General features: G+C 72.0%; 87 protein-coding genes, 4 pseudogenes and 1 riboswitch (1 of these 92 running past the window's edge). Of the genes and pseudogenes, 56 read left to right on the plus strand and 35 right to left on the minus strand.

Annotated elements, in window-relative coordinates:
* From AB0O21_RS20060 to sucD, 5 genes are all read left to right on the plus strand, one after another.
* A protein-coding gene (locus AB0O21_RS20060; RefSeq protein ID WP_365172477.1) for an AAA family ATPase crosses the window boundary here: on the plus strand, positions 1-691 show its 3' portion. The gene continues 416 nt to the left of window position 1, outside the view; the window shows 691 of its 1,107 coding nt (coding positions 417-1,107); its start codon lies beyond the left edge, outside the window; the stop codon is at positions 689-691.
* Positions 688-2,964 (plus strand): DUF5682 family protein, encoded by a 2,277-nt coding sequence (locus tag AB0O21_RS20065; protein WP_365172478.1) that lies wholly within the window; start codon positions 688-690, stop codon positions 2,962-2,964. The genes AB0O21_RS20060 and AB0O21_RS20065 overlap by 4 nt, the downstream gene beginning before the upstream one ends.
* Positions 2,965-3,096: 132 nt before the next feature.
* Positions 3,097-4,263, plus strand: a complete 1,167-nt coding sequence (locus AB0O21_RS20070) for a VWA domain-containing protein (protein WP_365172479.1) — start codon at positions 3,097-3,099, stop codon at positions 4,261-4,263.
* A 278-nt stretch (positions 4,264-4,541) separates the two neighbouring features.
* Positions 4,542-5,720 (plus strand): ADP-forming succinate--CoA ligase subunit beta, encoded by a 1,179-nt coding sequence (sucC, locus tag AB0O21_RS20075; RefSeq protein WP_365172480.1) that lies wholly within the window; start codon positions 4,542-4,544, stop codon positions 5,718-5,720.
* A 21-nt stretch (positions 5,721-5,741) separates the two neighbouring features.
* On the plus strand, positions 5,742-6,632 hold the full coding sequence (sucD, locus tag AB0O21_RS20080) for a succinate--CoA ligase subunit alpha (RefSeq protein WP_030710487.1): 891 nt from the start codon (positions 5,742-5,744) through the stop codon (positions 6,630-6,632).
* A 76-nt stretch (positions 6,633-6,708) separates the two neighbouring features.
* Here the strand turns inward: sucD and AB0O21_RS20085 are convergent, their stop codons facing one another.
* A complete protein-coding gene (locus AB0O21_RS20085; protein WP_365172481.1) occupies positions 6,709-8,331 on the minus strand; it encodes a helix-turn-helix domain-containing protein in 1,623 nt (540 codons plus the stop codon).
* Between the two features lie 119 nt (positions 8,332-8,450).
* Here AB0O21_RS20085 and AB0O21_RS20090 point away from each other — a divergent pair, with 119 nt between their 5' ends.
* Positions 8,451-9,992, plus strand: a complete 1,542-nt coding sequence (locus AB0O21_RS20090; protein ID WP_365172482.1) for a DUF6350 family protein — start codon at positions 8,451-8,453, stop codon at positions 9,990-9,992.
* Between the two features lie 164 nt (positions 9,993-10,156).
* Here AB0O21_RS20090 and AB0O21_RS20095 read toward each other — a convergent pair whose 3' ends face one another.
* A complete protein-coding gene (locus AB0O21_RS20095; protein ID WP_365172483.1) occupies positions 10,157-10,798 on the minus strand; it encodes a hypothetical protein in 642 nt (213 codons plus the stop codon).
* A gap of 223 nt (positions 10,799-11,021) precedes the next feature.
* Between AB0O21_RS20095 and purN the strand changes: the two genes are divergently transcribed.
* Both purN and purH read left to right on the plus strand, forming a co-directional pair.
* Positions 11,022-11,645: a phosphoribosylglycinamide formyltransferase gene (purN, locus tag AB0O21_RS20100; RefSeq protein WP_365172484.1), complete on the plus strand. Its 624-nt coding sequence runs from the start codon at positions 11,022-11,024 to the stop codon at positions 11,643-11,645.
* On the plus strand, positions 11,642-13,237 hold the full coding sequence (gene purH, locus AB0O21_RS20105) for a bifunctional phosphoribosylaminoimidazolecarboxamide formyltransferase/IMP cyclohydrolase (RefSeq protein ID WP_365172485.1): 1,596 nt from the start codon (positions 11,642-11,644) through the stop codon (positions 13,235-13,237). Before purN ends, purH begins: the two co-directional genes overlap by 4 nt.
* Before the next feature lie 81 nt (positions 13,238-13,318).
* On the opposite strand, the gene AB0O21_RS20110 is transcribed toward purH, so the two are convergent.
* Entirely contained in the window at positions 13,319-13,921 is a 603-nt protein-coding gene (locus AB0O21_RS20110) for a hypothetical protein (protein ID WP_365172486.1), read from the minus strand.
* Positions 13,922-14,177: 256 nt separating this feature from the next.
* On the opposite strand from AB0O21_RS20110, the gene AB0O21_RS20115 reads away from it, so the two are divergent.
* The 4 genes and pseudogenes from AB0O21_RS20115 to AB0O21_RS20130 all read left to right on the plus strand — a co-directional run.
* Positions 14,178-15,038: a bifunctional methylenetetrahydrofolate dehydrogenase/methenyltetrahydrofolate cyclohydrolase gene (locus AB0O21_RS20115; RefSeq protein WP_365172487.1), complete on the plus strand. Its 861-nt coding sequence runs from the start codon at positions 14,178-14,180 to the stop codon at positions 15,036-15,038.
* Positions 15,028-15,459 (plus strand): DUF3017 domain-containing protein, encoded by a 432-nt coding sequence (locus AB0O21_RS20120; protein WP_365172488.1) that lies wholly within the window; start codon positions 15,028-15,030, stop codon positions 15,457-15,459. Before AB0O21_RS20115 ends, AB0O21_RS20120 begins: the two co-directional genes overlap by 11 nt.
* Before the next feature lie 235 nt (positions 15,460-15,694).
* Positions 15,695-16,684, plus strand: coding sequence for a malate dehydrogenase (locus AB0O21_RS20125; protein WP_365172489.1), 990 nt, complete (start codon positions 15,695-15,697; stop codon positions 16,682-16,684).
* 121 nt (positions 16,685-16,805) lie between these two features.
* Positions 16,806-17,114: pseudogene (locus AB0O21_RS20130) on the plus strand (hypothetical protein); the annotation flags it as partial.
* A 128-nt stretch (positions 17,115-17,242) separates the two neighbouring features.
* On the opposite strand, the gene AB0O21_RS20135 reads toward AB0O21_RS20130, so the two are convergent.
* Positions 17,243-17,734: a carboxymuconolactone decarboxylase family protein gene (locus tag AB0O21_RS20135; RefSeq protein WP_365172490.1), complete on the minus strand. Its 492-nt coding sequence runs from the start codon at positions 17,732-17,734 to the stop codon at positions 17,243-17,245.
* Between the two features lie 47 nt (positions 17,735-17,781).
* On the opposite strand from AB0O21_RS20135, the gene AB0O21_RS20140 reads away from it, so the two are divergent.
* The gene (locus AB0O21_RS20140) at positions 17,782-19,185 is read left to right on the plus strand and encodes a PLP-dependent aminotransferase family protein (protein ID WP_365172491.1); all 1,404 of its coding nucleotides are present in this window, start codon (positions 17,782-17,784) and stop codon (positions 19,183-19,185) included.
* Between the two features lie 244 nt (positions 19,186-19,429).
* Here the strand turns inward: AB0O21_RS20140 and AB0O21_RS20145 are convergent, their stop codons facing one another.
* On the minus strand, positions 19,430-20,263 hold the full coding sequence (locus AB0O21_RS20145) for a hypothetical protein (RefSeq protein WP_365172556.1): 834 nt from the start codon (positions 20,261-20,263) through the stop codon (positions 19,430-19,432).
* A gap of 229 nt (positions 20,264-20,492) precedes the next feature.
* On the opposite strand from AB0O21_RS20145, the pseudogene AB0O21_RS20150 reads away from it, so the two are divergent.
* From AB0O21_RS20150 to AB0O21_RS20160, 3 genes and pseudogenes are all read left to right on the plus strand, one after another.
* A pseudogene (locus tag AB0O21_RS20150) lies at positions 20,493-21,491 on the plus strand (transposase); the annotation flags it as partial.
* A gap of 44 nt (positions 21,492-21,535) precedes the next feature.
* Positions 21,536-21,838, plus strand: coding sequence for a hypothetical protein (locus AB0O21_RS20155; protein WP_365172492.1), 303 nt, complete (start codon positions 21,536-21,538; stop codon positions 21,836-21,838).
* A 24-nt stretch (positions 21,839-21,862) separates the two neighbouring features.
* Positions 21,863-23,053 carry a glutathionylspermidine synthase family protein gene (locus tag AB0O21_RS20160; RefSeq protein ID WP_365172493.1) on the plus strand — a complete coding sequence of 397 codons (1,191 nt, stop codon included), beginning with the start codon at positions 21,863-21,865 and terminating at the stop codon, positions 23,051-23,053.
* 6 nt (positions 23,054-23,059) lie between these two features.
* Here AB0O21_RS20160 and rocD read toward each other — a convergent pair whose 3' ends face one another.
* Positions 23,060-24,265, minus strand: coding sequence for an ornithine--oxo-acid transaminase (rocD, locus tag AB0O21_RS20165; RefSeq protein ID WP_365172494.1), 1,206 nt, complete (start codon positions 24,263-24,265; stop codon positions 23,060-23,062).
* A 109-nt stretch (positions 24,266-24,374) separates the two neighbouring features.
* Positions 24,375-24,465, plus strand: a riboswitch (ZMP/ZTP riboswitch).
* A gap of 35 nt (positions 24,466-24,500) precedes the next feature.
* Between rocD and glyA the strand changes: the two genes are divergently transcribed.
* The 5 genes from glyA to AB0O21_RS20190 all read left to right on the plus strand — a co-directional run bounded on the left by glyA (position 24,501) and on the right by AB0O21_RS20190 (position 29,236).
* On the plus strand, positions 24,501-25,772 hold the full coding sequence (gene glyA / locus AB0O21_RS20170; protein ID WP_365172495.1) for a serine hydroxymethyltransferase: 1,272 nt from the start codon (positions 24,501-24,503) through the stop codon (positions 25,770-25,772).
* A gap of 319 nt (positions 25,773-26,091) precedes the next feature.
* Complete coding sequence (trpS, locus tag AB0O21_RS20175) at positions 26,092-27,105, plus strand: tryptophan--tRNA ligase (RefSeq protein ID WP_365172496.1); 1,014 nt, start codon at positions 26,092-26,094, stop codon at positions 27,103-27,105.
* 82 nt (positions 27,106-27,187) lie between these two features.
* A complete protein-coding gene (locus AB0O21_RS20180) occupies positions 27,188-27,784 on the plus strand; it encodes a 2'-5' RNA ligase family protein (RefSeq protein WP_365172497.1) in 597 nt (198 codons plus the stop codon).
* 157 nt (positions 27,785-27,941) lie between these two features.
* On the plus strand, positions 27,942-28,925 hold the full coding sequence (locus AB0O21_RS20185) for a YihY/virulence factor BrkB family protein (protein WP_365172498.1): 984 nt from the start codon (positions 27,942-27,944) through the stop codon (positions 28,923-28,925).
* 11 nt (positions 28,926-28,936) lie between these two features.
* A complete protein-coding gene (locus AB0O21_RS20190) occupies positions 28,937-29,236 on the plus strand; it encodes a hypothetical protein (RefSeq protein ID WP_365172499.1) in 300 nt (99 codons plus the stop codon).
* Positions 29,237-29,336: 100 nt separating this feature from the next.
* Here the strand turns inward: AB0O21_RS20190 and AB0O21_RS20195 are convergent, their stop codons facing one another.
* Positions 29,337-30,575, minus strand: coding sequence for a D-alanyl-D-alanine carboxypeptidase (locus AB0O21_RS20195; RefSeq protein WP_365172500.1), 1,239 nt, complete (start codon positions 30,573-30,575; stop codon positions 29,337-29,339).
* 121 nt (positions 30,576-30,696) lie between these two features.
* On the opposite strand from AB0O21_RS20195, the gene AB0O21_RS20200 reads away from it, so the two are divergent.
* The 3 genes from AB0O21_RS20200 (at position 30,697) to AB0O21_RS20210 (ending at position 34,048) form a co-directional block, all read left to right on the plus strand.
* Positions 30,697-30,969, plus strand: coding sequence for a hypothetical protein (locus tag AB0O21_RS20200; protein ID WP_365172501.1), 273 nt, complete (start codon positions 30,697-30,699; stop codon positions 30,967-30,969).
* Positions 30,966-32,351, plus strand: coding sequence for a metallophosphoesterase (locus tag AB0O21_RS20205; RefSeq protein ID WP_365172502.1), 1,386 nt, complete (start codon positions 30,966-30,968; stop codon positions 32,349-32,351). The genes AB0O21_RS20200 and AB0O21_RS20205 overlap by 4 nt, the downstream gene beginning before the upstream one ends.
* Before the next feature lie 140 nt (positions 32,352-32,491).
* Positions 32,492-34,048 (plus strand): ABC transporter substrate-binding protein, encoded by a 1,557-nt coding sequence (locus tag AB0O21_RS20210; protein WP_365172503.1) that lies wholly within the window; start codon positions 32,492-32,494, stop codon positions 34,046-34,048.
* Here AB0O21_RS20210 and AB0O21_RS20215 read toward each other — a convergent pair.
* The 6 genes from AB0O21_RS20215 to AB0O21_RS20240 form a co-directional block, all read right to left on the minus strand.
* Positions 34,045-34,779: a TetR family transcriptional regulator gene (locus AB0O21_RS20215; protein ID WP_365172504.1), complete on the minus strand. Its 735-nt coding sequence runs from the start codon at positions 34,777-34,779 to the stop codon at positions 34,045-34,047. The two genes, AB0O21_RS20210 and AB0O21_RS20215, sit on opposite strands and share 4 nt — an antisense overlap.
* An 11-nt stretch (positions 34,780-34,790) precedes the next feature.
* On the minus strand, positions 34,791-35,228 hold the full coding sequence (locus AB0O21_RS20220; RefSeq protein WP_365172505.1) for a DCC1-like thiol-disulfide oxidoreductase family protein: 438 nt from the start codon (positions 35,226-35,228) through the stop codon (positions 34,791-34,793).
* Positions 35,229-35,231: 3 nt separating this feature from the next.
* Positions 35,232-35,636, minus strand: a complete 405-nt coding sequence (locus AB0O21_RS20225; RefSeq protein WP_365172506.1) for a hypothetical protein — start codon at positions 35,634-35,636, stop codon at positions 35,232-35,234.
* A gap of 91 nt (positions 35,637-35,727) precedes the next feature.
* Complete coding sequence (locus tag AB0O21_RS20230; RefSeq protein WP_365172507.1) at positions 35,728-36,483, minus strand: alpha/beta fold hydrolase; 756 nt, start codon at positions 36,481-36,483, stop codon at positions 35,728-35,730.
* A 42-nt stretch (positions 36,484-36,525) separates the two neighbouring features.
* Positions 36,526-37,662, minus strand: a complete 1,137-nt coding sequence (locus AB0O21_RS20235; protein ID WP_365172508.1) for a serine hydrolase domain-containing protein — start codon at positions 37,660-37,662, stop codon at positions 36,526-36,528.
* A gap of 95 nt (positions 37,663-37,757) precedes the next feature.
* Entirely contained in the window at positions 37,758-38,372 is a 615-nt protein-coding gene (locus AB0O21_RS20240; protein ID WP_365172509.1) for a helix-turn-helix domain-containing protein, read from the minus strand.
* 39 nt (positions 38,373-38,411) lie between these two features.
* Here AB0O21_RS20240 and AB0O21_RS20245 point away from each other — a divergent pair, with 39 nt between their 5' ends.
* Positions 38,412-38,744 (plus strand): rhodanese-like domain-containing protein, encoded by a 333-nt coding sequence (locus AB0O21_RS20245; RefSeq protein WP_365172510.1) that lies wholly within the window; start codon positions 38,412-38,414, stop codon positions 38,742-38,744.
* Between the two features lie 154 nt (positions 38,745-38,898).
* Here AB0O21_RS20245 and AB0O21_RS20250 read toward each other — a convergent pair whose 3' ends face one another.
* The 5 genes from AB0O21_RS20250 to AB0O21_RS20270 all read right to left on the minus strand — a co-directional run bounded on the left by AB0O21_RS20250 (position 38,899) and on the right by AB0O21_RS20270 (position 43,028).
* A complete protein-coding gene (locus AB0O21_RS20250) occupies positions 38,899-39,666 on the minus strand; it encodes a succinate dehydrogenase iron-sulfur subunit (protein ID WP_365172511.1) in 768 nt (255 codons plus the stop codon).
* Complete coding sequence (gene sdhA, locus AB0O21_RS20255; RefSeq protein WP_365172512.1) at positions 39,666-41,420, minus strand: succinate dehydrogenase flavoprotein subunit; 1,755 nt, start codon at positions 41,418-41,420, stop codon at positions 39,666-39,668. The genes AB0O21_RS20250 and sdhA overlap by 1 nt, the downstream gene beginning before the upstream one ends.
* 23 nt (positions 41,421-41,443) lie before the next feature.
* On the minus strand, positions 41,444-41,923 hold the full coding sequence (locus tag AB0O21_RS20260; RefSeq protein ID WP_365172513.1) for a succinate dehydrogenase hydrophobic membrane anchor subunit: 480 nt from the start codon (positions 41,921-41,923) through the stop codon (positions 41,444-41,446).
* Positions 41,924-41,928: 5 nt separating this feature from the next.
* A complete protein-coding gene (gene sdhC, locus AB0O21_RS20265; RefSeq protein ID WP_365172514.1) occupies positions 41,929-42,309 on the minus strand; it encodes a succinate dehydrogenase, cytochrome b556 subunit in 381 nt (126 codons plus the stop codon).
* A 152-nt stretch (positions 42,310-42,461) separates the two neighbouring features.
* Positions 42,462-43,028 carry a 2-oxo-4-hydroxy-4-carboxy-5-ureidoimidazoline decarboxylase gene (locus AB0O21_RS20270; RefSeq protein ID WP_365172557.1) on the minus strand — a complete coding sequence of 189 codons (567 nt, stop codon included), beginning with the start codon at positions 43,026-43,028 and terminating at the stop codon, positions 42,462-42,464.
* A gap of 389 nt (positions 43,029-43,417) precedes the next feature.
* On the opposite strand from AB0O21_RS20270, the gene AB0O21_RS20275 reads away from it, so the two are divergent.
* Positions 43,418-44,158, plus strand: a complete 741-nt coding sequence (locus AB0O21_RS20275) for an RNA polymerase sigma factor (protein WP_365172558.1) — start codon at positions 43,418-43,420, stop codon at positions 44,156-44,158.
* Positions 44,158-45,180 carry a hypothetical protein gene (locus AB0O21_RS20280; RefSeq protein WP_365172515.1) on the plus strand — a complete coding sequence of 341 codons (1,023 nt, stop codon included), beginning with the start codon at positions 44,158-44,160 and terminating at the stop codon, positions 45,178-45,180. Before AB0O21_RS20275 ends, AB0O21_RS20280 begins: the two co-directional genes overlap by 1 nt.
* Before the next feature lie 242 nt (positions 45,181-45,422).
* Here the strand turns inward: AB0O21_RS20280 and AB0O21_RS20285 are convergent, their stop codons facing one another.
* A complete protein-coding gene (locus AB0O21_RS20285; protein ID WP_365172516.1) occupies positions 45,423-46,301 on the minus strand; it encodes a L,D-transpeptidase family protein in 879 nt (292 codons plus the stop codon).
* A 366-nt stretch (positions 46,302-46,667) separates the two neighbouring features.
* On the opposite strand from AB0O21_RS20285, the gene AB0O21_RS20290 reads away from it, so the two are divergent.
* Positions 46,668-48,251 (plus strand): methylmalonyl-CoA mutase family protein, encoded by a 1,584-nt coding sequence (locus AB0O21_RS20290; protein ID WP_365172517.1) that lies wholly within the window; start codon positions 46,668-46,670, stop codon positions 48,249-48,251.
* Positions 48,252-48,296: 45 nt separating this feature from the next.
* Positions 48,297-48,947: a leucine efflux protein LeuE gene (gene leuE, locus AB0O21_RS20295; protein WP_365172518.1), complete on the plus strand. Its 651-nt coding sequence runs from the start codon at positions 48,297-48,299 to the stop codon at positions 48,945-48,947.
* An 11-nt stretch (positions 48,948-48,958) separates the two neighbouring features.
* Here leuE and AB0O21_RS20300 read toward each other — a convergent pair whose 3' ends face one another.
* Together AB0O21_RS20300 and AB0O21_RS20305 are read right to left on the minus strand one after the other, a co-directional pair.
* On the minus strand, positions 48,959-50,305 hold the full coding sequence (locus tag AB0O21_RS20300; RefSeq protein ID WP_365172519.1) for a polysialyltransferase family glycosyltransferase: 1,347 nt from the start codon (positions 50,303-50,305) through the stop codon (positions 48,959-48,961).
* On the minus strand, positions 50,305-51,285 hold the full coding sequence (locus tag AB0O21_RS20305) for a glycosyltransferase family 2 protein (RefSeq protein WP_365172520.1): 981 nt from the start codon (positions 51,283-51,285) through the stop codon (positions 50,305-50,307). Before AB0O21_RS20305 ends, AB0O21_RS20300 begins: the two co-directional genes overlap by 1 nt.
* Positions 51,286-51,461: 176 nt before the next feature.
* Here AB0O21_RS20305 and AB0O21_RS20310 point away from each other — a divergent pair, with 176 nt between their 5' ends.
* From AB0O21_RS20310 to AB0O21_RS20370, 13 genes and pseudogenes are all read left to right on the plus strand, one after another.
* Complete coding sequence (locus tag AB0O21_RS20310) at positions 51,462-53,246, plus strand: DUF6716 putative glycosyltransferase (RefSeq protein WP_365172521.1); 1,785 nt, start codon at positions 51,462-51,464, stop codon at positions 53,244-53,246.
* A pseudogene (locus AB0O21_RS20315) lies at positions 53,243-53,629 on the plus strand (NTP transferase domain-containing protein); the annotation flags it as partial. The gene AB0O21_RS20310 and the pseudogene AB0O21_RS20315, both read left to right, overlap by 4 nt.
* Before the next feature lie 339 nt (positions 53,630-53,968).
* Complete coding sequence (locus tag AB0O21_RS20320) at positions 53,969-54,883, plus strand: N-acetylneuraminate synthase family protein (protein WP_365172559.1); 915 nt, start codon at positions 53,969-53,971, stop codon at positions 54,881-54,883.
* Between the two features lie 51 nt (positions 54,884-54,934).
* On the plus strand, positions 54,935-56,155 hold the full coding sequence (locus AB0O21_RS20325; RefSeq protein ID WP_365172522.1) for a hypothetical protein: 1,221 nt from the start codon (positions 54,935-54,937) through the stop codon (positions 56,153-56,155).
* A 137-nt stretch (positions 56,156-56,292) separates the two neighbouring features.
* On the plus strand, positions 56,293-57,537 hold the full coding sequence (locus AB0O21_RS20330) for an amidohydrolase (RefSeq protein WP_365172560.1): 1,245 nt from the start codon (positions 56,293-56,295) through the stop codon (positions 57,535-57,537).
* Positions 57,538-57,766: 229 nt separating this feature from the next.
* On the plus strand, positions 57,767-58,810 hold the full coding sequence (locus AB0O21_RS20335; RefSeq protein WP_365172523.1) for a BMP family ABC transporter substrate-binding protein: 1,044 nt from the start codon (positions 57,767-57,769) through the stop codon (positions 58,808-58,810).
* Positions 58,811-58,919: 109 nt separating this feature from the next.
* Positions 58,920-60,704, plus strand: a complete 1,785-nt coding sequence (locus tag AB0O21_RS20340) for an ABC transporter ATP-binding protein (protein WP_365172524.1) — start codon at positions 58,920-58,922, stop codon at positions 60,702-60,704.
* Positions 60,701-61,816 (plus strand): ABC transporter permease, encoded by a 1,116-nt coding sequence (locus AB0O21_RS20345; RefSeq protein ID WP_365172525.1) that lies wholly within the window; start codon positions 60,701-60,703, stop codon positions 61,814-61,816. Before AB0O21_RS20340 ends, AB0O21_RS20345 begins: the two co-directional genes overlap by 4 nt.
* On the plus strand, positions 61,813-63,078 hold the full coding sequence (locus AB0O21_RS20350; protein WP_365172526.1) for an ABC transporter permease: 1,266 nt from the start codon (positions 61,813-61,815) through the stop codon (positions 63,076-63,078). Before AB0O21_RS20345 ends, AB0O21_RS20350 begins: the two co-directional genes overlap by 4 nt.
* Positions 63,079-63,083: 5 nt before the next feature.
* On the plus strand, positions 63,084-63,473 hold the full coding sequence (locus AB0O21_RS20355; RefSeq protein ID WP_365172561.1) for a cytidine deaminase: 390 nt from the start codon (positions 63,084-63,086) through the stop codon (positions 63,471-63,473).
* Positions 63,474-63,561: 88 nt separating this feature from the next.
* Positions 63,562-64,839, plus strand: a complete 1,278-nt coding sequence (locus AB0O21_RS20360; RefSeq protein ID WP_365172527.1) for a thymidine phosphorylase — start codon at positions 63,562-63,564, stop codon at positions 64,837-64,839.
* Positions 64,840-64,933: 94 nt separating this feature from the next.
* The gene (locus AB0O21_RS20365; RefSeq protein ID WP_365172528.1) at positions 64,934-65,524 is read left to right on the plus strand and encodes a Uma2 family endonuclease; all 591 of its coding nucleotides are present in this window, start codon (positions 64,934-64,936) and stop codon (positions 65,522-65,524) included.
* A 50-nt stretch (positions 65,525-65,574) separates the two neighbouring features.
* A complete protein-coding gene (locus AB0O21_RS20370) occupies positions 65,575-65,916 on the plus strand; it encodes an STAS domain-containing protein (protein ID WP_365172529.1) in 342 nt (113 codons plus the stop codon).
* On the opposite strand, the gene AB0O21_RS20375 is transcribed toward AB0O21_RS20370, so the two are convergent.
* The 3 genes from AB0O21_RS20375 to AB0O21_RS20385 form a co-directional block, all read right to left on the minus strand.
* The gene (locus AB0O21_RS20375) at positions 65,812-66,813 is read right to left on the minus strand and encodes a sigma-70 family RNA polymerase sigma factor (protein WP_365172530.1); all 1,002 of its coding nucleotides are present in this window, start codon (positions 66,811-66,813) and stop codon (positions 65,812-65,814) included. The genes AB0O21_RS20370 and AB0O21_RS20375 overlap by 105 nt on opposite strands.
* A 74-nt stretch (positions 66,814-66,887) precedes the next feature.
* Entirely contained in the window at positions 66,888-67,253 is a 366-nt protein-coding gene (locus tag AB0O21_RS20380) for a hypothetical protein (protein ID WP_365172531.1), read from the minus strand.
* Between the two features lie 35 nt (positions 67,254-67,288).
* The gene (locus tag AB0O21_RS20385; protein WP_365172532.1) at positions 67,289-68,587 is read right to left on the minus strand and encodes an MFS transporter; all 1,299 of its coding nucleotides are present in this window, start codon (positions 68,585-68,587) and stop codon (positions 67,289-67,291) included.
* Positions 68,588-68,685: 98 nt separating this feature from the next.
* Between AB0O21_RS20385 and AB0O21_RS20390 the strand changes: the two genes are divergently transcribed.
* A complete protein-coding gene (locus AB0O21_RS20390) occupies positions 68,686-69,627 on the plus strand; it encodes a LysR family transcriptional regulator (RefSeq protein ID WP_365172533.1) in 942 nt (313 codons plus the stop codon).
* An 85-nt stretch (positions 69,628-69,712) separates the two neighbouring features.
* On the plus strand, positions 69,713-70,753 hold the full coding sequence (locus tag AB0O21_RS20395) for a hypothetical protein (protein WP_365172534.1): 1,041 nt from the start codon (positions 69,713-69,715) through the stop codon (positions 70,751-70,753).
* 7 nt (positions 70,754-70,760) lie between these two features.
* Here the strand turns inward: AB0O21_RS20395 and AB0O21_RS20400 are convergent, their stop codons facing one another.
* The gene (locus AB0O21_RS20400) at positions 70,761-71,822 is read right to left on the minus strand and encodes a helix-turn-helix transcriptional regulator (RefSeq protein ID WP_365172535.1); all 1,062 of its coding nucleotides are present in this window, start codon (positions 71,820-71,822) and stop codon (positions 70,761-70,763) included.
* 279 nt (positions 71,823-72,101) lie between these two features.
* Between AB0O21_RS20400 and AB0O21_RS20405 the strand changes: the two genes are divergently transcribed.
* Positions 72,102-72,542: a hypothetical protein gene (locus AB0O21_RS20405; RefSeq protein WP_365172536.1), complete on the plus strand. Its 441-nt coding sequence runs from the start codon at positions 72,102-72,104 to the stop codon at positions 72,540-72,542.
* Here AB0O21_RS20405 and AB0O21_RS20410 read toward each other — a convergent pair.
* A complete protein-coding gene (locus tag AB0O21_RS20410; protein ID WP_365172537.1) occupies positions 72,518-72,889 on the minus strand; it encodes a cupin domain-containing protein in 372 nt (123 codons plus the stop codon). The genes AB0O21_RS20405 and AB0O21_RS20410 overlap by 25 nt on opposite strands.
* 72 nt (positions 72,890-72,961) lie before the next feature.
* On the minus strand, positions 72,962-73,684 hold the full coding sequence (locus AB0O21_RS20415; RefSeq protein WP_365172538.1) for an alpha/beta hydrolase: 723 nt from the start codon (positions 73,682-73,684) through the stop codon (positions 72,962-72,964).
* Positions 73,685-73,798: 114 nt separating this feature from the next.
* On the opposite strand from AB0O21_RS20415, the gene AB0O21_RS20420 reads away from it, so the two are divergent.
* The 3 genes from AB0O21_RS20420 (at position 73,799) to AB0O21_RS20430 (ending at position 76,234) form a co-directional block, all read left to right on the plus strand.
* Complete coding sequence (locus AB0O21_RS20420) at positions 73,799-74,947, plus strand: adenosine deaminase (RefSeq protein ID WP_365172539.1); 1,149 nt, start codon at positions 73,799-73,801, stop codon at positions 74,945-74,947.
* 139 nt (positions 74,948-75,086) lie between these two features.
* Complete coding sequence (locus AB0O21_RS20425; RefSeq protein ID WP_365172540.1) at positions 75,087-75,350, plus strand: hypothetical protein; 264 nt, start codon at positions 75,087-75,089, stop codon at positions 75,348-75,350.
* Positions 75,351-75,481: 131 nt separating this feature from the next.
* A complete protein-coding gene (locus tag AB0O21_RS20430; protein WP_365172541.1) occupies positions 75,482-76,234 on the plus strand; it encodes a hypothetical protein in 753 nt (250 codons plus the stop codon).
* A 21-nt stretch (positions 76,235-76,255) separates the two neighbouring features.
* Here AB0O21_RS20430 and AB0O21_RS20435 read toward each other — a convergent pair whose 3' ends face one another.
* Both AB0O21_RS20435 and AB0O21_RS20440 read right to left on the minus strand, forming a co-directional pair.
* Entirely contained in the window at positions 76,256-76,456 is a 201-nt protein-coding gene (locus AB0O21_RS20435; protein ID WP_365172542.1) for a PspC domain-containing protein, read from the minus strand.
* Between the two features lie 53 nt (positions 76,457-76,509).
* On the minus strand, positions 76,510-77,088 hold the full coding sequence (locus AB0O21_RS20440; protein ID WP_365172543.1) for a VanZ family protein: 579 nt from the start codon (positions 77,086-77,088) through the stop codon (positions 76,510-76,512).
* Between the two features lie 171 nt (positions 77,089-77,259).
* Here AB0O21_RS20440 and AB0O21_RS20445 point away from each other — a divergent pair.
* Positions 77,260-78,345: pseudogene (locus AB0O21_RS20445) on the plus strand (calcium-binding protein); the annotation flags it as partial.
* Between the two features lie 54 nt (positions 78,346-78,399).
* On the opposite strand, the gene AB0O21_RS20450 reads toward AB0O21_RS20445, so the two are convergent.
* The 3 genes from AB0O21_RS20450 to AB0O21_RS20460 form a co-directional block, all read right to left on the minus strand.
* Positions 78,400-79,041, minus strand: a complete 642-nt coding sequence (locus AB0O21_RS20450) for a PH domain-containing protein (RefSeq protein WP_365172544.1) — start codon at positions 79,039-79,041, stop codon at positions 78,400-78,402.
* A gap of 25 nt (positions 79,042-79,066) precedes the next feature.
* Positions 79,067-79,723, minus strand: coding sequence for a class F sortase (locus tag AB0O21_RS20455; protein WP_365172545.1), 657 nt, complete (start codon positions 79,721-79,723; stop codon positions 79,067-79,069).
* Positions 79,724-79,803: 80 nt separating this feature from the next.
* Positions 79,804-80,778 carry a hypothetical protein gene (locus AB0O21_RS20460; RefSeq protein ID WP_365172546.1) on the minus strand — a complete coding sequence of 325 codons (975 nt, stop codon included), beginning with the start codon at positions 80,776-80,778 and terminating at the stop codon, positions 79,804-79,806.
* 242 nt (positions 80,779-81,020) lie between these two features.
* Here AB0O21_RS20460 and deoC point away from each other — a divergent pair, with 242 nt between their 5' ends.
* From deoC to AB0O21_RS20475, 3 genes are read left to right on the plus strand one after another with little or no spacing between them, the layout of a single operon-like run.
* A complete protein-coding gene (deoC, locus tag AB0O21_RS20465) occupies positions 81,021-81,983 on the plus strand; it encodes a deoxyribose-phosphate aldolase (RefSeq protein WP_365172562.1) in 963 nt (320 codons plus the stop codon).
* Between the two features lie 5 nt (positions 81,984-81,988).
* Entirely contained in the window at positions 81,989-83,425 is a 1,437-nt protein-coding gene (locus AB0O21_RS20470; protein ID WP_365172547.1) for an aldehyde dehydrogenase family protein, read from the plus strand.
* A complete protein-coding gene (locus tag AB0O21_RS20475; RefSeq protein WP_365172548.1) occupies positions 83,418-84,317 on the plus strand; it encodes an aldehyde dehydrogenase family protein in 900 nt (299 codons plus the stop codon). The genes AB0O21_RS20470 and AB0O21_RS20475 overlap by 8 nt, the downstream gene beginning before the upstream one ends.
* 62 nt (positions 84,318-84,379) lie before the next feature.
* On the opposite strand, the gene AB0O21_RS20480 is transcribed toward AB0O21_RS20475, so the two are convergent.
* Complete coding sequence (locus tag AB0O21_RS20480) at positions 84,380-84,730, minus strand: hypothetical protein (RefSeq protein WP_365172549.1); 351 nt, start codon at positions 84,728-84,730, stop codon at positions 84,380-84,382.
* A 68-nt stretch (positions 84,731-84,798) separates the two neighbouring features.
* On the opposite strand from AB0O21_RS20480, the gene AB0O21_RS20485 reads away from it, so the two are divergent.
* Entirely contained in the window at positions 84,799-85,503 is a 705-nt protein-coding gene (locus AB0O21_RS20485) for a uridine kinase (RefSeq protein WP_365172563.1), read from the plus strand.
* An 11-nt stretch (positions 85,504-85,514) separates the two neighbouring features.
* Here the strand turns inward: AB0O21_RS20485 and AB0O21_RS20490 are convergent, their stop codons facing one another.
* Both AB0O21_RS20490 and AB0O21_RS20495 read right to left on the minus strand, forming a co-directional pair.
* A complete protein-coding gene (locus AB0O21_RS20490) occupies positions 85,515-86,324 on the minus strand; it encodes a hypothetical protein (RefSeq protein WP_365172550.1) in 810 nt (269 codons plus the stop codon).
* A 277-nt stretch (positions 86,325-86,601) separates the two neighbouring features.
* Positions 86,602-87,297, minus strand: a complete 696-nt coding sequence (locus AB0O21_RS20495) for a SigE family RNA polymerase sigma factor (protein ID WP_365172551.1) — start codon at positions 87,295-87,297, stop codon at positions 86,602-86,604.
* A 211-nt stretch (positions 87,298-87,508) separates the two neighbouring features.
* Between AB0O21_RS20495 and afsQ1 the strand changes: the two genes are divergently transcribed.
* Genes afsQ1 through AB0O21_RS20510 form a run of 3 tightly spaced genes read left to right on the plus strand, consistent with a single transcriptional unit; the run spans position 87,509 to position 90,313 of the window.
* Positions 87,509-88,186, plus strand: coding sequence for a two-component system response regulator AfsQ1 (gene afsQ1 / locus AB0O21_RS20500; protein ID WP_365172552.1), 678 nt, complete (start codon positions 87,509-87,511; stop codon positions 88,184-88,186).
* Entirely contained in the window at positions 88,183-89,670 is a 1,488-nt protein-coding gene (locus AB0O21_RS20505) for an ATP-binding protein (protein ID WP_365172553.1), read from the plus strand. The genes afsQ1 and AB0O21_RS20505 overlap by 4 nt, the downstream gene beginning before the upstream one ends.
* The gene (locus AB0O21_RS20510) at positions 89,663-90,313 is read left to right on the plus strand and encodes a hypothetical protein (protein WP_365172564.1); all 651 of its coding nucleotides are present in this window, start codon (positions 89,663-89,665) and stop codon (positions 90,311-90,313) included. The genes AB0O21_RS20505 and AB0O21_RS20510 overlap by 8 nt, the downstream gene beginning before the upstream one ends.
* The last annotated feature ends 219 nt before the right edge of the window (positions 90,314-90,532 follow it).

Consider the following 90,532-nt stretch of genomic DNA (forward strand, 5'->3'; position numbering starts at 1 on the left):
CCCCAGCCGCGAAGCCCTCGTCCCCAGCCCCGTCATGCGGGCCATGGCCGACGGCATGACCGCCCGCGTCGAGGAGCTCACCCGCATCCCCGCCGACGTACAGGACACCCTCATCACCGTCCTGTCCGAGAAGACCCTCCCGATACCGGAGCTCGGCGAAGAGGTGCAGGCCGTGCGCGGGTTCAACCTCATCGCCACCGCCAACGACCGCGACCGCGGGGTCAACGAGCTCTCCAGCGCCCTGCGCCGCCGCTTCAACACCGTGGTCCTGCCGCTGCCCGCCACGGCCGACGCCGAGGTCGACATCGTCGCCCGCCGCGTCGACCAGATGGGCCGCGCCCTCGACCTGCCCGCCGCGCCCGAGGGCCTGGAGGAGATCCGCCGCGTCGTCACCGTCTTCCGCGAGCTGCGCGACGGGGTCACCGACGACGGCCGCACCAAGGTGAAGTCCCCCAGCGGCACCCTGTCCACCGCCGAGGCCATCTCCGTCGTCACCGGCGGCCTGGCCCTCGCCGCCCACTTCGGGGACGGCGTGCTGCGCCCCTCCGACGTGGCCGCGGGGATCCTCGGCGCCGTCGTCCGCGACCCGGCCGCCGACAAGGTCGTCTGGCAGGAGTACCTGGAGGCGGTCGTCCGCGAGCGCGAGGGCTGGAAGGACTTCTACCGCGCCTGCCGGGAGGTGACGGTATGAGTCCGAACCCCCGGAGCCCCGGCCCCCTGCTGCTGGGCGTGCGGCACCACGGGCCCGGGTCCGCCCGGGCGGTGCGGGCCGCCCTGGAGGCGGCCCGGCCGGCGGCCGTCCTGATCGAGGGCCCGCCCGAGGGGGACGCGCTCCTCGCCCTCGCCGCCGAACCGGGCATGCGGCCGCCCGTGGCACTGCTCGCGCACGCCGCGGACGACCCCGGCCGGGCCGCGTTCTGGCCGCTGGCCGAGTTCTCCCCGGAATGGGTCGCCATCCGCTGGGCGCAGCAGGCCGGCGTCCCGGTGCAGTTCATGGACCTGCCGGCCGCGCACTCCCTCGCCCGCGCGCATGCGGAAGAGGAGGAACAGCAGCCGGACTCCGTGCGGGTGGACCCCCTCGCCGTGCTGGCCGAGACCGCCGGGTACGACGACCCCGAGCGGTGGTGGGAGGACGTGGTCGAGCACCGGGGCGCGGAGGAGGCCGACGCACTGGGCGCGTTCGAGGCGCTCGGCGAGGCCATGGGCGCCCTGCGTGAGGCGTACGGCGACGGCGGGCACGCCCGGGACCTCGTGCGCGAGGCGTACATGCGCCAGCGGATGCGGGCCGCCCGGCGGGAGTTCGGCGACGGGTACGCCGTGGTGTGCGGGGCCTGGCACGTCCCGGCCCTGCGGGCGAAGACCACCGTGGCCGCGGACAAGGCCCTGCTCGCCGGCCTGCCGAAGGTGAAGGTGGAGACCACCTGGGTGCCCTGGACCCACCGCAGGCTCGCCCGGGCCGGCGGGTACGGCGCGGGCATCAGCTCGCCCGGCTGGTACGCCCACCTGTTCTCGGCCCGTGACAGGCCCGTCGAGCGGTGGCTGACGAAGGTCGCGGGCCTGCTGCGCGAGGAGGACCGGCAGGTCTCCTCGGCGCACGTCATCGAGGCGGTCCGGCTGGCCGAGACGCTGGCCGCGATGCGGGGGAGGCCGCTGCCCGGGCTGACGGAGACGCTGGAGGCCGTCCGGGCGGTCATGTGCGACGGCTCGGACGTACCGCTCGCGCTCATAGAGGACCGCCTGGTGGTCGGGGACGTGCTCGGCGAGGTCCCCGACGGCGCTCCCGTCGTACCGCTCCAGCGCGACCTGACCCGGCAGCAGCGTTCGCTGCGGCTCAAGGCCGAGGCGTACGACCGCGAACTGGAACTGGACCTCCGCAAGGACACCGACACCGCGAAATCCCTGCTGCTGCACCGGCTGCGGCTGCTCGGGATCGAGTGGGGCAGGCCGGCCGCCTCCCGGGGCAGCACCGGGACCTTCCGGGAGACCTGGCGGCTCTGCTGGGAGCCGGAGCTGTCGGTGCGGGTCGCCGAGGCCGGCATATGGGGGACCACCGTGCTCGCCGCGGCCACCGCGAAGGCCGAGGCCGAAGCGGCCGCTGCCGAGGAGCTGGGGGAGGTCACGGCGCTGGCCGAGCAGTGCCTGCTCGCCGGGCTGTCCGAGGCGCTGCCCGCCGTGCTGCGGGCCCTCGCCGACCGGGCCGCGCTGGACACCGATGTGGCGCGGCTCGCCAAGGCCCTGCCGGCCCTGGCCCGTTCGCTGCGGTACGGGGACGTCCGGGGCACCGACGCCGCGGCCCTCGCCACCGTGGCGACCGGCCTGGCCGAGCGGATATGCGTGGCCCTCCCGGCGGCCTGCGCGGCCGGGCTGGACGCCGACGCGGCGGCGGAGCTGCGGGGCCACGTGGACGGGGTGCACGGCGCGGTCGGGCTGCTGGCGGACGCCGGGGAGGGGCTGCGCGAGCGCTGGTCCGCGGTGCTGCGGACGCTGGCCGGCCGGGACACCGTGCCCGGCCTGATCCGCGGCCGGGCGGCCCGGCTGCTGCTCGACGACGGGCGGCTGCCGGCCGAGGAGACGGCCCGGCTTATGGGGCTCGCGCTGTCTCCGGCGGCCGAGCCGGCCGATGCGGCGGGCTGGATCGAGGGCTTCGCGGGCGGGAGCTCGGGCGGCGGCACGCTGCTCGTGCACGACGAGCGGCTGCTGGGCCTGATCGACGGCTGGCTGGTGGGGGTCCCGGAGCGCGAGTTCACCGACGTACTGCCGCTGCTGCGGCGCACGTTCGGGGCGTACGAGCCGGGGGTGAAGCGGACGCTGGGCGAGCTGGTCCGCCGGGGCCCTGGCGGGCGGCCGGGCACGGGGGTGGTCGCGGGCGCGGGCCCCGAGGGCTTCGCCCTCGACCTGGATCCGGAGCGGGCGGATGCGGTGGTGCCGTTGGTTCGGCTGCTGCTTGCCGGTGCGGCGGCCTGAGGGGAGCCGGGCCCCGCTCCTCAAACTCCCCCGGCTACCGCTGGGAGGTGCCCCCTGGAGGGGCTGATTTTGCCCGCCTGAGTGCGCGGGTGCGGCTCACCGGCAGACACGACGAGTACAGGGGGAAGACGGATGAACGGTACGGACATGGGTGCCGCCGGGGGCGAGCGGCTTCGGCGGTGGCGGATGGTGCTCGGTGGGGGAGAGGCCGACGGGACCGGGTGTGCGCTGAGCGGGCGGGACGCGGCCATGGATGCCGCGCTCGGGGCGCTGTACGGGGGAGGCGGGAGCGGAGGGGGCCGGAAGGGGGCCGGCGAGCGGTCGGCCGGGCTCGGGGGGTCCGCGCCGAACGTGGCCCGCTGGCTCGGGGACATCCGTACGTACTTCCCCAGCTCGGTGGTCCAGGTCATGCAGCGCGACGCGATCGAGCGGCTCGGCCTGTCCGCCCTGCTGCTGGAGCCGGAGATGCTGGAGGCCGTGGAGCCCGACGTCCACCTGGTCGGCACCCTGCTCTCCCTGAACAAGGCGATGCCGGAGACGACGAAGGAGACCGCGCGGGCCGTGGTCCGCAAGGTGGTCGAGGAGTTGGAGAAGAAGCTCGCGACGCGCACGCGGGTCACGCTCACCGGCGCCCTCGACCGGTCCGCCCGGATCAGCAGGCCCCGCCATCACGACATCGACTGGGACCGCACGATCCGGGCCAACCTCAAGAACTACCTGCCGGAGTACCGCACCGTCGTCCCCGAGCGGCTGATCGGCTACGGCCGGGCGTCGCAGTCGGTGAAGAAGGAGGTGATCCTCTGCATCGACCAGTCGGGTTCGATGGCGGCCTCCGTCGTCTACGCCTCCGTCTTCGGGGCGGTGCTGGCCTCGATGCGGTCGATCGCGACGCGGCTGGTCGTCTTCGACACCGCCGTCGTGGACCTGACCGACCAGCTCGATGATCCGGTCGATGTTCTGTTCGGGACGCAGCTGGGTGGCGGGACCGACATCAATCGGGCCCTCGCCTACTGCCAGTCGAAGATCACCCGTCCCGCCGATACCGTCGTGGTTCTCATCAGCGATCTCTACGAGGGCGGCATACGCAACGAAATGCTGAAGCGGGTCGCCGCGATGAAGGGGGCGGGCGTCGAATTCGTCACCCTGCTCGCACTGTCCGACGAGGGGGCCCCGGCCTACGACCGCGAGCACGCCGCGGCCCTTGCGGCGCTTGGGGCCCCGGCCTTCGCCTGCACCCCCGATCTGTTCCCGTCCGTGATGGCCGCGGCACTGGAGAAGCGGCCCCTCCCCGTGCCATGACGAGTCCGGATCCCGCCACCCTGTGAATCGGTAGATCGCACGAACTTCCAGTTCAACCGTGAGGCGATCTGTGACAGGTATCACCGCTCAGGTGTGATCTGCGATTTAGGGACCTACGTCCCACGGGGATAACCTGCGGGACGGACATGCCGCGTCCACGGTCACCGTGTGCGCCTTCCTTGTGACAGCGCCGTCACGTTGCCCTCCGCGGCACGCCCACGCAGATAGCAGACAACCGCGAATCACTGCGAATCTTTGAAGACAAGGGACGGACGCGCGTGGACCTGTTCGAGTACCAGGCGAGGGACCTCTTCGCCAAGCACGGTGTACCGGTGCTGGCCGGTGAAGTCATCGACACGCCTGAGGCGGCTCGCGAGGCCACCGAGCGGCTGGGCGGCAAGTCGGTCGTCAAGGCGCAGGTGAAGGTCGGCGGCCGCGGCAAGGCCGGCGGCGTGAAGCTTGCCGCCACCCCGGACGAGGCCGTCGCCCGTGCGACGGACATCCTCGGCATGGACATCAAGGGCCACACGGTCCACAAGGTGATGATCGCCGAGACCGCGCCGGAGATCCTGGAGGAGTACTACGTCTCCTACCTCCTCGACCGCACCAACCGCACCTTCCTGGCCATGGCCTCGGTCGCCGGCGGCATGGACATCGAGCAGGTCGCCGAGGAGACCCCGGAGAAGCTCGCGAAGGTCCCGGTGAACGCCAACGAGGGCGTGACCATCGAGAAGGCCCGCGAGATCGTCGCCCAGGCGCAGTTCCCGGCCGAGGTCGCCGAGAAGGTCGCCGAGGTCCTGGTGACCCTGTGGAAGACCTTCATCGCCGAGGACGCGCTCCTCGTCGAGGTCAACCCGCTCGCGAAGGTCGCCAACGGCGACGTCATCGCCCTCGACGGCAAGGTCTCGCTCGACGAGAACGCCGAGTTCCGCCAGCCGGGCCACGAGGAGTTCGTGGACCACGCGGCCGCGAACCCGCTCGAGGCCGCCGCCAAGGCGAAGAACCTCAACTACGTCAAGCTCGACGGTGAGGTCGGCATCATCGGCAACGGCGCGGGTCTCGTCATGAGCACCCTCGACGTCGTCGCCTACGCCGGCGAGAACCATGGCGGCGTCAAGCCCGCCAACTTCCTGGACATCGGCGGTGGCGCCTCCGCCGCCGTCATGGCCAACGGTCTCGAGATCATCCTCGGCGACCCGGACGTCAAGTCCGTCTTCGTCAACGTCTTCGGTGGCATCACCGCGTGCGACGAGGTCGCCAACGGCATCGTCCAGGCGCTGGCCCTGCTGGAGGAGAAGGGCGAGGCGGTCACCAAGCCGCTCGTCGTCCGTCTCGACGGCAACAACGCCGAGCTGGGTCGCAAGATCCTCTCGGACGCCAACCACCCGCTGGTGCAGCGCGTGGACACCATGGACGGCGCGGCCGACAAGGCCGCCGAGCTCGCGGCTGCGAAGTAAGGGCAGAGGTCACAGACTCACATGGCTATCTTCCTCAACAAGGACAGCAAGGTCATCGTCCAGGGCATGACCGGTGCCACGGGCATGAAGCACACCAAGCTGATGCTGGCTGACGGCACCAACATCGTCGGCGGCGTGAACCCGCGCAAGGCCGGCACCACCGTCGACTTCGACGGCACCGAGGTCCCGGTCTTCGGGTCGGTCGCCGAGGCGATGGAGAAGACGGGCGCCAACGTCTCCGTCCTCTTCGTCCCGCCGGCCTTCGCCAAGGCCGCCGTCGTCGAGGCCATCGACGCCGAGATCCCCCTGGCCGTCGTCATCACCGAGGGCATCGCGGTGCACGACTCCGCCGCCTTCTGGGCGTACGCGACCGCCAAGGGCAACAAGACCCGCATCATCGGCCCGAACTGCCCGGGTCTGATCACCCCCGGCCAGTCCAACGCCGGCATCATCCCGGGCGACATCACCAAGCCCGGCAAGATCGGTCTCGTGTCCAAGTCCGGCACGCTGACCTACCAGATGATGTACGAGCTGCGCGACATCGGCTTCACCTCCGCCGTCGGCATCGGTGGCGACCCGGTCATCGGCACCACGCACATCGACGCCCTGGAGGCCTTCGAGGCCGACCCGGAGACCGAGCTCATCGTCATGATCGGCGAGATCGGCGGCGACGCCGAGGAGCGTGCGGCGGACTTCATCGCGAAGAACGTCACCAAGCCGGTCGTCGGCTACGTCGCGGGCTTCACCGCCCCCGAGGGCAAGACCATGGGCCACGCCGGCGCCATCGTCTCCGGTTCTTCTGGCACCGCACAGGCCAAGAAGGAAGCCCTGGAGGCCGCGGGCGTGAAGGTCGGCAAGACGCCGACCGAGACCGCGAAGCTGGCGCGCGAGATCCTGAACGCCGCTCAGTAAGCAGTCCGCGTACGGACGTACGGGCGTGGCCCGCACCCCTCGGGAGGTGCGGGCCACGCCCGTTTTCGTACGCTCCTCATTCGCCCATCGGGACGATCCTGGCGGGACCGGCCGCGGGGTCGGAGCGCAGCTTGTCGTGGAGCGCCCTGCTCTCATCGGTGAGCCGCTGGGGCCCGCTGTGCGGGGGCACTCCGGAAACGTTCGCCCCGGGGGCGTTCGGCGGCTTGTACTCGGTCGGTGCGGTCGCGGCCGTGTACGCGGTGGCCACGGCGATCACCGCGGTCATGCCGAGCGCGGCCCGCGTCCACAGCCGGGTGCGCCGCTCGCCGGAGTTCCGTACGACGGCCGCCGGGCGGGGGTCGAGCGCCACGGCCGGCTCCAGCGCCATGAACTTGTCGCGCAGCAGCGCGGACTGCTTCTCGGGGGCCACGTCGGCCAGCTCGGGGATCCGTTCCGCGAGCGTGGCGTGCGCGTGCAGCAGCCGGTTGCCGGCCGTGGGGGTGCTGGCCTCCGTCTCGGCGGCGGTGTCCGGGAGGTCGAGCCCCACGCCGTCGTACAGCAGCACGGTGCGGCGGTGGTTGACGGGCAGCGCGAGCATCGCGTCGAGGAGGACCCGGTCGGCCGGCTCGGCGGGCGGCTTGTCGGGGTGCCGGTGGGCGCGGCGGAGCTGGTGCCAGGGGGAGAGCGCGTACTCGTACGCGGCCGCGCGCACCCAGCCCACCGGGTCGGGGTCGGTCGCCACCTCGGGCCAGTGCGCCCAGGCCTGCTGGAAGGCCCGCTCCACGGCCTCCTGCGCGAGGGCGCGGCGGCCGGTGAGCAGGTAGGTCTGCCGGGTGAGGGCGGGGGCGGCGTGGGCGTGGAGGGCGTCGAAGTCCTCGGCCGGTTGCCGTGCCGGCTGCTCTGCCGGGTGCTCTGCCGGGTGCTCTGCCGGGTCCTCCGCGGGCTGCTGATCGGGCCTGTCCGCCTCCGGCACCGCTGCCGGGGCCGACCCCGCGGTCGGGAGTGGGGCGGCGGCCACCTGCGGCGCCTCCGCGGCCGCGGGCGCGACGCTCCCTGTGGCCCCGGGGGCTTCGGCCGGGGCCGACCGCCGGTCGGTCTCGGCGGCGTCTGCCCGTGGCGCCGCGGCGGGGGTCGGCTCGGGGGTCCCGGCGGACCCGGACGCGTCTGCACCTGCCGGTGCCGGACGCGCGTCGGGCGCGGCGGCTCCGAGTGACGGTGCCTCAGCCGGGGCCGCCCCGGCGGGCGGCTCGGCCGGGGCCTTGGGGCGGGTCCCGTTGCCGACGGCGGCGCCGGCGCCGACGAAGGCCCGTACGGCCTCGATCGCGCGCAACACGGACGCGGGGGCGTCGGGTGAGTCGGCGTCAGCGTCGGCCGGCCGGAGCATGGCCGCCTCCGGCGCGGCGGGGGTGTCCGCGTGTGCACCGGGCAACCCCGCAGGGGTGTTCGCGGCCGCGGCTGACGGGGACTCGGCCGGGGCCTGGAGGCGGGTCAGGAAGCGGGCGTACACCTCGCGTTTGCGGCCGCGCGGTGCGGTGCGGCCGGTTTCCCAGGAGCGGACCGTGGTCGGGGTGACGCCGACGGCCGCCGCGACCTCATCGTGCGTCAGATCCGCCGCTTCGCGCAGTCTGCGGCGCTCCTTCGGGGTGGGGAGGCTTCGCTCCGCGTCCGATGCGGAGGTCGTCTCGACGCTTTGTGTCATGCCACACTCCCCGCGACCCGACTGCCCTGGGCGAAAAAGTACATAAACGTATATTGGGCGACACCACGGGCATTCGCCTGTTACCCGCTCATAGCGCGTGTCGTTGGCACCATGGCGGAGTGACCCAAGTGACCGAACGCGGGACCCCGTTGCCGGAGGCCCCGCGAGCCGGCCGGCGGCGCCGATCGCCGGCCGCCGCCGCATGCGTGATGGGCGGTGCCGTGGCGGCCGGGCTCGGGCTCGGCTTCCTCGCCGTGCTCGTCATCGTCCTGTGGATCAGCTCGCCCTACCCCGACAGCGGCCCCGGCGGCGCCCTGCACCTCGCCGCCGGGCTGTGGCTGCTCGCGCACGGTACGGAGCTGGTGCGGTACGAGACCCTGTCCGGCGTGCCCGCGCCCGTCGGGGTGACTCCGCTGCTGCTCGTCGCGCTGCCCGTGCTGCTGATGCGGCGGGCCGCGCGGCTGGGGAGCGGTGCCGAGGAGGGCGGTGAGGAGGTGCTGCCCGGCAGCGCCGTCTTCTCGGCCGTGCTCTGCGGATATCTCGCGGTCGGGGCCCTGGCCACGGTGTACGCCGCCGGGGGGCCCATGCCCGCCGACCCGCTCAGTGCGGCCTGGCACGTGCCGATGGTCGCCGTGCTCGCCGCCGCCGGCGGGGTGTGGGCGGCCCGGGGGCGGCCGCTCGGGCCGCTGCCGTCCTGGCTGCCCGGGGGCGTACGGAAGGCGGTCGCGCGCCCCCGTTACGCGCTGGCGCTCCGGGCCGGGGCGGGCGGGGCGCTCGTGCTCCTGGGCGGCGGGGCGCTGCTCGTCGGGGTCTCGCTCGCGTGGCACGGGGCGGAGGTGCAGGGGTCGTTCCTGGGGCTGACCGGGGTGTGGTCGGGGCGGTTCGCGGTGCTGCTGCTGGCGGTCGCGCTGATCCCGAACGCCATGGTCTGGGGGGCGGCCTACGCCCTCGGGCCCGGTTTCGCGCTCGGCGCCGGTGTGAGCGCGACCCCGCTCGGCTCCTCCGGGTCGCCCTCGCTGCCGCGCTTCCCGCTGCTGGCCGCGCTCCCGCCCGAAGGGCCCGGCACCCCGCTGACCTGGGCGGCCGCCGGGGTGCCGGTGGTGGCCGGGCTGGCGGTGGGGTGGTTCGCGGTACGCCGGGCGCGCGAGGTCTCGTACGGGGAGACCGCGCTCACCGCCGGGCTGGGCGCGCTGGTGTGCGGGCTGGTCATGGCCGGGCTGGCGGCGGCCTCCGCGGGGCCGCTGGGGTCGCGGCAGCTCGCGGAGTTCGGGCCGGTGTGGTGGGAGGTGGGGGCGGCGGCCTTCGCGTGGACCCTGCCGGGGGTTGTGGTGGCGGTGGCGGTGCATGCGTGGCGGAACCGGTTCGCCGCGCCGGGGTCGGCTGACGCCTGGCACGACAGCGGGGTGCGGGAGCTTCGCTGGGAGGCCTTGCGTGCGGCTGCCGGTGGCCTGATCCCGGACATCTCCCCGCCGCCGGCCCCGGCCCCGCCGCCGGCCCCGGCCGCCGTAGCCCCGCCGCCGGCCGCCGTAGCCCCGGCCCGGGTGCTGACCGTCGTGCCCGCGGTCGGGCCGGAGCTCGCCGTGCCGCCGGCTGAGCCGCCGCCGCTGGTGCCGCCCGTGGTCGGGGCCCGGGTGCTGGCCCGCCGCAAGCCGTCGGCCTAGCCCTGGCCCTCGTCTGCGGCGCCGCCGCCGGGGGCTCCGCGCCCGGACCCCGCGCCTCAAACGCCGGCGAGGCTGGATGTCCCAGCCCGTCCGGCGTTTGAGGGGTGGGGAGGCCCCGCGCAGCGGCCCGCACGCAACCGGCCGCAGGGGTCAGCGCCGTATGGCTACTGGCGGACCTTCAGGATGTCGCCCACGAAGTTCTTCGGGAGCAGGGTGTTGCACTGGAGCTCCGCCGACTGGGTCAGGGCGTCGTCGCGGCAGACGTAGAAGTCCTTGTAGGCGAGCTGCAAGCCGTACGAGGTCATGGCCAGCAGGATCGCCAGCGTCGCCGTGACCAGGCCGCTCACCGCCGCCGTGCGCTGGGGGCGGGCCGCCGGGCCGAGGGCCGCCAGGCCGCCCTGGCGCTGGGCCTCGGGCTGCGGCTGGTCCGCGGTGGCCGCGGGGGCCGGGCGGCCGCGCAGGGCGGTGATGCCCCAGTAGAGGGCCAGCGCGCCCAGCAGGAGGCCGACCGACGGGATGCCGAAGATCCCGAAGAAGAAGCCCCACATGCCCGCGAGGAGGGCGTAGCGCGCGCGCCGCTGGATCGGGTCCGTCGGGTCCCAGCGGGCCGGGCCGCCCGGGCCGCCCTGGCCGTCCGTGTTCCTCGGGTCCTCCCCGGACCCCGGCCCCTGCCCCGGTCCGCCGTTCGCGCCCGCGCGCGGCTGCCACGGCTGGTCGGGCCGGCCCTCCGGCGGAGCGGCGAACGGGTTGTCGTCGGCGGAGGGGGCGGAGGGGGTGGAGGAGTCGGGCTGGCGGCGGTCCGGCATCGGGTGCGTTTCTTCCCCTGTGTCATGGACGTCAGGGCGACGTCGAGGCGTGTACGCCAGACGCTACCGCCCGGCTGTCCCCCCGTCCCTCGGGGGCCGTCCGGTGTGCCGGTATCGTTGCAGGCGGTCGGTGGCTTCGTATGGTTCCCCGTATATCGGTACCCCGAAGTTTCGTATGACCACACAAAGACGAACACCGCAAATCCGCGAGAAAGGGCCTCCCATGGCCGCCTCCCGCCTGGTCGTGCTGGTCTCCGGTTCCGGCACCAACCTCCAGGCCCTGCTCGACGCCATCGACGCCCACCCCGGCGGATCCGAGGGCTTCGGTGCCGAAGTCGTCGCCGTGGGGGCCGACCGAGAGAACATCGCGGGCCTGGAGCGGGCCGAGAAGGCCGGGATCCCCACCTTCGTGTGCCCGGTCAAGGCCTACGGGAGCCGCGAGGAGTGGGACACCGCGCTCACCGCGGCGACCGACGCGTACACCCCGGACCTCGTCGTCTCCGCCGGGTTCATGAAGATCGTGGGCAAGGCGTTCCTCGACCGCTTCGGCGGCCGGTTCGTCAACACCCACCCCGCCCTCCTCCCCGCCTTCCCCGGTGCGCACGGCGTACGGGACGCGCTCGCCTACGGCGCGAAGGTCACCGGCTGCACGGTCCACTTCGTGGACAGCGGCGTGGACACCGGTCCGATCATCGCCCAAGGTGTGGTCGAGGTGCGGGACGAGGACGACGAAGCCGCTCTCCATGAGCGCATCAAGGAAGTCGAGCGCCAGCTGCTCGTCGACGTCGTGGGGCGCCTGGCCCGGCACGGCTACCGCATTGAGGGACGAAAGGTAACAATCCAGTGACCGCCGCAGACACCGCAGCGAGCAACGACCCGACCACGACCCAGCGGCCGATCCGGCGTGCGCTCGTCAGCGTCTACGACAAGACGGGGCTGGAAGAGCTGGCCCGCGGCCTGCACGAGGCGGGCGTCGCGCTCGTCTCCACGGGTTCCACCGCCTCGAAGATCGCCGCCGCCGGGGTGCCCGTCACCAAGGTCGAGGAGCTCACCGGCTTCCCCGAGTGCCTGGACGGCCGCGTCAAGACCCTGCACCCGCGCGTGCACGCCGGCATCCTCGCCGACCTGCGCCTGGAGGACCACCGCAACCAGCTCGCCGAGCTGGGCGTGGAGCCGTTCGACCTGGTGATCGTCAACCTCTACCCCTTCCTGGCCACCGTCCAGTCTGGTGCGAGCGACGACGAGTGCGTCGAGCAGATCGACATCGGCGGGCCCTCGATGGTCCGCGCCGCCGCCAAGAACCACCCGTCGGTCGCGGTCGTCACCAGCCCGGCCCGCTACGCCGACGTGATCGCGGCCGCCCAGGGCGGCGGCTTCGACCTCACCGCCCGCAAGCGGCTCGCGGCCGAGGCCTTCCAGCACACCGCCGCCTACGACGTGGCCGTGGCCTCCTGGTTCACGAACGCGTACGCGCCGGAAGAGGGCGCGGTCCTGCCCGAGTTCCTCGCGGGCGCCTGGGAGCGCAAGTCGACCCTCCGCTACGGCGAGAACCCGCACCAGGCGGCCGCCCTCTACACGGACGGTCAGCCGGGCGGGATCGCCAACGCCGAGCAGCTGCACGGCAAGGAGATGTCCTTCAACAACTACGTGGACACAGAGGCGGCCCGCCGGGCCGCCTACGACCACGAAGAGCCCTGCGTCGCGATCATCAAGCACGCCAACCCGTGCGGGATCGCCGTGGACGCGACGGACGTCGCCGCGGCCCACCGCAAGGCGCACGCCTGCGACCCGGTGTCGGCGTACGGCGGCGTCATCGCCGTCAACCGCCCGGTGACCGTCGAGCTCGCCGAGCAGGTCGCGGAGATCTTCACCGAGGTCATCGCCGCCCCCGCCTACGAGGACGGCGCGGTCGAGATCCTCGCCAAGAAGAAGAACATCCGCGTCCTGAAGGTGGACGGCACCCCGCACCAGCCGGGCGACCTGAAGCCGGTCTCCGGCGGCGTGCTGGTCCAGCAGTCGGACGTCTTCCAGGCGGACGGCGACGACCCGGCCAACTGGACCCTCGCCACCGGCGACGCCCTCTCCGCCGACGAGCTCGCCGAGCTCGCCTTCGCGTGGAAGGCCTGCCGGGCCGTCAAGTCCAACGCGATCCTCCTCGCCAAGGACGGCGCCTCGGTCGGCGTCGGCATGGGCCAGGTCAACCGCGTCGACTCGGCGAAGCTGGCCGTCGAGCGGGCGGGCGCCGAGCGCGCGCAGGGCTCGTACGCCGCCTCCGACGCCTTCTTCCCCTTCCCGGACGGGCTGGAGATCCTGACGGACGCGGGCATCAAGGCCGTCGTCCAGCCGGGCGGTTCGGTCCGTGACGAGCTCGTCGTCGAGGCCGCGAAGAAGGCCGGCGTGACGATGTACTTCACCGGGACCCGGCACTTCTTCCACTGAGGCAGGACCCGTGAGACGGCGAAGGCCGCGACCCGCACTGCGGGTCGCGGCCTTCGCCGTATGCCGGTGGAGCTACGCGGCTCAGTAGCGCGGGCGGTTGAACCAGGTGGTCGCGCTGGAGGTAACCATCGAGGCGAGGATGATGCCGCCGATGGCGAGGCCGATGATGCCGCCGAGGGCACCGCTGGAGGTGCCGTTGGTGAAGTTGCCCAACGCGCTCAGGATGAACAGCGCCGAGTACACGATCGTCGTGATCCGGATGCCACTGCCGCCCTTGGAGAACTTCGCGCCCAGGAAGATCGCCAACGCGGCGAAGGCGAACAGGATGATGACGATGACGAAGCCCAGCCCCGCCAGGACGCTGCCCGCGTCGCCCGCGCCGGCCGAGCTGGCGACGTCGCCGGCCGCGGCGAGCATGATGCCGAAGATGAGACCGATGGCGATCTGCAGGCCCGCCACGACGAACAGCAGGACGCGCGAGGTCTTCATCAGGCCGGGCATCTCCATCGGCATGCCCGCGTAGCCGCCGGGGCCGGCCGGGTAGCCCATGGGCGCCTGCTGCTGCGGGTAGGCGTAGCCGCCCTGCGGCGGGACGCCCTGCGGGGCCTGCTGGGGGTAGCCGTAGCCGGGCTGGCCGCCCTGCGGCTGCTGTCCGTACGGGTTGTTCGGGTCGCCGAAGCTCATTTTGGGGTGTTCCTCCGTGGAAGTGCGGGGACGCACGGCAAACGCACGGAGGAAATCTGCATCTTGCGGTCCGCCCCCCGGCACTGCCCGCGGCACTCTGTCATTGCATCGTCGTGGGACACGCAAGTACTTGTCCAGTTGGTTGCGATGACCGTCGTCACTTGTTGTGCAAGTGCAATGAACGGCGTGCACCGGCGAACGCCCCGCCCGGCGCCTTGACTGGAACCGGGGCCACTCCATCCGGGAGGATGGGTGCATGACCGCCCAGATTCTCGATGGCAAGGCCACCGCGGCCGCGATCAAGTCCGAACTGACCGCCCGCGTGGCGGCCCTGAAGGCCCGGGGCATCACCCCCGGCCTCGGCACCCTGCTCGTCGGCGACGATCCGGGCAGCCGCTGGTACGTCAACGGCAAGCACAAGGACTGCGCCGAGGTCGGCATCGCCTCCATCCAGCGCGAACTGCCCGCCACCGCCTCGCAAGAGGACATCGAAGCGGTCGTACGGGAACTCAACGACAATCCGGACTGCACGGGATACATCGTCCAACTCCCGCTCCCCAAGGGCATCGACACCAACCGGGTGCTCGAGCTGATGGATCCGCTCAAGGACGCCGACGGCCTGCACCCCATGTCGCTCGGCCGGCTGGTGCTGAACGAGCCGGGGCCGCTGCCCTGCACCCCGTACGGGATCGTCGAACTGCTGCGCCACCACGGCGTCGAGATCAACGGCGCGCACGTCGTCGTCCTCGGCCGCGGGATCACCGTCGGGCGGTCCATCGGGCTGCTGCTGACCCGCAAGTCCGAGAACGCCACCGTGACGCTCTGCCACACCGGTACGCGCGACCTGTCCGGGCTGCTGCGCCAGGCCGACATCGTCGTCGCGGCGGCCGGTGTCCCGCACCTGGTCAAGCCGGAGGACGTGAAGCCGGGCGCGGCCGTGCTCGACGTGGGCGTCAGCCGCGACGAGAACGGGAAGATCGTCGGCGACGTGCACCCGGGCGTCGCCGAGGTGGCGGCCTGGATCTCCCCGAACCCGGGCGGCGTCGGCCCCATGACCCGCGCCCAGCTGCTGGTCAACGTCGTCGAGGCGGCGGAACGGAGCACCAGTGCAGGCTGAGCCCGACGCGGAGGACGCGGCCGTGGCGCGGCCGCCCGGCTCCCGCCGCTTCCCGTCCGTCACCACGGACACCGCCCGCCCGGAGGGCAGCGGACGCGCCGTGCCCGGGGCCGTGTCCACACCCGTCCGCCAGTGGCCGATGCTCGCGGTGCTCACCGCCACCGCCGCCGGGCTGCTGGCCACGGCGTTCGGGCATCCGCGGGCCGGCTGCCTGGTGATCGGCGTGGCCCTGATCGCCGCCTCCGCGATGCGGCGCCTGCTGCCCTCGGTGGGGATGCTCGCGGTGCGCTCGCGCTTCACGGACATGGTCACGTACGGGCTGCTGGGCGTGGCGATCACGCTGCTCGCGCTGGTCATAGAGCCCAAGCCGCTGCTGGAGATCCCCTTCCTGGAGGACGCGGTCCGTTTCACCGTGCGCTGAGGTCCCACCCGGAGGGGTAGTCCGAACGGGTCGAAACGCAGGGCGGAAACCCCCTTTCCGCCTTCGAACCCCCCGGTTCGTGTGCCATGCACCACAGGGACCGGGGGATCGGGCCGCTCCAAGGTCGGATAGCCTGACCGCGGATGTCTCTTCACATCAAGATTCACTGGGGAGCGGCGTCCTCCAGCACATGGGGCGGGACGCCCCAACCGCCAGCTGTCTAACGGAGAAGGCCATGACCCGCACTCCCGTGAATGTCACCGTCACCGGCGCCGCCGGCCAGATCGGCTACGCGCTGCTCTTCCGCATCGCGTCCGGCCACCTGCTCGGCGCGGACGTGCCGGTCAAGCTCCGCCTCCTGGAGATCCCCCAGGGCATGAAGGCCGCCGAGGGCACCGCCATGGAGCTCGACGACTGCGCCTTCCCGCTGCTCGCCGGCATCGACATCTTCGACGACCCGAACAAGGGCTTCGAGGGCGCCAACGTCGCGCTGCTCGTGGGCGCCCGCCCGCGCACCAAGGGCATGGAGCGCGGTGACCTGCTCTCCGCCAACGGCGGCATCTTCAAGCCGCAGGGCGCCGCGATCAACGCGCACGCCGCGGACGACATCAAGGTCCTGGTCGTGGGCAACCCGGCCAACACCAACGCGCTCATCGCGCAGGCCGCCGCCCCGGACGTACCGGCCGAGCGCTTCACCGCGATGACCCGCCTGGACCACAACCGCGCGATCTCGCAGCTGGCCGCCAAGACCGGCGCCGCCGTCTCCGACATCAAGCGCCTCACCATCTGGGGCAACCACTCGGCGACCCAGTACCCGGACATCTTCCACGCGGAGATCGCCGGCAAGAACGCCGCCGAGGTCGTGGGCGACCAGGCCTGGCTCGCCGACGACTTCATCCCGACCGTCGCCAAGCGCGGCGCCGCGATCATCGAGGCCCGTGGCGCGTCCTCGGCCGCCTCGGCCGCCAACGCCGCCATCGACCACGTGCACACCTGGGTCAACGGCACGGCCGCGGGCGACTGGACCTCGATGGGCATCCCGTCGGACGGCTCCTACGGCGTCCCGGAGGGCATCATCTCCTCCTTCCCCGTCACCACCAAGGACGGCAAGTACGAGATCGTCCAGGGCCTGGACATCAACGAGTTCTCCCGTGCGCGCATCGACGCGTCCGTGGCGGAGCTCGTCGAGGAGCGCGACGCGGTGCGCGAGCTCGGCCTGATCTGATCTGATCCGTCCCCGAAAGCCCCGGCGCGTTCGCGCCGGGGCTTTCGGCGTGATCCCGCCTGTGCCGTGCGCGACCACGGCCCCTACCTTTTCCCCTCCGCACACCGACAAGGGGGAATCGGTGACAGGCACTGCGGACCACAAACCGCCCGTGGACCCCGCGCTGAGCGAAGCGGGCCGGCTGCTGTGCGCCGGCGCGTATCTCGACGCCGAGTACCGCGACCGGGTGATCCAGGAGCTCTACGTCCACGAGGAGCGCTTCGTCGCCCCCTCCTACGGCTTCGACGGGAGCCGCGTCCTCGCGCACGCGCTCCAGGCCCGCCGCGCCGAAGTGGCCTGGGCCTCGGCCGTGCTGGGGGTGTGGGGCCTCGGGCTGGTCCTGGCCCAGGTGCTCCTGGTCTTCCTGCTGCTCCCGATCGCCCTGCTGAGCGCCGCCGGGCGGATCAAACGGCGCCGGGCGAAGACGGGCCGCGGCGGCCGACGGCACGACGGTGCGCGCGAACCTGACGGCGGCCCTGGAGTCCTTCCGGCCCGAATGACCAGACCCCCCCCGGACGATCAGACCTTGTACATGCCCGGGGTGTAGTGGCCCGGCACCAGGCGGGTGGTGACGCCGATCCGGTTCCAGACGTTGATCGTCGCGATGACGGCGATCAGCTGGGCCAGCTCGCGCTCCTCGAAGTGCTTCGCGGCCTTCTCGTAGACCTCGTCCGGCACGAAGCCGTCCGTGAGGACGGTGACGGCCTCGGTGAGTTCGATCGCCGCGAGCTCCTTCTCGGTGTAGAAGTGCCGCGACTCCTCCCAGGCGGCCAGCAGCACGATGCGCTCGATGCTCTCGCCGGCCGCGACGGCGTCCTTGGTGTGCATGTCGAGGCAGAAGGCGCAGTGGTTGATCTGCGAGGCGCGGATCTTGACGAGTTCGACCAGGGCCGGGTCGAGGCCCTTGTTGGAGGCGATCTCCAGGGCCACGACGGCCTTGTAGACCTCGGGGGCGACCTTGGCCATCTGCAGGCGGGGAGTGTGCTCGTGTGCGTTCTGCGTATCCGTCATGTGTTCCACCCTAAGAGGCGGGCGGCCCAGGGATATGGTCCATATCCATGACGGATTCCTGGGCCACTTTCGGCGCCGACCTGCATCTGGACCTCTCCGCCGGGCGCGGCCTGCGGGCCGGGCTCACCGAGGCGCTGCGGGAGGCCGCGCGCAGCGGGCGGCTGGCGGCCGGGACCCGGCTGCCGTCCTCCCGGTCGCTCGCCGCCGACCTGGGCATCGCGCGCAACACCGTCGCGGAGGCGTACGCCGAGCTCGTCGCCGAGGGCTGGCTGACGGCCCGCCAGGGCTCCGGGACCAGGGTCGCCGAACGGGCCCGGCCGCGCCGCAGCGCGGCCGCCACCGCGGTCCGGGTACGGCGCCCCGCGCGCGGCCGGCCCGCGTACAACCTCCAGCCCGGCTCCCCCGACCTGAGCGCCTTCCCGCGCGCGGCCTGGCTCACGGCGGCCCGGCGGGCGCTGACCGACGCGCCGAACGAGGCCTTCGGGTACGCGCTCGATCCGCGCGGCCGGATCGAACTGCGCGAGGCCCTCGCCGGCTACCTGGCGCGGGCGCGCGGGGTGTACGCGGACCCGGAGCGGATCGTGCTGTGCGCCGGGTTCGTGCACGGGCTGACGCTGCTGGCGGGGATGCTGCGGGCGCGCCGGGTGCGGGAGGTGGCGGTGGAGGGGTACGGGCTCGACATCCACCGGGACCTGCTGGCGAAGGCGGGCCTGCGGACGCGCCCGCTCGGGGTGGACGAGGAGGGGGCCCGTACGGGGGAGTTGGGCGCGGGCGCCGGCGCGGTGCTGCTCACCCCGGCGCACCAGTTCCCGACGGGCGTCGCGCTGACCCCGGCCCGGCGGGCGGCCGCGGTCGACTGGGCCCGCACCACGGGCGGGCTGATCCTGGAGGACGACTACGACGGGGAGTTCCGCTACGACCGCCAGCCCGTGGGGGCGCTCCAGGGCCTGGACCCGGACCGGGTCGTGTACCTGGGCACCGCCAGCAAATCCCTCGCGCCCGGGCTGCGGATGGGGTGGATGGTGGTCCCGCCGGGGCTCGTCGAGGAGGTCCTGGCCGTCAAGGGCCTGACCGACTGGACCTCCAGCGCGCTGGACCAGCTCACCCTGGCGGAGTTCATCAGGTCGGGGGCGTACGACCGCCACGTGCGCGGCATGCGGCTGCGGTACCGGCGGCGGCGCGACGAACTGCTCGCGGCGGTGGCCGGCCGGGTCGGGGTGTCGGGGATCGCGGCGGGGCTGCACGCCGTGCTGGACCTCCCGGAGGGGGCGACGGAACGCTCGGTGATCCAGTCGGCGGCCTGGCAGGACCTCGCGCTGGGCGGCCTGTCCCGCCACCGCCACCCCGAGGCGGACCTCCCGCCGCGGGCGGCGGTGGTCGTGGGCTACGGGACGCCGTCGGACAGCGCGTGGACGCCGGCGCTGGCCGCCCTGTCCGCGGTGCTGCCGTAGGCCTTGTGGCGCGGGCTGCGGGTGGGGGTCTCCGTCTGCGGCGCCGCTGCCGGGGCTCTGCCCCGGACCCCCGCTCCTCAAACGCCGGAGGGGCTGGGGGTCCCGCGCGGCGGGGCTGGATTTGCGCAGCGAATCTCAGCCCCGCCGGCGTTTGAGGCGCGGGGGTCCGGGGGCGGAGCCCCCGGTTTCGGGAAGGGGCGGGGTGGGGGAAAGCTCCGCGCAGCGGTACCCGCCCCCGGGCCGGCTACGCACGGGACGGGGACGCCTCCGGGGGCTCCCCGAAGCGGGCCAGCGCGAGCGCCCCGGCCAGGGCCACCGCGAAGCCCGCCACCGCGAGCCACGTCAGGCCCTCGCGGGTGCGGTCGCCGAGCCACGCCACGCCCACCACCGCCGGGCCGATCGTCTCGCCCAGGACCATGCCGGCCGTCGCCGCCGTCACGGAACCCCGCTGCAGGGCCGAGGTGAGGAGGAGGAACGCCGCACCCCCGCCCAGCAGCAGCGCGTACAGGGCCGGGTTCAGCAACTCCCGCAGGGAGACGGAGTCGATGAGCCGCACCGCCACCTCCACCACCCCGAACCCGGTCCCCGAAGCCAGGCCGAGGACGAGCGCGCGCGGCCCGTCCGGGAGCCGGCCGGCCGCCGCACCCACCACCAGCACCAGCACCGCCACCCCCAGCAGCCCCAGCTTGAGGGCCAGGGAGCCCTCCTCGGTGCCCTCCTCCCCGGCGGCGAGCCCCAGCATCAGCAGCCCCGCGCACACCACCGCGACCGCGCCCCACTCCGTCCGCGACAGCCGCACCTTCAGCAGCCGCGAGGCGACCACCGCCGTCACGGCGAGGCTCGCCGCCAGCGCGGCGCCCACCGCGTAGATCGGGATGTGGCGCAGCGCGATGATCTGGAGGACGAACCCGGCCCCGTCCAGTCCGAGGCCGACGATGTACCGCCACTGGCGGGCCGCCCGCAGCAGCAGCGCGGGGTCCACCCCGGAGCCCGTCCCGGGTTCCGCGGCCCGGGCCGCCATCGCCTGCAGAACGGACGCCGTGCCGAAGCAGACCGCCGCACCCAGTGCGCAAATCATCCCAATGAGCACGAACTGACTCTAGGTCACAGATCTCACGACGGCCGGATTCCGTCCCCACGGGCCGCCGCTCTACCTCTGTTCTCGCCACTGGCCTACGGCGGTGGAGGGCTTTGTAGTGATATACGGCGAACGATAGCTTTGCCGTGTGAGTGTGGAACTTGTGTATGAGAAGCGACAGTTCGGGCATCGTGCCCGACTGGCGCTGACCTCTGCCCAGGCTCGGCTCATGGATGACCAGGCGCACGCGGCCCGCACCGTGTGGAACAGCCTGCATGACTGGTGGACGATGCTCCCCAAGGAGAAGCGTTCCCTGGCGGCAGCCGACACTGCGATACGCCAGGCGCGCAAAGAGATCGACTGGCTCGGCGCCCTCCCGGCGCAGGCGGCGCAGGCTGTACTGAAGACGTACTTCCAGGCGTGGAAGAACTGCTGGGAAGGTCGCGCCGACGCGCCTGACTTCAAGGCCCGGTTGCGGACGGTGATGTCCGTGGACATCCCGCAGGGCCGTCACCTGAACATCACCCGCGTCCACCGGCGCTGGGGCGTGGTCAACATCCCCAAGGTCGGCCGGGTTCGGTTCCGATGGACCAAGAACCTGCCCGTGGGTAAGCGCGCCAACGGTGAGAACAGGATCGCCGGGGCTCGGCTGGTCAAGGACGCACTCGGCCCTCCGGCTGGAGCAGCGGGCTGCGCACCGCAAGAGTTCCCGCAAGCGCGGGGAGAAGGCCTCCCGGCGGCTGCACCGCACCTACGACCAGATCCAGCAGCTTCGCGCGAGAGCCAAGCGCAGGCGCCAGGACTGGCAGCACCAGATCACCACCGATATCGCCGCGAAGTAGAGTGTGATCGTGGTGGAGAACCTGACCATCACGAACATGGTCAAGTCCGCCAGGGGAACCCTTGAGCGGCCGGGGAAGAACGTCGCGCAGAAATCCGGACTCAACCGCTCCATCAGCGGTGAGGCATGGGGTCGCACGGTCGAGCTGCTGACGTACAAGGCCGTCCGGCGCGGTGGCACCCTGCACAAGGTTCCCGCCCCGGCACCTCCCAGCGCTGCTCCGCGTGTGGTTTCATCACACCCGGCAGCCGGGAGTCCCAGGCTGTGTTCGTGTGCAAGAACCCCGACTGCGGCTGGTCCGGTAATGCCGACCACAACGCGGCCCGGAACGCCTTGCACCTGTACCGGATGGGCCTCGCGCTCGTCCCGGCTGCCGGGAGAGCACTTCAATCTGTCCCGCAGTACGCCGGGTCCCAGGGGGAGCACAACAAATGGACAGCAGCAACACCAACCAGCGCCGCATGCGCTCCGGCGCGGTCGCCCTCGGCGGCATGGGCCTGCTCGCGGCCACGCTCGTGGCCTGCGGCAGCAGCAACGAGCCGGACAAGCGCTGCGCGTCCCGCTCCACTCTGGAGCACCTGAACAACAAGGAGTGCAAGAGCGGCGGCCGCGGCTCCTACTACTACGGCGGCTACGTCACCGCGGGCAAGGTCAGCGGCGGCAGCTTCGACAAGTCCGCCGTCACCCGGGGCGGCATCGGCGGCCACAGCAGCTCCGGTTCCTCCGGCGGCTGAGCGACAGGGCGAGGAACACGGGACATGAAGCGGCACACCATCGAGCCCCGGCCCGACTGGCAGAAGACCGTCGAGGAACAGGGCCTGATCTACCCCCTGACCCGCTACCCCGACGACTCCCTGCGCCCCTACTGGGACGAGAGCGCGTACTACTCCTTCTCCCTCCCCGAGGTGGAGGCCCTGGAGAACGTCGTCGAGGAGCTGCACGCCATGTGCCTGGCCGCGGCCGCGCACATCGTCGACAACGACCGCTTCGCCGACCTCGGCATCACCGACCCCCGCCTCGCCGGGCTCGTCGCCGAGTCCTGGCGGCGGCGCGCCGAACAGCCCTCCCTCTACGGCCGCTTCGACCTGCGCTACGACGGCACCGGCAGCCCCGCCAAGCTGCTGGAGTACAACGCCGACACCCCGACCTCCCTCGTGGAGGCGGCGAGCCCGCAGTGGTTCTGGATGGAGGAGCGCTTCCCCGGCGCCGACCAGTGGAACTCCCTCCACGAGCGGCTCGTCGACGCCTGGCGCCGGCAGGCCGAACTGCTGCCGCCCGGCCCGCTGCACTTCGCGCACTCCGAGACCGACGAGCTCGGCGAGGACCTGATGACGGTCGCCTACCTCCAGGAGACCGCCGAACAGGCCGGCATCGACACGCACGCCCTGTCCGTCGAGCAGATCGGCTGGGACAGCCTCTCCGGCCGGTTCGTGGACGACAAGCTCCGCTTCATCCGCGGCTGTTTCAAGCTCTACCCGTGGGAGTGGCTGGCCACGGACGAGTTCGGCCCCATGGTCCTCGGCACGTACGACCTCGGCGGCGGCAGCGGCACCACCTGCTGGATCGAGCCGCTGTGGAAGATGCTGCTCTCCAACAAGGCCCTGCTCGCGGTCCTCTGGGAGCTCTTCCCGGAGCACCCGAACCTGCTGCCCGCCTACCTCGACGGCCCGCACGAGCTCGCAAGCACCACCGGTTACGTCGCGAAGCCGCTGCTGGGCCGCGAGGGCGCCGGCGTCACCCTCCACGAGGCCGGCGGCGAGGCGTTCGTACCGGACCCGGACGAGCGGTACTGCTTCCAGGGCCTGGCCCCGCTGCCTGACTTCGACGGCAACCGGGTGGTGCTCGGCGCGTGGGTCGTCGAGGACGAGGCGGCGGGGCTCGGCATCCGCGAATCGGCGGGGCCGGTCACGGACGAGTACGCCCGGTTCCTGCCCCACGTGATCCTGTAGCGGCGGCTACGCGGACAGCACCGACCTGAGCTGGTCCAGCCCCCAGTCCAGGTCCTCCTTGCTGATCACCAGCGGCGGGGCGATGCGGATCGTCGACCCGTGGGTGTCCTTCACCAGCACCCCCAGCTCCATCAGCTTCTCGGAGATGTCCCGGCCCGTCCCGAGCGCGGGGTCGATGTCGACGCCCGCCCACAGCCCGCGCCCGCGTACGGCGGTCACCGCGCCCCCGCCGACCAGCAGGTTCAGCTCCCGGTGCAGGTGGTCGCCGAGCTCGGCGGCGCGCTGCTGGTACTCGCCGGTGCGCAGCATCGCGATCACCTCCAGGGCCACGGCGCAGGCGAGCGGGTTCCCGCCGAAGGTGGACCCGTGTTCGCCGGGCTTGAACACCCCGAGCACGTCCCGGTCGCCGACGACGGCCGACACCGGCACCACGCCGCCGCCGAGCGCCTTGCCCAGGACGTAGAGGTCCGGGACGACCCCCTCGTGGTCGCACGCGAAGGTCTTCCCGGTCCGGCCGAGGCCCGACTGGATCTCGTCCGCCATGAACAGGACGTTCCGCTCGCGCGTGAGCTCCCGTACGCCCCGCAGGTATCCGGCGGGCGGCACCAGGACCCCCGCCTCGCCCTGGATCGGCTCCAGCAGCACGGCGACGGTGTTCTCGGTGACGGCGTGGGCGAGCGCGGTGAGGTCGCCGTACGGGACGATCTCGAAGCCCGGGGTGTACGGGCCGAAGTGGTCGCGGGCCTCGTGGTCCGTGGAGAAGGAGACGATGGTGGTGGTCCGGCCGTGGAAGTTGTCGGCGGCGACCACGATCTTGGCGTGCCCGTCCGGGACGCCCTTGACCTCGTAGCCCCACTTGCGGGCCGTCTTCACGGCCGTCTCCACGGCCTCCGCGCCCGTGTTCATGGGCAGCACCATGTCCTTGCCGCACAGCTCGGCGAGCTCGGTGCAGAACTCGGCGAACCGGTCGTGGTGGAAGGCGCGCGAAGTGAGAGTGACCCGCTCCAGCTGGGCGTGGGCGGCGTCGAGCAGCCGGCGGTGTCCGTGCCCGAAGTTGAGGGCCGAATAGCCGGCGAGCATGTCGAGGTAGCGGCGGCCCTCCACGTCGGTCATCCACGCGCCTTCCGCGGAGGCGACGACGACGGGCAGCGGGTGGTAGTTGTGCGCGCTGTGCGCGTCGGCGGAACGGATGGCATCAGCAGTTGTCGACACGGGGTCTCCGATCGTCCGTCAGGCCTGTGACGAGGGTGGCGTCACTTTCCATCCTCGCTCGTATACCGGACGGAGAAACCTTTCTCGTGGCGCGCCCGCTAAGGTGGGCGGTACGCACGGCGACTGGCGTACGGAGAACCAACTCCGGGGGAGTCGTGCGCGTACGACCGCACACAGGGCCGCTCGCCTGGGCCTCGCGGGGACGAGATACGAAATCGACCCCGGAGGAGCCGCCATGAGCGCGAACCACCGTCATCCCGCCCTTCTCGCGACCGACCCCGAACTGGCGTCCTTCGTCGCGGCGGAGGAGACCCTTCAGGCCGAGACGCTGCGCCTGATTCCCAGCGAGAACTACGTCTCCGCCGCCGTCCTCGAAGCCTCCGGCACCGTGCTGCAGAACAAGTACAGCGAGGGCTACCCGGGCCGCCGCTACTACGAGGGCCAGCAGAACATCGACCGCGTCGAGGCCCTGGCGATCGAGCGGGCCAAGGGCCTGTTCGGCGTGGACCACGCGAACGTGCAGCCGTACTCGGGCTCCCCGGCGAACCTCGCCGTCTACCTGGCCTTCGCGAAGCCCGGCGACACGGTGATGGGCATGGCCCTGCCGATGGGCGGGCACCTCACCCACGGCTGGGGCGTCTCGGCGACGGGCTCGTGGTTCCGGGGCGTCCAGTACGGCGTCCAGGCGGACACCGGCCTGATCGACTACGACGCGGTGCGCGAGCTGGCCCTCGCCGAGCGGCCGAAGATCATCTTCTGTGGCGGTACCGCCCTCCCGCGCACGATCGACTTCGCGGCCTTCGCGTCGATCGCCGAGGAGGCGGGCTCGATCCTGGTCGCGGACGTGGCGCACATCGCGGGCCTGATCGCGGGCGGCGCGCACCCGTCCCCGGCGGGGCACGTGGACGTCATCTCCACGACCACGCACAAGACCCTGCGGGGTCCGCGCGGCGCGATGCTGATGTGCCGGGAGGAGCACGCGAAGGCCATCGACAAGGCGGTCTTCCCGGGCCTGCAGGGCGGGCCGCACAACCAGACCACGGCCGGCATCGCGGTGGCGCTCCACGAGGCCGCGCAGCCGTCCTTCGTCTCGTACGCCCACGCGGTCGTCGCCAACGCGAAGGCGCTGGCGGCGGCCCTGCTGGAGCGGGGCTTCGACCTGGTCTCGGGCGGTACGGACAACCACCTGATCCTGCTGGACCTCACCTCGCGCGGGGTTCCGGGCAAGGTCGCGGCCAAGGCCCTGGACCGGGCGGGCATCGTGGTCAACTACAACACCGTCCCCTTCGACACGCGCAAGCCGTTCGACCCCTCGGGGATCCGGATCGGCACGCCGTCGCTGACCTCCCGGGGCCTGGGGGCCGAGCACATGCCGGTGGTCGCGGAGTGGATCTCCCGGGCCGTCGCGGCCGCGGCGAAGGGGGACGAGGCCGAGCTCGGGGCGATCAGGGCCGAGGTCACGGCCTTGATGGCCGACTTCCCGGCCCCGGGCCTCCCCCTGTCCTGACCCGCGGCGCCGTTGCCGGGGGCTCTGCCCCCGGACCCCCGCTCCTCAAACGCCGGAGGGGCTGGAATTGCCCTACGGGTAATCCAGCCGCACCTGGCGGACGACAGCAGCCAAATCCAGCCCCCGCGCAGCGGCTGGGCCCCGGCCCACTCGGCGGCGGCCGCTCGGTCGGGGTGAGATCCGGCCACCGCGCTACCGCCGGGTACCGGGACGGGCCCCGGCATCCGGCGGTGGCCGGCCGCCCCGCGGGCCTGCGGCCACGGAAGGTTCCGGCCAGCGGCGGGCCCGAGCCCGCCCCCGCACCTGAGAGAATGGGGCCATGGCTTCTGATCGTCCTCGCGCGCTCTCCGGCATCCAGCCCACCTCCGGTTCGTTCCACCTCGGGAACTACCTCGGAGCCATTCGCCAGTACGTCGCCCTGCAGGAGACGCACGACGCCTTCTACATGGTCGTCGACCTGCACGCGATCACCATGCCGCAGGATCCGAAGGACCTCCGCGCGAACACCCGGCTCTCCGCCGCCCAGCTCCTGGCCGCCGGCCTGGACCCCGAGCGCTGCACGCTCTTCGTCCAGAGCCACGTGCCCGAGCACGCGCAGCTCGGCTGGGTCATGAACTGCATCACCGGTTTCGGCGAGGCCAGCCGGATGACCCAGTTCAAGGACAAGTCCGCCAAGGGCGGGGTCAACAGCGCCAGCGTCGGCCTGTTCACGTACCCGATCCTCCAGGTCGCCGACATCCTGCTCTACCAGGCGAACGCCGTCCCCGTGGGCGAGGACCAGCGCCAGCACATCGAGCTGACCCGCGACCTCGCCGAGCGCTTCAACCAGCGCTTCGGCCAGACCTTCACCCTGCCCGCCGCGCACATCGTCAAGGAGGTCGCGAAGATCTACGACCTCCAGGACCCGGCGATCAAGATGTCGAAGTCCGCGTCGTCCCCCAAGGGCCTGATCAACCTCCTCGACGAGCCCAAGGCCACCGAGAAGAAGATCAAGAGCGCGGTCACCGACACCGACACCGTGATCCGCTTCGACACGGAGAACAAGCCCGGCGTCAGCAACCTGCTCACGATCCTCTCCACCCTGACGGGCGAGTCGATCCCGGCGCTGGAGGCCTCGTACGAGGGCAAGGGCTACGGCGCGCTGAAGACCGACCTGGCCGGCGTGATGGTCGACTTCGTCACACCCTTCAAGCAGCGCACCCAGGAATACCTGGACGACCCGGAGACGCTGGACTCCATCCTGGCCAAGGGCGCGGAGAAGGCCCGCGCGGTGGCCGCCGAGACCCTCGCGCAGGCCTACGACCGGCTCGGTTTCCTGCCCGCCAAGCACTGACGACAGAGGGCCCTGGCGAGACAGGGGGTGCTGGCCCCACACTGGGGCGACAGCACACACTCGAACGACGGAGGAGACATACGTGGGGACCGTAACGCTCGGCGTTTCGATCGCGGTCCCGGAGCCGTACGGCAGCCAGCTCCAGGAGCTGCGCGCCGGCTTCGGGGACGCCGCCGCGCACGGTATTCCCACGCATGTCACCCTCGTGCCGCCCACCGAGGTGGAGGCCGACCGGCTGCCGGCGATCCGGGCCCACCTGGCCGAGGTCGCGGAGGCCTTCCGGGGCTTCCGGATGCGGCTGGCAGGGACGGGCACCTTCCGGCCCCTGTCGCCGGTCGTCTTCGTCCAGGTCGTCGAGGGCGGCGCGGGCTGCACCAGGCTCCAGGGCGAGGTCCGCGATCCGGAGGGTCCGCTGAGCCGCGAGCTGGCGTTCCCGTACCACCCGCACGTCACCGTCGCCCACGGGATCTCCGAGGAAGCGATGGACCTGGCGTTCAGCACCCTCGCCGAGTACGCCGCCGAGTGGGTCTGCGACAGCTTCGCGCTCTACGAGCAGGGCTCCGACGGGGTCTGGCGCAAGCTGCGCGAATACCCTTTCGGCACGGGCCCGACCGGCGTCCCGGCACAGCCGGGCGCGCCCGCCGACGCGGCGACAGCGGCGACGGTACGGCCCCGCTGACGGAGCGGCCGCAGGGCGTGCCGGGCGCGGAACCGCAGCCTCCGTAGGACGAGGGTGTGGAACGGAAGAGTCGTCGGGCGAAAAGTCACAATGGACGACCGTAGTCCCCGAACCCGACAATCCCGGCTATTTCCGTCAGCTCATTTACGGTGACCGTATGGACTGGCTGACGAAGATTCCGGTGATCGGGCCACTCGCGGCCCGTCTGATGCGGACGCACGCGTGGCGTTCGTACCAACGACTCGACCGTGTGCACTGGAGCCGGCTCGCCGCCGCGATCACCTTCATCAGCTTCCTCGCGCTCTTCCCGCTGATCACCGTGGCCGCCGCGATCGGCGCCGCGCTGCTCAGCGACGAGCAGTTGGACCGGCTGGAGAAGAACCTCGCCGAACAGGTTCCCGGCATCTCCGACCAGCTCGACATCGACGGGCTCGTCGCGAACGCGGGCACGGTCGGCCTCGTCGCCGGCGCGCTGCTCCTCTTCACCGGCATCGGCTGGGTGGGATCGATGCGGGACTGCCTGCGCGCGGTGTGGGAGAAGGACGACGAGGACCTGGGGAACCCCATCGTCCGCAAGGGCAAGGACGGGCTGGTCCTCCTCGGCCTCGGCGGGGTGGGCCTGGCCTCCGCCGCGGCCTCGATCTTCGGGTCCAGCGCGGTCGGCAAGACCGCCGAGTGGCTGGGCATCCCGCAGAGCGGCGTCGGCGGCGGGCTGCTGCGGGGCGCCGGCTTCGGTGTGGGCGTCGTGGCGGCCTTCCTGCTGCTGCTCTACCTGCTGACCCTGCTGCCCGGCGTCGAGCCGCCGCGCCGCCGCCTGATCGAGGCGGCCCTCATCGGCGCGGTCGGCTTCGAGCTGCTGAAGCTGCTGCTGAGCGGCTACATGCGGGAGGTCGCCGCGAAGAGCATGTACGGGGCCTTCGGCACGCCGATCGCCCTGCTGCTGTGGATCAACTTCACGGCGAAGCTGCTGCTGTTCGTGGCCTCCTGGACGGCCACCCGCGACGACGAGGACGGCGACGGCGCGGAGGATCCGGCCGAAGATCCCGGCGAGGGTGCGGCGGAGGCCGCGCCAGAGCCCTCCGGAAATACCGGGGAACGCTCGAAACCCCAGGTGAGAGGCGCTGCCGACTCGTTCGAGTGAAGCCAGGGCTCATGTCCGCTGCACGCCGTTCGCGCACGCTCCTCACCACGACCGCCGCCGCCGTTCTCCTCACCATCGGCGGGGCCGGCCTCGCGGCCCCGGCGAGCGCCACCGACGCCGCCCGTCCGGTCGCCGCGAGGGAGAGCCGGGCCGCCAACTTCTACGCCGGCGGGGTCTGGTACCTCTACCAGACCAACGCCACGGTGCGGGTGGACCTGACGCAGGACGCGAGCGGGCGCCTCTCCGGCACCACCGTCGACCTGACCGACCCGAGCAGCCAGGCCACCTGGTTCACCGAGCGCACCTTCTGACCGGACGGCCGCAGACCCCCGCGGCGTGGGACGCGCGTCTTGGGGGCCTGCGCCGCGGGGGTCTGCGCCGCGGGGGTCTGCGCGTCCGGTGGCCGCGGCCCTACACCAGGTCCTCGCCCCGCCCCCGGCGGCCGCGCGGCCAGCGGCGGTTGACGACGTAGGCGCCGCCCGCCAGGACCGCCAGGGCGCCGCCCGCCACGCCGAGCGCGGTGCCGATGCCGCCCGAGCCCGCGCCGGCCGCCGACGGATTGTTCTCGTGCGACTGGGCCGGTGAGCCGTGGGAGGAGGTGTCGGCGCTCTTCGGCGGCACCAGTTCACCCACCGGCCTGACCTTGCCGGCCGCCGCGAAGCCCCAGTCGAGGAGCGAGGCGGTCTGCTTGTACACCTCGTTCGACGCGCCGTCGGGGTTCATGACGGTGACCAGCAGCTTCCGCGAACCCTGCTGCGCGGCGCCGGTGAAGGTGGCCCCGGCCATCGAGGTGTTGCCGTTCTTCACCCCGGCGATCCCCTTGTACGGGGCGATCCCGTCCGCGCCCGTCATGAGCCGGTTGGTGTTCTGGATCTCGAAGTACTCGCGCGGCTTCCCGGCCTCCTGCCTGCCGGGGAACTTCGCCTCGGCCGTCCCGCAGTACTCCCGGAAGTCCTGCTTCTGCAGCCCGGAGCGGGCGATCAGGGTGAGGTCGTACGCGCTCGACACCTGCTCCGGGGCGTCGTACCCGTCCGGGGACACCACGTGGGTGTCCAGCGCCTGGAGCTCCTCGGCGTGCGCCTGCATGTCCTTGACGGTTTTGTCGATGCCGCCGTTCATGGCCGAAAGCACGTGCACGGCGTCGTTGCCCGACTTGAGGAACACCCCGAGCCACAGGTCGTGGACGGAGTACTCGTGCTCCTCCTTCACCCCGACCATGCTGCTGCCCGGGCCGACGCCCTCCATGTCCTCGTAGGTGACCTTGTGGACCTGTTCCTTGGGCAGGCTCGGCAGCACGGTGTCCGCGAAGAGCATCTTCATCGTGGAGGCCGGCGGGAGCCGCCAGTGCGCGTTGTGCGCCGCGAGGACCTCGCCGGACTCGGCGTCCGCCACGATCCAGGACCGGCCCGAGAGGTTCCCGGGCAGCGCGGGCGCGCCGGGCAGCAGATTGACCTGCGTCCCCGGCTGGCCGAGCTGCGTCCCGCCGACCGTGGACATCGACGCGGGCGGGGCCGGGGCCTGCCGGGCCTTGGCGGGCCTGCCCTTCCCGTCGGCCGGCGGGGACGGCGCGCCGTGCGCGGGGGCCGCGAGCATCGCCGGGACGAGCAGCGCGGGGATAAGGACCGTCAGCGCGGTCTTCTTGGCGGACACGCAGGTGAAAGTACATCCCGATGAGCTGATCGTCGCCACGGACCGGCCAATTCGGCGCAAGCTCCGCCGGGACAGCCCACCCCGGCGCGTCCGTCCTGGGGAAGAATCCGATACTGAGGGCATGAAACTCAGCCGTACCGCCTCCTGGTTCCTGCTCGCCTTCGGAGTGTGGAGCTGGTTCATCTGGGTGTCTTTCGTCCGGAACCTGTGGAAGAACGGCAGTGGCCTGGCGTTTGATGCGGCCGGTGACCCCACGTCCTACTTCTGGGTCCACCTGACGCTCGCGGTGACGTCCTTCCTCCTGGGGACGGCCGTCGGTGTGATCGGGTTGCGCGGGGTCCGGGCACTGCGGCGCGCATCGCGCGAGGGAACGGACGAGGGCCACTCCGCATGAAGATCGTGATGTTCGCGCTGGTCGCCCTGGCGGTCCTCGCCCTCCTGGTACTGGTCCACCGCTGGCTCTGGATCCGGCTGGTGCGCGACACCACGGTCGCCGGCGGCCTGCCCCGGCGGATCGGCACGGTCCTCGTCATCGCCCTGCCGCTCCTCTCTGTGGCCGCCCTCACCACGGGCCGCGGCGGCGCCCCCTTCTGGCTCCAGCAGACGGTGGCCTGGCCGGGGTTCCTCTGGCTCGCGGTGCTCCTGTACCTGACCCTGACGATGCTGGTCGCGGAGCCGATCCGCGCGCTGTTGCTCCGCCGTCTGGCCCAGGGGGCCACCTCGGGGGAGGCACGGGGCTCCACCCCGGACCCCGCACCGGGGTCGCCGGCGGGGCTGAATGGTGCCGCCGCCGAGTCGCCCGGGCAGGGCGCGGCCCTGGCAGCCACCCCGGCGGGCCCTGCCGCGCGCACTGCGGAGCACCCCGCGGAGGGCCCGGCCGCCAGCGGCGTGCCGGGGCCGCAGGGCCGTACCTCCCCCGCCGAGCCCGCCGCAGGCGACACGGCCGAACTGCTGGACCGCCGGAGGTTCGTCGCGCGGGCGATCGGCGGGGCGGCCGCCGCCGTGGCCGTCGCGACGGTCGGGAACGGGGCGTACGGAGTCCTGCGCGGTCCGAGCGTGCGGCGGGTCCGGGTCCCCCTGGCCAAACTGCCCCGTGCGGCACACGGGTTCCGGATCGCCGTCGTCAGCGACGTCCACCTCGGTCCGATCCTCGGCCGCGCCCACACCCAGCGGATCGTCGACACCGTCAACCGCACCCAGCCCGACCTGATCGCCATCGTCGGCGACCTCGTCGACGGTGACGTCGACGACCTCGGGCCCGCCGCCGAGCCGCTGCGGCGGCTGGCCGCGCGCCAGGGCGCGTACTTCGTCACCGGGAACCACGAGTACTTCTCCGGCGCCCGGCAGTGGGTGGACCACGTCCGCGAGCTCGGCCTGACCCCCTTGGAGAACGCCCGCCGGTCCCTGCCGTACTTCGACCTCGCCGGCGTGAACGACATCGCGGGCGAGAGCGAGGGGGAGGGCCCCGACTTCAAGGCGGCCCTCGGCGACCGCGACCGGGCGCGGGCCGCCGTGCTCCTCGCGCACCAGCCCGTGGTCATCCACGACGCCGTCCGGCACGGCGTCGACCTCCAGCTCTCCGGCCACACCCACGGCGGCCAGCTCTGGCCCGGCAACTACCTCGCCGAGCTCGCCAACCCCACCGTGGCCGGCCTGGAGCGCTACGGGGACACCCAGCTGTACGTGTCCCGCGGGGCGGGGGCCTGGGGGCCCCCGGTCCGGGTGGGCGCGCCCTCCGACATCACGGTGGTCGAACTCGCCTCATATCAGGCCTGACCCTCACCAACCGGCAGCGAACCACGTCCGATCGGTCACAACGGCGCCTTCCGGTGGCTGAAATTCCGTGATGGGATGGCCGGTATCCGGTAATCGGACAGTGGGGTTCTGTCTCCGGATACAGGGGTGGGGTTCGCGGGATGCCGTCTGTCGGCTCGAAGATCATCGTGGCCGGGCTGGTCCTCGGCGCGGCCGGAGTGGGCGCCTGGCAGCTGGTGCCCTGGGAGGGCGGCGACCGGGGCGCCATCCGGGTCGGCACCAGCGACGTCGTCTCCGCCCTCGACCCCGCCGGGGCGTACGACGCCGGCTCCTGGGCCCTGTACAGCAACGTCTACCAGTCGCTGCTGACCATCAAGCCCGGCGCCGACACCCCCGTGCCGGACGCCGCCTCCTCGTGCCAGTTCATCGGCCAGAAGCTCACCACGTACCAGTGCGAGCTCCGGCCGGACGTGGCGTTCTCGAACGGCCGCCAGATCACCGCCGAGGACGTCAAGCACTCCTTCGACCGGATCAAGGCGATCAACTCCGACCAGGGCCCGGCGCCGCTCTTCAACACCCTGGAGTCGGTCAAGGCAGAGGGCCGCACGGTCACCTTCAACCTCTCGGCCCGCGACGCCACCTTCCCCTTCAAGATCGCGACGGGCGCCGCCTCCATCGTCGACAAGGACAAGTACCCGGCGAAGGCGCTGCGCGAGGACGGCAAGGTCGACGGCTCCGGCCCGTACAGGCTCGGCGCGTACAAGGCCGGCACCAGCGCCGAGCTGCTGCCCAACGACGCGTACGCGGGCCAGGCCAAACGCGCCCGCGCCGCCGTCACCGTCAGGTACTACGGGGGCTCCGCGCAGCTCGACAAGGCGTGGAACGCCCGAGAGATCGAGGTGGCCCACCGGGAGATGCCGCCCGCCGTGCTCGCCGCCCTCAACCCGGGCATGAAGGACACCCGCTACCAGGCCTCCGGCGGCACCGAGACCCGCTCCCTGGTCTTCAACGTCCGACCCGGCTCGCCCGCCGCGCCGCTCGCCGTCCGCCAGGCCGTCGCCGCCGTGCTCGACCGGCCCAAGCTGGCCACCGAGGTCTACTCGGGCACCGTCACCCCGCTGTACTCCCTCGTCCCGGCCGGCGTCGCGGGCCACAGCACGCCGTTCTTCGACGCCTATCCGACGCCGAGCGGCGCGACCGGGAAGAAGCTGCTCAAGGACGCCGGGATCGCCACGCCCGTCGCCCTCGGCCTCGGCGTCAACGTGCGCGGCGCGAACCTCCCCGAGGCCGAGGAGCTCAAGCGCCAGCTGGAAGCCACCGGCCTGTTCCAGCTGACGATCAAGCCGGTCGAGAAGTGGGGCGACTTCCAGAAGGCGTACGCGGCCGGGGAGTTCGACGCCTACGCGATCGGGTGGATCGCCGACTTCCCGGACGCGGACAACTTCCTCGCCCCGCTCGTCGGCGCCGACTCCTCCATGAACAACGGCTTCTCCGACCACCGCGTCGACGACCTGATCACCCGTACGCAGTCCCACTCGGACCGGTCCGCCGCGGCCGCCGACTTCCGCGAGCTCCAGAAGGCCGTCGCCCAGCAGGCCCCGATGGTGCCGATCTGGCAGAAGAAGGACTACGTGATGTCCCGCGACTCCGTCACCGGAACCCAGTACCTCTCCGACGGCACCGGGGTCTGGCGCCTGTGGGAGCTGAACTGGCTCTAAGGGGCTTCCGGGTCGGGGTCCGAGGCCCGCTTGCGGGCCCCCGCCGTCGCCGTCTGCGCCATCCCGGGCAGGAAGTCCGCGAACAGCTCGTGCACTTCGCGCACCAGCGGCCGCAGCACCCGGAACCGGGCCAGCACGATGCCCCGCGTGGTGAGCTGCGCGCCGCGCTCGGCGAGCCGGCGGGTCTTCTCGCTGTTCGGCGAACGGTCGAAGACCCAGTAGAGGACCAGGCCCATCTGCGCGAGCCACATCAGCTCGGGCAGTACGTCGGCCAGTTCGGCCGGCACCTTGGTCTTCGCGCCGGCCAGTACCTCGCGGTGGATGCTGATCGCCGCCTGCCGCGCGGCCTCCGACTCCGGGGAGAAGGGGCTGAGCGGACTCTCCGGGTCCGCGGCGTTCTTGAAGAACTGGGAGGCGAACTCGTGGTAGGGGGCCGCGATGTCCATCCAGGTCGTCAACACGCCCGCGTACCGCTTCTGCAGATCGGTCTCGCTGTCCAGGATGGGCCGGACCGCTGCCTGGTGTGCCGCGCCGATCCGGTCGTAGAACCCCTGGACCAGGTGTTCCTTCGATTCGAAGTAGTAGTAGGCGTTGCCGACCGAGACACCGGCCTCCTTCGCGATACCCCGCATCGTCGTCTTGTCGAAGCCGCGCTCCTGGAAGAGCCGGAGCGCGGTTTCGAGGATGAGCGTGCGGGTCTGCTCGCTCTTGGGAGCCTTCTGATCAGTCACGGTGGATGAGCCTATCGGGGGACGGGGCAATGGTCGTCACAGGCTGGTCCCTCCGACTCCGTCTCGTTGTCCGTACCGCCCTCCGTCCGTACCGCCTGCCGCCATGCGGAGGCCGTGTACATGGCGGCCCGGGCGAAGGGCCGGCCGGCCGCAGTGGCCAGCCAGTTGGCCCGGGGCCGGTGCTCGGTCAGCGCCCACAGGCAGACGATGAAGGCGTCCGTCCCGGTCCACACCTGCCCCGAGTCCCCGACGACGGTGATCTCGCGGAGGGTGGAGGCGTGGTCGAGCTCCGGGAACCGCCGCCGCGCCTCGAAGGACGCGGCGGGGATCAGCCGTAGCGGGACCAGCCAGTGCTGCCCGAGCAGCCAGTGCCGGATGTGCACGCAGAGCGGGCAGTCGGCGTCGTAGAGCACGGTCAGGTGGTGGACCGCACGCCCCGGCGCGGCCACCGGTCAGGCCCCGGCCGGCGCGGTCCACCCCTGCGGGGGGAGCGGCGGGATCTGCTGGCCCTCCATGATGCCCCGGCGGCGCATCTTGTTGAGCACCCACACGTTGCCGAGGTGCATGACCCCGAGCACCAGCAGGACGACGCCGAGCTTGACCGACAGCGCCTCGAAGAGGCCGCGGGCCTCGGTGATCTCATCGGCCGAGCGCAGGTAGAGGGTCACGAAGCCGATGTTCACGAGGTAGAAGCCGACCACGAGGAGCTGGTTGACCGCGTCGGCGAGCTTCTCGTTCCCCGCGAGGACGTCGCCTATGAAGACGCGCCCGTTGCGGCTGAGCGTGCGGGCCACCCAGACGGTGAGGCCGATGCTGATGAGCAGGTAGATGACGTACGCGACCACGGTGAGGTCCATAGCCCTCAGCCCCCTTGAACGTGTTCAACTTGTTGGCAGGACTGACTGTAGGCCGTTTTTTGAACAAGTTCAAGCGAAGTGGCGGGGGTCTTCAGGAGCGGAGGAAGTCCACGATCAGCCGGGTCGTCTCCGCCGGGCGCTCCAGTGACGGCAGGTGCCCCGCCCAGGGCAGTTCCAGGTGCCGCGCCCCCGGGACGAGCGCGGGGATCTCGGCGGCGATGCGGCGGAAGTCCGGATGGTCGTGGGCGCCGCCGACGGCGAGGACGGGGGCGGTCACGGCCGACAGCTCCACCGGGGCCTCGGGGAGCTCGTGGCTCTCGGTGACGGCCAGGCCGGTCTCGAAGTTCCGCAGCTGCATGGCCCGTACGAGGGCGTGCGCGTCGGCGTCGGCGTCCGGGCCGAGCCAGGTGCGGGCGTTCAGCCCGGCCGCGCCGGCCAGGTCGCCCGCGTCGAGCAGGGCGTCCTCGGCCGCCCCGAACGCCCGCAGCTCCGCGCTCGGCTCGTGGCCGGGCCGGCCCGCGCAGAGCAGCAGCAGCGAGGTCACCCGCTCCGGGTGCAGCGCGGCCACCTGCAGCGCGATCCGGCCGCCGTAGGAGCTCCCGACCAGGGCCGCCCGGCGCACGCCGAGGTGGTCGAGCAGCTCCCGTACGTCGCCGTGGTCGCTGTACGGCGCTTCGGCGGCGGGGGAGTCCCCGCAGGTCCGGAAGTCCGGCCGGATCACCCGGAACCCGGCCTCGGCCAGGGGTCGCCACTGGGGGTCCCACATCCGCCGGTCGCAGACGGAGGAGTGCAGCAGGACGACGGCGGGCCCGCTCTCGGGGCCGTCCACATCATGAGAAAGGATCATGCACCGATCCTCACCGACGGGGACCCGCATCCGCCAGGGGCGTCAGAGACCCGCGGTCACCAGCTCGGTGATGTGACCGCGCAGCCAGGTGTAGTTCCTGGTGGTCGGTACGAGGGAGTAGACGACGGTGCGCGCACCGTGCTCGGTGGCGAACATCCCGTTCGTGGACCGGCCCATGGAGCCCGTCTTGCCCCAGACCACGGTCCCGTTGATCTCGCTGCGCATCAGGCCGGCCATGCTGAACCGGTCCTTGTCCTTGTCCACGCCCACCGAGAGTGCCGGCATGACGAACAACTGCCGCTGCTCGGCGGGCCGCAGCAGCCGGCCGCGCATCAGGGCGGTCATGAAGCGCTCCAGGTCCGGGGCGTTGGAGATCATGCCGCCCTCGGCCCAGGCCCACGGGGGGATCTCGCTCGGGTCGGCCAGCACCGGGCCGGGGATCGTGGGGTCGCCGGCCTGCGGGGAGTAGGTGTGGCGCAGGCCGAGCGGGCGGGCGATCCGCCGCTGCACCTCGTCGGCGTAGGAGCGGCCGGTGGCCTTCTCGATCACCATGCCGAGGAGGAAGTAGTTGACGCCGTTGTACTGCTGCGTGCGGACGGGGGACTGGGGCGCCGCGCACTTCGGGTCGGTCCAGTGGGAGACGACCTGCGCCGGGGTCGGGGGCGCCTGGAGCCCCTTCAAGTCCACGCAGGGCTCCTGGAAGCCGCTGGTGTGGCTCATCAGCTGCCCCACGGTGATCGGGTCCCAGTGTGCGGGCAGGGTCCCGGGGAGGATCTCCTGCACCGGGGTGTCGATGGTGAAGCGGCCCTCGCCGATCAGCTGGAGAACGATGGTGGAGGTGAACACCTTGGTGATGCTGCCGATGCGGAAGTTCGCCTCCGGGTCCTGCGAGAGCGGCCCGGTGGCCTCGGTCCACCGCACGCCCGAGCCGCCCAGCCGGACCATGGTCCCGGCCACCTCGCTGCGAGGGGCCATCAGCCTGGTCAGCTCGGCGATGTCGGGTGCCTGGGGGCCGCGGAAGGTGGCGGTCGCGGGGGCGGGGGTGCGCTCGGCGGCCGACGCCGAGGCGGGCAGGGCGCCGACGGCCAGGGCGGCGACGGCCGCGCCGGCGGCCACCAGGGTGGTCCAACGGGCCTTGCGGGCGGAGGAGTTCGTACGCTGCGAGGTGGGGTTCGTCATGTCTGTAAGTCTGCTGTGAGCAAGATCCACAGGCCATGGGTGACGACCCCCACCCGACCCTGACCCGCCCCTGAGGGCGGCCCCGGCCCCGCCCCCTAGGTCCCCGCCCCCGCGCCCTGCGCGAGTCGGCGTACGCCCTCCCGGAGGCGGTGCTCGCCCAACTCCGGCAGTACGGCCGCGACGTGCTCACCCGCCAGGGCTGCCAGCAGGGCGTGCGCGGCGTGCTCCGGGTCCGGGGTGCCGGCGAGCAGGATCGAGGCGTGCCGGTGCCAGAAGCGGTAGGCGCCGATGCGGTAGCGGGCGCCCGGGGCGGCCGTCTCCGAGACCCGTACGAGGTCCAGGTGCTCCAGCAGGTAGTCGAGGTAGGCGTCGGCGAAGGCGACGAGCCGGTCCGCCGCCGGCGCCCCGGGGCCCAGCGGCGGCGGGCCGGAGAGGATCGCCTCCTGCAGTAGTCGTTCCCGCGCGTCCAGCAGCGCGGTTGCCAGCCCCGACTTGTCGCCGAAGCGGCGGAACAGTGTCCCCTTGCCGACCCCGGCCGCCTTGGCGATCTGGTCCATCGAGACGGCCTCCACGCCGTGCTCGGCGAACAGGGCGGCGGCGGCCTCCAGTACGGCGGCCCGGTTGCGGGCGGCGTCGGCGCGTTCCTTCGGTGCCTTCGCGGGCGGGGTGATTGCGTAAACGGACTGCGGTCCGCTAATGTCTCGATCCACAACCGGACTATAGTCCGTTTTCCTTGGGAGGGCATGGCAATGACGGCACTCATCACCCGTGACGAACTGAAGCAGGCCATCGCGGAGGGCTCGGTGACCGTGCTCGACACGCTGGGCGGCGACTACTACGCCCAGCAGCACCTGCCCGGGGCCGTGGAGCTCGTACGGGCGGACGTCGACGACCGGGCACCCGACCTGCTCCCCGACCTCGACGCCGCGATCGTGACCTACTGCTCCAACCCCGGCTGCGCCAACAGCGGCCAGGTGGCCGACCGGCTGACCGCCCTCGGCTACACGAACGTCCGCAAGTACCGCGAGGGCATCCAGGACTGGGTCGAGGCGGGCCTGCCGACCGAGCCCGCGGCCGCCTGATACGACGAAGGCCCCGGCCCCCACGGACAAGATCCGTAGGGGCCGGGGCCTTGACGTCCACCTCGGCCGAAGCCGACGGACGGAGTCCGGCGCAGCGCCTCGAAGCGCGGGAGGCCCGCCAGGGCCGAGCGCTGCGAGAGGCGCGTCAAGAAGGCTAGAAGCGGCGCGTGATCAGCGCACGCTTGACTTCCTGGATCGCCTTCGTGACCTCGATGCCACGCGGGCACGCGTCGGTGCAGTTGAAGGTCGTGCGGCAGCGCCACACGCCGTCCTTGTCGTTCAGGATCTCCAGCCGCTGCTCGCCGGCCTCGTCACGCGAGTCGAAGATGAAGCGGTGCGCGTTGACGATCGCCGCCGGGCCGAAGTACTGGCCGTCGTTCCAGAACACCGGGCACGAGGACGTGCACGCGGCGCACAGGATGCACTTGGTGGTGTCGTCGAAGCGCTCGCGGTCCTCGGCGGACTGCAGGCGCTCGCGCGTCGGCTCGTTGCCCTTGGTGACCAGGAACGGCATGACGTCCCGGTACGCCTGGAAGAAGGGCTCCATGTCGACGACGAGGTCCTTCATCACCGTGAGGCCCTTGATGGCCTCGACGGTGATCGGCTTCTCCGGGTTGATGTCCTTGATCAGCGTCTTGCAGGCGAGCCTGTTCTTGCCGTTGATCCGCATCGCGTCGGAGCCGCAGATGCCGTGCGCGCACGAGCGACGGAAGGTGAGCGTGCCGTCGAGGTCCCACTTGATCTTGTGGAGACCGTCGAGCACGCGCTCCTTCGGGTCGATCTCGACCTGGAAGTCCTGCCAGGTCGACTCGTCCGAGATCTCCGGGTTGAAGCGGCGGATCCGGAACGTGACCGTGATGAAGGGCGAAGCCGCGGCCGCGGCCTCCATCGTGTCCGTCTTGCTCAGGGTCGGGGTGCCCATCAGTACTTACGCTCCATCGGCTGGTAGCGGGTGACGACGACGGGCTTGTAGTCCAGCCGGACGGAGTCCTTGCCGTCGTCGCCTACCTCGCGGTACGCCATGGTGTGGCGCATGAAGTTGACGTCGTCGCGGTTCGGGTAGTCCTCGCGGTAGTGACCGCCGCGGGACTCCTTGCGCGCCAGCGCGGACACGGCCATGACCTCGGCCAGGTCGAGCAGGTTGCCCAGCTCGATGGCCTCCAGCAGGTCCGTGTTGAAGCGCTTGCCCTTGTCCTGGACGGACACGTTCTTGTAGCGCTCGCGCAGCTCGGCGATCTTCTCGACCGCGGTCTTGATGGTCTGCTCCGTACGGAACACCATCACGCACGCGTCCATCGTCTCCTGGAGCTCCAGGCGCAGGTCGGCGACCCGCTCCTTGCCCGTGGAGTTGCGCAGGCGCTCGACCAGCTCGACGACCTGCTCCGCCGGGTTCTCCGGCAGCTCGACGTAGTCGTTGGCGTGGGCGTACGCGGCGGCCGCGATGCCCGAGCGCTTGCCGAAGACGTTGATGTCCAGCAGCGAGTTGGTGCCCAGGCGGTTCGCGCCGTGCACCGACACGCACGCGACCTCGCCGGCCGCGTACAGGCCCGGGACGACGGTGGTGTTGTCCGCCAGGACCTCACCCTCGACGTTGGTCGGGATGCCGCCCATGGCGTAGTGCGCGGTGGGCTGGATCGGGATCGGGTCCGTGTACGGCTCGATGCCCAGGTAGGTGCGCGCGAACTCGGTGATGTCCGGGAGCTTCGCGTCGAGCTGCTCCGGCGGCAGGTGCGTCAGGTCCAGGTACACGTGGTCGCCGGCCGGACCGCAGCCGCGGCCCTCGCGGATCTCCGTGTAGATGGAGCGCGAGACGACGTCACGGGACGCGAGGTCCTTCATGACCGGCGCGTACTTCTCCATGAAGCGCTCGCCGTCCTTGTTGCGGAGGATGCCGCCCTCACCGCGGGCGCCCTCCGTCAGCAGGATGCCCATGCGCCAGATGCCCGTCGGGTGGAACTGGAAGAACTCCATGTCCTCCAGCGGCAGGCCGCGGCGGTAGCAGGCCGCCTGGCCGTCACCCGTGAGGGTGTGCGCGTTGGAGGTCACCTTGAAGAACTTGCCGGTGCCGCCGGAGGCGTAGATGACGGCCTTGGCCTGGAACACGTGGATCTCGCCGGTGGCGAGCTCGTACGCGACCACACCGGCCGACTTCTTGACGCCGTCCTCCTCGACCAGGAGCTGGTCCAGGACGTAGAACTCGTTGAAGAACTCCACGCCCTCCTTGACGCAGTTCTGGTACAGCGTCTGGAGGATCATGTGGCCCGTGCGGTCCGCGGCATAGCAGGACCGGCGGACCGGCGCCTCGCCGTGGTTGCGGGAGTGGCCGCCGAAGCGGCGCTGGTCGATGGTGCCGTCCGGGGTGCGGTTGAACGGCAGGCCCATCTTCTCGAGGTCGAGGACCGCGTCGATGGCCTCCTTCGCCAGGATCTCGGCGGCGTCCTGGTCGACCAGGTAGTCACCGCCCTTGACCGTGTCGAAGGTGTGCCACTCCCAGTTGTCGTCCTCCACGTTGGCCAGCGCGGCGGCCATGCCGCCCTGCGCGGCGCCCGTGTGGGAGCGGGTGGGGTAGAGCTTCGTCAGCACGGCGGTGCGGCTGCGCTTCGTCGACTCGATGGCGGCGCGCATGCCCGCGCCACCCGCGCCGACGATGACGGTGTCGTACTTGTGGATCTTCATTTGGTTCGCCTCAGCCCCGTTGCCTAGCGGATGTTCGGGTCGAAGGTGAAGATCACCAGCGTGCCCAGAAGGATGGTGAACACCGTGGCGGTGTAGAGCAGGCCCTTCAGCCACAGCCGCGTGTTGGCGCGCTCCGCGTAGTCGTTGATGACGGTACGCAGACCGTTGGCGCCGTGCAGCATCGCCAGCCACAGCATCAGCAGGTCCCAGACCTGCCAGAACGGGGACGCCCAGCGGCCGGCCACGAAGGCGAAGCCGATCTTGGAAACGCCGCCGTCGAGCACCAGCTGGATCAGCAGGTGGCCGATGACCAGGACGACGAGGACGATGCCCGAGAGGCGCATGAAGAGCCACGCGGCCATCTCGAAGTTGCCGCGGGTCGAGCGCGGGGTCTTGCCGGTGCGCTTGCGCGGGGCCTCGATGTACGGCGCCGGGTTGTCGACGTCGTAGAGGGAGACGCCCTCCACGTCGCTGACCTGAGCGGAAGAAGTGTCAGAAGACATGCGTGTCACTTCCCGAACAGTTCGAGGTACGCGTGGTTCAGGACGGGGTACACGGCCCCGGCCATCAGCACGAGCCAGACGCTCATGACGGTCCAGAGCATCTGCTTCTGGTAGCGCGGGCCCTTGGACCAGAAGTCCACGGCGATGACACGGAGACCGTTGAGCGCGTGGAACAGGATGGCGGCGACGAGGCCGTATTCCAGCAGCGCGACGATCGGAGTCTTGTAGGTAGCCACGACATCGTCGTACGCCTCGGGGGAGACGCGGACGAGTGCGGTGTCGAGGACGTGTACGAACAGGAAGAAGAAAATGAGGACGCCGGTGACTCGATGAGCCACCCAGGACCACATTCCTTCCCGGCCGCGGTACAACGTTCCAGCCGGCACGGAAAACCCTCCGGAAGCGGGGCGGGGGCCAGCCGGCTTCTTTGTCGGTCGGGCCCGGCCGGGTACGGTCCACCGGCCCCGGACATCGTAGCGACGCTTTGTCGGTTCCCTCGCCCGGGGGTCATCGGTGTGATCAAACAGCCACGGACGGACTATCCCACAGGGGCGAATAGCCCGAATTCGGCCGTAGCTACCCCATCCGCCGAGGTCAGTCGGCGTGTCAGCTCGGCCAGCCGGGTCCGCGCCACCCGCCTCAGCTCGTCCGCGGAGATCGAGCGCTCCTCGTCCACCTCGTGCCCCATCCGGCGGCGGATCGCGGCGAGCAGGTGGGCCGCCTGCTCCTCCGGCGGGTGCTCGTCGAGGCTGATCACGAAGGCGTGCCCGAACTTGCGCTCGTACTCGGCGTGGGCCGCGTCGAGGGCCAGCAGCGCGGCGTACGGGGCCCCGTTCTCGAGTTCCGCCGAGCACTCGACGGCCAGAGCCTCCGTCAGGTCCGCCTGCGAGAGGTCGTACGAGGCCTCGTCGGCGGCGGCGAGCAGGGCGCCGGCGTCGGGGTACGGGCGGTGGGCGGCCACCCGGTGCGCCCAGCGCCGGCTCCCGCAGCAGTGCAGCAGGACGGCCTGGGCGGCGTCGGGGGAGAGGGCGTTGAACCGCGCCAGTCCGGAGCCGTGGGAAGGGTCGGAGCAGCCGCGGGCCTGTGCCGGAAGGTGGCTGGACAGCGGGGGGCTCCTCGGGGCGCGACGCGGGTGTTCCGCCACGCTATCGACGAGAAGGCGGGTGTGTCGTACCCATTCGAGGTTTTCACCCGGAAGTGAGCCGAAAGGATGACGTGGGCGGCGTGAGTGACGCCGAGGGAGGGGCCGGACCGGTGCCGGAGAGTGGAGGACGACCGGGGCCGCCACCCCCCACAGGAGAGGCCCCGGTCGCCATCCGTCACGGACTCGTGCGACAAGCCCGTACCCCTGTCAGCGCCGCGAGTGCGTTTTGTGTCACACCTCGCTCCGCGCAGGAATGGTTGCAGGTTGTACAACTCGTGGACGAGGGGTGCGGAAACCCGTAACGTGCTGATTTGCGCCACACGTACAGGACGTTGAACGGGTTGGGGACTTTGCTGGGGGACGACGCGGAGCTGACCGCCGCGGTGCTCGCGGCACAGGACGGCGACGAGAACGCGTTCCGTGCTGTGTACCGCGCCGTGCACCCACGCCTGCTCGGATACGTACGCACGCTCGTCGGGGACGGCGACGCGGAAGACGTGACGTCCGAGGCCTGGCTGCAGATCGCCCGCGACCTCGACTCCTTCACCGGCGACGCCGACCGCTTCCGCGGCTGGGCCGCCCGCATCGCCCGCAACCGGGCCCTCGACCACATCCGGATGCGCGGCCGCCGCCCCGCCATCGGCGGCGACGAGACCGAGCTGACCGGATGGGCCGCGGAGTGCGACACCGCCTCCGCCGCGATGGAGTCCCTCTCCACCGGCTCGACCATGGCCCTGATCGCCCAGCTCCCCCAGGACCAGGCGGAGGCCGTCGTCCTGCGCGTCGTGGTCGGCCTCGACGCCAAGAGCGCGGCCGAGACCCTGGGCAAGCGACCCGGCGCCGTGCGCACCGCCGCGCACCGGGGTCTGAAGAAGCTCGCCGAACTGCTCGGCGCACAGGACGGGGAGGGCGGCCTGCCTCCCGGCTCGGAGCTCGGCGTTCCGGTCGGCCATAATGCCGGTGGCCGGCCACGGGACGGCGGGGGCGGCAGGGATCTCGACGCCGTTCCCGCGCAGCGGGGCCGCAACGGGGGCCTCGTGGAACAAACCGGTGTGACGCATTCACGTTGGCGGACGCAGAAGGACATGTGATGGCCGACGAGCGCGACAGGCGGTGGCTGGACGAAGCCGCCGCGGAGAAACTGCTGCGCGGTGAACCGCTGGAAGCCGTGGGCCCGGACGCCGGCCCCCGCGCCCACGCCGAAGCCGCCCGGCTGCGCGCCGCGCTCGATTCCCTGGCCCGGCCGCAGTCACCGCCCCGCGCACGCTCCGGTGAGGACGCCGCGGTGGCCGCCTTCCGGTCGGCGCGCGGCGCCGCGCGTCCGGCGGCCGGCCTGCCGGGCACGGTGCCTCACGCCGAACCCCTGGTGGAAATCGGCCACGCCGCCACCGCCGCCACCCCGCCCTCGCCCGCCTTCCGGCGGGGCCGCGCGGTGCGCTTCGGCCTGGCGGCCGCCCTGGCGAGCGTCACCGTCGGCGGTCTGGCCGCCGCGGCCGCCATGGGACTGCTGGGCCAGGACCGGTACGACGCGGCGGGACCCGGGCCGGCGATGTCCGTGAGCGTCGACGGGGACCCGGCGAAGGGCGCCGGCAGCGGCGCCCCGACCCTCGCCCCGCAGACCCGGCCCACCCCGCACCGGGGCGACGGCGCGGTCCCCGGGACGACTTCGGGCGCGACGCAGCCGCCGGGCGCGGGCGGGCACACCTCGCCCGGGGGCGCGGCCACCGGCGGATCCGCCCCGGGCACCTCCGCCACCGGCGGCCCGGACCGGGGTACCCGGGACACCCGGGAGGGCGAGGTCGGCGGCGGGAGCGGGACCCGGGAGACCTCGGGCGTCGGCGGCGATGCCAAGGACAGGGAGGGCCAGGACCTCCGGCTCAAGGCCGTGGACCTGTGCAAGGACTACCGGGCGGGCCGCCTCACCGTCGAGCGCCGCGAGCGGCTCTCGCTCCTGGCCCGCGGGACCACCCGGATCCCGGACTACTGCGAGTCGCTCCTGAGCGGGGTCCCCATCGGCGGCCAGCGCGGGGATTCGGGCACGGGGGGCGGGCAGCCGAGCGCCCGGATCCTGACTCCGGCGAGCCCCGGCGGCGCCCTGCTCGGCGTGCGCTGACCGGTCTGCGAACCCGTCTGCGACCGGCCTCCGGCCATCAGCTGAAACGCGTGCCGATCTGCCTGTAACACTTTTCGAGCCGCCGGCGCAGTACATAACGAGCCGACTGGTCATCGGCCGCGCATGAGCCGGGGTTCCCCCCGTACCCCTGGGCTCTGCGCAACCGGCGCGGGCGGGGCACGTTCCCCCGGCCCTGCCCGCGCCCTCTACTTCATGACCGAACCGGCCGGATCAGCCGGGACTCACCAGTAGACGACGACCTTGTCGCCGACCTGGACCTCTCCGAACAGCGTCGCCAGCTTGCCCTTGTCGCGGACGTTCACGCAGCCGTGCGAGGCGCCGGCGTAGCCGCGGGCCGCGAAGTCGGCCGAGTAGTGCACCGCCTGGCCGCCGCTGAAGAACATCGAGTACGGCATGGGCGTGTGGTAGAGCGTCGACACCCAGTCCTTCTCCTTGCGGTCCACCTTGAACACGCCCTCACGGGTCGGGGTGTTCTCCGAACCGAAGCGCACGTCCAGCGTGGAGATGACCTTTCCGTCGATCATCCAGGCGAGCGTGCGGCTCTCCTTGCTGATGCACATCACCCGGCCCGTCATACAGCGCGGGTCCGGAGCGTCGACCTCATTGACGGTCGGCGGGCGCAGCTCGTCGGCGGTGGGCTTCTTCGTCGCCTTCTGGATCTTCTTCCAGGTTTCCTCGTCGACCGAACCGCTGGCGGTCAGGCCGTTCTTCGACTGGAAGGACTTGACCGCGGCGGTCGTCTTCGAGCCGTAGAAGCCGGTCGGCGCGACCGACATCAGCTTGAGCTGCTTCAGGCGTGCCTGGAGCTCGCGCACCTGCTCGCTGTCGTCCCCGTTGGCCATGACGGCCTTCACGGTGGGCGAGGCGGACGGCGAGGGCGAAGCGGAAGCGGAAGCGGACGCGGAGGGCGACGGCGAGGCCTCGCCCGGCTTGTTGTCCGTGGAAGGCGAGGTTTCGGGAGTTGCGCCCGCCGTGGGCGAGGAGGAGGCCGGAGAAGCGGAGCCTGCCGACTCAGACTTCTGCGGCCCGCAGGCGGTCGCGGCGAGCGCGACGGCGGTGGCGATCCCGAGCGTGCGGATTATGACTCTCTGGCGGTGCATGATGCAGTCCCCCGATTTCTACGTCGTATATGTAGGTGATGCCTCGCGTGCGTGGAGAGTTGCACTGGGCCGAGGGATGTTGCGCCATTGTGACCAGGAGCCGTCCGCCGCCTTTTGAGGACATTCGCGGGAGGTGTTGTATCAGTCCCGGAGCCGGCGGCTCTACCTCAGGCCTTGCGTCGTACGTCACCCCAGGGGGCAAGGGGAGGGGGGAAGCGGAGCCGTGTGCGCCGCTTGTGATGGCTCATCAATATGCATATATGAGGACTTGAATTCCACCCCGACCTCACGGGACAAAACGCCGCGGCGAGCCCGTGAGCAGCGAACATGTGCGGGAAAGGCGAGCGCACTTCAAGGAGGGCTGCGGTGACGGCGCACACGGAGAGCGGAATCCCCATCGAACCGGTCTACGGTCCCGGCGACCTGACGGGATGGGACCCGGCGGAGGCACTCGGAGAACCCGGCGGTTTCCCGTACACAAGGGGCGTTTACCCCACCATGTACACCGGCCGGCCGTGGACGATGCGGCAGTACGCCGGCTTCGGCACGGCAGCCGAGTCCAACGCCCGCTACCGGCAGCTCATCGCGGGCGGCGGAACCGGCCTGTCCGTGGCCTTCGACCTGCCGACCCAGATGGGGCACGACTCCGACGCCCCGCTCGCGCACGGCGAAGTGGGCAAGGTCGGCGTCGCCGTCGACTCCGTCGACGACATGCGGGTCCTGTTCGACGGGATCCCCCTCGACCGGGTCTCCACCTCGATGACGATCAACGCGCCCGCCGCGCTGCTCCTGCTGCTCTACCAACTCGTGGCGGAGGAACAGGGCATCTCGGGCGCACAGCTGACGGGCACCGTCCAGAACGACGTCCTGAAGGAGTACATCGCCCGCGGGACGTACATCTTCCCGCCCGGGCCCTCGCTGCGGCTGACCGCCGACACCTTCCGCTACTGCCGGGCCGAGATCCCCAAGTGGAACACCATTTCCATCTCCGGCTACCACATGGCCGAAGCGGGGGCCTCGCCCGCGCAGGAGGTGGCCTTCACGCTCGCCGACGGGATCGCGTACGTCCGTACGGCCCTGGCGGCCGGGATGGCCGTGGACGAGTTCGCGCCCCGGCTCTCCTTCTTCTTCGTCGCCCGCACCACCCTGCTCGAGGAAGTCGCGAAGTTCCGTGCGGCCCGGCGGATCTGGGCCCGCGTCATGCGCGATGAGTTCGGGGCCCGGGACCCGAAGTCGCTGATGCTGCGCTTCCACACCCAGACGGCCGGCGTCCAGCTGACCGCGCAGCAGCCCGAGCTGAACCTCGTGCGCGTGGCCGTGCAGGCGCTGGCCGCCGTGCTCGGCGGCACGCAGTCGCTGCACACCAACTCCTTCGACGAGGCCATCGCGCTGCCGACGGAGAAGTCGGCCCGCCTCGCGCTGCGCACCCAGCAGGTGCTCGCGTACGAAACGGACGTGCCGCACACGGTGGACCCCTTCGCCGGGTCGTACGCGGTGGAGCGGATGACGGACGAGCTGGAGGCGGCGGCGCTCGCGCTGATGCGCCGGGTCGAGGACCAGGGCGGGGCGGTCGCAGCCATCGAGAACGGCTTCCAGAAGAACGAGATCGAGAAGAACGCCTACCGCATCGCGCAGGAGACCGAGAGCGGGCAGCGCGTGGTGGTCGGGGTCAACCGCTTCGCGCTGGAGCGGGAGGAGCCGTACGAGCCGCTGCGCGTGGACCCGGCGATCGAGGCGCGGCAGTGCGAGGCACTCTCCCGGCTGCGGGCGGAGCGGGACGGGGCGGCGGTCGCGGCGGCGCTCGCGGCCCTGCGGGAGGCGGCGGGCGGGACGGAGAACGTGCTCTACCCGATGAAGGAGGCGCTGCGGGCCAGGGCCACCGTGGGGGAGGTGTGCGGGGCGCTGCGGGAGGTGTGGGGGACGTACGAACCGGTCGATTCCACCTGGTGAAATGGACTGGACCGACAGGTGCAACCCTATGGGACACTCCTGCACATGCTGGGTGTGACAGATCTTCCGACCTATCTCGCCGGCCTGGTGCTGATCATTCTGCTGCCGGGCCCGAACTCCCTCTACGTGCTGTCCGTGGCCGCCCGCCGCGGGGTCCGCACCGGTTACAAGGCCGCCGCCGGTGTGTTCACCGGCGACGCCGTGCTGATGGCGCTGACCGCGCTGGGCGCCGGGGCGCTGCTCCAGGCGAGCCCGCTGGCCTTCACCGTGGTCAAGTTCCTCGGCGCCGGGTACCTGGCGTGGCTGGCCGTGGGCATGATGCGCGGCGCGTGGGCCCTGTGGCGCACGCGCGCGGAGCGGGCCGAGGCGCAGGCCCCGGCCCCCGTCGAGGCGGGCGAGCACGAGCGGCCCTACCGGCGGGCGCTGCTGATCAGCCTGCTCAACCCGAAGGCCATCCTCTTCCTGATGTCCTTCTTCGTGCAGTTCGTGGACCCGTCCTACGCCTACCCGGCCCTGTCGTTCCTGCTCCTGGGCGCCCTGCTGCAGACCGGCAGCTTCCTCTACCTGACGCTGCTGATATTCGGCGGCACCCGGCTGTCGGCCGCCTTCCGCCGCCGCAAGCGGCTGTCGGCCGGGGCGACCTCGGCGGCGGGTGTCCTGTTCCTCGGCTTCGCGGCGAAGCTCGCGACCGGCTGAGGGCGTCCGCGTCAGCCCAGCAGCCGGCGCACCCGCCGGGCCACCCGCCGCACCGTCCGGCTCCTCGGCAGGAACGACAGCTGGGCGGGGATCCCGCCCGGCAGGCCCAGGCCGGTCAGCCGGCGGCGGGTGAAGTACCGCCAGGTGCGGGGGGTCAGGTGCCGGGCCAGGTAGGCCTCGGCGGCCGGCCGGCGCGCGGCGAGGATCTGCGGCTGCATCGTGAACCCGACGGCCGTCAGCAGCCCGGCCGTCTCCTCGCGCACCCGCTCGGGCTCCGGCGGCGTCCAGGCGCGCACCGCCTCCGCGTCCGCGAGGTCCGGGAGCAGGGCGTCCACCAGGGCGAGCGGCACGCGGTTGCTGTTCGGGTACGGGGTCAGGCGGGCCAGTATGGCGTCCGTGCCGGTGCGGGCCACCGGAAGCCCGTACAGGGTGGTGGCGGTCAGCAGCCCGGTGGAGAAGCAGCCGACGACCAGCGCGGGGCGCAGCCGCTGGTAGAGGGCCTCGGCCAGCACCGGGGTGTCGAGCACGGTCAGCCGGGCGCCGAGCCGCTCGGCCTCCGCCTCCGCGCGGCGCGAGTAGGCGGCCGGGGCGCTGGGGTGCGGCTTGAAGACCAGCTCGGTGTGGCCCAGCGCGTGCGCGCCGCGGACCATCGAGACGTGCAGCTCCTCCTCCTCGTCCGGGCTCATCAGGTCGAGCGCGGAGAGGTACTGGCCCAGGAGCAGCGCGGGAGGTTCCCCCGCCCCGCCTTCCAAGGGCGCGGGCAGCTCCGCCGGTTCCGCCAGCTCGGCCAGCACCTTCTGGAAGGCCTCCGTCGGCACCAGCTCGGCCCGGGCCCCGAACTCCGTCAGCAGCAGCGGCTCCAGCCCCGGCACGAGGTCCAGGTGGAGCACCCGCCGGACGCGCATCCCGAGCTGCGGGTCGAGCCGGAAGCGCGTGGGTCCGTAACTCATCAGCCCGTCGGCGTAGACGTCGACGGCCGCGCCGGGGAAGATCCGGCACAGGGTCTGCGCGGGCGGTACCTGGAGGGACTCCACGATCAGCTCGACGCGGTCCTCGCCCAGCCCCCACAGGGTGCGCAGCTGCCGCTCCCACAGCGGGACGTCCTCCGGGCGCGGGGCCCAGGTGCTCGGGTGCTGCGGTTCGATGACGCGGTTCCAGTCGAGCACCTCGTCGAAGCGCGAGCGCAGGGCGGCGAAGCCCGGCATGTCCGCGACCCCGGGGGCGACCTCGGCGGCGACGGCGTGGTTGCTGGTCAGCAGGATCCGCCGGCCGACGGGCGGGAAGGAGCCGGCGTCGATGCCCGCGGCGAGGGTGGCGGCGCCGTAGAGGGTGGAGGCCAGGAAGAGCTGCGTGGGCATCAGGCGGCCGCCCCCGAGAGGGTGCGGCGGCCGCCGCGCAGGCGGCGCAGGACGGTGGAGCGTTCGGCGTCCATCGAGTCGAGGACCCGGTCCAGTACGTCCTGGGGCATGCGTCCGAGCGCGGCCGCGCTCATCGAACGGAGTTTCTTGGCCACGGCCGGTTCGAACCTTTCGATGGAACCGAAATGGTGCGCGATAATGGCGCAATATGTTCGTACGGCTTTCGGGAGCAAAAGATCGGATTCCCGGTCCTTGTGCACGTCCGAGAGCACTTCGTCGAATGCCTTGATGAAATCGAGCTGCCGTTCGTCCTTGATCTGCGTCAAAGAGGTGGAAACCCCGCGCCGGTAGAAGATTCCCGGCAGTCCGACCGCGGCGAAGGACTCCGCCTCCCGGTGCAGCCGCCAGATCCACGGCCGGTCCTCCGCCGTCCGCAGCCCGTCGGTGAACCGCAGCAGACCGCTGTCCAGCAGCCGCCGGTGGTACATCCCGGCCCAGGCGTACGGATAGTCCACCGAGGTCGCCCGGTCGGCTGGCAGGATCGCGCTCCGCGGATCGGCGACGACCCCCTGCGGTCCGTACGGAACCCGCTGCACGCTGCGGGTCCTCCCCGTGCACTTGACGTGGTCGGTACGGATGAAATCGCAGTTCAGGGCCTCGATGGCGGCCAGCATCCGGGCCAGGTGGCCGGGGGCCAGCCAGTCGTCCCCGTCCAGGAAGGCGAGGTACTCGCCGCGGGCCGCGTCCAGTCCGGTGTTGCGCGCGGTGGCCAGGCCGCCGTTCCGCTCGTGTCTGAGGTGCACGGCCCCGGGCAGTTCGCGCGCCGCCCGCTCCAGCAGGCCGGGCGTCCCGTCCGTGGAGCAGTCGTCGACCAGGACGAACTCGAAATCGTCCCGGGCGTTGAGGGCGAGGCTTTTCAGGGCATCCGGTGCATATGTCTGCACGTTGTAGAACGGCACGACGACAGAGAGCTTGGGCACCAGCGAGACATTAGGGTGGCGCCCGGCATTCATCATGGCCCCGACGCGTATTCCATGTGAACGACGCACGGCGGGCGCGTTAACCCGTCCGGTTTCGCATTCAGTCGACGCGTTGTTAACCCGCTGTTGTGCGTTCGTTGGGCCGATCACCGAAATCGCGGAATAGCTTCTGCGGCGTGTCGATCCGCAAACGCGTCGCCGTACTCGCCGATTCCGATACGCGATGGAAATGGGGCGCGCTCACCGCCCGCCGTCTCGTGCCCGACTCCGCCTCTGCCTCTGCCCCCGCCTCTGCCTCCGTATCCGATGCCGACCCCGGCCAGGGGATCGAGCTCAGTGGATACCTGCTGCGCGGCCGGGCCACCCCCACCGCGCGCCAGCTCGGCGAGGTGGGCGTGCGGGCCGACCGGCTGTCCGAGGTGACCTGCGCGGAGTTCCTCGCGGAGATCGAACGCGAACGGTACGACGTGGTCGTCCTCGCCCTCGTCGGCGGAGCCGTCCAGGCCGTCCTGCACGGGGCCCGCGCGCTGTGGCCGAGCCCGGCGGAGCGGCCCGTGTTCGTCACCGGCTACGTGGGCGTCGTGTACGAGAAGCTCGCCGACGGGCTGCTGCTGCGGCACGGGGCGGACCTCGTCCTCGCCAACTCCCGCCACGACGCCGAGCGGTTCCGGGCCGTGTACGAAGGCGTCGGCGCGGACGCCGACGCCGTCACCGAGACCGCGCTGCCCTTCCTCGGCGGGGCCCCGTACGAACCGGTCGGCAGCCGCGCGCACACCGTCGTCTTCGCCGTGCAGCCCTCCGTCCCCGACAGCCGCGCCGACCGCGCGTACCTGCTGGAACGGGCCGCCGGGCACGCGCGGCTGCACCCGGACCGCGAGGTGCTGATCAAGCTGCGCAGCCGCCCCGGGGAGCACACCACGCACCTGGAGGAGCAGCCCTACCAGCGCCTCGCGGACCGCATCCCGGGCGGGCTGCCGGCCAACTGCCGCCTCGTCTACGGGAACATGGGCGAGGTCCTGGACGGCACCGACCTGCTGGTCACCGTCTCCTCCACCGCCGCCCTCGAATCCCTGCACCGGGGCATCCCGACCGCCGTCCTCACCGACCTCGGCATCCGCGAAGCCCTCGGCAACCACCACTTCCTCGGCTCGGGCTGCCTGGCCTCCTGGGACCAGCTCGACGCCGGGCTGCTCCCGCAGGGCGACCCGGCCTGGCTGTCGGCCCAGGGCGTCCGCGGCCCGGCTGCGCCGAAGCTCCCCGAGCAGGCCCCTGCCGGTGCGGCGGTGCCGGTCACGCCGGCTTCGGCCGCGCCGACCGACGCCGCCTGGGCCTCGGCCGCCCCGGCCGCCCGCGCCCTGGCCGCCCCGGACCCCGCCGCGCGGATCCGCCCCTCCGCCGGAGGCGCGGCCGCCCAGGACGACACCGCCCCGGGCTCGGCCGTCCTGGCCCCCGCGACGCGGGCCGGCGCCCCGCAGGGCCGGACGGTGCCGGGTCCCTCCGCCGGAGGCGCGCCGCAGGCGTACCCCGCCGCCCGGGCCGACGCCCCGCAGGGGCCGACAGTGCAGGGCCCCTCCGCCGGAGGCGCCGCCGACGGGCAGGCCACCGACGCGCCGGGCTTCGCCGCAGGCGGGCCGGCAGGCGGGCCGGCAGGCGGGCCGACAGGCGACGACGCCTACGCCGCCGCGCGGGCCCGGCTCGAACGGCTGCTCGCAGAGCCGCGGCTGCCCGCCCTCGACCCGTACTACACCCTCACCACCGCCCCCGGGTACCTGCCCGGGATCCTCGCCCGGCAGCACCTCGGGCCCGACGGGATCCCGCTGCCCGGCGCGGTGCGGGAGGCGGCGGGGGAGTCCCGGCTGCGCCGCTGGATCCGCTCGCACCTGCGCGAGGCCGCCCGCGGGGCGTACCGGCACGGCGTGCAGCGCGTGGCCCCGGTGATCCGCCGGATGGGGGAGCTGTGAGCCCCCGCGTCCTCGCCGTCATCCCGGCGCGCGGCGGCTCCAAGGGCGTACCCGGGAAGAACACCGCCCCCGTCGGCGGGGTCCCCCTCGTGGCCCGGGCCATCGGCGCCTGCCGCTCCGCGCCCACCGTCACCGACGTGGTCGTCTCCACCGACTCCGACGCGATCGCCGCCGCCGCCCGCGCGGCCGGCGCCGATGTGATCGCCCGCCCCACCGCGATCTCCGGCGACACCGCGAGCAGCGAGGCCGCCGTCCTGCACGCCCTCGAAGCCTTCGAGGAGCTGCACTCCCTCAGCGTGGACGTGGTCCTCCTCGTCCAGTGCACCAGCCCCTTCCTGACCCCGCAGGAGGTGGAGTCCGTTGCCGCGGCCGTGGCCACGGGAGCCGCCGACTCGGCCATGACCGTCGCCCCGTTCCACGGCTTCCTCTGGCGCGCGGACCCCGACGGCTCCGGGAGCGGCGTCAACCACGACAAGGCGCACCGCCCCCGCCGCCAGGACCGCCCCCAGGACCTGCTGGAGACCGGCGCCGCCTACGCCATGGACGCCCCCGGCTTCCGCGCCGCCCGCCACCGCTTCTTCGGCCGGACCCTGCCCGTCGCCACCGACCCTGCCCGGGTCCTGGAGATCGACGACCCGCACGACCTGGCCCGCGCCCGCCTCCTCGCCCCCCTGTTCGACACACCCCCGCACACACCCCCGCACCGAAGGACGCCTCCTGCCATGACCACCTCCACCCTCGCCGACCCCCGCCACCGCACCTTCGGATCGCGCACCGCCGGCCCCGGCCGCCCGGTCTACGTCGTCGGCGAGATCGGCATCAACCACAACGGCGACCTCGGCAACGCCTTCGCCCTCATCGACGCCGCCGCCGAAGCCGGCTGCGACGCGGTCAAGTTCCAGAAGCGCACCCCGGAGATCTGCACCCCGCGCGACCAGTGGGACATCGAGCGCGACACCCCCTGGGGCCGGATGACGTACATCGACTACCGCCACAAGGTCGAGTTCGGCGAGACCGAGTACCGCGCCATCGACGAGCACTGCGCCAAGCGCGGCATCGACTGGTTCGCCTCCCCGTGGGACACCGAGGCCGTCGCCTTCCTGGAGAAGTTCGACGTACCCGCCCACAAGGTGGCCTCCGCCTCCCTCACCGACGACGAGCTGCTGCGCGCCCTCCGCGCCACCGGCCGCACCGTCGTCCTCTCCACCGGCATGTCCACCCCGAAGCAGATCCGCCACGCGGTGGAGGTGCTCGGCAGCGACAACATCCTGCTCTGCCACGCCACTTCCACGTACCCGGCCAAGGCCGAGGAGCTCAACCTCCGCGTCATCAACACCCTGCGCGAGGAGTACCCCAACGTCCCGATCGGCTACTCCGGCCACGAGACGGGCCTGCAGACCACCCTCGCCGCCGTCGCCCTCGGCGCCGCCTTCGTCGAGCGCCACATCACCCTCGACCGCGCGATGTGGGGCTCCGACCAGGCCGCCTCCGTCGAGCCCGGCGGCCTGACCCGCCTGGTCCGCGACATCCGCACCATCGAGACCGCCCTCGGCGACGGCGTCAAGCGGGTCTACGAGTCGGAGCTCGGCCCGATGAAGAAGCTCCGCCGCGTCCAGGGAGACCTGGCCGCCGTCTGACCTCCGGTCCGGTCCGTGTACGAGGTTCCGCCCCCTGACGAGGAGTACGTGGTGCCCGCTTCAGCCTCCACCCTGGCGTTCGTCGAGAGCCCGGTCCAACTCCTGAACGTGCTGGAGTGGGCGCATGCGCGGGGTACCGCCCCGGAGGGCGGCCGCCTCCTCGCGGCCATCCCCAACCAGTCGACCCGGGCCGGCACGGCGGCGTCCGAGCCGATGCTCGCGCCCGCGCCCGCGCCCGCGCGCGCGCCCACACCCGCACCCGGACCGGCCGCGGCCCCCGTACGGGGCGAGGCGGGCCTGCGGATCGTCGTACTGCCGCCCACCGACCCCATGTCCCGCGGTCAGCTGCGCCGGATGGCGGCGCTGGCCCGGGACGAGGGGCACGAGGTCCGCTGGCAGGAGGCGCGCGGCGGCCGCCTCGCGCCCTTCAAGGCGCTCGCGGCGCTCGCCCACGACGTCCGTGCCGCCCGCACGGTCGTCGTCGGCGACCCGTTCTCCCGGTACGTGCAGCTGCTGCTCACCCTCGTACGGGCCGAGGAGCTCGTGGTGGTCGACGACGGCACCGCCACGATGGAGTTCGTCGCCCAGACCGCCCGCGGCGAGCGCCTCGTCCGCTGGCACCGCGTCGGCGGCGGCGGACTGCCCGCCCGGGTGAAGGAGCTCGTGTACGCGCCGGTCTCGTCGACCGCCCGGCGCCGCTTCGCACCGGCCGAGGGCAGCGGCCGCACCGTCGAGGTGTTCAGCTCGATGCCCGTCACCCCGCACGGCGGCATGACCCTGCGGGTCAACGACTTCGCCTGGACCCGGGCCCGGTTCGGCCCGCCGCGCCTGACCAAGGGCACCGACCTGGTCGGCACCTCCCTGGTGGAGACCGGCGTGGTGGACCCGGGCCGCTACCTGGACGCCGTACGCACCCTGACCCGGGAGCACGGCGCCACCCGCTACTTCGCCCACCGCCGGGAGTCCCCGGAGAAGCTCCGCGCGCTGAGCGAGGCCACCGGGCTGGAAATCGTACGGCCGGACCTGCCGCTGGAGCTGATCGCCCGCCGCGGCCCGGTCGGCCGGACCATCCTCAGCTTCCCCTCCACGGTCGTGCACACGCTGCCGTTCGCGCTGGCCGGGACCGGGGTCACCGTGGCCGTATGCGATGTGGACCCCGACTGGCTGACGGGCACCGCCTCGCCGCGGGCCCGCGGGTTCCTCGCCGGGGTCACCGACACGGCCCGCGACGTACACAGACTTCCTGCTCAGGCGGCCCCGGCGGCCGGATGAGCGTGCGAGTGTACCCGCGAGCCCTGCCGGTCATGCGTCCAGAGGCCGGGTTTCTTTCCCCTAACGGCATGAACTTTTGTGGATCCCCAGCCAGTTGACCCATCCGTGCGCCTAGGCTTCAACGGGTGAACCAGTTGATGTCCCGCGAGTCCCAGACCGCCCAGCCCGCCGCGTCCGACCGCCCCGAGCTGCCCGGCAAGCTTCCGGACCACCTGCGTGCCGAACTGATCGCCTTCCGCCGGGACTTGCACATGCACCCCGAGCTCGGGCACCAGGAATTCCGGACCACGGCGGCCATCAAGGCCCGACTGGAGAAAGCCGGCCTGCGACCACGGGTCCTGAAGTCCGGCACGGGCCTCATCTGTGACGTCGGCACCTGGGACGGCGTACGTCCCATGCTGGCGCTGCGCGCGGACATCGACGCCCTGCCCATCCCGGACGCCAAGACGCACGTCTCGTACCGCTCGACCTTCCCGGACCGCGCCCACGCCTGCGGCCACGACGTGCACACCGCCGTCGTCCTCGGCGCCGGCCTGGTCCTCGCCGAACTCGACCGCACGGGCCTGCTGCCCCGCCCCGTGCGGCTGCTCTTCCAGCCCGCCGAGGAAGTGCTCCCGGGCGGCGCCACCGACGCCATCGAGTCCGGGGTCCTGGACGGCGTGGGCAAGATCCTCGCCGTGCACTGCGACCCCCGGGTCGACGCCGGGAAGATCGGGCTGCGGCCCGGCCCCATCACCTCGGCCTGCGACCGGCTGGAGGTCACCCTCTCCGGCTCCGGCGGACACACGGCCCGCCCGCACCTGACCACCGACCTGGTGACGGCGGCCGCCCGGGTGGCCGTCGACGTACCGGCGCTGCTGTCCCGCCGGATGGACGCCCGCTCGGGCATGTCCGTCACCTGGGGCCGGATCGAGGCCGGGCACGCCTGCAACGTCATCCCGATGCACGCCGAGCTGTCCGGGACCGTCCGGTGCCTCGACCTGGGTGCCTGGCACGAGGCCCCGGACATGATCCACGCCGCGATCGACGAGGTCGCGACCATGCACGGGGCGAAGTTCGAGATCAACCACGTGCGGGGCGTCCCGCCGGTGGTCAACGACCCGGTGATCACCGAACTGCTCCGCGAGGCGATGACGGCCCGCCGCGGCGCCGACTCGGTCGAGGACACGGAGCAGAGCCTGGGCGGGGAGGACTTCTCCTGGTACCTGGAGCACGTTCCCGGCGCCATGGCCCGCCTGGGGGTCCGCACCCCGGGCGACCTCGCCAAGCGCGACCTGCACCGCGGCGACTTCGACGTGGACGAGTCCGCGATCGCCGTCGGCGTGGAGTTCTTCACGGCCGCGGTGCTCCTCGACGGACGGCGCACCAGGCCGTCCAGGTAAAAGCTGAACCAAGATTCGTACCTCATCCGCGAGTCTTCCTGCGGTCGCGTCCAGCCCTTGGTACACAAGGGCTGTGCGCGTGACCGGTTACCAATCGGTCACTGTCTGGTTCGCGACGATCCGATAACGACTCATGAACGGCCCTTTAACTGACATCTACGCGCGTTACGATCGCCGCGAAACCAGCGCCGGTCGTGGCGCTTCGGTCAGGTTTTGAAGGAGCCTCCCCTTGCGCCGGATCACCAGGATCGCCACCGTGGGCATCGCGTCCGCGGCGCTGGCCCTCTCGGCCACCGCCTGTGGCGGAAAGAAGTCGTCGGACTCCGACTCCAAGGAGCCCAGCGCCGCCATCGCGTACGACATCGGCGGCCGCGGCGACCAGTCGTTCAACGACGCCGCTTACGCCGGCCTGCAGAAGGCCGAGTCGGAGCTGAAGATCAAGGGCGCCGAGGCGGAGCCCACCGACGGCGAGGGCGAGGCCGACAAGGTCCAGCGCCTCACCGAGCTGGCCCGCAAGGGCAACAACCCGGTCATCGGCGTCGGCTTCGCCTACGCCCCGGCCATCGCCAAGGTCGCGCCGAAGTTCCCGAACACCACGTTCGGCCTCATCGACGACCTCTCGGTGACCGACAAGAACATCGCCAACCTGGTCTTCAACGAGGAGCAGGGCTCCTACCTGGCCGGCGTCGCCGCCGCCAAGGTGACCAAGAGCGGCACCGTCGGCTTCATCGGCGGCGTGGAGACCCCGCTGATCAAGAAGTTCGAGGCGGGCTTCATCCAGGGTGTCCAGGACACCAACCCCAGCGCCAAGGTGCTCACCCAGTACCTGACCCAGCCGCCGGACTTCACCGGTTTCGCCAAGCCCGACCTCGGCAAGGCCGCTGCCCAGGGCCAGCTCGCCAAGGGTGCGGACGTGGTCTACGCCGCGGCCGGCGGCGCCGGCGCCGGTGCCATCGAGGCGACCGCCACGGCCGGCAAGTGGGCCATCGGTGTCGACTCCGACCAGTACAACCAGGCCGGTCTGTCCAAGTACAAGGACAAGATCCTGACCTCGGTCACCAAGGACGTCGCGGACTCCGTCTTCAACCTGATCAAGTCGGTCAAGGACGGCAAGCCGCAGTCCGGTGAGGTCCGTTACGGTCTGGCCACGGACGGCGTCGGCCTGGCCGACTCCAACCCGGAGTACAAGAACATGGCCGATGTCATCGCGGCGGTCGAGAAGGCCAAGGCCGACATCATCGCCAAGAAGATCACCGTCAAGACCGCGCCGTAAGGCAGACTCTGACGAGTAGTCGTGGTCTCCGGGGTCCTGGAAGCGGTCTCTACCGCTCCCGGGCCCCGGGCCTCGTTCTACGACCGATACAGGTGACCAGTCGGCCTCCATGGCCGCAAGTTTTCACTTCCGACAGTGCTACGCGCGTAGAAGCATCGTGGACGCGATACTTTCTCTCCCCGCCCTGTCCCCCTGCCTCCCGCTCCTTCCGCGCCAAGGAGAGTGCGTCATCAACGCGTCCAGCCCCCCTCTCGCCGTAGAGCTACACGGCATCACCAAGCGCTTCCCCGGAGTCGTCGCCAACAAGGACATCGCGATCAGCGTCCGCAAGGGCACGGTCCATGCCTTGATCGGCGAGAACGGCGCCGGCAAGTCGACCCTGATGAAGATCCTCTACGGCATGCAGAAGCCGGACGAGGGCACCATCGCCGTCGACGGGGAGCAGGTCTCCTTCCACAGCCCCGGCGATGCCATCGCCCGCGGCATCGGCATGGTGCACCAGCACTTCATGCTCGCCGACAACCTCACCGTCCTGGAGAACGTGGTCCTCGGCGGCGAGAAGCTCTACGGCATCGGCGCCAAGGCCCGTAAGAAGATCAAGGAGATCTCGGACGCGTACGGCCTCGGCGTACGCCCCGACGCACTGGTCGAGGACCTCGGTGTCGCCGACCGGCAGCGCGTGGAGATCCTCAAGGTCCTCTACCGCGGCGCGAAGATCCTCATCCTCGACGAGCCGACCGCCGTGCTCGTGCCGCAGGAGGTGGACGCACTCTTCGACAACCTGCGCGAGCTCAAGGCCGAGGGTCTGACCGTCATCTTCATCTCGCACAAGCTGGGCGAGGTCCTGAAGGTCGCCGACGACATCACCGTCATCCGGCGCGGCACCACGGTCGGCACCGCCGACCCGAAGACCGCCACCACCAAGCAGCTCGCCGAGCTGATGGTCGGCGCGGAGCTGCCCTCGCCGGAGACCCGCGAGTCGACCGTGACGGACGTTCCGATGCTGAAGGTGACGGGCCTGACCCTGGCCGCGGCCGAGTCCGTCGTCGCCGAGCCGGAGGTCCTGGTACCGGCGGCACCCGCGGACTCCGCGACCCACGAGAGGGCTGAAGCCGGCCGGTTCCTGCTGAACGACATCAGCTTCACCATCCACAAGGGCGAGATCCTCGGCATCGCCGGTGTTGAGGGCAACGGCCAGACCGAACTGATCGAAGCCCTCATGGGCATGGTGTCCGCCGACGCGGGCGTGATCACGCTGGACGGCAAGGACATCACCAAGGACCCGGTGCGCACGCGCCGCGTCGCCGGCATCGGGTACATCCCCGAGGACCGCCACCGCCACGGCCTGCTGCTGGAGTCCCCGCTGTGGGAGAACCGCATCCTGGGGCACGTCACCGAGGCGCCCAACTCCAAGCGCGGCATCCTCGACCCGAAGGCGGCCCGCAAGGACACCGAGCGGATCGTGCGCGAGTACGACGTCCGCACGCCCGGCATCGAGGTCACCGCGGCCTCGCTCTCCGGCGGCAACCAGCAGAAGCTGATCGTCGGCCGCGAGATGAGCCACAACCCGAAGTTCCTGATCGCCGCCCACCCCACCCGCGGTGTGGACGTCGGTGCGCAGACGCAGATCTGGGACGCGATCCGCGAGGCCCGCCGCGAAGGCCTGGCCGTGCTGCTGATCTCCGCCGACCTGGACGAGCTGATCGGCCTGTCCGACACCCTGCGCGTCATCTACCGCGGCCGCCTGGTCGCGGACGCCGACCCCGCGACCGTCACCCCCGAGGACCTCGGCACCGCCATGACAGGCGCCGCCACCGGGCACCTGGAAGCAACCGACAACCACTCCGACGGCGCCGACGCGGGCGCCGATTCCCCGGAGGACGAGGGCCGATGAAGAAATTTGACAGGGACCGGCTGCTCCTCGGCTTCGCCGGGCCGGCACTCGCGCTGGTCACCGCCTTCCTGCTGACCATGGCCGTGCTCGCGGCCACGGGTGTGAACCCGATCGAGCCGCTGCGCATCATGGCGGAGAGCGCCAGTTATGAGGACGTACAGGTCCTCATCGTGAACCAGGCCGGCACGTACTACCTGGCGGCCCTGGCCGTGGCCATCGGCTTCCGGATGAACCTCTTCAACATCGGTGTCGACGGCCAGTACCGCCTCGCGGCGATGCTGTCCGCGGTCGTCGGTGCGGCCGTCACCCTGCCGGGCCCGCTGCAGATCCTGCTGATCGTGGTCGTCGCGATGCTGGTCGGCGCCTTCTGGGCCGGTATCGCCGGTGTCCTCAAGGCCAAGCGGGGGGTCAGCGAGGTCGTCTCCACGATCATGCTGAACGCCATCGCGACCAGCCTGATCGCCTGGATGATCCTGCCGAAGAACCTCGGTGTCCAGCCGCCCGGCTCCAACACCCTGACCACCGGCGAGATCCCCGAGTCCGGCTGGTTCCCGGCGCTGTCGCTGGGTGACGGCCTGGAGATCTACGGCTTCACCTTCGTGGCCTTCGCCCTCGGCGTCGTCTACTGGTTCGTCCTCAACCGCACCCGGTTCGGCTTCGACCTGCGCGCCACCGGCGCCAGCGAGTCCGCGGCGCAGGCCTCGGGCGTCGACGCCAAGAAGATGATCATCACCTCGATGCTGATCTCCGGCGCCGTCGCGGGCCTCTCCGGCATGTCGGTGCTGCTGGGCGAGAGCCACACCTACAGCCTGTCCTTCCCGGTCGGCGTCGGCTTCACCGGCATCACCATCGCCCTGCTCGGCCGCAACAACCCGGTCGGCATCTTCTTCGCCGCGTTCCTGATGGCCTTCATCGACAAGGCCTCGGCCTCGCTCGACACCGAGGGCTACGCGAAGGAGATCGGCACGATCATGAAGGGCCTGATCGTGATCGCGGTCGTCGTCTCGTACGAGCTCGTCCGCCGCTACGGCATCCGCCGCCAGCAGCAGAAGGTCGGCGAAGAACTGGCCGCGGGCCACGCCATCAAGACCGAGAAGGAGGTCGCGGCGTGAGCACCAGCACCGTTTCCGCGACGGCCGCCGCCCCGAAGAAGTCCGGCGGCCGCAAGAAGCTCACCCTGCCCTGGATCATGCTGATCATCGCGGGCGGCCTCGCGCTGGTCTCGCTGGTCCGCCTGATCAGCGGCGCGGAGGACCTGACCTCCGTCGGCCAGGTCTCCGGCGCCCTCTCGCTCGCCGTGCCCATCGGCCTCGCCGGCCTCGGCGGCCTGTGGGCCGAGCGCGCGGGCGTCGTCAACATCGGCCTCGAAGGCATGATGATCCTCGGCACCTGGTTCGGTGCCTGGGCCGGCTACCAGTGGGGCCCCTGGACCGGCGTCATCGCCGGCGTCGCGGGCGGCGCCATCGGCGGCCTGCTGCACGCGATCATCACGGTCACCTTCAACGTCAACCACATCGTCTCCGGTGTGGCCGTCAACATCCTGGCGCTGGGCTTCACCCAGTACCTGTCGAACTTCACGTTCGCCGACGCGCCCGGCGGCTCCTCCAAGCAGTCGCCGCAGGTCGAGCCGATCTACAAGGTCACGGTGCCGTGGCTCTCGGACTGGATGGCCGACATCCAGGCCAAGGGCTGGTTCTTCATCTCGGACCTCGCCGGCGTCATCGGCGGCCTGATCACCGAGATCTCGCTGCTGACGATCCTCGCCCTGCTGCTGATCCCGGGCACCTGGTGGGTGCTGTGGCGGACCACCTTCGGTCTGCGGCTGCGCTCCTGCGGTGAGAACCCCACCGCCGCGGAGTCCCTGGGCGTCAACGTCTACAAGTACAAGTACATCGCCGTGATCGTCTCGGGCGCCCTCGCCGGCCTCGGCGGCGCGTTCCTGTCGATCGTCGCCAGCCCCATCTACCAGGAGGGGCAGACCGGCGGCCGCGGCTACATCGGCCTCGCCGCGATGATCTTCGGCAACTGGATGCCGGGCGGCATGGCGCTGGGCGCGGGCCTCTTCGGCTACATCGACAGCCTCAAGCTGCGCGGCGGCGCCGAGAACGTCCACGCGATGCTGCTGCTGATCGCGATCATCCTCGTGCTCGTCTGCGCCTGGCAGCTGTACAAGAAGAAGTACATCCAGGCGGGCGTCTCCGCGGCCTTCGCGGCGCTGCTCTTCGTCTGGTACGCGCTCACCGACTCGGTGCCGAGCCAGTTCGTGGACGCGGCCCCGTACCTGACCACGCTGCTGGTGCTCGCACTGTCGGCACAGCGCCTGCGGATGCCCAAGGCGGACGGCCTGCCGTACCGCAAGGGCGAGGGCAAGTGACGACGGTGCCCACCGTCGACTGGGAGGCCCTGCGCCAGGCGGCCCGGGACGCGATGTCCCGGGCGTACGCCCCGTACTCGGGCTTCCCGGTCGGCGTCGCGGCGCTCGTCGACGACGGCCGGACCGTCGTCGGCTGCAACGTCGAGAACGCGAGCTACGGCCTCAGCCTGTGCGCCGAGTGCGGCCTGGTCTCCTCCCTCCAGGCCACCGGCGGCGGCCGGCTGACGCACTTCACCTGCGTGGACGGCAGGGGCGAGATCCTCGTCCCGTGCGGCCGCTGCCGACAGCTCCTCTTCGAATTCGGCGGACCGGACCTGCTGGTGGAAACCCCGAAAGGGGTCCTCCCGCTGGCGGAGATGCTGCCGCAGGCCTTCGGGCCCGACCACTTGAGATAACCGTGCCGACGGCCCTCCACCCCCTGGGCGGAGGGCCGTCGTACTTCCGCTGAACCCCTCTCTCTATGCGCGTAGAAGGAAGCACCACATGGACGTCATCTCCGTCATCCGGACCAAGCGGGACCGCGGCGAGCTGAGCCCCGAGCAGATCGACTGGGTCATCGACGCGTACACGCGCGGTGTCGTCGCCGACGAGCAGATGTCGGCGCTGGCGATGGCCATCCTGCTCAACGGCATGAACCGCACCGAGATCGCCCGCTGGACCGCCGCGATGATCGCCTCCGGTGAGCGCATGAACTTCGACGCCCTCTCCCGCCCGACCGCCGACAAGCACTCCACCGGCGGCGTCGGCGACAAGATCACCCTGCCGCTGGCCCCCCTGGTCGCCGCTTGCGGCGCGGCCGTCCCGCAGCTCTCCGGCCGCGGCCTCGGCCACACCGGCGGCACCCTCGACAAGCTGGAGTCCATCCCCGGCTGGCGCGCGCTGCTGTCCAACGAGGAGATGATGCACGTCCTGGACACCACGGGCGCGGTCATCTGCGCGGCCGGCGACGGCCTGGCCCCGGCGGACAAGAAGCTCTACGCCCTGCGCGACGTCACGGGCACCGTGGAGGCCATCCCGCTCATCGCCTCCTCGATCATGTCCAAGAAGATCGCCGAGGGCACGGGCTCGCTCGTCCTGGACGTGAAGGTCGGCACCGGCGCCTTCATGAAGAACATCGAGGACGCCCGCGAACTGGCCCGCACCATGGTCGGCCTCGGCACCGACTCGGGCGTCAAGACGGTCGCCCTGCTCACCGACATGTCCACCCCGCTCGGCCTGACGGCCGGCAACGCCCTCGAAGTCCGCGAGTCGGTCGAGGTCCTGGCCGGCGGCGGCCCCGCGGACGTCGTCGAGCTGACCATCGCCCTGGCCAAGGAGATGCTGGACGCGGCGGGCATCAAGGACGCCGACCCGGCGAAGGCCCTCGCCGACGGCTCCGCGATGGACCACTGGCGCCGGATGATCGCCGCCCAGGGCGGCGACCCGGACGCGACCCTGCCGGTGGCACGCGAGCAGCACGTGGTCACCGCCCCCGCCTCGGGCGTCCTGACCCGCCTGGACGCCTACGCGGTCGGCGTCGCCGCCTGGCGCCTGGGCGCGGGCCGCGCCCGCAAGGAGGACCCGGTGCAGGCGGGAGCCGGCATCGAGCTGCACGCGAAGCCGGGCGACACGGTCACGGCGGGCCGGCCGCTGATGACCCTGCACACGGACACCCCGGAGAAGTTCGAGTACGCCCTGTCCTCCCTGGAGGGCGGCTACGACATCGCCCCGGCGGGCACGGCCTTCTCCGCCACGCCGATCGTGCTGGACCGCATCGCCTGACCTGCGGCTTCTCATTCGGGTGAACGGGACCGGTAGACCCTTGCCGGTCCCGTTCGGCATGCTGGGATCGGTGTCGAAGCGATAGGAGCACACCATGAGCGCACTCGCAGTCGAGCACCAGCCATCGCGCGGTGACGACTGGGACTCGGTGGTCCGCCTCTGGGAGGAGATGGACGTGCCGAAGGGCTGCAAGGTGGAGATCATCGAGGGGATCGTCACCGTGGCACCACCGCCCGCCAACGCCCACAACTTGATCGCGGTGTCGCTGCAGCGGCGCCTGTACACCGCGATCCCTGACGACTGGGAGGTCTTCCAGACCCTCAACACAGCCGTTCCGAGCCGCACAGGGCTGTACATCCCGGATCTCGCGGTCGTGCCGAGGGAGGCTGTCCCTGAACGGGACAACTTCGTTCCGGCAGCCGCCGCCGAGCTCGTCGTCGAGATCACCTCGAAGTCGAACGCGGTCCACGACCGCGTCTCCAAGCTCAACGGCTACGCGGCGGCGGGCGTTCCGCTCTACCTCCTGATCGACCCGCACGCGACCGGCAGCCCGACCATCCATCTCTACGGCGAGCCCAGCGACGGCAAGTACCGTGTCCTGCACGCGGGCAAGTTCGGCGAGGCCGTCCACCTCCCCGAGCCGTTCGACCTCACCCTCGACACGTTCGGCTTCCCCCGCCCGTAGGTTTTCACGGCCTGCCGATGAGTTCCGGGGGCCCCGCGAGTCATCCCCGCATGGAGATGATCCGACTCGTGCTGCCCGGACCCGCCCCGACCGCACACGACACCGCGCGCCTGTGCGCCCGCCTGGCCCGGCTGTACGAGGACGGGGCGACGGCGGTGGAGTGCGACGCCGGCGCCGTCACCGCGCCCGGCCTGGCCGCCGTCGAGGTCCTGGCCCGGCTGCGGCTGACCGCCCGAGGTCACGGCCGGGCCCTCACCGTGACCGGCGTCGGGCCCGCCTACCGCGCGCTACTGGACCTCGTGGGCCTCGTCGAGCTGCTCCGGGAGCCCGAAGAGTGGGAACCACCTGGCGGTGTCCAGGAAGGCGTTGAGCCCGACGATCTTGCCGTCTGAGATCTCCAGGACCTGGAGCGCCCACGGCGTGTGGCCCGTTCCCGAGGCGGCCGGGCGGTACTGGCCGAAGGCCGGCATCCCGTTCGCCGTCGTCGGGATCAGGCGCGATCCCTTGCAGCCGATGCCCTGGTTCAGGTGCCACGCCGCGATGTCGGCGTGGCCCTGCAGCCACAGGTCGAACGGCGGCATCGACAGCACCGCGTCCTCATGCAGCAGGGCAGTGAGCCGGGTGATGTCGTACGCCTCGAAGGCCGACAGGTACTGCTCCAGCAGCTTCGCCTGGTCCGCGTCCAGCGGGTCGGCGGCCTCGCTCTCGCGGATCCGGGAGCCGGCCAGCGTGGCCCGGGCCCGCTGGAGGGCGCTGTTCACCGAGGCCACCGTGGTCTCCAGGAGCGCCGCCACCTCGTCGGCCTTCCAGGCCAGCACCTCGCGCAGGATCAGCACCGCCCGCTGCTTCGCCGGCAGGTGCTGCAGCGCCGCGACGAACGCCAGCCGGACGGACTCCTTCGCCAGCGCCATCTCCGCCGGGTCGGCGGTCTGCGGCAGCACCCGCCCGTCCGGCACCGGCTCCAGCCAGGTCACCTCGGGCCGCTCGTTGAGCACGGCGGAGGCCTGGTGCTGCGGGGCGGTCAGGTCCATCGGGCGGGCCCGCTTGTTCCCCGCGTTCAGCAGGTCCAGGCACACGTTCGTGGCGATCCGGTACAGCCACGACCGCAGCGAGGACCGGCCCTCGAACTTCTCGTGGCTGCGCCAGGCCCGGACGTACGTGTCCTGCACGGCGTCCTCGGCATCGAAGGAGGAGCCCAGCATCCGGTAGCAGTAGCCGGTGAGTTCGACGCGGTAGCGGTCCATCGCCGCATCGAGGTCCGTGTCCGTGTCCGTCGCGAGGTCTGTCATGTCCGCCGATCCCCCTGGTAGAACCCGATGCTTCGGAAACTACCGGAGGGGTCTGACAGTCGCAGCCGGAGCAGCTATTTCCCCTCCAGGGCGTCGGCGCGGCGCTCCAGATCCTCGGCGATGTCGTCCCAGCTCGGCCCGTACAGGTGCAGGCTCAGCGCGGCCTCGCGCATCAGGTCCGGCTCGTCGGGCCGCTGGAGCAGGACCAGCCGGTAGGCCAGGTTCCGGACGAAGACGGGCAGGAAGCCGTCCGCGAGGTTCGGGGACAGCTCGCGCAGCATCGCGAGGATCTCGTCCGCGTCGGCGAAGGTCAGCGCCTCCAGGAAGTAGAACTCCTCGTGCAGCCCGAGCTCGCAGTCCACCGGTGCCGGCCGGTACTCGTCGCCGTAGAGGCAGCGGGCGTGCTCCGACAAGTTGTGGGCGTGCGGGGGTGTGTACACGACACCCACCCTACGGGGCAGCGGGCAGCGCCCGCTCAGCGCGCGGCCGCGGCCGCCCGGCCCGCCGCCCCCGCCGGGAGACGCTGCTCGGCACGGGCCGCGCGCGTCCCGTACAGGGTGATCGATACGACGCCCAGCACCGCCAGCAGCGCGATGCCCACCGTCGCCGCCCAGCCCGCCGAGTGGTAGGCGAGGGCGCCCAGGGTGCCGCCCGCGCTGGAGCCCAGGTAGTACGCGGACTGGTAGAGCGCGGAAGCCTGCGCCCGGCCCGTCTTCGCCGTCCGGCTCACCGCCGACGAGGCCACCGCGTGCCCCGCGAAGAAGCCCGCGGTGATCAGGACCAGGCCGAGCAGGATCGCGGCCAGCGATTCGGCCAGCGACAGCAGCAGCCCCAGCGCGGTGGTGGTCACCGCCAGGTACAGCGCGCCGCGCCGCCCCGTCCGCGCCACCAGCCGGCCGGCGGCCGCGGAGGAGACCGTACCGACCAGGTAGATCAGGAAGATCGACCCGATCACGCCCTGCCCGAGCGAGAACGGCTCGTCGACCAGCCGGTAGCCGATGACGGTGTACACCGCGCCGAACACCGTCATGAACAGCGCGCCGATCCCGTACAGCCGCAGCAGCAGCGGATCGCGCAGGTGACCGGCGACGGTACGGCCCACCGCCCGCGGGTTCAGCGACGCCGGCCGGAAGAACCGCGCCCGCGGCAGCAGCACCAGGAACGCCACCGCGCAGACCAGCGACAGCACGGCGACGGCCCCCAGCCCCGCCCGCCAGCCCCACAGCTGCGCGGCCCAGCCGGTGACGAGGCGGCCGCTCATGCCGCCGATGGAGTTGCCCGCCACGAACAGGCCGATCGCGGCGACGAGCGCCTTCGGCTTGACCTCCTCCGCCAGGTACGCCATCGCGGAGGCCGGGATGCCGGCGATCGCCGCGCCCTGGACGGCGCGCAGCGCGACCAGCCACTCCAGGTTCGGCGCCAGGGGGATCAGCAGCGCCACGCCCACGGCCACCACCATGGAGGAGGTCATCATCCGGGTCCGCCCGAAGCGCTCCGACAGCGCGCTCAGCGGCAGTACGAACAGCGCGAGCGCACCGGTGGCCGCGGACACCGTCCAGCTGGCCTGACCCGCCGTCACGCCGAAACCGGCGGAGATCGCGGGCAGCAGGGCCTGGGTGGAGTAGAGGAGGGCGAAGGTCGCCAGTCCGGCGGCGAAGAGCGCGAGGCTCATCCGGCGGTAGCCGGGGCGGCCGGGGAAGTGGGGTTCACGTTCAGGGGACGGCGGGGTGGAGGCACCCGTGGTGACGGGTGCCCCGGTATGAGCGGGAGGCATGCTTCGACGGTAGGCCTGTCTTTTTCATGCGTCCAATGCACAGAATCGCGATAATCGATCCACTCATGCATCAGCACAGCTCAGGGCGGCGCCTGTCAATGAACCGTAACGAAGAAGACGTGTCCGTGACACGTTTGCTGGCGCCTCGCCTCGCGTACTTCGCGGCCGTCGCCCGGCACGAGCACGTCACGCGCGCCGCGCACGAGCTGGGCGTCCCGCAGTCCACCCTGTCCCGGGCGATGGTCCGCCTCGAAGAGGACCTGGGCGTCACGCTGTTCGCCCGCAAGGGCCGCACCGTCGCCCTCACCACGGCCGGCCGCACCTTCCTGGCCTCCGCCGAACAGGCCCTCGACGGCATCGCCCGCGCCGCCGAATCCGTCCAGCAGGACGCCGACCCCGCCTTCGGCAAGGTCGCCTTCGGCTTCCTGCACACCCTGGGCCCCGAGACCGTACCCGGCCTCATCCGCGCCTTCCGCGCCGACCACCCGCGCGTGCGGTTCTCCCTCGTCCAGAACTACGGCGAGGCCATGCTGGAGAAGCTCCGGTCCGGCGAACTCGACCTGTGCCTCACCTCGCCCGTCCCGGACGCCCCCGACCTCGTCGCCCGCCGCCTCGACGAACAGCGCCTGCGCCTGGTCGTCCCCGACGACCACCGCCTCGCCGGCCGCAAGCGCATCCGGCTCGCCGAGGCCGCCGAGGAAACCTTCGTCACCCTGGAGCCGGGCTACGGCCTGCGCCGCATCACCGACGACCTGTGCGCCGAGGCCGGCTTCACCCCCCGGGTCGCCTTCGAGGGCGAGGAGGCCGAAACCCTGCGCGGCCTGGTCGCCGCCGGACTGGGCGTGGCCCTCCTGCCCCCGCCGGCCGTGGCCCGCCCGGGCGTGGTCGAACTGACGGTCACCGCGCCGCGCGCCGTCCGCGAGATCGGCGTCGCCTGGCTGGACGGCCACCCGGACACCCCTCCCGTGGCCGAGTTCAAGCGCTTCCTCCTCTCCCGCCGCGGCCGCCTGATCCCGGACCTGGAGCCGCCCGCCGGGTGAGGGAGCCCCGTGGCCGAAAACCGGTGGACCGCCACGGCCCGGGCCGGGATCATCGCGGGGTCACCGGGGCCGAGGGGGAGCTTGTTTGGACGTGTTCACCTGCGCCGGATGCGGTGCGGAACTGACGGCCCCGGTGGCCCGGATCGCCCTTCCCGTCCACACCGGGTACGGGGCCTGGGAGGAGCTGCACCCGCCGCTGATGGAGCCGGCGACGTACGCCGTCGACCCCCGGCCCTCGGGCCCGCCCTGGCGGTTGTGGGACGAGGTGGGGGAAGCCGAGGCGGCCGCCCGGGGGGTGTACGCGCCGGTGTACTCGGTGTCGTTCGGGGCGCGGGGCCGCATCGCCATCGCGCCGGGCGACTCCCGGAACATGGTCCTCATCCCCGAGAAGTGCGCGGGCTACTGCCGGGGCGTGGACGGCCGCGACGGCCCCAACCTGGCCTGCGCGTCCTGCGGGAGCGAGGTCGCGACCCGGGTGGACGACTGCGGCATGTGGCAGGCGGTGTGGCTGGAGCCCGACGCCGTGCGGCGCGTCCCCTCGGGGCTGCCGGCCCCCGAGCCCGACTGGGAGGAGCTGCTGAGCGAGCCGCTCCCGCCCGTCGAACCCGACGGTTCGTGGAGCCGCCGCTGGGAGGCCGCGCTCGGGGTGGCGATGGCCCACCTGCTGGCGGCCTGCGAGGGCCGGCCGGTGCTCCTGCCCGCCGGCCCCGTCGCGCGGCTGCTCGAGGGCGTCGTCGCCGATTTCCTCCCCGCGGGCCCCTCCGCCCTCTCCCTTGCGCTCGCCGGGCCCGGCATCGCCGCACCCCGGGCAGCCGCGGACATCCTGCTCGTCCCGCGCCACCCGGTGACCGGGGAGCCGTGGCGGCCCCCGTCGGGGGAGGCCGAGGCCGTCCCCCTGGACGCGGGGGTCTGGGCGTACCTCGCCCTCCCCGGGGAGACGTCGCCGATGCCGGCGACCGGACGGCTGCCGGAGGGCGTCCTGCGCGACGACTATCCGCTGCCGCCCCACCTGGGCCGCCGCCTCCAGGCGCACCGCGGCGCCGTCATCGGCACCCTCGTCCGGCTGCCCGCCGTCCGCCGCCCGCGGCTGCGCGCCTACTACGACCGCCACCGGGGGCCGTCCTGAGACCGGGCTAGTCGGGGTCCTCGGGGTCCTGCGGCCCGGTGGACGGTGTGGCGGGCGGGCCCAGCAAGTAGCCCGCCTGGAAGCGGGACTTGGCCCCCACCGCCCGCATGATCTCGGCGATGTGCCGCTGGCACGTCCGCTCCGACATGCCCAGCCGTCGCGCGATCACCTTGTCCTCCAGCCCCTCCGACAGCAGCCGCACGATCGTCCGCCGCAGTTCGTCCGAGATGGAGCGCGCCGCCTCCGGGCTCACCGAGGTCGGGAAGGGCTGCGCGCCCAGCCAGGAGCGCTCGAACGCCGCCGTCATGAAGTGCACGACGTTCGGCTCCCGCACCACCAGCGCCGCGCCGCTCCGGTCCGGCACCGCCATCAGACCCGTGTGGCCGTCGAAGACCAGCATCCGCATCAGCCCGTCGCCCAGCGTCCGCACCTGCGCGCCCAGCGCCGTCACCCGTTCCACGTACGCCGCCGTGGGCCGCGAGTAGCGCGCCGTGTGCTGGTAGATCGTCCGCATCCGGACCCCGCGGGCCAACAGCGACTCGTCCCGCCCGATCGCCTCCTCCAGCGTCTCCAGCGGCCGGCCCCCGCCCGGCTGCGAGGTCAGCAGTTCGCGCTCGCACGCCGCGACCAGCTCCGTGATCAGCCCCCGTACCGCCCCGAGGTCCGTGACCAGCTCCAGGCGCCCCGAGGCGCTCAGGTCCCGGTGGGCGGTCCCGGCCTCGTACGCCGGCACCAGCGCCTCCAGCCGCCCCCGCAGCCGGTCCATCTCGTCGTGGGTCTCCCGTACGAGCAGGGCCAGCGGGGCCAGCGCCCGGGCCGCGGCCGCCCGCGGCGCCACCGCGCTCCAACGCTCGGGGCCGCCGCCGGGGGCCCGCTGGAGCAGGTGCGCGGCGGCCAGCTCGGTGATCGCGGTGGCCGCGCGCACGCCCAGCGCCTCCGCCGCCTCTCCCGCGTCAAAGTCGTGCCGCTCGACGGCGTACGCGTACAGCCGCCGGGCGGCGGGGCTCAGTTCCCCGGCTTCCGCGGCCCCTCCGGGTGCGCCAGCGGCTCCGTTTTCATCGGTCGGCATATGCGTATTCGTCCCTGCATGTCCAGGTCTGTAAACCCCTCGGGTTCCCGCAAGGCGGCAAGACGACGCCCGTCCCGCGCGATTCGGCATATGACGAAGAGGCACAGTGTCAGGACGGCGTGAGGGGGGAGCGCGGTATGCGGCAGCAGGGGACACCCGACGGGGGACGGGGGCCCGTGGCTGTCCTGCTGAGCCCGCGTCCCGCCGTGGTGGCGGCCGCCCGCCGTGCGGGTGCGCACACCGTGGTGGTCGCGCCGGATCCATCGGTGTCATCCGACCGTGAGGGGGCGGAGCGGCAGGTACGGACGGACTGGCGCGACCACCGGCACCTCGTGCCGGCTGCTGCGGCTCGCCCACGGCACCGACGTCCTCGCCCTCGCCCTCGCCGCCGGACTGGGCCTGCCCGACCCGGTGCGCAGCCCGCGCGCCACCCACGCCGGACTGCGGTACGTGGACTTCCCGCCCGGCCCGTTCCCGGGCGGGAACCGTCAGGGGCTGTGCGCCGCCCGCGCCGTCGCGGGGGTGGTCCGCGTGCAGGTGGAGGTCCCGCCGGGCGCGGTGGTCCGCCGCGCGCCGACGGGCGCGCTGCACCATGCGTACGTCCTCGCGACGGCCCCGACGGCGGACGGCCTCGCCCGCACCCTGGACCGGGCGGTCACGCTCCTCGGGGAGCGCCCGCCGGTGCGCCGGACGCGTCAGCCGGACGCGGGCTTCGCGTAGTCGCCGTAGCCGGTCCAGTCGAGCGCCACGCAGGGCTCGTCACCCAGCACCCAGGCGTCGTGCCCCGGCTCGATCTCGATGAAGTCGCCCGGGCCGAGGTCCGCGCTCTCCCCGTCGTCCATGACGACCTTCAGCCGGCCGCTCACGATGTAGCCGGTGTGCGCGGACTGGCAGCTCTCCGTGCCGGCGATCGGCTTGACGTGCAGGGACCAGCGCCAGCCCGGCTCGAAGACGGCGCGGCCGACCGCCCCGCCGTCGGTGTTGAACAGGTCCAGCCTGCCCGTCCCGGCCTCGAACGGCCGGGTCTCGTCCGGCTTGTCGAAGTTCCTGTACTGCAATCCGGCCATGGCTCATCGCCCTCCGGGAGAGGTGCGGCCCCGAGTCCACTCCTCACGGTACGCCCGGGACCCCCGGCCCGCTCATCCCCTCAGGGAGCGCCCGAAGCCGGAGGCCAGCGGCATCCGCAGGCCCAGCGGCGGGGGAGCGGCGAGGGCGTCCGTCACCGGACGCGAGTACCGGCCCGAACCGAGGGCGCCGAGGACGAAGTCCACGCCCAGCGCCACCACTTCCGCCTGGTGCTCGCGCAGTCCGTGCCCGTCCGAATGGACTTCGAACCGGCAGGTAGAACGATTCGCCTTCTTCGCCCGCGCCGCCAGCCGGAAGGAGCTCTCCGGGTCGCTGCGCGCGTCGTTGGTGCCGTGCACGATCATCACCTGCCGCCCGGACAGCTGTTTCACCGGTTCAGGGGAGTCGCCGGCGGCCGCCTCCCCTAACGAAGGGGCCATCACCAGAACGGAGTTGACGGCCTCGTGCCCCGCGGCCCGCAGCGCCGCCAGGCCCCCCGCGTCGTAGCCGGCCAGGCACACCGGCACGTCCCCGTACCGCCGCCCCACCTCGTCCGCGGCCCACCGCGCCTGTTCCTCCCGGGCGGCCCCGCCGCCGTGCACGACGGTGTGCGCCACCAGCCCGTCCGCCGCGCCCGCGCGGGCCAGCGCCCGCGCGAGCGGGCGCAGCGGACCGGGGGAGAATCTGGACGCCCCGGGGAGTAGGAGCACCACACCACTGACCGTCGTTACCGAGCCGTTCGCGCCGGCCGCCCGCCCCAGGCGGGCCCCGCGCGCCGGCGGCGCATGCTGTGCCATGGCGGAACACTCTCAGACCCGGAGATGTACGCCATCCGTCCGCGCGGTCACTGTTACATATCGGCGGCCCCGGTCGGCACCCAGCTCTACGCGCGTAGGAGCTAGAGTGCGCAGATGACGAGCGAGACCCCTACCCTGCCGACCCCGGATCAGATCCGCCGCTCCCCGAAGGTGCTCCTGCACGATCACCTCGACGGTGGACTGCGCCCCGGGACCATCATCGAGCTGGCCCACGCGGTCGGCTACGAGAACCTCCCCGAGACCGACGCCGACAAGCTCGGCATCTGGTTCCGCGAAGCCGCCGACTCCGGCTCGCTGCCGCGCTACCTGGAGACCTTCGCGCACACCTGCGCGGTCATGCAGACCAAGGAGGCCCTCTACCGGGTCGCCGCGGAATGCGCCGAGGACCTGGCCGAGGACGGCGTCGTGTACGCCGAGATCCGCTACGCCCCCGAGCAGCACCTGGAGAAGGGGCTGACCCTCGAAGAGGTCGTGGAGGCCGTGAACGAGGGCTTCCGCGAGGGCGAGCGCCGCGCGAAGGCCAACGGCCACCGCATCCGCGTCGGCGCCCTGCTGACCGCGATGCGCCACGCCGCCCGCGCCCTGGAGATCGCGGAGCTGGCCAACCGCTACCGCGACAACGGCGTGGTCGGCTTCGACATCGCCGGCGCCGAGGCCGGGTTCCCTCCCACCCGCCACCTCGACGCCTTCGAGTACCTCAAGCGCGAGAACAACCACTTCACGATCCACGCGGGCGAGGCCTTCGGCCTGCCGTCGATCTGGCAGGCCCTGCAGTGGTGCGGCGCCGACCGCCTCGGCCACGGCGTGCGGATCATCGACGACATCGAGGTCGCCGACGACGGCTCCGTGACGCTGGGCCGGCTGGCCTCGTACGTCCGGGACAAGCGCATCCCCCTGGAGATGTGCCCGACCTCGAACCTGCAGACGGCCGCGGCCGCCTCGTACGCCGAGCACCCGATCGGTCTGCTGCGGAAGCTGCACTTCAGGCTCACGGTCAACACCGACAACCGCCTGATGAGCGGTACCAGCATGAGCCGCGAGTTCGAGCACCTGGTCGACACCTTCGGCTATTCGCTGGACGACATGCAGTGGTTCACCGTCAATGCGATGAAGTCCGCGTTCATTCCTTTCGATGAACGACTGGCCATGATCAACGAAGTGATCAAGCCGGGTTACGCGGAGCTGAAGTCGGAGTGGCTCTTCCAGCAGACGGCGTCCACCAGCGGTTCCGTCTCGGCGTAGGCCATGGCATGACGGACTGAAAGCGCCCGGGAGGAGCAATTCCCGGGCGCTTTCTCGTATTTAAGGATGTTTGCGGGCGGGGGTTTGAAGTGACTAGTTTGCGGAGCCGCTCAATTCCCCGTCGCAAGGACGATTTCCCATGAAGCAGTCAGCTGCCAAGACCCTCGGTGTCGCCGCTCTCGGCGCCGCCTTCGCCGCCGTCGCCGCGGGCACCGCATCGGCCGCGGTTCCGGCCGTCGGCCTCACCGACACGCTGGGCACCGCCACCACCGCCGTCCAGGGCCTCACCAGCCAGCAGCACATGGGCGCCCAGGACGGCGAGCAGTCGAGCGACCCGGGCGCCGCGCTCGGTCCGGTGACCGGTCTGGTCGGCGGCCTGCCGCTCAGCGGCCTCGGCTCCTGATCCGTACGCGATTCGTACGCGCGCACACGTGGCGCACACCCCTTCGGGCGGGTGGGCGCCACGTTGCGTCGTATGCCACGATCATCGCCAACTGCCCACCGACACACGGGGTATGAGGTCTCGGCATGCGCATGAAGGCACGAGCGACGATGGTCGCGCTGGTCCCCGCCCTGCTGTTCGCGGCAGGGGGTTGCAGTAGTACGGACACCCCCGCCGGCGGCAAGGGCCCCGACCCCAAGGGGTCCCCGGTCACGCCCGCCGCCTCGGCGTCCGCCGCCGCGGGGGCGCCCGGCTCGGCCGCGCCGAAGGCCGGCGGGAGCAAGCTGGAGCGGTCCGCGCTGGAGCAGGGCGATCTGGCGGGCTACCAGGTCTCCGCCCAGGGCAAGAACCCGAACGCCCCGGACGGGCAGCCGCAGGCCGACAAGAAGGCCTGCCAGCCGCTGGCCGACATCATGGGCGACGAGCCGGACCCGGCCGCCCGCGAGACCGTCAACCGCGGCATCGGCTCCCAGAAGCAGGTCGGACTCGCCGTCTCCGCCTCCGTCAGCTCCTACGCCGAGGGCGACGCCAAGGCGCTGATCTCCCGCCTCAAGGCCGCCGTGGCCGCCTGCGGTACGGGATTCTCCGCCACCGTCGAGAAGCAGACCGCCGGCTACCGCGACGTGCGGTCCGCCGACTACCGCACGACCGGCGACGAGAGCGTCAGCTGGACCACGACCGCGGCCGGCCAGGGCGTATCGGCGCAGGTCCACCTGGTCGTCGTACGCGAGGGCGACACCATCGTGCGGCTGATGGCCCTCAATGTGGCGTCGGCCGAGCAGCAGGCGCGCGTGCCGCAGGAAGTGGCCGACAAGCAACTGGACAAGGTCAAGCGGGCGGCCTGACCTCTGCCCGTGCCCGGCTCGTCACCAGGCGGTGGACGCGGACTTCTCGTTCGGCAGGAGCAGCCACAGCGCCAGGTAGATCAGGAACTGCGGGCCGGGCAGCAGGCACGAGGCGACGAATATGACGCGCATCGTGGTGGCCGAAATTCCGAAGCGGCGCGCCAGTCCGGCGCACACTCCGCCGATCATTCGGCCGTCACGGGGGCGGACAAGGGCGCTCATGGGTTCTCCTTCGTCGGGATCGCCGTTCTGAAATCAGTACGGCTTGCGATGTCTCAATACTCCCGGGGAACCGCCGACAGAACGTCGGTCCAGGGACCGAGCCCGACCCTGGTAATTTTCGGGGTCGCCCCCTGATAAGCGGCGTGTGAGCGGCGCAGCCGCGCCCGGAGCGCCGGTACGACGGCCACGTGCGCGAGCAGGACGCCGAGGGTGTTCAGCAGCACCGAGTCCACGTCGACGACCTGCCCGGGGACGGCGGTCTGGAGCATCTCGATGCTCACCGAGACCAGCGCGCCCGCGGCGGCCGTCCGGGCCAGCGAGGACCAGGCGGACAACGCCGACGGCGCGAGCCGCCCGCTGGCCAGCGGCAGCAGCACCCCGAGCGGGGCCAGCAGGGCCAGGCCCTCCCCGAGCCGCCGCAGGCCCTCCAGGGGCCCGGCGGCGAAGTCCGCCCCGATCCCCTCCAGCAGAGCCAGATTGGGGGCCGAGGCCCACGGCACGTCGAGCGGGCGGAGGGTCAGCCAGCCGACGACCACGAGGTGGGCGACCAGCAGGACCCCGGCCAGGAGCCGGAGGCGAACGGGGACGGCGGGGGCGGTGCCGGTGCTTTCGCCGGCCTCATTGCGCTGCACACCTGCGAGGACGCGGCATCCGGCGGCGGCGGTTCCGCCGGTCGGGCGGGCCCGATGAGGAACGTATGAGAATCCGATCGGATGAAATCACCGGAGCCGACGACGAGCCCTCTCCAGCAGCCACCGGGGATCACGCACAGTGATCGCGAACTCCCGGAAGGAGAGCAGTCAATGTTCGGAGAACGAAGGGCCGTCCGCACGGTGGTGGCCACGGTCGGTACGCAGGTCCTGGTCGCGGCCCTGGTCGGGCTCGGCGCCACCCCGGCCGCCGCCGCGGATACCACCTGCTTCGACGCCGCCGCCACGACCACGGTGGGCACGCCCGGTGACGACGTGATCATCGGTACGCCGGGCCGCGACATCATCGACGGCGGGGGCGGCAACGACAAGATCTGCGGCCTCGGCGGCGACGACATCCTCACCGGCGGCGCCGGCGACGACCGCCTGTCCGGCGGCGGCGGTGACGACCACCTCGACGGAGGCGCCGGCGAGGACGGGCTCGTCGGGGACAACCGGGCCTCCGTCGGGCCGCTCAAGGGCGACACGGGCCGCGACCGCCTGTACGGAGGCCCCGACTTCGACGTCATCGTCGGTGACAACGCGGTCGTCCAGGGCGCCGTCGAGGGCGCTTCCGCCGACCTGATCTTCGGAGGGGACGAGACCGACCAGATCACCGGCGACAGCGCGGGCGACGACGCGACCGGGGCCGCACCCGACCGCATCGACGGCGGTGCCGGCGGTGACGTGATCACCGGGGACTCGTTCGGCTACTACAAAGCGACGGGCGCCGCGGACGACGTCCTCCTCGAAGGGCCGGGCATCTACGGCTACGTCGCGGGCGACAGCGAGTCGATCTTCGGGAACGTGAGCGGCGCGGGCGGCGACGACATCATCGACCTGGGCGCGGACGGAGGCGTCGGCGCGGTCGGCGACAACGGGTCGTACTACGCCGCCGCCGCGGGATCCGGGAACGACGTGATCACGGGCGGTACCGGGACCGAGGATCTCATCGAGTGGATCGTCGGCGACAGCTACTTCGGCGACCCGGCCGGGGCCACCGCGGGCGACGACCTGATCGACGGCCGCACCGGCGACGACGAGATCTACGGCGACAACTTCAACACCCAGGGCGGGAGCACGGGCCCCGGCGGCCGGGACCGCCTCCTCGGCGGCTCGGGCGACGACCTCCTGCGCGGCGGACCCGCGAACGACACGCTGCTCGGCGGCGCCGGCACGGACGACTGCGACGGCGAGGCCGGCACGGACATCGAGGTCGGCTGCGAGCCCGTGCCCCTGGGCGCCGCCGCGGGCTCAGCCGATGGCGAGCAGCACGATCAGCAGCACCGCTCCGACCACGGTCGGCGCGATGACCTCGTACGACCAGCGCACCCGTACGGAGCCCTGGGCGCCGGCCCGGGAGGCGCCGCGCTCCGCCAGCTCCCGTAGCTCGTCCACGACCTGGTCGGCCCTGGCCCGCTGCGGTTCGGCGGGGGCGGCGGCGTTCTCGTCCGGGGAGCCGCTCAGCCCCCGCCCGGTGAGCCCGCCGCGGCGGCTGAGCTGCTGCCGGTTCGCCTTCTTGCGCTCCCGCAGCGAGACGGGCACCGACCAGAGCTGGTACTTCGACCCCTCGGCCAGCACCTCCGCCGAATACCCGGCACGCACGGTGTCCACGGCCGCCCAGGGCAGTTCGATGATCCGGAACGGGTTCCGCACGCGCATCCGGTCGTCATTGGCGAACACGGCCGGGCGGATGGTGAACGCCACGATCAGCGGTACGGCGAACAGAGCGATCGCGAGCCCGATCCACGGGGTGTCCCCCGAGCCCCGGACCACCGCGTCCCCGCACAGCCAGGCGGTCAGCCCCAGCAGCAGCACCCCGGAGACCACGGACATGGAGGACCGGTAGACCCGGTCGTCGTACACCGGTTCATCAGGGGGCTGCTGGCTGCTCATGCGGTCGATTCTGCCCCAAGCCGTCTCAGCTGACGAGATCGGCGTACAGGATGATGTTGTCGGGGCGGTGGCCGTCGGTGATCTCGCCGCCGCAGGTGATGACGCGCAGCTCGGGGCGCGTGGTGTCCCCGTACACCTTGGCCGTGGGAAACGCCTTCTTGCCCACCTGCTCCAGCTCCCGGACGCGGAACACGGCGGTCCGGCCGTCCGCGCGGGACACGGTGATCTCGTCACCGGTGCGGACCTTGGAGACGTCCTTGAGCACGGCCGGGCCGCGCGCGGTGTCGAAGTGTCCGATGAGTACGGCGGGGCCGGTCTGGCCGGGGGTGACGCCCTTGGAGTACCAGCCCATCTTCTCGGCGTCTGCCACGGAGGGCACCTCGACCGTGCCGTCACCGGCCAGCCCCAGCCTCAGCACCGGGGAGGCGTCGACTCCGGCCGCGGGGATCCGTACGCGAACGGGCTCCGAGGCGGGCAGGGGAGTGGCGGACGCCGGGGCCGCGGGGGCGGTGGCGGGGGTGACGGCGGGCGGGGCGGCGTCCGCGGGCGCGGTGGCGGTGGCGGTGGCGGTGGCGGTGGCGGTGGCGGTGGTGGTGTCCGTGGTGGTGTCCGTGCCGCAGCCGGTCAGGGCGACGGCGAGGAGGACGGCGGCGAACAGCGGGCGGGCGGCGCGGTGGGCCATGGGGGTGCTCCGGGAACGGGCTCCGGCGGGCCACCGGGCTGGTGGCCCGCCGGGGGCGGGGCGAGAACCGAGAGGGGGCGTCAGCCCTGGGCGCGGCGGCGGCGCAGGAACACGCTGGCGCCGAGCGCACCGAAGACCGCCATCAGGCCGGCGCCGGCCGCCACGGTGGTGCTGTTGTCCGTGTCCGCGGCGGCGATCTCGGCGCCCGCGGCGACCCCGCCCTTGGGGACGACGGAGGTCTGGCCGGCCGTCTGCGCCTTCGGGGCGGTGGAGGCGGCGGGCTTCGGCGTGGCCGAGGCGGTGGGCGTCGCCGCGTCCTCCTTGACCTGGTACTCCAGGGCGCAGCCCTTGGGGAGCGCGGGGAAGGGAAGCGCGCTGACGGGGACGCCCGAGCCGCCCTGGGTCTTCCACTCGAACACCGGCTTGGCGCCGCTCGGGTTCGCGATCCGGGCGTAGTACGGCTCGGCGATCTGGGGGCTGGTGCGGGTCAGGGTCTGGGTCCAGGTCCCGGCGGGGTCGGTGTACATGACGGCCTTCGGGCCCTTGGGGGACATGCTCAGGTCGGCGAGCACGCCGGCACCCAGGTTCAGCTTCGTCACCGCGGCGACGCAGGAGTCCGGGGTGGTGGGGGCGCCCTTCGGCAGCGCGTACGAGGTGCTCTTGCCGCCCTTGGTGACCACCAGGACCGGGGAGTCCGTCTCCGCCTTGGTCAGCTCGAACCCGGCGCCGTTGGCGGAGGCCGTCAGGTGTCCGCGGTCCAGCGTGCCCAGCACGCGGGTCAGGTACGGGTCGCCCGGCTTCCAGTCCGCGCCGACCGCGCGGATCCAGGCCTCGGGGCCCTCGGTCCCGTTGCGCAGCACCGCGATCATGCCCTCGCCGACGAGGACCGGGCGGCCCTCGTAGCGGCTGTTGTCCGACGCGCTGCTCGCGGCTGCCGTGTCGTCGCTCAACGGACCGGACACGGCGAACGCCGAACCGGTCGCGGGGACCAGCATCGCGCCGGCCAGGGCGGCGGTGACGATGGAGGTGCGGAGGGCGGTACGGGCGGTACGCATAACGACTCCTGGAGCGCGGTGAGGAAGGTGGAGGAGAGCCGCATGCCGCGTTGCGTCTGTTCGGTCGGTTTCACCGGGTCAGGTGTGGCGGGCTGCTGAAGAAGAATCTACGGATCTCGTGCGAGCGGACGATCTTGCTCCTGTCATGGCCGCGTAACAGCAAGCGGGGGGCCCGATTCCGATCCGATTCGGGGGAGGGGGTGACAGGTCGCTACGCGCGTAGATATGCTCATGTGGTGACCATGCCCACCACCCTCACCGCATTCGCTGACGTGACCACGTCCGACAGCGCGCTGCGCCGCTTCCTGCACGGGCTCCCCGGCGTAGACGCCGTCGGCCTGGAAGCCCGCGCGGCCGCCCTCGGCACCCGTTCGATCAAGACGACGGCCAAGGCGTACGCCATCGACCTGGCCATTTCGATGATCGACCTGACGACGCTGGAAGGCGCGGACACCCCGGGCAAGGTCCGGGCGCTCTCCGCCAAGGCCGTCAACCCCGACCCGACCGACCGCACGACCCCGATGACGGCCGCCGTCTGCGTCTATCCCGACATGGTGGCCACCGCGAAGGCCGCCCTGAACGGCGCCGACGTCAAGGTCGCCTCCGTCGCCACCGCCTTCCCGGCCGGCCGCGCCGCGCTGCCCGTCAAGCTCGCGGACACCCGTGACGCCGTCGCCGCCGGCGCCGACGAGATCGACATGGTCATCGACCGTGGCGCCTTCCTCGCCGGCCGCTACCTGGAGACGTACGAGCTGATCAGGGCCATCAAGGAGGCCTGCGTCCGCGAGGACGGCAGCGCCGCCCGCCTGAAGGTCATCTTCGAGACCGGCGAGCTGTCGACCTACGACAACATCCGCCGCGCCTCCTGGATCGGCATGCTCGCGGGCGCCGACTTCATCAAGACGTCGACCGGCAAGGTGGGGGTCAACGCCACCCCGGCGAACACCCTGCTTATGCTCGAAGCCGTACGCGACTTCCGGGCGCAGACTGGAATCCAGATCGGCGTGAAGCCAGCCGGCGGCATCCGGACCACCAAGGACGCGATCAAGTTCCTGGTCCTGGTCAACGAGACCGTGGGCGAGGACTGGCTGAGCAACCACTGGTTCCGCTTCGGCGCCTCCAGCCTGCTCAACGACCTGTTGATGCAGCGCCAGAAGCTGAGCACCGGCCGCTACTCCGGTCCCGACTACGTGACGGTGGACTGATCACCATGGCATCCGCATTCGAGTACGCACCGGCTCCCGAGTCCCGCTCGGTCGTCGACATCGCCCCCTCCTACGGGCTCTTCATCGACGGCGAGTTCACCGACGCCGCCGACGGCAAGGTCTTCAAGACCGTCTCCCCGTCCTCCGAGGAGGTCCTCGCCGAGGTCGCCCAGGCGGGCGCCGCCGACGTGGACCGCGCCGTGAAGGCCGCCCGCAAGGCCTTCGAGAAGTGGTCCGCGCTGCCGGGCTCCGAGCGCGCCAAGTACCTCTTCCGCATCGCCCGGATCATCCAGGAGCGCAGCCGCGAGCTCGCCGTCCTGGAGGCCCTGGACAACGGCAAGCCGATCAAGGAGACCCGCGACGCGGACCTCCCGCTGGTCGCCGCGCACTTCTTCTACTACGCGGGCTGGGCCGACAAGCTCGACCACGCCGGCTACGGCCCGAACCCGCGCCCGCTGGGCGTGGCGGGCCAGGTCATCCCGTGGAACTTCCCGCTCCTGATGCTCGCGTGGAAGATCGCCCCGGCGCTCGCCACCGGCAACACGGTGGTCCTCAAGCCCGCCGAGACGACCCCGCTCTCCGCCCTGTTCTTCGCGGACATCTGCCGCCAGGCGGGCCTGCCCAAGGGCGTCGTCAACATCCTCACCGGCTACGGCGACGCGGGCGCGGCCCTCGTCGAGCACCCGGACGTCAACAAGGTCGCCTTCACCGGCTCGACGGCCGTGGGCAAGAAGATCGCCCGCCACGTCGCCGGCACCGACAAGAAGGTCACCCTGGAGCTGGGCGGCAAGGGCGCCAACATCGTCTTCGACGACGCCCCCATCGACCAGGCCGTCGAGGGCATCGTCAACGGCATCTTCTTCAACCAGGGCCAGGTCTGCTGCGCCGGATCCCGCCTCCTCGTCCAGGAGTCGATCCACGACGAGCTGCTCGACTCCCTCAAGCGCCGCCTGTCCACGCTGCGCCTGGGCGACCCGCTCGACAAGAACACCGACATCGGCGCGATCAACTCCGCCGAGCAGCTCGCCCGGATCACCGCGCTCGCGGAGACCGGCGAGGCCGAGGGCGCCGAGCGCTGGTCCCCGGCGTGCGAACTGCCGTCCGCCGGCTACTGGTTCGCCCCGACGCTCTTCACGAACGTCACCCAGGCGCACACCGTCGCCCGCGACGAGATCTTCGGCCCGGTGCTGTCCGTGCTGACCTTCCGCACGCCCGACGAGGCCGTCGCCAAGGCCAACAACAGCCAGTACGGCCTGTCCGCCGGCATCTGGACGGAGAAGGGCTCGCGCATCCTCGCGGTCGCGGGCAAGCTCCGCGCCGGTGTGGTGTGGGCCAACACGTTCAACAAGTTCGACCCGACCTCGCCCTTCGGCGGCTACAAGGAGTCGGGCTTCGGCCGCGAGGGCGGTCGCCACGGCCTGGAGGGCTACCTCGATGTCTGAGTCTTCTGCGACCCGTCTGAACGTCTTCAAGACCTACAAGCTGTACGTCGGGGGCAAGTTCCCCCGTTCCGAGAGCGGCCGGGTGTACGAAGTGACCGACTCCAAGGGCAACTGGCTGGCCAACGCACCGCTGTCCTCCCGCAAGGACGCGCGTGACGCGGTCGTCGCGGCCCGCAAGGCCTTCGGCGGCTGGGCCGGCGCCACCGCGTACAACCGCGGGCAGATCCTCTACCGCATCGCCGAGATGCTGGAGGGCCGCCGCGACCAGTTCGTCCGCGAGGTCGGCGAGGCCGAGGGCCTGTCCAAGTCGAAGGCCGGCGCCGTCGTCGACGCCGCCATCGACCGCTGGGTCTGGTACGCGGGCTGGACCGACAAGATCGGCCAGGTCGTCGGCGGGGCCAACCCCGTCGCGGGCCCGTTCTTCAACCTCTCCACCCCCGAGCCGACCGGCGTCGTCACCGTCGTCGCCCCGCAGGCCTCGTCCTTCCTCGGGCTGGTCTCGGTGATCGCCCCGGTCATCGCGACCGGCAACACGGTGGTCGTCATCGCCTCGGAGAAGTCCCCGCTGCCCGCCCTCTCCCTGGGCGAGGTGCTGGCCACCTCCGACCTGCCGGGCGGCGTGGTCAACATCCTGTCCGGCAAGGCCGCCGAGATGGGCCCGCACCTGGCCGCCCACCAGGACGTCAACGCGATCGACCTGGCGGGCGCCGACGTGGCCCTCGCCAAGGAACTGGAGATCGCCGCGGCGGACAACCTCAAGCGCGTCCTGCGTCCACAGCCTGTGGACGACTGGACCGCGGACCCGGGCACGGCGCGCATGACGGCCTTCCTGGAGACCAAGACCGTCTGGCACCCCACGGGCTCGCTGGGCTCGGGCGGATCGTCCTACTAGGACCCGCCCCCCGAAAGACCGGCCCCGGCAGCGTTCCCCCGCCTGCCGGGGCCTTCCCGTGCCTACGCCTTCGGGAGCACCGGCCCGAGCAGCGAGTCCACGGCCGCGCCCGGCAGCTCGCCGACCGAGGAGCCGCGCGTCAGACTGCCGGTGACCATGCCCGTACCGACCTGCGGGAAGTCCGCGACCTTGGTGGCGACCCCGTTGTCCAGCGGGTCCACACCGGTGTTCGCGAGGGGGTTCACCTTGAGGTTCGCGACCGGGTTCGCGACCCCGGCCAACGCCGCCGGAACATCGAGCTCCCCGGCCTGCGCACCCCCGGCGGCCATCGCCAGGGCCGCACCGGCCATCGAGACCGTCAGGCCCGCGCTGCGGAGCCGGTTCGGTACGGAGGGGGCTGCGTGACGTGCCATGGGTTCCCGCCCTGAGATGCTGGTGCTGAAGTGGTAGTCGCGTGCGCACGCAGCGTAGTCGAGGTGTGATACTCGATACCAACCGGTCACCGGGAGGATCCCCTACGCGGGGTAATGGTTCACACTGGTGTTCCGTGAGCTGTTCTTCTCCTCTGCCTACGCGTGTCGTCCTGCTGACCGGGCCCTCGGGCTCTGGCAAGTCCTCGCTGGCCGCCCGCTCGGGCCTGCCCGTGCTGCGCCTGGACGACTTCTACAAGGAGGCCGGCGACCCCACCCTGCCGCTCGTCGAGGGAAGCTCCGACATCGACTGGGACTCCCCGGAGTCGTGGGACGCGGACGTCGCCGTCGCGGCCGTCGCCGAGCTGTGCCGTACCGGCCGCACCGAGGTCCCGGTGTACGACATCGCCTCCAGCTCCCGCACCGGCACCGAGACGCTCGACATCTCGCGGACCCCGCTGTTCATCGCGGAGGGGATCTTCGCCGCCGACATCGTGGCCCGCTGCCAGGAGCTCGGGCTGCTCGCCGACGCGATCTGCCTGCGAGGCCGCCCCTCCACCACCTTCCGCCGCCGCCTCGCCCGCGACCTGCGCGAGGGGCGCAAGTCCGTGCTGTTCCTGCTGCGCAGGGGCTGGCGGCTGATGCGGGCCGAGCGCGGCATCGTGGCCCGGCACACCGCCCTGGGCGCCCACGCCTGCGGCCGCGACGAGGCGCTCGGCCGCCTCGCGGCGGCCGCCGCCGGCCGCCACCGCTCGACGAGCACCGCGGCCGCGTAGTCCCGGGAGATTTAGGCGCAGCCGGGGACGGAGCCCGGCGGGGCGCATTGGTCCGGAGAGTTGCCGACGATCGAGGACCGGCGGTTCGTCACAGTGCCCAGGTTGCGGATGCCGCCGCCGTCTACGCCTGCGCTGTTGAAACTGACCGTGGAGCGGTTCAGAACCAGCGTGTTGGCGGTGTCGACGTTGATGCCGCCGCCTTGGCTGAACGCCGTGTTCATGGTGACCGTGGAGCCGTTCAGCGTCGCGGTGCTGTTGACGACAATGTGGATGCCGCCGCCGAAGAGGGCCACGTTGTTGTTCACCGTGGAATTGTTCAGCCTCAGCGTGGAGGCTTGGTTGAGGATGCCGCCGCCGAAGTTGGCGGTGTTGGAGCTCACCGTGGACCGGTTCAGCGTCAGCACGCCGCCGGCTTCGTTGTGGATGCCGCCGCCGGTGTTTGACGACGCGTTCTGGGTGACCGTGACGCGATTGAGCCCCAGCGTGGCGCCGATGTTGCGGATGCCGGCGCCATTGGCGCCGCCGCCCCCGGTGACGGTGAGGTCGACCAGTGACACCTGGACGCCCGCGGTGACCGTCAGCGTGCTCGTGCCGCCGGTGCCGTCGAGGGTGGCGCCCGTCATGCCGGTGAGGGTCAGGTTCTTGCCGATGGTGAAGTCGCCGTTGCAGGTCCCGCTCACCACCAGCGAGGTGCCCGGGGTGGCCGCGTCGATCGCGGCCTGAAGATCGTCGGTGGCGCAGTTCACCATGGTCTGGGCCGCCGCTTCCGGTACCGCCCCGAGCAGGCCTACCGCCCCGGCCGTCACCGCGACCGCCACCATCCGGCCCATTGTCCTGAGCATGCACGTTCTCCTGTCCGCATGAGCGTCACTTCCGAAGAACGCCTGCCCCGGGCGGGCGGGAGCGGCAACCGGGATGCCGAGGAGTCCCCCCGAACGGCCCGGCACAATGACCACGACAGCCCACAGCCCACCCCGCAGCCGACGCCGCGCGCACGAAAGCGCGGGATCAGTCGGACCCCCGGCCGACCGATCCCGCGCTTTCCCCCCATGGCCACCGTCCCACCCCCGCAGGACGGCCCCCCGGCCGTTGGTCTTGTCAGGCGACGAGCTCCTCGAAGGACTCCGCCTCGTCGGCGCCGAAGCTCAGCGCCTCGTCCTCGCGCAGACGCCGCAGCGAGCGCCAGATGCTGGACTTCACCGTGCCGACGCTGATCCCGAGGATCTCCGCGATCTCCGGGTCGGTGCGGCCCTCGTAGTAGCGCAGCACCAGCATCGTGCGCTGCGGCTCCGGGATCCGGGCCAGCGCCTGCCACAGCACCGCGCGCAGCTCCGTACCGCGCATCGCGTCCGTGTCGGAGGCCGTCTCGGGCAGCTCCTCCGTCGGGTACTCGTTGAGCTTGCGCCGGCGCCACGCGCTGATGTGCAGGTTCGTCATGGTCCGCCGCAGGTAGCCGCCGACGGCCGCCTTGTCGCTGATCCGGTCCCAGGCGCGGTACGTGGAGAACAGCGCGCTCTGCAACAGGTCCTCGGCCTCGTAGCGGTCGCCGGTGAGGTGGAAGGCCGTCGCGTACAGGGCGGCCCGCCGCTCCTGGACGTACGCCGTGAACTCCGCCTCGGACGTCGAGGACGGCGTGCGCTGGGCGGGAACCGCCTGGTACTGGTTTGCGTCAATGGCTACGACGTGGGCCGGCCGGGGACGGGCGACCGCCACCGTACGGACACCCGCCCGGCGGTTCACATCGTGCAGCCGCGTGACAACCGCGCTGGTCGTGGTGCTGTGCAGCGTGTTCATCTCGCGCCCCCCGTCGTGGAGTGTGTCTGCTTCGGTCCGTAGTGCGTTGATAGAAGACTGCCCCGCCGACTTAACCGGGGTGTCCGTCGACTGTCACAGCCCTGTCACAGCGACCCTCCAGCGGCCTGTCGCCACCCCCGCGCGGGATCTTCGTACGATCGCGTCCTCCTGACGGTCGAACTCCCGACGGCCGATGGGACAGAATGAGCCCGTGCCTTTCCTGTTGCTGATCGAGGACGACGACGCCATCCGCACGGCCCTCGAACTCTCCCTGTCACGCCAGGGCCACCGTGTGGCCACCGCGGCGACGGGCGAGGACGGCCTGAAACTGCTGCGCGAGCAGCGGCCGGATCTGATCGTGCTGGACGTCATGCTGCCCGGGATCGACGGCTTCGAGGTGTGCCGGCGGATCCGGCGCACCGACCAGCTGCCGATCATCCTGCTCACCGCGCGCAGCGACGACATCGACGTGGTCGTCGGGCTGGAGTCCGGAGCCGACGACTACGTGGTCAAGCCCGTCCAGGGGCGGGTCCTCGACGCCCGCATCCGGGCCGTGCTGCGCCGCGGGGAGCGCGAGTCCAGCGACTCGGCGGCCTTCGGCTCGCTCGTCATCGACCGCGCCGCCATGACCGTGACCAAGAACGGCGAGGACCTCCAGCTCACCCCGACCGAGCTGCGGCTGCTGCTGGAGCTCAGCCGCCGGCCCGGGCAGGCGCTGTCCCGCCAGCAACTGCTCCGCCTCGTCTGGGAGCACGACTACCTCGGCGACTCACGGCTCGTCGACGCCTGCGTGCAGCGGCTGCGCGCCAAGGTCGAGGACGTGCCGTCCTCGCCCACCCTGATCCGTACCGTCCGGGGCGTCGGCTACCGCCTGGACTCCCCGCAGTGATCCGCGCGCTGCTCGCGGGCCGGCGCTGGACCAGCCTGCGGCTGCGGCTCCTCATCGTCTTCGCGCTGGTCGCACTGACCGCCGCGGTGTCCGCCTCCGGGATCGCGTACTGGCTCAACCGCGAGGCGGTCCTCACCCGCGTCCAGGAGGCCGCCCTCGGCGACTTCCGGCAGGAGATGCAGAACCGTGCCGCCGCGCTGCCCGCCGACCCCACCGCCGACGAACTCCAGCGCACCGCCGAGCTGATGGCCGGCAGCAGCCCCGGCTACAGCGTGCTCCTGGTGGACGACACCAAGGACGGCCGCCAGGTGTTCGGCACGGCCGGACCCGACGCGTTCGGGCTGGCCGACGTACCGAAGCCGCTCCAGCACGCGGTGAACGACCGTCAGAAGACCACCGCCGCCAACGACTCCGAGTACCACATGTACTGGCAGCGCACGAAGCCCCAAGGCAACCCCTACCTGGTCGGCGGGACGCGGATCGTGGGCGGCGGGCCCACCGGCTACATGTACAAGTCGCTCGCGCAGGAGCGGGACGACCTCAACACGCTCGCCTGGTCGCTGACGATCGCCACGGGCCTCGCGCTGCTCGGCTCGGCGCTGCTCGCACAGGCCGCGGCCCGTACCGTGCTCAAGCCCGTACAGCGGCTCGGCGACGCGGCGCGGCGGCTCGGCGAGGGCGAGCTGGACCACCGGCTCGACGTGCGCGGCACCGACGAACTCGCCGACCTCTCCCGCACCTTCAACAAGACGGCGGAGGCGCTGGAGAAGAAGGTCGCCGACATGAGCGCGCGCGAGGAGTCCAGCCGGCGGTTCGTCGCGGACATGTCTCACGAACTGCGCACGCCGCTGACCGCGTTGACGGCGGTGGCCGAGGTGCTGGAGGAAGAGGTCGACGACCTCGACCCGATGATCGCGCCGGCGGTGGCCCTGGTCGTCAGCGAGACGCGCCGCCTCAACGACCTGGTGGAGAACCTGATGGAGGTCACCCGCTTCGACGCGGGAACGGCCAAGCTGGTGCTGGACGACGTCAACGTCGCCGACCAGGTCACGGCCTGCATCGACGTACGGGCCTGGCTCGACGCGGTCGAACTCGACGCCGAACGCGACATCGTGGCGCGGCTCGACCCGCGCCGCCTCGACGTGATCCTCGCCAACCTCATCGGCAACGCGCTCAAGCACGGCGGCTCGCCGGTGCGGGTGTCGGTGTCCGTGGAGGGGGAGTGGCTGGTCATCGCGGTACAGGACAACGGTCCGGGTATCCCGGAGGACGTCCTGCCGCACGTCTTCGACCGCTTCTACAAGGCGAGCGCGTCCCGCCCGAAGTCGGACGGCAGCGGGCTCGGCCTCTCCATCGCCATGGAGAACGCGCACATTCACGGCGGCGACATCACCGCCGCCAACGGGGCCGGGGGCGGGGCGCTGTTCACGCTGCGGCTGCCCGTGGACGTGGGGAAGGTACTCGCGGGTGAGCAGGATGCGTAGGGCTCTGCCGGTTCTGCCGGTTCTCCCGGTGCTGGTCGGCCTGCTCTGCCTCTCGGGGTGCGGGATCCGGGCGACGACCGTGCCGGTGGACGTCGGAGCTGCGCCCTCCCGGGTCTCGTGCGACACGCCGACACAGCCGAGCGCGACGCAGGGCGGGACGCAGGGCTTCCGGGCCACGGTGCAACTGGTCTGCGGATCGCAGCTGGTCGGCGTGGAACGGGTGGTCCCCGTGCCCGAGAAGCGGGGGGCCCTGAAGGACCCCGTGGCGCTCGTCGCGCAGGCGCTGCTGGAGGCGCTGGAGAAGAAGCCGTCCGAGCAGGAACGCGACGCCGGCTTCACGACCGGGGTCCCCGCGGAACTGACGGTCACCCAGCCCCGGCCGGGGGACCCGGCCGGGACGGTACGGCTGAGCCGCAAGCCGGAGGACCTGCCGCCGGTGGCGCTGTCCCAGCTGGTGTGCACGCTGGCGGGCAACGAGGCGATCTCGCCGGGCCCGGGCCGACCGGTGACCCTCGGCGGCCCCGACGCGGATCCGCCGCGCACGTGGGAGTGCACGGACACCGTCCGCTCCCGCCCGGAGTCGGTCCCGACCCTGGGCGAAATCGCCCGCCCGTCGGCCACACCGGGGGCCACGCCGCGCTGATCGCGGGGCGGGGTACGGGTCCACGCGCGTGCGGGACTTTTCCCCCCTCGGGGGGTGGGGGCGGGGCGGGGGTTGCCCACCCGCCCCCGGCTGCGGGCCGGGACTTCGGCGGGCAGCGCCCGGCCTGGGCGGAATCAGAGAGGGCGCGGGGGGTTTCCCGTCAGTCCCATAGTCCTTCCGTGTCGGGCCGGCCTGTAAAGGGCGCTCACTTCGTTCGCG

This window comes from Streptomyces sp. NPDC091371, assembly GCF_040684275.1.
GTDB lineage: Bacteria > Actinomycetota > Actinomycetes > Streptomycetales > Streptomycetaceae > Streptomyces.

Bases quoted from the DNA above. Each gene is read 5' to 3' on its own strand.
- AB0O21_RS20245 (WP_365172510.1), top strand. From the start codon at position 38,412: ATGACGGCACTCATCACCCGTGACGAACTGAAGCAGGCCATCGCGGAG.
- AB0O21_RS20385 (WP_365172532.1), bottom strand. From the start codon at position 68,587: ATGCCTCCCGCTCATACCGGGGCACCCGTCACCACGGGTGCCTCCACC.
- AB0O21_RS20115 (WP_365172487.1), top strand. From the start codon at position 14,178: ATGACCGCCCAGATTCTCGATGGCAAGGCCACCGCGGCCGCGATCAAG.
- AB0O21_RS20320 (WP_365172559.1), top strand. From the start codon at position 53,969: ATGACCACCTCCACCCTCGCCGACCCCCGCCACCGCACCTTCGGATCG.
- AB0O21_RS20230 (WP_365172507.1), bottom strand. From the start codon at position 36,483: ATGATCCTTTCTCATGATGTGGACGGCCCCGAGAGCGGGCCCGCCGTC.
- AB0O21_RS20420 (WP_365172539.1), top strand. From the start codon at position 73,799: ATGACGAGCGAGACCCCTACCCTGCCGACCCCGGATCAGATCCGCCGC.
- AB0O21_RS20365 (WP_365172528.1), top strand. From the start codon at position 64,934: ATGAGCGCACTCGCAGTCGAGCACCAGCCATCGCGCGGTGACGACTGG.
- sucD (WP_030710487.1), top strand. From the start codon at position 5,742: ATGGCTATCTTCCTCAACAAGGACAGCAAGGTCATCGTCCAGGGCATG.
- AB0O21_RS20140 (WP_365172491.1), top strand. From the start codon at position 17,782: ATGACGGATTCCTGGGCCACTTTCGGCGCCGACCTGCATCTGGACCTC.
- AB0O21_RS20125 (WP_365172489.1), top strand. From the start codon at position 15,695: ATGACCCGCACTCCCGTGAATGTCACCGTCACCGGCGCCGCCGGCCAG.
- AB0O21_RS20475 (WP_365172548.1), top strand. From the start codon at position 83,418: ATGTCTGAGTCTTCTGCGACCCGTCTGAACGTCTTCAAGACCTACAAG.
- purN (WP_365172484.1), top strand. From the start codon at position 11,022: ATGGCCGCCTCCCGCCTGGTCGTGCTGGTCTCCGGTTCCGGCACCAAC.
- AB0O21_RS20260 (WP_365172513.1), bottom strand. From the start codon at position 41,923: ATGTCTTCTGACACTTCTTCCGCTCAGGTCAGCGACGTGGAGGGCGTC.
- AB0O21_RS20490 (WP_365172550.1), bottom strand. From the start codon at position 86,324: ATGGTGGCGGTCGCGGTGACGGCCGGGGCGGTAGGCCTGCTCGGGGCG.
- AB0O21_RS20185 (WP_365172498.1), top strand. From the start codon at position 27,942: ATGGACTGGCTGACGAAGATTCCGGTGATCGGGCCACTCGCGGCCCGT.
- AB0O21_RS20250 (WP_365172511.1), bottom strand. From the start codon at position 39,666: ATGGGCACCCCGACCCTGAGCAAGACGGACACGATGGAGGCCGCGGCC.
- AB0O21_RS20390 (WP_365172533.1), top strand. From the start codon at position 68,686: ATGAACCGTAACGAAGAAGACGTGTCCGTGACACGTTTGCTGGCGCCT.
- AB0O21_RS20370 (WP_365172529.1), top strand. From the start codon at position 65,575: ATGGAGATGATCCGACTCGTGCTGCCCGGACCCGCCCCGACCGCACAC.
- AB0O21_RS20345 (WP_365172525.1), top strand. From the start codon at position 60,701: ATGAAGAAATTTGACAGGGACCGGCTGCTCCTCGGCTTCGCCGGGCCG.
- AB0O21_RS20225 (WP_365172506.1), bottom strand. From the start codon at position 35,636: ATGGACCTCACCGTGGTCGCGTACGTCATCTACCTGCTCATCAGCATC.
- AB0O21_RS20070 (WP_365172479.1), top strand. From the start codon at position 3,097: ATGAACGGTACGGACATGGGTGCCGCCGGGGGCGAGCGGCTTCGGCGG.
- AB0O21_RS20460 (WP_365172546.1), bottom strand. From the start codon at position 80,778: ATGCGTACCGCCCGTACCGCCCTCCGCACCTCCATCGTCACCGCCGCC.
- AB0O21_RS20200 (WP_365172501.1), top strand. From the start codon at position 30,697: ATGAAACTCAGCCGTACCGCCTCCTGGTTCCTGCTCGCCTTCGGAGTG.
- AB0O21_RS20155 (WP_365172492.1), top strand. From the start codon at position 21,536: ATGGACAGCAGCAACACCAACCAGCGCCGCATGCGCTCCGGCGCGGTC.
- AB0O21_RS20495 (WP_365172551.1), bottom strand. From the start codon at position 87,297: ATGAACACGCTGCACAGCACCACGACCAGCGCGGTTGTCACGCGGCTG.
- AB0O21_RS20095 (WP_365172483.1), bottom strand. From the start codon at position 10,798: ATGCCGGACCGCCGCCAGCCCGACTCCTCCACCCCCTCCGCCCCCTCC.
- AB0O21_RS20455 (WP_365172545.1), bottom strand. From the start codon at position 79,723: ATGGCCCACCGCGCCGCCCGCCCGCTGTTCGCCGCCGTCCTCCTCGCC.
- AB0O21_RS20330 (WP_365172560.1), top strand. From the start codon at position 56,293: ATGTCCCGCGAGTCCCAGACCGCCCAGCCCGCCGCGTCCGACCGCCCC.
- AB0O21_RS20285 (WP_365172516.1), bottom strand. From the start codon at position 46,301: ATGCACCGCCAGAGAGTCATAATCCGCACGCTCGGGATCGCCACCGCC.
- AB0O21_RS20280 (WP_365172515.1), top strand. From the start codon at position 44,158: ATGGCCGACGAGCGCGACAGGCGGTGGCTGGACGAAGCCGCCGCGGAG.
- AB0O21_RS20430 (WP_365172541.1), top strand. From the start codon at position 75,482: ATGAAGGCACGAGCGACGATGGTCGCGCTGGTCCCCGCCCTGCTGTTC.
- AB0O21_RS20360 (WP_365172527.1), top strand. From the start codon at position 63,562: ATGGACGTCATCTCCGTCATCCGGACCAAGCGGGACCGCGGCGAGCTG.
- AB0O21_RS20480 (WP_365172549.1), bottom strand. From the start codon at position 84,730: ATGGCACGTCACGCAGCCCCCTCCGTACCGAACCGGCTCCGCAGCGCG.
- AB0O21_RS20065 (WP_365172478.1), top strand. From the start codon at position 688: ATGAGTCCGAACCCCCGGAGCCCCGGCCCCCTGCTGCTGGGCGTGCGG.
- AB0O21_RS20085 (WP_365172481.1), bottom strand. From the start codon at position 8,331: ATGACACAAAGCGTCGAGACGACCTCCGCATCGGACGCGGAGCGAAGC.
- AB0O21_RS20235 (WP_365172508.1), bottom strand. From the start codon at position 37,662: ATGACGAACCCCACCTCGCAGCGTACGAACTCCTCCGCCCGCAAGGCC.
- AB0O21_RS20435 (WP_365172542.1), bottom strand. From the start codon at position 76,456: ATGAGCGCCCTTGTCCGCCCCCGTGACGGCCGAATGATCGGCGGAGTG.
- AB0O21_RS20450 (WP_365172544.1), bottom strand. From the start codon at position 79,041: ATGAGCAGCCAGCAGCCCCCTGATGAACCGGTGTACGACGACCGGGTC.
- AB0O21_RS20205 (WP_365172502.1), top strand. From the start codon at position 30,966: ATGAAGATCGTGATGTTCGCGCTGGTCGCCCTGGCGGTCCTCGCCCTC.
- AB0O21_RS20190 (WP_365172499.1), top strand. From the start codon at position 28,937: ATGTCCGCTGCACGCCGTTCGCGCACGCTCCTCACCACGACCGCCGCC.
- AB0O21_RS20400 (WP_365172535.1), bottom strand. From the start codon at position 71,822: ATGCCGACCGATGAAAACGGAGCCGCTGGCGCACCCGGAGGGGCCGCG.
- glyA (WP_365172495.1), top strand. From the start codon at position 24,501: ATGAGCGCGAACCACCGTCATCCCGCCCTTCTCGCGACCGACCCCGAA.
- AB0O21_RS20415 (WP_365172538.1), bottom strand. From the start codon at position 73,684: ATGGCACAGCATGCGCCGCCGGCGCGCGGGGCCCGCCTGGGGCGGGCG.
- trpS (WP_365172496.1), top strand. From the start codon at position 26,092: ATGGCTTCTGATCGTCCTCGCGCGCTCTCCGGCATCCAGCCCACCTCC.
- sdhA (WP_365172512.1), bottom strand. From the start codon at position 41,420: ATGAAGATCCACAAGTACGACACCGTCATCGTCGGCGCGGGTGGCGCG.
- deoC (WP_365172562.1), top strand. From the start codon at position 81,021: ATGCCCACCACCCTCACCGCATTCGCTGACGTGACCACGTCCGACAGC.
- AB0O21_RS20110 (WP_365172486.1), bottom strand. From the start codon at position 13,921: ATGAGCTTCGGCGACCCGAACAACCCGTACGGACAGCAGCCGCAGGGC.
- AB0O21_RS20340 (WP_365172524.1), top strand. From the start codon at position 58,920: ATGGCCGCAAGTTTTCACTTCCGACAGTGCTACGCGCGTAGAAGCATC.
- AB0O21_RS20135 (WP_365172490.1), bottom strand. From the start codon at position 17,734: ATGACGGATACGCAGAACGCACACGAGCACACTCCCCGCCTGCAGATG.
- AB0O21_RS20300 (WP_365172519.1), bottom strand. From the start codon at position 50,305: ATGCCCACGCAGCTCTTCCTGGCCTCCACCCTCTACGGCGCCGCCACC.
- AB0O21_RS20375 (WP_365172530.1), bottom strand. From the start codon at position 66,813: ATGACAGACCTCGCGACGGACACGGACACGGACCTCGATGCGGCGATG.
- leuE (WP_365172518.1), top strand. From the start codon at position 48,297: ATGCTGGGTGTGACAGATCTTCCGACCTATCTCGCCGGCCTGGTGCTG.
- AB0O21_RS20210 (WP_365172503.1), top strand. From the start codon at position 32,492: ATGCCGTCTGTCGGCTCGAAGATCATCGTGGCCGGGCTGGTCCTCGGC.
- AB0O21_RS20425 (WP_365172540.1), top strand. From the start codon at position 75,087: ATGAAGCAGTCAGCTGCCAAGACCCTCGGTGTCGCCGCTCTCGGCGCC.
- AB0O21_RS20510 (WP_365172564.1), top strand. From the start codon at position 89,663: ATGCGTAGGGCTCTGCCGGTTCTGCCGGTTCTCCCGGTGCTGGTCGGC.
- AB0O21_RS20410 (WP_365172537.1), bottom strand. From the start codon at position 72,889: ATGGCCGGATTGCAGTACAGGAACTTCGACAAGCCGGACGAGACCCGG.
- AB0O21_RS20160 (WP_365172493.1), top strand. From the start codon at position 21,863: ATGAAGCGGCACACCATCGAGCCCCGGCCCGACTGGCAGAAGACCGTC.
- AB0O21_RS20470 (WP_365172547.1), top strand. From the start codon at position 81,989: ATGGCATCCGCATTCGAGTACGCACCGGCTCCCGAGTCCCGCTCGGTC.
- AB0O21_RS20145 (WP_365172556.1), bottom strand. From the start codon at position 20,263: ATGATTTGCGCACTGGGTGCGGCGGTCTGCTTCGGCACGGCGTCCGTT.